90 protein-coding genes and 4 pseudogenes (1 of these 94 running past the window's edge) are annotated in these 115,343 nt (G+C 72.8%); 28 read left to right on the forward strand and 66 right to left on the reverse strand.

The features are described 5' to 3' along the window. Positions 1-345: pseudogene (locus tag HG542_RS05630) on the reverse strand (ABC transporter permease); the annotation flags it as partial. Positions 346-494: 149 nt separating this feature from the next. Between HG542_RS05630 and HG542_RS05635 the strand changes: the two are divergent. Next, positions 495-1,124 carry a TetR/AcrR family transcriptional regulator gene (locus HG542_RS05635; protein ID WP_171078935.1) on the forward strand — a complete coding sequence of 210 codons (630 nt, stop codon included), beginning with the start codon at positions 495-497 and terminating at the stop codon, positions 1,122-1,124. Between the two features lie 9 nt (positions 1,125-1,133). Here HG542_RS05635 and HG542_RS05640 read toward each other — a convergent pair whose 3' ends face one another. The 3 genes from HG542_RS05640 to HG542_RS05650 all read right to left on the reverse strand — a co-directional run bounded on the left by HG542_RS05640 (position 1,134) and on the right by HG542_RS05650 (position 4,677). After that, a complete protein-coding gene (locus HG542_RS05640) occupies positions 1,134-2,183 on the reverse strand; it encodes an amidohydrolase family protein (protein WP_229922540.1) in 1,050 nt (349 codons plus the stop codon). 137 nt (positions 2,184-2,320) lie between these two features. Further along, positions 2,321-3,631, reverse strand: coding sequence for an aldehyde dehydrogenase family protein (locus tag HG542_RS05645; protein ID WP_171078936.1), 1,311 nt, complete (start codon positions 3,629-3,631; stop codon positions 2,321-2,323). Between the two features lie 29 nt (positions 3,632-3,660). Then, on the reverse strand, positions 3,661-4,677 hold the full coding sequence (locus tag HG542_RS05650; protein WP_171078937.1) for an ABC-2 transporter permease: 1,017 nt from the start codon (positions 4,675-4,677) through the stop codon (positions 3,661-3,663). A 74-nt stretch (positions 4,678-4,751) separates the two neighbouring features. Here HG542_RS05650 and HG542_RS05655 point away from each other — a divergent pair, with 74 nt between their 5' ends. Continuing rightward, positions 4,752-5,174 carry a MarR family winged helix-turn-helix transcriptional regulator gene (locus HG542_RS05655; RefSeq protein WP_171078938.1) on the forward strand — a complete coding sequence of 141 codons (423 nt, stop codon included), beginning with the start codon at positions 4,752-4,754 and terminating at the stop codon, positions 5,172-5,174. 95 nt (positions 5,175-5,269) lie between these two features. Here the strand turns inward: HG542_RS05655 and pdxR are convergent, their stop codons facing one another. Beyond that, positions 5,270-6,688, reverse strand: a complete 1,419-nt coding sequence (pdxR, locus tag HG542_RS05660) for a MocR-like pyridoxine biosynthesis transcription factor PdxR (RefSeq protein ID WP_171078939.1) — start codon at positions 6,686-6,688, stop codon at positions 5,270-5,272. A gap of 47 nt (positions 6,689-6,735) precedes the next feature. On the opposite strand from pdxR, the gene HG542_RS05665 reads away from it, so the two are divergent. The 3 genes from HG542_RS05665 to HG542_RS05675 all read left to right on the forward strand — a co-directional run bounded on the left by HG542_RS05665 (position 6,736) and on the right by HG542_RS05675 (position 9,121). Next, a complete protein-coding gene (locus HG542_RS05665) occupies positions 6,736-7,185 on the forward strand; it encodes a carboxymuconolactone decarboxylase family protein (protein ID WP_171078940.1) in 450 nt (149 codons plus the stop codon). Continuing rightward, entirely contained in the window at positions 7,182-7,937 is a 756-nt protein-coding gene (locus HG542_RS05670; protein ID WP_171078941.1) for an isocitrate lyase/PEP mutase family protein, read from the forward strand. Before HG542_RS05665 ends, HG542_RS05670 begins: the two co-directional genes overlap by 4 nt. 74 nt (positions 7,938-8,011) lie before the next feature. Further along, positions 8,012-9,121: an alpha/beta hydrolase gene (locus tag HG542_RS05675; protein ID WP_171078942.1), complete on the forward strand. Its 1,110-nt coding sequence runs from the start codon at positions 8,012-8,014 to the stop codon at positions 9,119-9,121. Between the two features lie 55 nt (positions 9,122-9,176). Here the strand turns inward: HG542_RS05675 and HG542_RS05680 are convergent, their stop codons facing one another. The 13 genes and pseudogenes from HG542_RS05680 to HG542_RS05740 form a co-directional block, all read right to left on the reverse strand. Beyond that, complete coding sequence (locus HG542_RS05680) at positions 9,177-10,151, reverse strand: ABC transporter substrate-binding protein (protein ID WP_171078943.1); 975 nt, start codon at positions 10,149-10,151, stop codon at positions 9,177-9,179. After that, positions 10,138-12,066: an ABC transporter permease gene (locus tag HG542_RS05685; protein WP_171078944.1), complete on the reverse strand. Its 1,929-nt coding sequence runs from the start codon at positions 12,064-12,066 to the stop codon at positions 10,138-10,140. The genes HG542_RS05680 and HG542_RS05685 overlap by 14 nt, the downstream gene beginning before the upstream one ends. Then, positions 12,063-13,157 (reverse strand): quaternary amine ABC transporter ATP-binding protein, encoded by a 1,095-nt coding sequence (locus HG542_RS05690; protein WP_171079134.1) that lies wholly within the window; start codon positions 13,155-13,157, stop codon positions 12,063-12,065. The genes HG542_RS05685 and HG542_RS05690 overlap by 4 nt, the downstream gene beginning before the upstream one ends. Before the next feature lie 294 nt (positions 13,158-13,451). Further along, positions 13,452-15,028: pseudogene (locus HG542_RS05695) on the reverse strand (GMC family oxidoreductase); the annotation flags it as partial. A gap of 45 nt (positions 15,029-15,073) precedes the next feature. Next, positions 15,074-16,576: an aldehyde dehydrogenase family protein gene (locus tag HG542_RS05700; RefSeq protein WP_171078946.1), complete on the reverse strand. Its 1,503-nt coding sequence runs from the start codon at positions 16,574-16,576 to the stop codon at positions 15,074-15,076. Positions 16,577-16,812: 236 nt separating this feature from the next. After that, positions 16,813-17,559, reverse strand: a complete 747-nt coding sequence (locus HG542_RS05705) for a serine/threonine kinase C-terminal domain-containing protein (RefSeq protein ID WP_171078947.1) — start codon at positions 17,557-17,559, stop codon at positions 16,813-16,815. Between the two features lie 13 nt (positions 17,560-17,572). Then, complete coding sequence (locus HG542_RS05710) at positions 17,573-18,094, reverse strand: hypothetical protein (protein WP_171078948.1); 522 nt, start codon at positions 18,092-18,094, stop codon at positions 17,573-17,575. Continuing rightward, the gene (locus HG542_RS05715; RefSeq protein WP_171078949.1) at positions 18,091-19,701 is read right to left on the reverse strand and encodes an AbeC-like domain-containing protein; all 1,611 of its coding nucleotides are present in this window, start codon (positions 19,699-19,701) and stop codon (positions 18,091-18,093) included. Before HG542_RS05715 ends, HG542_RS05710 begins: the two co-directional genes overlap by 4 nt. A 170-nt stretch (positions 19,702-19,871) precedes the next feature. Further along, a complete protein-coding gene (locus tag HG542_RS05720) occupies positions 19,872-20,861 on the reverse strand; it encodes a malate dehydrogenase (RefSeq protein WP_171078950.1) in 990 nt (329 codons plus the stop codon). Positions 20,862-21,113: 252 nt separating this feature from the next. Continuing rightward, positions 21,114-22,223, reverse strand: a complete 1,110-nt coding sequence (locus HG542_RS05725) for a helix-turn-helix domain-containing protein (protein WP_171078951.1) — start codon at positions 22,221-22,223, stop codon at positions 21,114-21,116. A 413-nt stretch (positions 22,224-22,636) separates the two neighbouring features. Further along, a complete protein-coding gene (locus tag HG542_RS05730) occupies positions 22,637-23,851 on the reverse strand; it encodes an NADP-dependent isocitrate dehydrogenase (RefSeq protein ID WP_171078952.1) in 1,215 nt (404 codons plus the stop codon). Positions 23,852-23,955: 104 nt separating this feature from the next. Continuing rightward, positions 23,956-24,432 carry a DUF3017 domain-containing protein gene (locus tag HG542_RS05735; RefSeq protein WP_171078953.1) on the reverse strand — a complete coding sequence of 159 codons (477 nt, stop codon included), beginning with the start codon at positions 24,430-24,432 and terminating at the stop codon, positions 23,956-23,958. Further along, positions 24,422-25,291 (reverse strand): bifunctional methylenetetrahydrofolate dehydrogenase/methenyltetrahydrofolate cyclohydrolase, encoded by an 870-nt coding sequence (locus HG542_RS05740; protein ID WP_171078954.1) that lies wholly within the window; start codon positions 25,289-25,291, stop codon positions 24,422-24,424. The genes HG542_RS05735 and HG542_RS05740 overlap by 11 nt, the downstream gene beginning before the upstream one ends. 98 nt (positions 25,292-25,389) lie before the next feature. Between HG542_RS05740 and HG542_RS05745 the strand changes: the two genes are divergently transcribed. Continuing rightward, entirely contained in the window at positions 25,390-26,001 is a 612-nt protein-coding gene (locus HG542_RS05745; RefSeq protein ID WP_171078955.1) for an RDD family protein, read from the forward strand. Between the two features lie 40 nt (positions 26,002-26,041). On the opposite strand, the gene purH is transcribed toward HG542_RS05745, so the two are convergent. Together purH and purN are read right to left on the reverse strand one after the other, a co-directional pair. Beyond that, the gene (gene purH, locus HG542_RS05750; protein WP_171078956.1) at positions 26,042-27,607 is read right to left on the reverse strand and encodes a bifunctional phosphoribosylaminoimidazolecarboxamide formyltransferase/IMP cyclohydrolase; all 1,566 of its coding nucleotides are present in this window, start codon (positions 27,605-27,607) and stop codon (positions 26,042-26,044) included. A gap of 5 nt (positions 27,608-27,612) precedes the next feature. Continuing rightward, positions 27,613-28,242: a phosphoribosylglycinamide formyltransferase gene (gene purN, locus HG542_RS05755; RefSeq protein ID WP_171078957.1), complete on the reverse strand. Its 630-nt coding sequence runs from the start codon at positions 28,240-28,242 to the stop codon at positions 27,613-27,615. Between the two features lie 302 nt (positions 28,243-28,544). Here purN and HG542_RS05760 point away from each other — a divergent pair, with 302 nt between their 5' ends. Next, on the forward strand, positions 28,545-29,222 hold the full coding sequence (locus tag HG542_RS05760) for a hypothetical protein (RefSeq protein WP_227726427.1): 678 nt from the start codon (positions 28,545-28,547) through the stop codon (positions 29,220-29,222). A gap of 151 nt (positions 29,223-29,373) precedes the next feature. Here HG542_RS05760 and HG542_RS34355 read toward each other — a convergent pair whose 3' ends face one another. The 6 genes and pseudogenes from HG542_RS34355 to HG542_RS05790 all read right to left on the reverse strand — a co-directional run bounded on the left by HG542_RS34355 (position 29,374) and on the right by HG542_RS05790 (position 38,775). Beyond that, positions 29,374-31,347, reverse strand: coding sequence for a cell division protein PerM (locus tag HG542_RS34355; RefSeq protein ID WP_176606265.1), 1,974 nt, complete (start codon positions 31,345-31,347; stop codon positions 29,374-29,376). 173 nt (positions 31,348-31,520) lie between these two features. After that, on the reverse strand, positions 31,521-32,405 hold the full coding sequence (gene sucD / locus HG542_RS05770) for a succinate--CoA ligase subunit alpha (RefSeq protein ID WP_171078959.1): 885 nt from the start codon (positions 32,403-32,405) through the stop codon (positions 31,521-31,523). Positions 32,406-32,426: 21 nt separating this feature from the next. Further along, positions 32,427-33,605, reverse strand: a complete 1,179-nt coding sequence (sucC, locus tag HG542_RS05775) for an ADP-forming succinate--CoA ligase subunit beta (RefSeq protein ID WP_171078960.1) — start codon at positions 33,603-33,605, stop codon at positions 32,427-32,429. Between the two features lie 206 nt (positions 33,606-33,811). Beyond that, positions 33,812-34,981 (reverse strand): VWA domain-containing protein, encoded by a 1,170-nt coding sequence (locus tag HG542_RS05780; protein ID WP_171079135.1) that lies wholly within the window; start codon positions 34,979-34,981, stop codon positions 33,812-33,814. A 48-nt stretch (positions 34,982-35,029) separates the two neighbouring features. Further along, a pseudogene (locus HG542_RS05785) lies at positions 35,030-37,678 on the reverse strand (DUF5682 family protein); the annotation flags it as partial. Beyond that, the gene (locus HG542_RS05790) at positions 37,675-38,775 is read right to left on the reverse strand and encodes an ATP-binding protein (RefSeq protein WP_229922541.1); all 1,101 of its coding nucleotides are present in this window, start codon (positions 38,773-38,775) and stop codon (positions 37,675-37,677) included. The pseudogene HG542_RS05785 and the gene HG542_RS05790, both read right to left, overlap by 4 nt. Positions 38,776-38,932: 157 nt before the next feature. On the opposite strand from HG542_RS05790, the gene HG542_RS05795 reads away from it, so the two are divergent. Together HG542_RS05795 and HG542_RS05800 are read left to right on the forward strand one after the other, a co-directional pair. Further along, entirely contained in the window at positions 38,933-40,333 is a 1,401-nt protein-coding gene (locus tag HG542_RS05795) for an SWIM zinc finger family protein (RefSeq protein ID WP_171078961.1), read from the forward strand. Positions 40,334-40,346: 13 nt separating this feature from the next. Then, the gene (locus HG542_RS05800; RefSeq protein ID WP_171078962.1) at positions 40,347-41,954 is read left to right on the forward strand and encodes a DUF5691 domain-containing protein; all 1,608 of its coding nucleotides are present in this window, start codon (positions 40,347-40,349) and stop codon (positions 41,952-41,954) included. 135 nt (positions 41,955-42,089) lie between these two features. Here HG542_RS05800 and icmB read toward each other — a convergent pair whose 3' ends face one another. Further along, positions 42,090-42,500 (reverse strand): coenzyme B12-dependent isobutyryl CoA mutase small subunit, encoded by a 411-nt coding sequence (icmB, locus tag HG542_RS05805; protein WP_171078963.1) that lies wholly within the window; start codon positions 42,498-42,500, stop codon positions 42,090-42,092. A 350-nt stretch (positions 42,501-42,850) separates the two neighbouring features. On the opposite strand from icmB, the gene HG542_RS05810 reads away from it, so the two are divergent. Together HG542_RS05810 and HG542_RS05815 are read left to right on the forward strand one after the other, a co-directional pair. Beyond that, positions 42,851-43,675, forward strand: coding sequence for an esterase/lipase family protein (locus HG542_RS05810; RefSeq protein ID WP_171078964.1), 825 nt, complete (start codon positions 42,851-42,853; stop codon positions 43,673-43,675). Positions 43,676-43,870: 195 nt separating this feature from the next. After that, a complete protein-coding gene (locus HG542_RS05815; protein ID WP_229922542.1) occupies positions 43,871-45,301 on the forward strand; it encodes a M23 family metallopeptidase in 1,431 nt (476 codons plus the stop codon). An 87-nt stretch (positions 45,302-45,388) separates the two neighbouring features. Here HG542_RS05815 and pcrA read toward each other — a convergent pair whose 3' ends face one another. Both pcrA and HG542_RS05825 read right to left on the reverse strand, forming a co-directional pair. Then, positions 45,389-47,863 carry a DNA helicase PcrA gene (pcrA, locus tag HG542_RS05820; RefSeq protein ID WP_171078966.1) on the reverse strand — a complete coding sequence of 825 codons (2,475 nt, stop codon included), beginning with the start codon at positions 47,861-47,863 and terminating at the stop codon, positions 45,389-45,391. A gap of 59 nt (positions 47,864-47,922) precedes the next feature. Further along, positions 47,923-48,276: a hypothetical protein gene (locus tag HG542_RS05825; RefSeq protein ID WP_171078967.1), complete on the reverse strand. Its 354-nt coding sequence runs from the start codon at positions 48,274-48,276 to the stop codon at positions 47,923-47,925. A gap of 268 nt (positions 48,277-48,544) precedes the next feature. Between HG542_RS05825 and HG542_RS05830 the strand changes: the two genes are divergently transcribed. Beyond that, entirely contained in the window at positions 48,545-49,651 is a 1,107-nt protein-coding gene (locus HG542_RS05830) for a C40 family peptidase (RefSeq protein WP_227726415.1), read from the forward strand. 18 nt (positions 49,652-49,669) lie between these two features. Here the strand turns inward: HG542_RS05830 and HG542_RS05835 are convergent, their stop codons facing one another. The 4 genes from HG542_RS05835 to HG542_RS05850 form a co-directional block, all read right to left on the reverse strand. After that, positions 49,670-50,794, reverse strand: a complete 1,125-nt coding sequence (locus HG542_RS05835) for an alpha/beta hydrolase (RefSeq protein WP_171078968.1) — start codon at positions 50,792-50,794, stop codon at positions 49,670-49,672. A 131-nt stretch (positions 50,795-50,925) separates the two neighbouring features. After that, positions 50,926-51,609, reverse strand: a complete 684-nt coding sequence (locus HG542_RS05840; protein WP_171078969.1) for a LuxR C-terminal-related transcriptional regulator — start codon at positions 51,607-51,609, stop codon at positions 50,926-50,928. Beyond that, entirely contained in the window at positions 51,609-52,877 is a 1,269-nt protein-coding gene (locus HG542_RS05845; protein ID WP_171078970.1) for an ATP-binding protein, read from the reverse strand. Before HG542_RS05845 ends, HG542_RS05840 begins: the two co-directional genes overlap by 1 nt. Before the next feature lie 91 nt (positions 52,878-52,968). Beyond that, positions 52,969-54,744: a serine/threonine-protein kinase gene (locus HG542_RS05850; protein WP_171078971.1), complete on the reverse strand. Its 1,776-nt coding sequence runs from the start codon at positions 54,742-54,744 to the stop codon at positions 52,969-52,971. A gap of 134 nt (positions 54,745-54,878) precedes the next feature. On the opposite strand from HG542_RS05850, the gene HG542_RS05855 reads away from it, so the two are divergent. Both HG542_RS05855 and HG542_RS05860 read left to right on the forward strand, forming a co-directional pair. Continuing rightward, positions 54,879-56,255 carry a PspC domain-containing protein gene (locus HG542_RS05855; RefSeq protein WP_171078972.1) on the forward strand — a complete coding sequence of 459 codons (1,377 nt, stop codon included), beginning with the start codon at positions 54,879-54,881 and terminating at the stop codon, positions 56,253-56,255. Continuing rightward, positions 56,242-56,466 carry a hypothetical protein gene (locus HG542_RS05860; RefSeq protein ID WP_171078973.1) on the forward strand — a complete coding sequence of 75 codons (225 nt, stop codon included), beginning with the start codon at positions 56,242-56,244 and terminating at the stop codon, positions 56,464-56,466. The genes HG542_RS05855 and HG542_RS05860 overlap by 14 nt, the downstream gene beginning before the upstream one ends. A 35-nt stretch (positions 56,467-56,501) precedes the next feature. Here HG542_RS05860 and HG542_RS05865 read toward each other — a convergent pair whose 3' ends face one another. The 3 genes from HG542_RS05865 to guaA all read right to left on the reverse strand — a co-directional run bounded on the left by HG542_RS05865 (position 56,502) and on the right by guaA (position 59,951). Then, a complete protein-coding gene (locus tag HG542_RS05865) occupies positions 56,502-56,984 on the reverse strand; it encodes a DoxX family membrane protein (RefSeq protein ID WP_171078974.1) in 483 nt (160 codons plus the stop codon). A gap of 145 nt (positions 56,985-57,129) precedes the next feature. After that, a complete protein-coding gene (locus HG542_RS05870) occupies positions 57,130-58,158 on the reverse strand; it encodes a L,D-transpeptidase (RefSeq protein WP_171078975.1) in 1,029 nt (342 codons plus the stop codon). 194 nt (positions 58,159-58,352) lie between these two features. Further along, positions 58,353-59,951, reverse strand: a complete 1,599-nt coding sequence (gene guaA / locus HG542_RS05875; RefSeq protein ID WP_171078976.1) for a glutamine-hydrolyzing GMP synthase — start codon at positions 59,949-59,951, stop codon at positions 58,353-58,355. A 333-nt stretch (positions 59,952-60,284) separates the two neighbouring features. Between guaA and HG542_RS05880 the strand changes: the two genes are divergently transcribed. After that, positions 60,285-60,581 (forward strand): chorismate mutase, encoded by a 297-nt coding sequence (locus tag HG542_RS05880; RefSeq protein WP_171078977.1) that lies wholly within the window; start codon positions 60,285-60,287, stop codon positions 60,579-60,581. A 557-nt stretch (positions 60,582-61,138) separates the two neighbouring features. Here the strand turns inward: HG542_RS05880 and HG542_RS05885 are convergent. From HG542_RS05885 to HG542_RS05900, 4 genes are all read right to left on the reverse strand, one after another. After that, positions 61,139-62,866, reverse strand: coding sequence for a GMC oxidoreductase (locus HG542_RS05885; protein ID WP_171078978.1), 1,728 nt, complete (start codon positions 62,864-62,866; stop codon positions 61,139-61,141). Between the two features lie 15 nt (positions 62,867-62,881). Beyond that, positions 62,882-64,474 carry a succinic semialdehyde dehydrogenase gene (locus HG542_RS05890; protein WP_171078979.1) on the reverse strand — a complete coding sequence of 531 codons (1,593 nt, stop codon included), beginning with the start codon at positions 64,472-64,474 and terminating at the stop codon, positions 62,882-62,884. 94 nt (positions 64,475-64,568) lie between these two features. Continuing rightward, positions 64,569-66,161 carry a serine/threonine-protein kinase gene (locus HG542_RS05895; RefSeq protein ID WP_171078980.1) on the reverse strand — a complete coding sequence of 531 codons (1,593 nt, stop codon included), beginning with the start codon at positions 66,159-66,161 and terminating at the stop codon, positions 64,569-64,571. Between the two features lie 104 nt (positions 66,162-66,265). Continuing rightward, positions 66,266-67,342: a serine hydrolase domain-containing protein gene (locus HG542_RS05900; protein WP_171078981.1), complete on the reverse strand. Its 1,077-nt coding sequence runs from the start codon at positions 67,340-67,342 to the stop codon at positions 66,266-66,268. A gap of 196 nt (positions 67,343-67,538) precedes the next feature. On the opposite strand from HG542_RS05900, the gene HG542_RS05905 reads away from it, so the two are divergent. Further along, positions 67,539-68,711, forward strand: coding sequence for a winged helix DNA-binding domain-containing protein (locus HG542_RS05905; protein ID WP_171078982.1), 1,173 nt, complete (start codon positions 67,539-67,541; stop codon positions 68,709-68,711). Here the strand turns inward: HG542_RS05905 and HG542_RS05910 are convergent. From HG542_RS05910 to HG542_RS05920, 3 genes are all read right to left on the reverse strand, one after another. Then, on the reverse strand, positions 68,700-69,125 hold the full coding sequence (locus HG542_RS05910; protein WP_171078983.1) for a VOC family protein: 426 nt from the start codon (positions 69,123-69,125) through the stop codon (positions 68,700-68,702). The genes HG542_RS05905 and HG542_RS05910 overlap by 12 nt on opposite strands. A gap of 50 nt (positions 69,126-69,175) precedes the next feature. Beyond that, entirely contained in the window at positions 69,176-70,459 is a 1,284-nt protein-coding gene (locus HG542_RS05915; protein WP_171078984.1) for a M64 family metallopeptidase, read from the reverse strand. Between the two features lie 112 nt (positions 70,460-70,571). Beyond that, positions 70,572-71,885, reverse strand: coding sequence for an alpha/beta fold hydrolase (locus HG542_RS05920; protein ID WP_171079138.1), 1,314 nt, complete (start codon positions 71,883-71,885; stop codon positions 70,572-70,574). Between the two features lie 87 nt (positions 71,886-71,972). On the opposite strand from HG542_RS05920, the gene HG542_RS05925 reads away from it, so the two are divergent. The 3 genes from HG542_RS05925 to HG542_RS05935 all read left to right on the forward strand — a co-directional run bounded on the left by HG542_RS05925 (position 71,973) and on the right by HG542_RS05935 (position 75,311). Beyond that, positions 71,973-73,355 (forward strand): helix-turn-helix domain-containing protein, encoded by a 1,383-nt coding sequence (locus tag HG542_RS05925; protein WP_227726392.1) that lies wholly within the window; start codon positions 71,973-71,975, stop codon positions 73,353-73,355. Positions 73,356-73,521: 166 nt separating this feature from the next. Continuing rightward, positions 73,522-74,178, forward strand: coding sequence for a response regulator (locus HG542_RS05930; RefSeq protein ID WP_171078986.1), 657 nt, complete (start codon positions 73,522-73,524; stop codon positions 74,176-74,178). 62 nt (positions 74,179-74,240) lie between these two features. Then, positions 74,241-75,311: a sensor histidine kinase gene (locus HG542_RS05935; protein ID WP_171079139.1), complete on the forward strand. Its 1,071-nt coding sequence runs from the start codon at positions 74,241-74,243 to the stop codon at positions 75,309-75,311. A gap of 7 nt (positions 75,312-75,318) precedes the next feature. Here HG542_RS05935 and HG542_RS05940 read toward each other — a convergent pair whose 3' ends face one another. Beyond that, a complete protein-coding gene (locus tag HG542_RS05940; protein ID WP_171078987.1) occupies positions 75,319-75,699 on the reverse strand; it encodes an STAS domain-containing protein in 381 nt (126 codons plus the stop codon). A gap of 310 nt (positions 75,700-76,009) precedes the next feature. Here HG542_RS05940 and HG542_RS35630 point away from each other — a divergent pair. Beyond that, positions 76,010-76,426: pseudogene (locus tag HG542_RS35630) on the forward strand (hypothetical protein); the annotation flags it as partial. Positions 76,427-76,491: 65 nt separating this feature from the next. On the opposite strand, the gene purU reads toward HG542_RS35630, so the two are convergent. The 4 genes from purU to HG542_RS05965 all read right to left on the reverse strand — a co-directional run bounded on the left by purU (position 76,492) and on the right by HG542_RS05965 (position 80,893). Further along, the gene (gene purU, locus HG542_RS05950) at positions 76,492-77,385 is read right to left on the reverse strand and encodes a formyltetrahydrofolate deformylase (protein WP_171078988.1); all 894 of its coding nucleotides are present in this window, start codon (positions 77,383-77,385) and stop codon (positions 76,492-76,494) included. Positions 77,386-77,434: 49 nt separating this feature from the next. After that, a complete protein-coding gene (locus tag HG542_RS05955; RefSeq protein ID WP_171079140.1) occupies positions 77,435-77,881 on the reverse strand; it encodes an SCO4402 family protein in 447 nt (148 codons plus the stop codon). A gap of 71 nt (positions 77,882-77,952) precedes the next feature. Further along, entirely contained in the window at positions 77,953-79,137 is a 1,185-nt protein-coding gene (locus tag HG542_RS05960; RefSeq protein WP_227726386.1) for a hypothetical protein, read from the reverse strand. Positions 79,138-79,504: 367 nt separating this feature from the next. After that, a complete protein-coding gene (locus tag HG542_RS05965) occupies positions 79,505-80,893 on the reverse strand; it encodes an NsdA family TPR-like regulatory protein (protein WP_171078990.1) in 1,389 nt (462 codons plus the stop codon). Between the two features lie 341 nt (positions 80,894-81,234). Here HG542_RS05965 and HG542_RS05970 point away from each other — a divergent pair, with 341 nt between their 5' ends. Continuing rightward, positions 81,235-81,909: a bifunctional DNA primase/polymerase gene (locus HG542_RS05970; RefSeq protein ID WP_171078991.1), complete on the forward strand. Its 675-nt coding sequence runs from the start codon at positions 81,235-81,237 to the stop codon at positions 81,907-81,909. A gap of 151 nt (positions 81,910-82,060) precedes the next feature. On the opposite strand, the gene HG542_RS05975 is transcribed toward HG542_RS05970, so the two are convergent. The 3 genes from HG542_RS05975 to HG542_RS05985 form a co-directional block, all read right to left on the reverse strand. Then, positions 82,061-83,455 carry an FAD-dependent monooxygenase gene (locus HG542_RS05975; RefSeq protein WP_171078992.1) on the reverse strand — a complete coding sequence of 465 codons (1,395 nt, stop codon included), beginning with the start codon at positions 83,453-83,455 and terminating at the stop codon, positions 82,061-82,063. Positions 83,456-83,587: 132 nt separating this feature from the next. Next, a complete protein-coding gene (locus tag HG542_RS05980; protein ID WP_171078993.1) occupies positions 83,588-84,454 on the reverse strand; it encodes an alpha/beta fold hydrolase in 867 nt (288 codons plus the stop codon). Positions 84,455-85,027: 573 nt separating this feature from the next. Next, on the reverse strand, positions 85,028-85,720 hold the full coding sequence (locus HG542_RS05985) for an iron-dependent transcriptional repressor DtxR (RefSeq protein ID WP_171078994.1): 693 nt from the start codon (positions 85,718-85,720) through the stop codon (positions 85,028-85,030). A 171-nt stretch (positions 85,721-85,891) separates the two neighbouring features. Here HG542_RS05985 and HG542_RS05990 point away from each other — a divergent pair, with 171 nt between their 5' ends. Beyond that, positions 85,892-86,647, forward strand: coding sequence for an SIS domain-containing protein (locus HG542_RS05990; protein WP_171078995.1), 756 nt, complete (start codon positions 85,892-85,894; stop codon positions 86,645-86,647). A gap of 64 nt (positions 86,648-86,711) precedes the next feature. Here HG542_RS05990 and HG542_RS05995 read toward each other — a convergent pair whose 3' ends face one another. Beyond that, complete coding sequence (locus HG542_RS05995) at positions 86,712-88,115, reverse strand: PAS domain-containing protein (protein ID WP_171078996.1); 1,404 nt, start codon at positions 88,113-88,115, stop codon at positions 86,712-86,714. Between the two features lie 315 nt (positions 88,116-88,430). Beyond that, entirely contained in the window at positions 88,431-89,057 is a 627-nt protein-coding gene (gene pdxH, locus HG542_RS06000; protein ID WP_227726472.1) for a pyridoxamine 5'-phosphate oxidase, read from the reverse strand. A 469-nt stretch (positions 89,058-89,526) separates the two neighbouring features. On the opposite strand from pdxH, the gene HG542_RS06005 reads away from it, so the two are divergent. After that, complete coding sequence (locus HG542_RS06005) at positions 89,527-90,627, forward strand: citrate synthase 2 (RefSeq protein WP_171078998.1); 1,101 nt, start codon at positions 89,527-89,529, stop codon at positions 90,625-90,627. 78 nt (positions 90,628-90,705) lie between these two features. Here the strand turns inward: HG542_RS06005 and HG542_RS06010 are convergent, their stop codons facing one another. The 7 genes from HG542_RS06010 to HG542_RS06040 form a co-directional block, all read right to left on the reverse strand. After that, positions 90,706-92,625 carry a phosphocholine-specific phospholipase C gene (locus tag HG542_RS06010; protein ID WP_171078999.1) on the reverse strand — a complete coding sequence of 640 codons (1,920 nt, stop codon included), beginning with the start codon at positions 92,623-92,625 and terminating at the stop codon, positions 90,706-90,708. Between the two features lie 248 nt (positions 92,626-92,873). Then, positions 92,874-93,464, reverse strand: coding sequence for a TetR/AcrR family transcriptional regulator (locus tag HG542_RS06015; protein ID WP_171079000.1), 591 nt, complete (start codon positions 93,462-93,464; stop codon positions 92,874-92,876). Further along, entirely contained in the window at positions 93,452-94,192 is a 741-nt protein-coding gene (locus HG542_RS06020; protein WP_171079001.1) for an enoyl-CoA hydratase family protein, read from the reverse strand. Before HG542_RS06020 ends, HG542_RS06015 begins: the two co-directional genes overlap by 13 nt. Before the next feature lie 18 nt (positions 94,193-94,210). Beyond that, positions 94,211-95,368, reverse strand: coding sequence for an acyl-CoA dehydrogenase family protein (locus tag HG542_RS06025; protein ID WP_171079002.1), 1,158 nt, complete (start codon positions 95,366-95,368; stop codon positions 94,211-94,213). Next, on the reverse strand, positions 95,365-97,296 hold the full coding sequence (locus tag HG542_RS06030) for an acetyl/propionyl/methylcrotonyl-CoA carboxylase subunit alpha (RefSeq protein ID WP_171079003.1): 1,932 nt from the start codon (positions 97,294-97,296) through the stop codon (positions 95,365-95,367). Before HG542_RS06030 ends, HG542_RS06025 begins: the two co-directional genes overlap by 4 nt. Before the next feature lie 6 nt (positions 97,297-97,302). Next, complete coding sequence (locus HG542_RS06035; protein ID WP_171079004.1) at positions 97,303-98,901, reverse strand: acyl-CoA carboxylase subunit beta; 1,599 nt, start codon at positions 98,899-98,901, stop codon at positions 97,303-97,305. Beyond that, the gene (locus HG542_RS06040; protein ID WP_171079005.1) at positions 98,898-100,625 is read right to left on the reverse strand and encodes an acyclic terpene utilization AtuA family protein; all 1,728 of its coding nucleotides are present in this window, start codon (positions 100,623-100,625) and stop codon (positions 98,898-98,900) included. The genes HG542_RS06035 and HG542_RS06040 overlap by 4 nt, the downstream gene beginning before the upstream one ends. A gap of 149 nt (positions 100,626-100,774) precedes the next feature. On the opposite strand from HG542_RS06040, the gene HG542_RS06045 reads away from it, so the two are divergent. Continuing rightward, the gene (locus HG542_RS06045) at positions 100,775-101,335 is read left to right on the forward strand and encodes a Uma2 family endonuclease (protein WP_171079006.1); all 561 of its coding nucleotides are present in this window, start codon (positions 100,775-100,777) and stop codon (positions 101,333-101,335) included. Positions 101,336-101,338: 3 nt separating this feature from the next. Here HG542_RS06045 and HG542_RS06050 read toward each other — a convergent pair whose 3' ends face one another. Then, the gene (locus tag HG542_RS06050) at positions 101,339-104,119 is read right to left on the reverse strand and encodes an FAD-binding and (Fe-S)-binding domain-containing protein (RefSeq protein WP_171079007.1); all 2,781 of its coding nucleotides are present in this window, start codon (positions 104,117-104,119) and stop codon (positions 101,339-101,341) included. 101 nt (positions 104,120-104,220) lie between these two features. Here HG542_RS06050 and serC point away from each other — a divergent pair, with 101 nt between their 5' ends. Then, complete coding sequence (gene serC, locus HG542_RS06055; RefSeq protein ID WP_171079008.1) at positions 104,221-105,339, forward strand: phosphoserine transaminase; 1,119 nt, start codon at positions 104,221-104,223, stop codon at positions 105,337-105,339. Between the two features lie 30 nt (positions 105,340-105,369). Here the strand turns inward: serC and HG542_RS06060 are convergent, their stop codons facing one another. Continuing rightward, positions 105,370-105,972 (reverse strand): TetR/AcrR family transcriptional regulator, encoded by a 603-nt coding sequence (locus tag HG542_RS06060; RefSeq protein ID WP_171079009.1) that lies wholly within the window; start codon positions 105,970-105,972, stop codon positions 105,370-105,372. Positions 105,973-106,076: 104 nt separating this feature from the next. On the opposite strand from HG542_RS06060, the gene HG542_RS06065 reads away from it, so the two are divergent. Continuing rightward, positions 106,077-106,838 (forward strand): SDR family NAD(P)-dependent oxidoreductase, encoded by a 762-nt coding sequence (locus HG542_RS06065; protein WP_171079010.1) that lies wholly within the window; start codon positions 106,077-106,079, stop codon positions 106,836-106,838. 98 nt (positions 106,839-106,936) lie between these two features. On the opposite strand, the gene HG542_RS06070 is transcribed toward HG542_RS06065, so the two are convergent. Beyond that, positions 106,937-110,290, reverse strand: a complete 3,354-nt coding sequence (locus tag HG542_RS06070) for a hypothetical protein (protein WP_171079011.1) — start codon at positions 110,288-110,290, stop codon at positions 106,937-106,939. Between the two features lie 307 nt (positions 110,291-110,597). Continuing rightward, complete coding sequence (pip, locus tag HG542_RS06075; protein WP_171079012.1) at positions 110,598-111,563, reverse strand: prolyl aminopeptidase; 966 nt, start codon at positions 111,561-111,563, stop codon at positions 110,598-110,600. 57 nt (positions 111,564-111,620) lie between these two features. Between pip and HG542_RS06080 the strand changes: the two genes are divergently transcribed. Together HG542_RS06080 and HG542_RS06085 are read left to right on the forward strand one after the other, a co-directional pair. Beyond that, on the forward strand, positions 111,621-112,040 hold the full coding sequence (locus HG542_RS06080) for a TIGR03668 family PPOX class F420-dependent oxidoreductase (protein WP_171079013.1): 420 nt from the start codon (positions 111,621-111,623) through the stop codon (positions 112,038-112,040). 56 nt (positions 112,041-112,096) lie between these two features. After that, the gene (locus tag HG542_RS06085; protein ID WP_171079014.1) at positions 112,097-112,675 is read left to right on the forward strand and encodes a L,D-transpeptidase family protein; all 579 of its coding nucleotides are present in this window, start codon (positions 112,097-112,099) and stop codon (positions 112,673-112,675) included. 12 nt (positions 112,676-112,687) lie between these two features. On the opposite strand, the gene HG542_RS06090 is transcribed toward HG542_RS06085, so the two are convergent. Together HG542_RS06090 and HG542_RS35915 are read right to left on the reverse strand one after the other, a co-directional pair. Beyond that, positions 112,688-114,628, reverse strand: a complete 1,941-nt coding sequence (locus HG542_RS06090) for an ABC transporter ATP-binding protein (protein ID WP_171079015.1) — start codon at positions 114,626-114,628, stop codon at positions 112,688-112,690. Between the two features lie 76 nt (positions 114,629-114,704). Beyond that, positions 114,705-115,343, reverse strand: the 3' portion of a protein-coding gene (locus tag HG542_RS35915; protein WP_171079016.1) for a helix-turn-helix transcriptional regulator. 105 nt of this gene lie beyond the right edge of the window; the window shows 639 of its 744 coding nt (coding positions 106-744); its start codon lies off the right edge, out of view; it ends in the stop codon at positions 114,705-114,707.

Genomic DNA, 115,343 nt, shown 5'->3' on the forward strand with positions numbered 1-115,343 from the left:
GAAGGTGAAGACGAACACACCCGTCACGAGGAACGGGACGTAGGTCTCCGTGTTCATCCCTCTCCGGGTGTTCATCAGCACACCGAAGATGAAGAAGTAGACCAGGGCGTTCAGCAGGGGCGTCGCCACCTGCCAGACCTGGCCCAGCTTGGCCTGGGTGTACTGGGCGGTCAGCTTGGCGCTGGAGAAGGCGGCGATGAAGTGCCGCCGGCCCCACAGCTGCCGCACGTACTCCCCGAGCGGGGGCCGGGCACCGCTGACGGACAGGCCGTACTTCTCGGCCAGCTCGGCGGCGTTGCCCTGCGCCGGGGCCCAGTCACGGGGGGCGGGGATGGTGTCGGTCACCTGGACGCTTTCGTCGGTCTCGATCGGATGCGCACCGTGTCGCCGTGCGCACACACCACGACGGAACGGGATCGTTCCATGGCGTTGGTGAGCCCACGCTAGGACACGGAACGGTTGGAACGCAACCGTTCCGTCGTCACGGTAGGCTCATGCCCATGGAGAACGAGCCCCCGGCCCCCCGACCGCGCCGCCGCACCCCCGCGGGCGCCGCCGTGCTGCGCGAGGAGGTCACGGACGCGATCCGCACCGCCGTCTTCGAGGAACTGGCCGCCGTCGGCTACGGCCGCCTGTCGATCGAGCGCGTGGCGCGCCGGGCGGGCGTGGGCAAGGCGGCCGTCTACCGCCGCTGGCCGTCGAAGCTGCCGATCGTGCTGGACGTGGTCTCGGCCCTGGCGGTCCAGGGCCTGCCCACCCCCGACACGGGCGCCCTGCGCACCGACGTCCGGGCCCTCCTGGAGCTCACGTCGCGGGTGATGCGGCACCCGATGGTCGCCCAGATCATCCCGGACCTGATGGCCGAGGCGGCCCGCAACGAGGAGATCGCCCAGGCGGTCCAGGCGGCGATCCGCGACTCGCAGCGGACGATCGCGGAAGCGGTGATCCGCAACGCGGTCGCCCGCGGCGAACTCCCCGCGGACGCGGACATCGACCTCGCGGTCGACCTGGCGAGCGGCCCGCTGTACTGGCGCCTGGTGCTGGGGCGTTCGCCGCTGCCGAAGGGGTATCTGGACTCGCTGACCACGGCGATCACGACGGCCCTGGGGGCGAAAGAGTCGTGAAGGGGGGCGTCAGCGCCCCGCCGTCTCGCACACCCGCGGCGCCGTCTCGTTGATCCCCAGCAGGCGGAAGTAGTTCTCCCCCAGGGCGATGTCGCGGAACGCCTCGTCCCCCAGTGCCTTGTTGATGCGGCTGGTGACGTCCAGTTCCTCCTCGTAGACCTTGTAGTCCTTGTTGGCCGACGCCACGAAATCCGTTCCCGGGATCGCCCGCGTCGGATGGCGGTCGAGGAATGCGGCGTATTTCGCCCGGACGCCCGGCTTGCTGAAGTACGCGTCCTCCAGGACCCGCCAGCTCAAGTCCACCGTCAGATTCCGGTGTTCGTCGAGCATGCGCTCCATGAGGCGGATGTGGCGGTCCGGGTCCATCGTCGTCAGTTCCTTCGACAGGCCCATATGTGCCCACACGATCTTGTTGTGCGGGTAGCGGCGGAGGATCTCCTCCATCAGCGGGAGGTATTTCGTCGGTTCCGCGTCGCTGCCCAGGTCCGAGTGGAGCGTGATCGGGATGCCGCGTTCGCGGAGCACCTTCATGAACGGGGCCCAGCGCCTGATGTTCTCGGTCGTCGTCGCCTTGTGGTGGTTCGGGAACAGGGCCTGTTTGACGACGTTCACCTCGCCCGCCCAGCGGAACACGCCCGGGAACTCCTTGTCGTACAAGGCGATTCCGCTCGGGATCGTCTCCGGCCTGGCCAGGTCCATGAAGGTCATGGAGACCGCGAGTTCGGGGTCCTCCGGCTTCGACTCCAGCCAGTTCTCGGCGTTGACGAAGTCGTTCTTCATGCTCGGCACCACGGGGGTGCCGGGACAGTCCAGGTAGTACGTGCAGTTCGAATTCACCGGAAGCGTCTGCCCGATGCCGTACATACTGGCGTGCCGTACACCGGTCTTGTGCAGATAGCCGGTGAGTTCGTCGAAGGGGATCGCTTTCCCGCCGAACGGGCGGAAGTGGAGGTGGCTGTCGACCTTCGAGGTGTACGGCTCCTTCGCCCGGTCGAAGCAGCCGTGGTCCGCCGCCGCCAGCGCCTGACCGGCCCCGGCCGGGGAGGCGACGACGGCCACCGCCGCCGTCAGCGCCGCTCCGGCCAGGCCGAGTCTTCTGCCGATTCCCGATCTGGTGATGGTGACCTCCCGTGGTCGGCTCGTCGCGATCGCGTGACGGGAGGGGATGACTACCCGTTCCGCTTACGCCGACACCCTCACGCCAGGTCCTTGCGCAGCACCGCCTTGCGGTGGCTGAACGTCTCCAGCGAGTAGCGGCCGTGGTAGCTGCCCATACCGCTCTCGCCGACACCCCCGAACGGCAGGTCGGAGACCGTGAGATGGGCCAGCGGGAGGCCGAACCCGAGGCCGCCGGAGGACGTTTCGGACGCCAGGCGCTCGCGCGTCGCCTCGGATTCCGTGAACGCGTACAGCGCCAGCGGCTTCTCGCGGTCGTTGACGAAGGCCACGGCCTCGTCGAGGCCGTCGACCGTGACGATCGGCAGGATCGGGCCGAAGATCTCCTCCTGCATCACGGGGGCGTCCGGGGTCACGTCCGCCAGGACCGTCGGCGCGATGTACTTCGCCGCACGGTCGTGCCCGCCGCCCGTCACCACGCGGCCGGAGTCCAGCAGCGCGGCGAGGCGGTCGAAGTGGCGCTCGTTGACGATGCGTCCGTACGTGCCGGACGCGGCCGGGTCGGTCCCGTACAGCTCCTCCACCGCCCGGGCCAGGGCCGGTTCCAGGGCGCGGGCCGTCTCCGGGTCGGTCAGGACGTAGTCCGGCGCGACGCACGTCTGGCCCGCGTTGAGGAACTTTCCGGCGGCCAGACGGGCCGCGACGGCCGCGATGTCCGTGCCGCGGTCCACGAACACCGGGGACTTGCCGCCCAGTTCGAGCGTGACGGGCGTCAGGTGCTTCGCCGCCGCCGTCATGATGATGCGGCCGACGGCCGCGTTGCCGGTGTAGAAGATGTGGTCGAAGCGCTCGACCAGCAGCGCCGTCGTCTCCGGGATGCCGCCCTCGACGACGGCGACCGCCTCGGTGTCGAGGTACTGCGGCAGCAGGCGCGCCAGCGCGGCGGAGGTGGCCGGGGCCAGTTCGCTCGGCTTGGCGACCACCGCGTTGCCCGCGGCCAGCGCGCCCACCATGGGCGAGAGCAGGAGCTGCGCGGGGTAGTTCCAGGGGGCGATCACCAGGACCACACCCAGCGGGTCGTACTGCGTCCAGGCGGTCGCCCCGCCCAAGTGGGCCGGGACCGGGGCGGGTTCGGGGCGCAGCCACGCGTCGAGGTGTTCGAGGGTGTGGTCGATCTCGCGGACCGTGAAGTCGATCTCGGTGCGGCGGGCCTCGTACTCGCTCTTGCCGAGGTCCGCGTGGAGCGCGGCCACGAGGGCCGCGTCCTGCTCGGTGAGCATCGCGCGCAGGCGGCGCAGCTGTTCGGTGCGCCAGGCGGCGGGCTTGGTGCGGCCGGTGCGGAAGGTGGCGCGCAGGCGGGCGACGGTGTCGGCGGGGTGGGGTGCGCTCATGGCGGTGTCTCGTTTCGCAGTTGAGGAGTTCAGGCGGTCGCCGGTGCCGCGAGGTGCCGCCTCGCCGCCCACCGAGTCTCCGCCCGGGCGGCCACGGCGAGCAGCACCGCCCCGCCGAGCAGCCACAGGACCAGGGACAGGACGCGGCCGCCCAGGCCGGCGCCGCCGTCGAAGTAGAGCAGGCTGCGTGCGCCCTCGACGAAGCCCGCGCCGTTCCAGAAGGAGTGCAGCGAGCCGAAGAAGCCGTTCTGCAGCTCGGGGCGGAACACGCCGCCGGACGTGGTGAAGTTGAGCATCACGAACAGCACCATCATCGTCAGCGTCGTCCAGCGCTTGAGGAAGGTGTGCAGGCCGATGCCGATGGTGATCACGCCCGCGGAGTAGAGCCAGGCCATGCCCCAGACCGCCGTGTAGTCGTGGTCGACGATGTGGAAGACCGGTCCGGCGAGGGCCATGCCGATGACGCTCACGACGAACGAGGTGACGAGCCCGACGGCCGCCCGCATCCACAGCTTGAGCCCGGCCCCCGCGGCGCCGATGGCGGCGACGCTGCCGTACGAGCCGATGCTGAGCGCGACGAGCAGGAAGAAGATGCCCTGGCCGGTCGGGTCGCCCTTGGCGAGCTCGGTGAGGTCGGTGACCTTCAGCGGCACGCCCTGCCGGTCGGCGACCGCGCGGAAGACGGCGGTCGCCGCCGTGGCGGTGGTGTCGGAGCCGGCCTTGGCGACGAGCGCCTCGGGGTGCGTGGCGCTCGGCACGTACGCGCCGGCCAGGTCGCGGTCCTTCAGCTGCGCGACGGCGGCGTCACGGTCCGCGACGGTGGTGACGTCGAGCTCGTCGCCCGCCTTGTCCTTGATCGTCTGGGCGAGCACCTGCGCCCGGGCCGTGCTGCCCACGACTGCGACCTTCATGCCGTGCGGCTCGGGCTGGTGGAAGGCACCGAGGTAGGCCAGGCCCATGCCGAGGCACATCAGGAGCGGGGTCAGCAGGTGCACGGTGACGTGCTTGAGGTGGTGGCGCGGCCCGTGGGCGGCGTGTGCGGTCATGGGAGGAACGCTCCTCGGTTGGCAAATACAACTAAACTCAGATGTATTATGCAACTGATTGGGAGGACGATGCCATGCCCGGCCGCGATGTGACCCTCGGCACCATCCAGCGCGAGCTGACCGCCTTCGCCCGGCGGGCGCGGCACAAGGCCGCCCAGATCCATCCGGATCTGTCGCTGGTGACCTACAGCATGCTCGACCACATGCAGGCGAGCGGCGGCTGCCGCGGCATCGACCTCGCCGAGCACTTCCTGCTCGACAAGTCGACGGTCAGCCGGCAGACCGCCGTGCTGGAACGGCTGGGGCTGATCGTGCGGGCCGCCGATCCGGCGGACCGGAGGGGGCAGATCCTGCGGCCGTCCGCGGCCGGGCTGCGGTTGCTGGAGGAGGCGCACCGGCAGCGGCGCGAGACGTTCGAGGAACGTCTCGCGGACTGGGGGGACGAGGACCTGGAGCGCTTCGCCGGGTACCTCCGGCGGTACAACGCGGAGGGGTGACCGCCCGGTCGGGGGTGCCCCTCGGGCCCCGCCCCGTAAGGCCCGCAGGTCGTCTGCGGGCACGTCGTGGCTTGTCGCGCAGTTCCCCGCGCCCCTTACGGGGCACCCGGCAGCGCGCTGAGCAGCGCCTCCAGTGCCCCCGTGAACGCGTGGTCCGGCGGGGTGCCGTACGCGATGATCAAGCCGTCCCCCGCGGGAGCGGACCCGTGACGGAAGCGGCTCAGGCCCTCCACCGCCAGCCCCTGCCAGGCCGCCGCCTGGACCACCGACCGCTCGGTGCCCGGCGGGAGTTCGAGCACGGCGTGCAGGCCGGCGGCGATACCGGTGACCCGCACGTGCGGCGCCTCCTCGGCCAGCGCAGCGACCAGCGCGTCCCGGCGCCGCCGGTAGCGCTGGCGCATCGAGCGCAGATGACGGTCGTACGCGCCCGAGGTGAGGAACTCCGCAAGCGTGAGCTGGTCGAGGACGCTCGTCCCCCAGGCCCCGGTCCGGGGCCCGTCCAGCACCTCGTCCCGCAGCCGGTCCGGCAGGACCAGCCAGCCCAGGCGCAGCCCGGGGATCAGGGACTTGCTCGCGGTGCCGCAGTAGACGACGTCGTCGGGGGCCAGTCCTTGCAGAGCTCCGACCGGCTGGCGGTCGTAGCGGAACTCGCCGTCGTAGTCGTCCTCCAGGATCAACCCGTCGGTGCGGGCGGCCCAGTCGACGACCGCGGCCCGGCGGTCGGGGTGCAGGGGGACGCCCGTGGGGAACTGGTGGGCGGGGGTGAGCAGGACGGCCCGCACGTCCGGCCTGCCGTCCAGCACGCGGACGTCCGCGCCGTGCCCGTCGACCGGGAGCAGCACGCTGCGCAGGCCCGCCTCCTCGATCGTGTCGCGGTGGTGCCGGAGCCCGTGGTCCTCGATGCCGATCTCCTCGGTGCCGCACGCCCGCAGCGTCCGGCTCAGCAGGCCGAGCCCCTGCTTGAACCCGGCGCAGATCAGGATGCGTTCGGGGTCCGTCCGGACGCCGCGGGCCCGGGCCAGGTAGTCCGCGAGGGCGGCGCGCAGTTCGGGGCGGCCGCGCGGGTCGCCGTAGCCGAAGGCCTCGTGCGGGGCCGCGGTGAGGGCGCGGCGGGCGGCGGCGAGCCAGGCGGCGCGGGGGAAGGAGGAGACGTCGGGGGTGCCGGTGCGCAGGTCGTAGGCGGGGCGCTCGGGGGCGCGCAGCGGGGCGCGCGGCCGGGCGGGCGGGCGTGGCGGGGCGGCGCGCTCGGCGACGCGGGTGCCGGAGCCCTGCCGGGCGGTGAGCCAGCCCTCGGCGACCAGTTCGGCGTAGGCCTCGCCGACGGTGTTGCGGGCCAGCCCGAGGTCGGCGGCGAGCGAGCGGGAGGAGGGCAGGCGGGTGCCGGGGGCGAGGCGGCCGGAGCGCACGGCGTCGCGCAGGGCGCGGGTGAGGGCGGCGCGCACGCCGTGGCGCTCGCCCTTGCCGGGCAGTTCCACGTGCAGGTCGAGGCCTGAAATGGCCCTGTCTTCCGGCATGGAAATGGACCATACACGTGGGCTACTGCGGCTCTAGAGTCGGCCGCATGACTGCTCCTCGTATGCGTTTCGTCCAGCACGCCCCCGATGTCTACGAAGCCACCCTCGCCCTCACCCAGGCCGCCAAGAAGGACCTGGACCCTGTCCTGGTCGAACTGGTCCTGCTCCGCGCCTCCCAGGTCAACCACTGCGCGTTCTGCATCGACATGCACGCCAAGGACGCCCGGAAGGCGGGCGAGAGCGAGCAGCGCCTCGACCTGCTCCCCGCCTGGGAGGAGGCCGGCGCGGTCTACACCGAGAAGGAGCGGGCCGCGCTCGCGCTGACGGAGGCGGTGACCGTCCTGACGGACGGCTTCGTCCCGGACGAGGTGTACGAGCGGGCCGCCGCGCAGTTCTCCGAGCCCGAACTGGCCCGGCTCGTCTCGCTGATCGCCACGATCAACGTCTGGAACCGCATCAACGTGGCGTTCCGCACGCCGGTCGGGAACATGCGGTGACGACGGCCGCCGCGGCCTTCCGCGCCCTGCACCACGGCCGCGCCGCGGACGACCCGCTCGTCCTGCCCGGCCCGTGGGACGCGGCGAGCGCGCGGGCCTTCGCGGAGGCCGGGTTCCGTGCCCTGGCGACGCCGAGTGCGGGGGTCTCGGCGTCGCTCGGGTATGCGGACGGCACCGCTCCGCCCGGGGAGATGTTCGCGGCGGTGGCGCGGATCGTGCGCGCGGTGCGGGCGGACGGTGTCCTGGTCACCGCGGACCTGGAGGACGGCTACGGGCTCGCGCCGCGGGAGCTGGTGGAGCGGCTGCTCGAAACGGGCGCGGTGGGATGCAACCTGGAGGACTCCGAACGGGGTTCGGGGCGGCTCACGGACCCTCAGGAACAGGCCGACCGGCTGGCCGCGGTGCGGGCCGCGGCTGGGGACGCGGTCGTGGTGAACGCCCGCGTCGACACGTTCCTGCGGGGCGACACCGCGCTCGGTCCCGCCCTGGAGCGCGGCCGGCTGTACGCGGCCGCCGGGGCCGACTGTGTCTACCCGATCCTCGCCCCTGCCGGGCTGCTGGACCCGCTGGCCGAGGGGACCGGGCTGCCGGTCAACGCGATGGCCCGGGACGGGGGTCCGTCGCCGCAGGAGCTGGGGCGGCTCGGCGCCGCCCGGGTCACCTTCGGCGGCGGGCTGTTCCGGCGGACACTCGCAGGTGTGGCGGATATGGCAGCCGATTTGCGGAACGGTTTGCCCCCGGCAGCTCTCTAGGCAGATGCGCACCGGTCTGCCGGTGCTCTGGACCGGTGCGTCCAGGCCGAGACGTCGCGAGGGTTTGCTGTTCCATGGGTCTGACGAGTGACACGCTCCTGATATGTGCCGTGGTGTGCACGGTGCTGATGTTCGCAGTCACGGTGTGGCTGTGGCCGCGGCTGGTGCGCCCGGGGGCGAGACAGATGCTGGGGCGGGCGGGTCTGCTCGTCGTCGTGCAGGCCTTCGTGTTCGCGTCGGTCGGGCTCGTCGCCAACCGCGGCTTCCTGCTCTACAGCTCGTGGGACGACCTGCTCGGCCAGACCAAGCAGCAGGCGGCGGCACCCGCCGGGGCCGCCGCCGTGCAGGTCCTCGGTCGGCAGGCGCCGGAGGTGCCCGGCGGCTCGAACCCGCGCGGCGGCGGCGTGATCGAGAAGATCACCCTGCACGGCGACCGCTCCCGCACCGCCGCCCAGGCGTATGTCTACCTGCCGCCGGAGTACTTCCAGCCGGGCAACGAGCGGCGCAGGTTCCCCGCGGCCGTCGTACTGACGGGATACCCGGGCATGGCGGAGAACCTGCTCAAGGGGTTGCGGTACCCGAAGACGGCGTGGACGCAGGCCAAGCAGAAGAAGATGCAGCCGATGATCCTGGTGATGATGCGGCCCACCATCGCGCCGGTGAACAGCCAGTGCATCGACGTCCCCGGGGGCCCGCAGAGCGAGACCTTCTTCGGAACGGACGTCACCAAGGCGATCTCGAGCACCTACCGCGTCGGCACCTCCCCGAAGAACTGGGGCATCATGGGCGACTCGACCGGCGGCTACTGCGCGCTGAAGATGGCGGTGCAGCACCCGGAGACGTACTCGGCCGGGGTGGGCCTGTCGGCGGACTACAAGCCGGAGATCGACGGCGACTCGGGTGACCTCTTCAAGGGGAACAAGAAGGAGGAGAAACGATCCGACCTGCTGTGGAGCCTGGAGCACAAGCCGCAGTCGCGGGCGCTGGCCAACTCCTCGTTCCTGGTGACGTCCTCGAAGCAGGGCGAGCCGAACATCAAGGACACGATGCGGTTCGTCAAGATGATGAAGCCGCAGGCGCACGTGTCGTCGATCATCCTCGACCGGGGCGGTCACAACTTCAACACGTGGCGGCGGGAGATCCCGCCCGCGCTCAAGTGGCTGGGTGGGCGGCTTTCCGCCTAGCGGCGCGGCGTCAGTACGCGCCCCGTCAGGGGCGCGTACTGACGAGGCGCTGCCCCTATCGGGGCAGCCATCCCCTCCACACATCCGGGTGCCGCTGCACCCACCGCTTCGCGGCCTCGTCCGCCGGCAGTTTGTCCTCGGCGATCATCTGGGCGACCTCGTTCTGATCCGCCTTCGTCCAGTGGAACTTCCGCAGGAAGTCCGCCGCCTTGCCGCCCTTCTTCGCGAAGTTCGTGTTCAGGAACTTCTTCAACTGGGACGTCGGATAGGCGCAGTCGATCGTCGACGGATCCTTCGCCCCCTTCGCCGCACACGCATCCGTGTACTCGGGAAGCTTCACCTCCACCATCGGCACCTCGTTGAAGAGCCACTGGGGCTCGTACCAATAGGTGAGGAACGGCCGCTTCTCCTTGGCGAACTGCTTGATCTGGGTGATCTGCGCCGCCTCGGAACCGGCGAAGACCACCTGGTAGTTCAGGTTCAGGTTCTTCACCAGCGCCTTGTCGTTCGTGACGTACGACGGCGAGCCGTCGAGCAGCTGGCCCTTGCCGCCGCTCTCCGCGGTGCGCAGCTGGGACGCGTACTTGTCGAGGTTGTGCCAGTCCAGCACGTCGGGGTGTGCGTCCGCGAAGTACTTCGGGACCCACCACCCGATGTGGCCGGTGACGCCGAGGTCGCCGCCGGGGGCGACCGTCCTCTTGTCGTCGACGTACCGCTTCTCCTGGTCCGGGTGGCCCCAGTCCTCCAGGATCGCGTCCACGCGGCCCTGGCTGAGGGCGTCCCAGGCCGGGACCTCGTCCACCTGGACCGTGTCGACCCGGTAGCCGAGCTCGTGCTCCAACAGGTACTGCGCGACGGCCGCGTTGGCGCGGGCGCCCACCCACGACTGCACGGACAGGGTGACGGTCTTCGCACCCGCCGCATTCGCATACGGCGAACCCTGCTTGGTCATGTCGGCCGCACCGCAGCCGGTGGCGGTGGCCAGCAGGCCGAGTGCCGCCACAGCAGTCACAATTTTACGCGTTGCCATCACGGACTCCCTTCGTCGGCTGCGTGACCCGGTCGAGCATCAGGCCCAGGCATGCGATGGCCACGCCCGCCACCAGGCCGGTCGCCAGGTCGCCCTGGGCCAGGCCGAAGACGACGTCGTAGCCGAGCGCGCCGCCGCCGACCAGGCCGGCGATGATGACGACGGAGAGCACCAGCACCACGGCCTGGTTCACCGCGAGCAGCAACTCGGGCCGGGCCAGCGGGAACTGGACCTGCCGCAGCTGCTGCCCGCCCGTCGCGCCCAGCGAGCGGGCGGACTCCAGGGCGCCGGGGTTCACCTGGCGCAGGCCCTGGCTCACGATGCGGACGACGGCGGGGAGCGCGTAGACGATCGCCGCGGCGGCGCCCGGGGCGCGGCCGACGCCGAACAGGGCGACCACCGGGATCAGGTAGACGAACTGCGGCATCGTCTGGCACACGTCCAGCACCGGCCGCAGCAGCCGCTCCACGCGCGGGCTGCGCGCGGCGGCGACGGCCACGGCGAAGCCGAGGACGAGCGTGACGGCCACGGCGGCCAGGACCTGGGAAAGCGTGTCCATGGACGCGTCCCAGCGGCCCAGCACGCCGATCAGGGCGAGCGAGAGCACCGCGGTCAGGGCGGTGCGCCAGGTGCCGATCAGCCAGGCGAGGGCGGCGACGATCAGCAGTGCGGCCCACCAGGGCAGGCCCTGGAGCCCGGAGCGCAGCGGGTCGAGGACCCAGCCGGTGTAGTGCGCGGCCCAGTCGGCGGTGCCGCCGATGCCGGGGAGGCCGGAGTAGAGGTGGTCGACCATCCAGTCCTTGGCCGTGTTGACGGGCGCGGCGATGGCGACCGTCCAGCCGTCGGGCCAGCTCTGCGAGCCGAGGAGGCGGCCGGCGACTGCGACGACGGCGGTGGCCGCCGCGAGGACCGCCCATGCGGAACGCGGCGGGGTCCTGCCCTGCCGGGTGCCCGCCGTCGTTCGGTCGAACACGATCGCCAGCAGCACGATCGGGATGCCCGCCGCCAGCGCGCTGCCGACGTCGACGGTCGACAGCGCCTGGTAGACGCGGTCGCCCAGGCCGTCCGCGCCGATGACCGACGCGATGACGGCCATCGACAGCGCCATCATGATCGTCTGGTTGACGCCGAGCAGGAGTTCGCGGCGGGCCAGCGGCAGCCGGGCCGTCAGCAGGCGCTGGCGGGCCGTGGCGCCGAGCGAGTCGACGGCCTCCAGGACGCCCGGGTCGGTGCCGCGCAGGCCGAGCGCCGTGAGGCGGGCCATCGGCGGGGCCGCGTAGACGACCGTGGCCAGGACGGCGGGGGCGACGCCGATGCCGAAGACCAGCACGACGGGGAGCAGGTAGGCGAAGGCGGGCAGCGCCTGCATGGTGTCCAGGACGGGGCGCAGTCCGCGGAAGACGCGGTCCGACAGACCGGCGGCCAGGCCCAGCAGCGCACCGACGGCGACGGACGCCGCCACCGCGACGATCATCAGCGCGAGCGTGCGCATCGTCGGCACCCACATGCCGAGCGCTCCGCACACGGCGAAGGACAGCAGCGCGGTGACCGCGGCCCGCACGCCCGCGGCCCGCCAGGCCAGCAGGGCGGCACCGGCGGTGACGCCCGCCCAGCCGAGGGCGAGCAGCACGACGTACACCGCGTGGATCGCGGTGATGATGGCGCCGCTGATGTGCCCGAAGAAGTACAGGAACAGCCAGTGGCTGTCACGGTTGTCGATGATCCAGGTGCTGGTGCTCTTGAGCGGGCCGTCCAGGGAGACGGTCAGCGCGTGCGGCCAGCTGCCGCTGCCCCAGCGGGCGTCGGCGAGGGGGACGAGCACCGCCGCGACGGCCGCGAGCAGCAGGAGCTTGCGGACGGCGCGGTGGCGCAGGACGGCTGCCCGGGCGGGCGCCGTCATGGTGGTGCTGCTCATGCGGCGGCCTTCTCCTCGGTCCGGCCCCCGGTTCCCAGCCCCGCGACGACACGCAGCAGGCTCTTGAAGTCCACGACGCCCAGGCAGCGTTCGCCCTCGACGACGCGGGCGGGCCCGCCGGTGCGGGCGACGGTCTCGATGGCCTCGGCCACGGTGGTGGCCGGGTGCAGGGCGGGCCCGCTCTCGGCCTCGTGCGCGTCCCCGAGCGGGCGCATGGCGCGGCGGACGCTGAGGACCTGCTCGCGCGGCACGTCCCGGACGAAGTCGCGCACGTAGTCGTCGGCCGGCGAGCCGACGATCTCCTCGGGGGTGCCGCACTGCACGACCCGGCCGCCGCGCATCAGCGCGATGCGGTGGCCGACGCGGAGCGCCTCGGAGAGGTCGTGGGTGATGAAGACCATGGTGCGGCCCTCTTCGCGGTTGAGGCGGACGACCTCTTCCTGCATGTCGCGGCGGATCAGCGGGTCGAGCGCGCTGAACGGCTCGTCGAACAGCAGCACTTCGGGGTCGGCGGCGAGGGCGCGCGCCAGCCCGACGCGCTGCTGCTGCCCGCCGGAGAGCTGGCTGGGGCGGCGCCCCTCCATCCCGGCAAGCCCGACCTTCTCCACCATCTCGGCGGCGCGGGCGCGCCGTTCGGCCTTCCCCACGCCCTGGATCTCCAGCCCGTAGGCGACGTTGTCGAGCACGGTGCGGTGCGGGAGCAGCCCGAAGTGCTGGAAGACCATGGCGGCACGGTGCCGGCGCAGGTTGCGCAGGGCGCTCTTGTCCATGCCGCGCACGTCCTCGCCGTCGATGGCGATGGCGCCGCTGGTCGGCTCGATGAGCCGGGTCAGGCACCGGACGAGCGTGGACTTGCCGGAGCCGGACAGCCCCATGACGACGAAGCATTCGCCGGGGCGCACGTCGAACGACACGTCGCGCACGGCGACGGTGCACCCGGTCTGCTCACGCAGGGCTTCGGGGGAGAGCTCGGCGAGCTCGGTGCCGGGAATGCGGGTGGCCTTCGGCCCGAAGACCTTCCACAGGTTGCGGACGGCAAAGACCGGCGGTCCGCTCGGGGCGTCGGCAGCGGCGAGCGCTCCATCGGACACGCGGTCCGTCGGCTGCGGGCCGTCCGTGGCCACTCGCGCAGTTCCTCCCCCAGCTACCGCCGGGGGTACCCCCGGCGCCCCTTCGGGGCGCGGTACCGCACCGCCATCGGCAGGGGTTTCCCCGTCGGCCGCGAGCAGCAGGCCAGCCGTGCCAGGCACGGCAGCCGCCGAAACTCCCGCTGCGGCGGCACCGTTCGCGGCGGAACCGGCGGCGTGGGGCGCGCCCGCCCCCGGGTGGGAACCCGACTGGCACGGTCGCGGGACGCGGGCCGTCACCGTCGTGCCTCCGTAGCCCCGCGCAGTGGTATCGGTATCGGTACCGGTTCCGTTCATCGGTCCGCCCTTTCGCCGGAGGCATCGGCAAGCAACTCGGCGCACTTCTCCCCCACCATCAGCACGCCGATCATCGGGTTCACCGCGAACATCGTCGGGAAGACCGACGCGTCCGCGATGCGGATCCCCTCCAGGCCGCGGATCCGCAACTGCGGGTCCACCACCGCCGTTTCGTCCTGGGCGGAGCCCATCCGGCAGGTGCCCGCCGGGTGGTAGACCGTGTGCGCGACCTTGCGCGCGTATTCGCTCAGTTCCTCGTCCGAGGTGATCTCCGGGCCGGGGCACACCTCGCGCTTCAGCCAGCCCGCGAGCGGAGCGGTCCCGGCTATCTCGCGGGCTATCCTGATGCCGTCGACGAGGGTCTGCGCGTCGTAGTCGTCCTCGTCCGTGAAGTAGCGGAAGTCGAGGGCCGGCTTGACCTCGGGGTCGGCGCTCGTCAGGTAGATGCGGCCGCGGCTGCGGGACTTGGGGATGTTCGGCGTCATCGAGACGCCGTGCTCCGGCTTCTCGTAGCCCAGCCGCTCCGGGTTGTCCGTGAACGGGATCTGGTAGAAGTGGAACATCAGGTCCGGGCCCCGCGATCCGGGGTCGCGGCGGACGAACAGGGCGGCGTCCGAGTCCATCGCCGAGTTGTCGGGTATCGGGCCGTCCGTCTCCCAGACGATCACCGACTCGGGGTGGTCCAGCAGGTTCTCGCCGACGCCCGGCAGGTCGTGCACGACGGGGATCCCCAGCGCCTCCAGGTCCGCCTTCGGGCCGATGCCCGAGTGCAGCAGCAGCCGCGGCGAGTCGACCGCACCCGCGCAGACCAGCACCTCGCGCGCCGCCTCGACCAGGATCTCGGCGCCGTCCTTGGTACGGACGTGCACGCCCTTGGCCCGGTTGCCCTCCAGCTCCAGCCGGTACGCCCAAGTCTCCAGCATCAGCGTGAGGTTGGGGCGGTCCCCGGCCTCGATGTGCGGGTGGAGGTAGGCCACGGAGGCGGACGAGCGCTTGTTGTTCTCGGGGTGGTACGCGAGGTCGAGGAAGCCCACGCCCTCGTGGAACGGCTCCTTGTTGAAGCCCTCCACCCGCGGCACGCCGATCGCCTTCTGCGCGGCCTCGACGAAGTCGCGGGCGATGGCGTTCCGGTCCTTCTCGTGCACCGGCACGATGTTGTTGCGGAGCTTGTCGAAGTACGGGTCCATGGACGCGTGGTCCCAGCCCTCGGCGCCCGCCTCGGCCCACTCGTCCCAGTCGCCGGGCAGCGGCTTGAACGAGATCAGGGTGTTGTGGGACGAGCAGCCGCCCAGCACCTTGGCGCGGCTGTGCAGGATGTGCGAGTTGCCGCGCGGCTGTTCGGTGGTGGTGTAGCCGTAGTCGAGGTCGCCGCCGAGCAGGCCGAGCCAGCGGCGCAGGGTCAGGACGTCGTCGCGGTCGATGTCCGAGGGGCCGCCCTCGATGACGGCGACGGTGACGTCGGGGTCCTCGGTGAGACGCGAGGCGATGACGGAACCGGCGGTCCCGCCGCCGATGACCACGTAGTCGTAGACGGGCATGGGGTGAACTCCTTGCGGGGGCTTGGGGCCAGGGGGTCGGGGGGCTCAGCCGGCGAACCAGCGCACCGGCTTCGGCGCCAGGTTCTGGTACACGTGCTTGCTCTCGCGGTACTCGGCGAGCCCCGAGGGCCCCAGCTCCCGGCCGATGCCGGACTTGCCGAAGCCGCCCCACTCCGCCTGCGGCAGGTAGGGGTGGTAGTCGTTGATCCACACGGTGCCGTGGCGCAGCCGCCCCGCGACCCGGCGGGCGCGGCCCGCGTCCTTGGTCCAGACGGCGCCGGCGAGCCCGTACTCGGTGTCGTTGGCGAGGGCCACGGCCTCGTCCTCGGTGCGGAAGGTCTCGACGGTGAGGATGGGCCCGAAGGTCTCCTCGCGGACGGCCTTCATCCGGCGGTGGCAGCGGTCGAGCACGGTCGGGGCGTAGAAGTAACCGCCCGCCGGGCGCACCGCGTTCGGCTCGGGCCGGACGCCGCCGCTGCGCAGCACCGCGCCCTCGTCGAGCGCGGAGGCGACGTAGGCCTCCACCTTCGCCAGCTGCTGCGCGGAGACGAGGGGGCCGCACTCGACGCCGTCCTCGGTGCCGCGGCCGAGCCGGATCCGGTCGGCGCGGCGGGCGAGTTCGGCGACGAACCGCTCGCGCACCGACTCCTCGACGATGAGCCGGGCACCGGCCGAGCACACCTGACCGCTGTGGATGAACGCGGCGTTGAGGGCCTGGTCGACGGCCGTGTCGAAGTCCTCGTCGGTGGCGCAGGCGTCGGCGAAGACCACATTGGGGTTCTTGCCGCCCAGCTCGAGGGCGACCTTCTTCACGGTGGGCGCGGCGGCCTGCATGACCTTGGTGCCGCTGGCGAGCCCGCCGGTGAAGGAGACGAGGTCGACGCCCGGGTGCTCGGAGAGCCGGGCGCCCACCGGGTCGCCCGCGCCCGTCACCAGGTTGGCGACACCGGCCGGCAGACCGGCCTCGGCGAGCAGCCGGATCAGGTGCACGGTGGACAGCGGCGTCACTTCGCTGGGCTTGATGACGAACGTGTTGCCCGCGGCCAGCGCCGGGGCGATCTTCCAGCTGGCCTGCAGCAGCGGGTAGTTCCACGGCGTGATCAGCGCGCAGACGCCGACGGGCTCGTGGACGACGACGCTGTGCACGTCCGGGGAGCCGGTGTCGACGACGCGGCCGCCGCTCTCGTTGATGACGAGGTCGGCGAAGTAGCGGAAGGCGTTGGCGACGTCGTCGACGTCGACGCGGCCCTCGGAGAGGGTCTTGCCGGTGTCCCGGCTCTCGGTGAGCGCGATCTCCTCGCGGTCGCGCTCCAGGAGCTCCGCGACCCGGCGCAGCACGCGGGCGCGCTCGGCGACGGGGGTGTGCGGCCAGGTGCCCTCGTCGAAGGCGCGGCGGGCGGCTTCGACGGCGGCGTCGGCGTCGTCGGCACCGCCCTCGGCCACGACGGCGAGCGCCTTGGCGTCGGCGGGATCGAGCACCTCCCGCTGCGCTCCGGATGCGGCGGGGCGCCACACGCCGTTCACATGGATGGTCTCGGCTGACGACATGACCTTGCTGCCTTCTTTCCCGTTTCGGCGATCAACGGGTGGCGCCTTACCGGGGGGCGGCGACTTATGCGTCGCCGTTCACAAAGAGTGATGCGGGTCACGTGGCGTTACGTGTGTGTCGGTCGTCTGCGGGCCCGTCGGTGGCCGGCCGCGCAGTTCCTCCCCCAGCTACCTCCCCCAGCTACCGCTGGGGGGACCCCCAGAGGTGCCCCCAGCGCCCCTTGCGGGGCGCCCTCTCAGCTTGTGCAGTAGCCCAGCGGGCAGAAGCCCGACACCAGGTGCTGGAAGATCCCGGCATAGGGCGCCCAGTCGCCCGCCTGCCCGCCCACCAGCAGCGCGTACCGCTTCCGGTCCGGCGCCGTGTAGGCGTAGATCACCACGCGCCGCGCACTCCCGTCGTCCCGCGTGTACGCGTACTCGAACTGCGCCGCATCCCCGCTCAGCCGCATCAGGGCGATCCGCTGGTAGCCGGGGTTGCCTGAGACGTCCCTCTCCGTGGCCGACAGCGCGCCGTACGAGTCGACCCCGGTCTCCGTCATCTGGAACACCTGGATCACGCCGCGGTCGTCCGCCGGCTTGTAGAAGACGCTGCTGCCGCTCGTGGAGCGCAGCCACCCGGCCGGCACGTCCAGCCGGAAACCGGCAGGGTCCTGGGTCCGCACGTACCCGGGAGCCGTCGACACCGGGGCGGGAGCCGACGCCGCCGCCGACGCCGCCGCCGACGGCGTCCCGAAGCCGCCCGGCGCCACCGACGACGGCACCGGCACGGGCGGATGCCCGCCCCCGCCCCCGTTCCCGTCGTCCCGCACCAGCGTCCACACCCCGACACCCAGGCCGCCCGCGAGCACCACCCCGGCCACCGAGGCGGCCAGGACGGTCGTGTGCGAGCGGCCGGCCGGGGGACGGTCCCCCGGCAGCCGGTCCGCCGGCTCCTGCGGCGGACCCTCCACCCACTGCTGGCGGTCGGCATCCCAGTGGCTCATGTGCCTCACCGCCTCACGCCAGTAACTCGGTGATCGCCTGGACGAGCGTCACCGCCGACGCCAGTCCCCCGGCCGTGGTGGCCCCCGCGCTCAGCAGGGACTTGAGGCGTTCGAGACGGGGCCGCCCGGTCCGGCCCGTGCGCCACGCCTCCTCGCGCAGCCCGGCGAGTTCGGCGTCGACCTCGTCGAGCCGGTCCCCGTCGGTGCGGGCGAGCAGCGGCAGGTCCTGCTGCACGAGCCGTACCGCATCCAGGAGTTCCGGGGTGACCAGGAACAACTGCCGCGAGGCGTCCACCGCTTCGGCCCGCTCGCCCGCGGCGACGGCGCCCCCGCTCATCTCGCCGACGGCGAGGCCCCCTTCGGCGGGCACCTCGGCCGGCACCGGCGTCCCGGACGGGCCGACCGGCACCTGCGGCCCGACTCGCTCCGAGCGGTCCTCCGCCTTCGCGCCCTTCCCGCTCGCGGCCGCGCCGCCCGTCATCCGGCCGATGGAGATGCCCCCGCCCGAACCGCCGCCGTCCTGCTGACCGTTCATCGTCCCCCGCTTCCTGCCGTGCTCGTGGCCTCGGCCCCGGCGCCGACGGCGACCGCGCCGCCGCTCATCGAGCCGATGTATGTGCCGCCTTCGCTGATCTGCACGATCTGCTGCTCGAACTGGTCGGTCTGGTAGCCCTGGGAGCGCAGCGCCTCCCGGACGCCGCTCGCGATGCGGTCCTGGACCGTCTTCACATAGCGGCTGATGTCCATCTCCTGGAACAGCGACACCCGTTGCACCCCGGCCAGTTCCCGCACGGAGTCGGCGGGCCCGTCCGGCACGGCGCGCTGCGGGTCGTGGAGCCAGGTGCGGAAACCGCAGACCGCCGAGCGGAGCGCGGAGACCGCGGCCGCGAACCCGGCGGCGGGCGCGCTCAGCAGCGCGCGCAGGCCGTCGCGCAGCAGGTCCTCCTCACCGCGCCCCGCGATCACGTCGACGGCGCGGAACTCGGGCCGGATCGGCGTCAGGACGTGCGGCACGACCTCCAGCACCAGCATCCCGCCCTGCGTGTGCACGCGGACCAGGACGGAGACGACGACCTGCTCGTCCCACGCGCCGATGCGCACCCGCAGGAAGTACCGGCGGCCCTCGCCGCCCTCGTCGACCGAGTCGTCCAGGTGCCGGCGGACCGTCAGGTCGGTGTAGTCCACGGCGAACCGCTGCGGGCCGACGGGCAGATAGACGAACTCGTCGATCTCCAGGTCCTTCAGCCGGTCCCGGCTGGTCGCGGCGGCGGCCTCGCGCAGGGCCTCCAGCCGCGGCCGGATGAGGTCGACGACCAGCCGGCCGGTGAACGGCCCGGTGAACGGCGCCGCCCCGTTCTCCCCCGCCATGTGCTTCCCCCGCTTGAGCTCCAGGGCGAAGGACCACGGCTCGTACGGGCGGCCCATGCCGATGAAGGGGCGGGAGGGGTCGTAGATGGTGAGCCCCGCGTACTGTTCGCGGGCGATGGCGTCGGCGATCCGCCGGTGGTAGGTGCTCGCCGGGAAGGCCCGGGGCTGCCGGGCGAAGTGCTGCCGGCCCAGCTCGTTGCGCATCACGGCCGCCACGCGGGTGCGGTGGTTCCACACGGGGAGCACGAGCAGCAGCGGGAAGATCACGGCGACCCAGTCGCCCGCCCCGAGGACGAGGGCGCCGAGGGCGAGGACCCAGTAGCCGAGCGACACCAGCGGCGGCAGCACGGGCAGGGCCGCGCGCAGGGCGCGCAGTGCGCCGCTGCCCTTGAGGGCCTGGCGCAGGGTGCGTCTGTCGACGACATAGACGGACGAGCCGCGCCCGGCGGCCGCCTGGACGCCCCAGTGCAGGAAGCACACCCCGGCGTACGCCGCCGCCCAGACCGGCGCCCCGTAGGTGGCGGCGTCCACGAGGACGAATACCAGCCAGAGGCCCAGGAGCAGGAGTGCCGTCGTGATGTCCTGGGCGCGGGCGCGCAGGGCGTGGGTGAGCACCGGGACGATGTCCACGCCCAGCGAGGGGGCGATGGGCCGTTCCTCGTGTTCCACCAGCTCCTCGATGACGCGGCGGCGGAAGTCGATGTCGAGGTAGGTCCCCGCACAGAGCAGCCGGGTGGCCTCGCTGCGGGAGTCCTGTTGAGCGGAGTGATTCACGGGTCCCCCGATCCGTCGAACTCACTTGCGGACTACACGAGTTGACGTACATTCGGAAGAACTCAGAATAAGCCGAACGGCCCGCCATCGACCCCGTTGGGGAGCAGATGACGGGCCGATTTTCGCCCCGTACGTGCGTACCGCGCTACGCGTGTACGAATCCGTCAGGCTCAGATGAGGCCGAGGCCGCGGACGGCGTCGCGCTCCTCCACCAGCTCCTGCACCGAGGCGTCGATGCGGGTGCGGGAGAACTCGTTGATCTCCAGGCCCTGGACGATCTCGTACGTGCCGTCCTTGCAGACGACCGGGAAGGAGGAGATGAGGCCCTCGGGGACGCCGTAGGAGCCGTCCGAGGGGATGCCCATGGAGGTCCAGTCGCCCGCGGCCGTGCCGTTGACCCAGGTGTGGACGTGGTCGATGGCGGCGTTGGCGGCGGAGGCGGCCGAGGAGGCGCCACGGGCCTCGATGATGGCGGCACCGCGCTTGGCGACGGTCGGGATGAAGCTGTCGGCCAGCCACTGCTCGTCGTTGACGACCTCGGCGGCGTTCTTGCCCGCGACCTCGGCGTGGAAGATGTCCGGGTACTGGGTGGCGGAGTGGTTGCCCCAGATCGTCAGCTTCTTGACGTCGGCGACGGAGACGCCCGCCTTCTTCGCCAGCTGCGTGACCGCACGGTTGTGGTCGAGGCGGGTCATCGCGGTGAAGCGCTCGGCCGGCACGTCCGGGGCGGCGGCCTGGGCGATCAGGGCGTTGGTGTTGGCCGGGTTGCCGACGACCAGGACCTTGATGTCGTCCGCGGCGTGGTCGTTGATGGCCTTGCCCTGCGGCTTGAAGATGCCGCCGTTGGCCTCCAGCAGGTCGCCGCGCTCCATGCCCTTGGTGCGGGGGCGGGCGCCGACGAGCAGCGCGACGTTGGCGCCGGAGAAGGCCACGTTCGGGTCGTCGGTGATGTCGATGCCGCGGAGCAGCGGGAAGGCGCAGTCGTCGAGCTCCATCGCGGTGCCCTCGGCGGCCTTCAGGCCCTGCGGGATCTCCAGCAGGCGGAGCTTGACCGGCACGTCCGCGCCGAGGAGCTGACCGGAGGCGATGCGGAAGAGCAGCGCGTAGCCGATCTGGCCGGCCGCGCCGGTGACGGTGACATTGACGGGAGTGCGGGTCATGGCGATCTCCTGCTGCAAAACGGCGGTGGGTGTCCCTGCCCAAGGTGTGCGGATCTCTCTCGGTATCAAGAGATCCGGCGTCAGGCTATCCGACGGGGCCGCTGCGCTGTGGCCGACCCGGTGTGGGACGCCTCACCGTGGCCGCTCCGCTGGGGGGCGGTACGTCGTCCGCAGGTGCGTTGTGGTTGATCGCGCAGTTCCTCCCCCAGCTACCGCTGGGAGGTGCCCCCAGCGCCCCTTACGGGGCGCTGGTCACGAGGAGCTCGGCACCGTGCACCCCTTGCGGCCCGAGACCAGCGTCACGCACGCCGTGGCCTGGCCCGGGCTGTTGACGGGGACCATGTTCGTGTGCGCGTCCGCGCCCCGGTCGACGTGGCCGTTCTCGGTCGCGCCGTCGCTGCTTATCCGCAGGGAGTCCCCCGGCGCGGCCTGGGTCAGGCGCGCCCAGGCGGCACCGCAGGCCTTGCTGTAGCGGACCTCGACGTACGAGGTGCCGACCGTCGTGGAGCCGGCCGTCGTCGCGTGCTGTCCGCCGCAGCCCATGGTCTCGGGGTCCTTGCCCGTGCACTCCGCGCCCGTGCACTTCACCCCGGCGGGCGCCGGGGCCGGACCGGTGCTGACGCTCGGCGAGGTGAGCGGGCCCGTGGCCTTCTTCCCGCCGTCGTCGCCCGAGCCGAGCAGCAGCACCGCGGAGACGATCACCAGCGCCGTGCCCACGGCGCCGAGCGCGAACAGCACCGCCGTGCGCCGCCCGTTGCGCTTGCCGCTCTTGTCCGCCCCGCCTCCCTCGCCTTCCCTGGCCTCCTCGTCCACGGGGATGGCCTGCGCCCGGACGTCCGGCGAGCCGCCGGGGCGGGAGAGCAGCCGGCCGCGCCTCGCGGACCCGCCCTGCGGTTCGGGCGCCTGCTCCGTGCTCTCGGGCGGCGCCGCCGTCGCCGCCGCACCCTCACTGCGCAGGGCGGAGCGGATCCGCCGGCCGCCCCCGGACCGCTTGCCGCGGCCCGCCTCCTCGGGAGGCGGGCCGAACGCCCCCAACGCGGCGCGCGCCTCGGCGACCTTGATCGCCTCCATGGTCACGTCGTGCCGCAGCTCCGAGCGGCTCCACGAGCGCTCGGCCAGCTCCCACATCGTGCCGAGGTGGCCCGGGTCGGCGCCCGTGGCCTCGGCGAGCGCCTCGGCGGCGCCCCGCGGCGGCAGCAGACGCCCGTTCAGATAGCGCTCCCAGGACGTCTTGCTGTAACCGGTGCGGTCCGCGACGGCCGCGATGCTCAGACCGCTCCGCTCGACGAGTCTGCGCAGCTGTTCGGCGAACTCGCGGACCTGCGGGTCGAGTTCCTCCGGTAGCGCCCTCCAACGAGGCATTGCCCTCCCCTGTCCCCCGATGCGAACGGTCGTCTTCCCCGCGCCGCTGTGCTTCCCCCTCCACAGCCTCGGTTCCGGCTACCCAGGGGGATGGCACAACTCAGCATGTCAGTTCCCAACAGGGCGGCGCATGGTGGCATTTGGGGTTGATCAAACTCGCCGGTCGCACGCCCCCGGGGACGTACCGCGTCACCGGATGGTGACATTCGGCGTGGTTTTGGTACGGGGCGCGGACCTCGTACCGGAACGGTCACCCCCGGGCCACAGCGGACCGGCCGCTATTGATCCGGAATCCCGTTTTCATGATCCTCAAGGACGAGCGGCGGCCTGTCCTCCCACGGGGGTGGAGGACCGGTCGCCGGCTCTCCTCCGCTCTCCTCCCTACCCGCACACCACCGGGGTCAAAGCACCGCTCACGACAGACTCTTCTTCAGGCCCTCCTCCAGCGCGGCCAGGAACTCCTCGGTGGTCAGCCACGGCTGCTCGGGGCCGGTCAGCCGGGCCAGGTCCCTCGTCATCCGGCCGCGCCCGACGGTCTCGGTGCACACCCGCTCCAGGGTCTCCGCGAACCCGGTGACCTCGGGGGTGCCGTCGAGCCTGCCGCGGTGGGCCAGGGCCCGTGTCCAGGCGTGGACGGAGGCGATCGGGTTGGTGGACGTCTCCTTGCCCTGCTGGTGGCGGCGGTAGTGCCGGGTGACCGTGCCGTGCGCCGCCTCCGCCGCGACGGTCCGACCGTCCGGGGACATCAGCACGGAGGTCATCAGGCCCAGCGAGCCGAAGCCCTGCGCGACGACGCCGGACGGCACGTCGCCGTCGTGGTTCTTGCACGCCCAGACGTAGCCGCCCGGCGACTGCAGCAGCATGGCCACCATGTCGTCGGCCGGCCGGTGCTCGTAGACCAGTCCCCCGGCCTCGAAGTCGGCCCGGAACTCGGCGTCGAAGACCTCCTGGAAGAGGTCCTTGAAGCGGCCGTCGTACTTCTTCAGGACCGTGTTCCTCGTGGACAGGTAGACCGGGTAGCCGCGCTCCAGCCCGTAGCGGAACGAGGCCCGCGCGAAGTCGCGGACCGAGTCGTCCAGGTGGTACATCGCCAGTGCCACGCCGGGGCCCGGGAACTCGTACACCTCCAGCTCGACCGGCTCCGAGCCGTCCCCCGGGGTGAACGCCAGGGTGAGCGTGCCCGGACCCGGGACCTTCAGGTCCGTCGCGCCGCACTGGTCGCCGAAAGCGTGCCGGCCGACGACGATCGGCTTCGTCCAGCCCGGCACCGGGCGGGGCACGCCGGGAATGATGACGGGCTCGCGGAAGACCACCCCGCCGAGGATCGAACGGAGGGTGCCGCTGGGCGAGCGGTACATCGCCTTGAGGCCGAACTCCTCGACCCGCGCCTCGTCCGGCGTGATGGTCGCGCACTTCACACCGACGCCGTGCTCGGCGATGGCGTGCGCCGCGTCGATGGTGACCTGGTCGTTGGTGGCGTCGCGGTGCTCGATGCCCAGGTCGAAGCGGATCAGCTCGACATCGAGGTACGGCAGGACCAGCCGGTCCCTGATGAACTGCCAGATGATGCGCGCCATCTCGTCGCCGTCGAGCTCGACGACCGGGTTGGCGGCCTTGATCTTCGTCATGAGCGGACCGTCCCTCTGCGCAGCCGGGGTCCCCCGCCGGGAGGCAGCGCCCCTCCCCGGCCCGGGAGGCGGGGGAGGAACACTCGTCCTCAAGATACGCACACCTACTGCACGGTGAAGTGCAGCACGTCGTCCAGGAAGGGGATCTTCAGCCAGGCGTGCGGCTGGGCCATCAGGGCCAGCAGCACGATCGCCGCGCCCAGCCCGCCGTATGTGAACAGGTCCGTGAACCGCGAGCGCACCGCCAGCATGCCCACCGAGGGCAGCGTCCAGCGCAGCACCGCGCCGCCGATCATCGCCAGCCCGATGATGATCGCGCCGACCCGCCAGGCGTCGAGGGCGACGACCAGCAGGCCCAGCCCGGTCCCCGCCATGACCGCCAGCAGCGGCCACTGCCGCGCGGGCGCGGGGGCACCGCCGGGCGCGGCGCGCCCGCCGCCCTCGGGGCGCGCAGTGTCCTGCGTGAGCCGGGGAGGACGGCGGGAGCCCGGCTTGGCGGGCTCGGCTGCCTTGGCCGCCTTGGCGGGCTCGGCGGGCTTGTGCTCGCCGCCACCGGAGCCGGAGCCGGACTCAGCCTGCATGGCCGATTCCGGCGGCACGCTCGGCGGCCTCCACGACGTTGACCAGCAGCAGGGCGCGCGTCATCGGGCCGACGCCGCCCGGGTTCGGGGAGATCCAGCCGGCCACCTCGGCCACGCCCGGGTCCACGTCGCCCTGGATCTTGCCCTCGCCGTCCCGGCTGACGCCCACGTCCAGCACCGCCGCGCCCGGCTTGACGTCCTCGGGCTTGATCAGGTGACCGACGCCCGCGGCGGCCACGATGATGTCCGCCTGGCGCAGCTGTGCCGACAGGTCGCGGGTGCCGGTGTGGCAGAGGGTGACGGTGGCGTTCTCGGTCCTGCGGGTCAGCAGCAGGCCGATGGAGCGGCCGACGGTGATGCCGCGGCCGACGACCACCACGTGCGCGCCGTTGATCTCGACGTCGTGGCGGCGCAGCAGCTCGATGATGCCGTTCGGGGTGCAGGGCAGCGGGCCGGTCTCGTTCAGCACCAGGCGGCCCAGGCTCATCGGGTGCAGGCCGTCGGCGTCCTTGGCCGGGTCCATCAGCTCCAGGACGCGATTGGTGTCGATGCCCTTGGGGAGCGGGAGTTGGACGATGTACCCCGTGCACTCGGGGTTCTCGTTGAGCTCGCGGACGACCGCCTCGATCTCCTCCTGGGTGGCCGTGGCGGGGAGTTCGCGCTGGATGGAGGCGATGCCCACCTCCGCGCAGTCGCGGTGCTTGCCGGCCACGTACCACTTGCTGCCGGGGTCGTCGCCGACGAGGAGGGTGCCCAGGCCGGGCTGCACGCCCTCGGCCTTCAGCGCTTCCACACGGACGGTGAGTTCGGACTTGATCGCGGCCGCGGTGGCCTTGCCATCGAGAATCTGGGCGGTCATGGCCCCATCCTCGCGGATGGGACGGCCCGGGTTCCACTCAGGTGGCCTCCGCCTACGATGTCGGCCGTCCCCAGCTCAGAACCGCTCGAAGGATCCAGGTGACCCACCCGCCCTACCCCCCGTACCCCCAGCAGCCGGCCGCACCGGGGTATCCGCCCCAGCCGGGCGGCTACCCGCCGTTCCCCCAGCAGCCCGGCCCGTACGGCCAGATGCCGTACGCGGTGCCGCAGCGGCCGCCGTTGGCGGGCTGGTGGTCGCGCGTGGGTGCCACGATGCTCGACGGCCTGATCGGCGGACTGGTGCCGATGGCCCTGTTCATCGCCGGGTTCGTGATGATCGCCATGGGCGCCCATCGCACCTGCACGTTCAGCACCGACGGTTACTCCGTCTGCGAGCCCACGTCGAAGGGCGAGATGTTCGGGGGCATCGCCCTGATGGGCGTCGGCTGGCTCGTCGCCATGATCATCGGCTTCTGGATGCTGTACCGCCAGGGCAAGACCGGCCAGACGCCCGGCAAGAAGGCGATGAACATCGCCGTCCTGCGCGAGCGCGACGGCATGCCGCTCGGCTTCGGCATGACCTTCGTGCGCAACCTGTGCCACTTCTTCGACGGCTTCCTCTATCTCGGCTACCTCTGGCCGCTGTGGGACGAGAAGAACCAGACCTTCGCCGACAAGATGGTCGGCACGGTGGTGATCCGCACGCGCTGAGGGAACCCCCGCGCCCCGTAAGGGGCGCGGGGTTGTGCACCTAGTGGAAGAAGTGCCGCGTACCCGTGAAGTACATGGTCACCCCGGCCGCCTCGGCGGCCTCCACCACCTGCTCGTCCCGCATCGAACCCCCCGGCTGCACAACGGCCTTGACGCCCGCGGCCGTGAGCACCTCCAGCCCGTCCGGGAACGGGAAGAACGCGTCGGACGCGGCGTACGAACCGCGCGCCCGCTCCTCGCCGGCGCGCTGCACGGCCAGCTTCGCGGAGTCGACCCGGTTGACCTGGCCCATGCCCACGCCGACGGTCGCGCCGTCCTTCGCCAGCAGAATCGCGTTGGACTTCACCGCGCGGCACGCCTTCCACGCGAACGCCAGCTCGGCCAGCTCCGCGCCGGACAGCGGCTCGCCCGTCGCCAGCGTCCAGTGCGCCGGGTCGTCGCCCTCGGCCTGCAGCCGGTCCTTCGCCTGCAGCAGCAGGCCGCCCTCGATCGGCCGGACCTCCTCGACCGCACACGGGGCGTCGGCGCAGCGCAGCACGCGGATGTTCTTCTTGCGGGCCAGGACCTCGACCGCGCCGTCCTCGTAGTCCGGGGCGACGACGACCTCGGTGAAGATCTCCGCGACCTGCTCGGCCATGGCCACCGACACCGGGCGGTTGACGGCGATGACGCCGCCGAACGCCGACAGCGGGTCGCAGGCGTGGGCCTTGCGGTGCGCCTCGGCGACGTCCGAACCGGTCGCGATGCCACAGGGGTTGGCGTGCTTGATGATCGCGACGCAGGGCTCGTCGTGGTCGTACGCGGCCCGGCGGGCGGCCTCGGTGTCGACGTAGTTGTTGTACGACATCTCCTTGCCGTGCAACTGCTCGGCGGAGGCGAGGCCCTTGCCGCTCCCGTCGGTGTAGAGGGCGGCGGGCTGGTGCGGGTTCTCGCCGTAACGCAGCACGTTCGCGCGGGAGTGGGCGGCGCCGGCGAACTCGGGGAAACCGCTGTCGTCCGCGGCGGCGTAGTCGGCGGCGAACCAGTTGGCCACGGCCACGTCATAGGCGGCGGTGTGCTGGAAGGCCTGTGCGGCGAGGCGCTTGCGCCGGGCGAGGTCGAAGCCACCGGCGGCGACGGCCGCGAGGACGTCGTCGTAGCGGGCCGGGTCGACGACGACGGCCACGGACGGGTGGTTCTTGGCGGCCGCGCGGACCATCGACGGGCCGCCGATGTCGATCTGCTCGACGCACTCGTCCGGGGTGGCGCCGGAGGCGACGGTCTCCCGGAAGGGGTAGAGGTTGACGATCACGAGCTCGAAGGGCGCGACGCCCAGCTCCGCGAGCTGCTCGCGGTGCGCGTCGAGGCGCTGGTCGGCGAGGATGCCCGCGTGGACGCGCGGGTGCAGGGTCTTGACGCGCCCGTCCAGGCACTCGGGGAAACCGGTGAGCTCCTCGACCTTTGTGACCGGGACGCCCGCCGCGGCGATCTTCCCGGCCGTCGAGCCCGTCGAGACGAGCTCGACGCCCGCCGCGTGCAGGCCACGGGCGAGCTCCTCCAGTCCCGTCTTGTCGTAGACGCTGACCAGCGCGCGGCGGATGGGCCGCTTGGTGCCTTCGGCGGTCACGGGATTCACTGGATCCGTACCTTTCGTCCCTCTATGCGGTAGCCGTGCCGGGCCAGTCGGCCCACGACTTCGACGAGCAGCTGTCGCTCGACTTCCTTGATCCGCTCATGCAGCGCGGATTCGTCGTCCTCGTCCCGGACCTCCACCACGCCCTGCGCGATGACGGGTCCGGTGTCGACGCCCTCGTCGACGAAGTGGACGGTGCAGCCGGTCACCTTCACCCCGGACGCGAGCGCGTCGCGCACGGCGTGGGCGCCGGGAAAACTGGGCAGCAGAGCGGGGTGCGTATTGACCGTCCGCCCGCCGAACCGGGCCAGGAAGGCCTTCCCCACGATCTTCATAAAGCCCGCGGACACCACCAGGTCCGGCTCGTACCCGGCCACGGCCTCGGCGAGCGCCGCGTCCCAGGCCTCCCGCGTGGGGTGGTCCTGCACCCGGCAGACGAAGGTGGGCAGCCCGGCGCGCTCGGCGCGCTCCAGCCCGGCGATGCCCTCGCGGTCGGCGCCGACGGCCACGATCCGCGCGCCGTAGCCGTCCGGATCGGCGGCGATGGCGTCGAGCAGGGCCTGCAGGTTCGTACCGGAACCCGAGACCAGCACGACAAGGCGGGCAGGACGTCCAGCAGGGGCATCCACAGCGAGGCCCTTTCTCACGGGGCGGGACAACGGGTTTGTATGGACGTACGAAAAGGAGAGGCTCCCCGATACGGGGGTCCCTACGAAGCCGACGGCCGCCAGCAACGATACCGGCACACCGCCCGGCCCCCACGGGACGGGGGCACGCACGGGAGGTAGCGTCTGCAAGCGGGCGCTTCACGCACGCCGCCGTAGGCTCGAAGTGCAGGACGACGAGACCAGGGGAAGACACACTCCACATGCCGGACCGACGCCGCCACGCGGCTCACCGCCCCCCGCTGCCCGCCACGCAGGCGTTCCGCATGCCGCAACCCTCCGCCGACCGGGACGACAACCCCTTCGCGCCGCCGCCCGAGGGCCAGGCGGACCGCCCCTGGCAGCCGCGGCGGCAGTCATCGGGGGCCTCCGGTGAGGACGACTCCTCGTCCGCTTCCCCGGGCGACGGCTCCGGCGAGCAGCCCCCGGCGTGGGGCAGCCAGTGGAGCAGCCGCCAGCCCGGCCGCCACGACGGCGGCTTCGGCGGCGGCCCCGGCGGCGGCCCGCAGGGCCAGCTGCCCGGCGGCAACGGCGGCCTGCGCTGGGACCCGACGGACCCGGCCCAACGCCGCGCCCGCTACGCCCTGTTGGCGGGCATGTGGGGCTTCTTCTTCGCCCTGTTCAGCATCCCGCAGGTGGCCCTGCTGCTGGGCGCGCTCTCGGTCTACTGGGCCGTCAGCTCACTCCGCGCCAAGCCGAAGCCGCGCGACCCGGACACCCCGCCGCCCCCGCCGGGCGGCTTCCGCCCCCAGACCACAGCGGCGGTGAGCGGCCTGGTCACGGGCGGCCTGGCACTGGCGATCGTGGCGACGACGTTCGCCTTCCAGCTGGCGTACCGGGACTACTACACGTGCGTGGACGACGCACTGACGCAGACGTCCCGCCAGGCATGCGAAACCCACTTGCCGAAGCAGCTGCGCCCGCTGCTGGAGGTGCAGGAGTAGCGCGGTCTCCGGGGCGCCCGTAAGGGGCGCGGGGAACTGCGCGACCAGCCACACACGACCGGCACCCGACGAACCAGCGGGTGCGCCCCGAAGGGGCGCGGGGAACTGCGCGACCGGCCACGGACGGCCCGCACCCGAAGCACCCCGCGCCTCAGTCCCCCTCCGGCGGCTCGAAGTCCGGCATCAGCCCACCACCCGACTCCTTGAGCGCAGCCCACCGCACCTGCCGCGACCCGGTCTCGTGCCACGCGTCCGCCGGCGGCCCGTGGTACGAGGCCGAGAACACCGACCCCGGAATCGGCACCGCCCCGTGCGTCGTCGCCTTGCGCCGCCGCCCCCGGAACACCCGCTTCGACTGCGGTTTGGCCCGCCGCCGACGCCCCGACGGCGGCACGTCGGCCTCGGCCTCGACCTCGGCCTCCGCCCCTTCCTCGGCCCCGGGCACCGGCATCGGCACCGGCTCGGCCGGCCCCTCGGCGGCGGGAGCCGCCGAAGCCGCAGCCACCGCCTCCCCCACCGTCGGCTTCAACGGCAGCGTCTCCGACGCATACGTCACAGCCGGTTCGGGGGCCCCGCCCCCGACCGCGAAACCGAACCACGCCGCAACGGCCCGACAGGCCCGCACCGGCCACGCCGGCCGCCGCCTGGCCCGCGCCCGCGCCCGGCTCCGCCCCCGTGACGGCGATGACGGCTCCGGCTCCGGCGCCGACACCGTCACCGGTTCCCCGCCCGCCGCAGGCGCCCGATCCGCCCGCCGCCGCAGCCACCGCAGCACCAGCGCACCCGGCACCCCGGCCGAGGCCGTCCACATCAGCGCCGCCTCGCCCGTGTGCAGGCACGACGGACCGAAGCGCGCGAGGACGGACGTGCCGAGGGAACCGGCCGAGGCATACGCCAGCAGCGTGATCAGCACGGAGCAGAGCACCGCCCCGAGCGCGGCCGTCACGGTCACCTCGCGGCGCCCCGCCACCACCGGCCGCCCCGGCACCGCCGCATGCGCGACGGCCGCCCCCGCGGCGACCGACAGCACCATCGTGGCCACCACCGCCGCCGGCCCCGCGGCCCCCGGCCCCGGCAGCGCCGCGAGCAGCGGGAAGTGCGGCAGCGCGGGGTGGTGGCTGTGCACGGCGAGCGGCGCGACCACGCTGCCCGTGCCGGCCCCGAAACCGGCCCCCAGCACATACGCCACCGCCCAGACCACGGCGTTGGGCAGCAGCACGAAGCTCAGCAGCCCCACCGACACCCGCCCGGCCCAGCCCGCCGCGAGCTGGGCGAACGCCTCCCGCACCCCGCCCGCGTGCACGGCCAGCGACACGGCGACGACCAGCATCCCCTCGGCGAGCAGCGCGGCCGTGCCGACGGCCGCGGTCCACAGGATCGCGATCACGCGTCGGCGCGTGAACCAGCGGCGCACCCACACGGGCACCGCGTCCACCACGCGCCGCGCACGGCCGCCGGCCGGCGACCAGGCCGGCCACCCCGCGGCCGCCCACATCCCGGCGGCCGCGAACAGGGCGGCGAACAGGGGCAGATGGAACAGGGCGCTCAGCGGCGAGACGTGCACGGGGGACGGGGCCGCGTAGAGCGCGGCGGCGGTGCCCACGAGCAGGTAGCCGCCCAGATAGACACCGAGCGCCGTGCGCACCGGCAGCCGGGGCGCCGGGTCGGGGGCCGGGGTGGGGGGTGTGGTCTCGACGGCCTCGTCCGCGCGCATGAGGTCCTCCACACACGCGAACCCGCCGCCCTCCTCTTCCGGCGGCTCGTCGTCGACGGGCTCCAGCGCGTGCCGCGCCGTGCGGTAGAGCAGGGTGCAGGGCACCAGCGAGAGCAGCAGCGGTGTCAGTCCGATCGGCGCGGGCGCGCCGGAGAGCGTCTCGGTCCGTACGAGCTCGGCGCCGTGCGCCAGCAGCCACAGGTCGGCGGCGACGCGCAGCGCCCCCGTGGGCCCGCTGTCGGGGTACGGGGAGATGATCCACAGCATCAGGACGCCCACGGCGAAGACCCCGAGCCCCAGCCCCGCGGCGACCACACCGCCGAGGAAGACCGTGCTCACCGCGGTCTGGCCGCGCAGGGCGGGCCGTTGGCGCGACGGGAACAACGGGCCAGGGTCGGCGTAGTGGGTCACGAGGGACATGCTGCCAAGAACGCGGCTTTGGTCCGGGTATCGGTCACATGGCCGTCGTGTCGCGTTCGCGGGGCCCTCACCATGGCCGCGAGCACCGGAAACGGCCGTGGGCCCGCACCCCCGTGCAGGGGTGCGGGCCCACGAATCGACCGTGCGGCCGAATCGGCGGAGGGTCAGCCGGCGAGGGCGGCGCGCGCCAGGCGGGCCGTCTCCGACGGGGTCTTGCCGACCTTCACACCGGCGGCCTCGAGGGCCTCCTTCTTCGCCTGGGCGGTGCCGGACGAACCGGACACGATGGCACCGGCGTGGCCCATCGTCTTGCCCTCGGGCGCGGTGAAACCAGCCACGTAGCCGACGACCGGCTTGGTGACGTGCTCCTTGATGAAGTCCGCGGCCCGCTCCTCGGCGTCGCCGCCGATCTCGCCGATCATGACGATCAGGTCGGTGTCGGGGTCGTCCTGGAAGGCCTTCAGGGCGTCGATGTGCGTGGTGCCGATGATCGGGTCACCGCCGATGCCGACGCAGGAGCTGAAGCCGAGGTCCCGGAGCTCGTACATCATCTGGTAGGTCAGCGTGCCGGACTTGGACACGAGACCGATGCGGCCGGGCTTGGTGATGTCGCCCGGGATGATGCCGGCGTTGGACTGGCCCGGGGTGATCAGACCGGGGCAGTTGGGGCCGATGATGCGGGTCTTGTTGCCCTTGGCCTTGGCGTACGCCCAGAAGGCGGCCGAGTCGTGGACGGCGATGCCCTCGGTGATGACGACGGCCAGGCCGATGCCCGCGTCGATCGCCTCGACGACCGCGGCCTTGGAGAAGGCCGGCGGGACGAAGACGACGGTGACGTCGGCACCGGTCTTCTCCATCGCCTCGGCGACCGAGCCGAAGACGGGGACCTCGTGACCGTCGAAGTCGACGGAGGTGCCGGCCTTGCGCGGGTTGACGCCACCGACGATGTTGGTGCCGTCACCGAGCATGAGGCGGGTGTGCTTCATACCCGTGGAGCCGGTCATGCCCTGGACGATGACCTTGCTGTCCTTGGTGAGGAAGATAGCCATGGTGTTTCTCGACCTCGTCCCTTACTTCGCAGCCGCGAGCTCGGCGGCCTTGTCGGCCGCACCGTCCATGGTGTCCACGCGCTGCACCAGCGGGTGGTTGGCGTCGGACAGGATCTTGCGACCCAGCTCCGCGTTGTTGCCGTCGAGACGCACGACGAGCGGCTTGGAGACGTCCTCGCCCTTGTCCTTCAGGAGCTGGAGCGCCTGGACGATGCCCTTGGCGACCTCGTCGCAGGCGGTGATGCCGCCGAAGACGTTGACGAAGACGGACTTGACGTCCGGGTCGCCGAGGATGATCTCCAGACCGTTGGCCATGACCTCGGCCGAGGCGCCGCCGCCGATGTCGAGGAAGTTGGCGGGCTTGACGCCGCCGTGCTTCTCGCCGGCGTAGGCGACGACGTCCAGGGTGCTCATGACGAGACCCGCGCCGTTGCCGATGATGCCGACCTCGCCCTCGAGCTTGACGTAGTTGAGGTGCTTCTCCTTGGCGGCGGCCTCCAGCGGGTTGGCCGCGGCCTTGTCGACCAGCTCCTCGTGGCCCGGCTGACGGAAGTCCGCGTTGTCGTCCAGGGAGACCTTGCCGTCCAGCGCGATGACGCGGCCGTCGGCCACCTTGGCCAGCGGGTTGACCTCGACGAGGAGGGCGTCCTCGGCGACGAAGGTCTTCCACAGGGTCACCATGACCTCGGCGACCTGCTCCGCGACCTCGGCCGGGAACTTCGCCTGGGCCACGATCTCGCGGGCCTTCTCGATGGAGACGCCCTCGTTGGCGTCCACCGGCACCTTGGCGAGCTTCTCGGGGGTCGTGGCGGCGACCTCCTCGATGTCCATGCCGCCGGCGACCGACGCCATGGCCAGGAAGGTGCGGTTGGTCCGGTCGAGGAGGTACGAGACGTAGTACTCCTCGGCGATCTCCGGAGCGGTCTCGGCGATCATGACCTTGTGGACCGTGTGGCCCTTGATGTCCATGCCGAGGATGTCCGTCGCGCGGGCGACGGCCTCGTCCGGGGTGGCGGCCAGCTTCACGCCGCCGGCCTTGCCGCGGCCGCCGACCTTCACCTGAGCCTTGACGACCGACCGGCCGCCCAGACGCTCAGTGGCCTCGCGCGCCGCCTCAGGCGTGTCGATGACTTCACCGGCCAGCACCGGTACACCGTGCTTGGCGAAGAGGTCCCTCGCCTGGTACTCGAACAGGTCCACGCGCGTCCGTCCCTTTTCCATGGATATCGCGGTTCGTTGTCTGCGCGGGCAGTGCCGCGCGGCAGCGTGAGGACGCGATCTATTACGAGGGCGGCACACGATCACCGTTGACGCGGCATGTCCGTCTCGCAGGTTATCCCCGCCGGAGGGGCGGCCCTAAATCACAGGTCACACTCCGGCCGTGATTAGCCTCACAGGTGGCGGCCTCATCCGGGCTCGGGTATCGGCAGCGGACGCTTCTCCAGGGCCGCCGCCATCACCTCGGGAAAGAGATCCGGCGTGCACGCGAAGGCGGGGGCGCCGAGGGCGGCCAGAGCCGCCGCGTGCTCGCGGTCGTAGGCGGGGGCGCCCTCGTCGGAGAGCGCCAGCAGGGACACGAACTGCACGCCCGACGCCTTCATGGCCGCCACCCGTTTGATCATCCCGTCCCGGATGCCGCCCTCGTGGAGATCACTGATGAGGACCACGACCGTTTCGGCCGGCCGGGTGATGCGGGACTGGCAGTAGGCGAGGGCGCGGTTGATGTCCGTGCCGCCGCCGAGCCGGGTGCCGAAGAGCACGTCCACCGGATCGGCCAGCTGGTCGGTGAGATCCACCACGGAGGTGTCGAAGACGACGAGCCGGGTGTCGAGCGCCCGCATCGAGGCCAGGACGGCGCCGAAGACCGAGGCGTGGACGACGGAGGCGGCCATCGAGCCGGACTGGTCGATGCACAGGACCACCTCCTTGCGCAGGGACCGCGCCGCCCGCCCGTGGCCGATCAGCCGCTCGGGGACGACCGTGCCGTGCTCGGGCAGGTAGTGCTTGAGGTTGGCCCTGATCGTGCGGTCCCAGTCGATGTCGCGGTGCCGGGGGCGGGCCAGGCGGGAGGAACGGTCGAGGGCGCCGGTGAGGGTGGCCCGGGTGCGGGACGACAGGCGGCGCTCCAGATCCTGGACGACCTTGCGGACGACGGCCCGCGCGGTCTCCTTCACCGTCTCGGGCATGGCCCGGTTGAGGGAGAGGAGGGTGCCGACGAGATGGACGTCCGCCTCGACGGCCTCCAGCAGCTCGGGCTCCAGCAGCAGGGCGGACAGGCCGAGCCGCTCGATGGCGTCGCGCTGCATCACCTGAACGACTGACGTCGGGAAGTACGTGCGGATGTCCCCCAGCCAGCGGGCGATCCGCGGCGCGGAGCCGCCGAGCCCGGCCCCGCGCCAGTCCCGGTCCTCGCCGGAGCGGTCCCCGTAGAGGGCCTGCAGGGTGCGGTCCATGGCGGCGTCGGTGCCGGCAAGGGTGCAGCCGGTGCCGTCGGCGCCCTTGTCGTTCCCGAGCACGAGCCGCCAGCGGCGCAGCCGCTCGGCCGAGTGCCCCGAAGGGGCGCGGGGCGGTGACATATGCGGCTCCGCCGCGTGGGCGCGAGCAACCACAACCGGCTCGCCGCCGAGCCCCAACAGCAGCCGCAGCGTCGGCAGTACGGCGGCCGCGCGGTCGCCGTCGAGCACAGGGCCGAAGCCGGGCGGACCGTCCCCGGCCGGCGCCGGTGCGCCCGCGCCGCGTCGGCGTACCAGCTCGCCGAGGGCGCGGCGCACCCCCGGTTCGTAGCCGGAGAAGGTGCGGCGCAGCAGAGGCAGCACATCCCTGAACGCGTCGGGCGGTACGCCGGTGAGCCAGGTGTCGACGAGGGCGAGGAGGCGTCCGTCGTGGACGAGCAGCATGCCGCCGGCGCCGCCGCTGCCGGTGAACCCCTCGATCCAGGCGGCTGCTTCGGCCGGGGCGGTGCCGGTGGAGAGGGCGAGGCCCATGAGCCGGGCGGCCTGCTCCTCGGGGAGACGTCCGTCGTCCAGCAGCAGCCGGGCGGCCCGGCCCTTGACGCCGCCGGGCAGGTGCTCGCGGGCGGCGAGGGCGCCGAGGACGGCGGCCCATCGTTCACGCAGCGGCTCCTTGCCGAGCAGGCCGACGGCCTGGTGCACCGCGTCCAGGTGTCCCCGCATCTCGGCCGCGGCGTCCGCGTCGAGCCCCGCGCAGGCCGCGGGGAGTCCGACGAAGACCCGCCCGGCGATCCCCTCGGCCACCTCGCCGAGGGCGGCGGTGCCGGTGCGGCGGACGTCGCCGTAGCGCACGGAGCGGACCAACGCGGGCAGGGCACGGGCCAGATGACCCACGTCCGTGTCGAGCGCGGCCCGGTCGGCGAGGGCGCGCATGACGGCCGGTAGGGCGTCGGGGAGCCCGGCGAGCAGGCACTGCTCGGCCAGTGCCGTCACCTCGGCGAGTGCGGCGGACTCACGGGCGAGGGACTCCGCCCTGGCCGTGGCCGCGCCCTCCACCGTCGTGCCCCAGATGCCGGCCTCGGCGACCCGGACGGCCAACTCGGGCTCCCAGCACAGCCGCCAGGTCTCCCGGAAGGTGCCGAGCGAGCCGCGCGAGCGCACGGGCTCGCCCCATCCGACGCCGAGCAGCCGCAGGCGGTGCAGCAGTCTGCTGCGGGCGGCGTCGTTGTCGTCGCGCAAGTCGAACTCGCGCTCACGGACTTCTGGTTCGGGCTTGAGCCGGAGGCTGCGCCGGAGCCGGTCCAGGTCGCGCTGGAGGGGCACGGCCGGTGCGGAGTCGGGGACTTCGCCGAGCACGTCGCCGATGACAAGGCGGTCCTGCACGAGGGCGAGCGGCACGTCGGATCCGTCGCACATCACCGCGCGGACGGCGTCGGTCGCCTCGGTGAGCCCGGGCAGCGGACGGCCGCGGACGGCGGCCAGGGTCCCGGCGAGCCGCACGGCCTCGATGACGTGGGCCGAGGAGACGGGATGATCCTCCACGCGCAACAGCCGGGCGACCGTGGTCATCCACCGCTCGACCACCCGGTCGGGCGCGCGGAACAGGTGCGCGTACCAGCCGGGCGAGGTGATCCCGGCACCGTACCCGCTCCGCCGGGCCAGCCGCCGGTGCGTCCACGGCACCCAGCCGATCGCCGCCCTGACCTTGGGCAGGCCCTTGAGCAACTGCCGGTCGGACGCCACCGTCCGCTTCTCGGCGAGGGCCGGCACGTGCCAGGCGCCGCACACCACCGCGACACCGTCCCCGAACTCCCGCCGTGCTTCGCGCAGTTTCAGCCTCATGTGCGCTTCCCGCACGGCGTCCCGCGCACCGAGGGGCCCGCTGCCGCTGTCGGACCGCCGCAGCTCGGCCATGGCCTCGGCGATGGCGTGGAAGGGCGCCAGAGCGTCGCCGGTGGCACTGCGCCCGCGCCGGTGCTCGACGGCGTCCTCCCACCAGGCCTCCGGGTCGTCGTACCCGGCGGCTGCGGCGAGCGCCCCGAGGGGGTCGTCCCGACCGGAGGAGGGGCAGGGCGCCATGGCGGCGCCCTGCTCGGCGTTCATGCGTTGCACACTGGTGAACACGGCCCGCCCGAGCGGGCCGTTCCGGCGGGATGGGCAGCTGTGCACGCCGGCTGCCTGCGCGACACCTCGCGCCGACACGGTGTCCGGGCCCGGCACACCGGGCAACTCGTCCCTGCCGACGGGGCTGTTCCGTCGGGACATGAAGCCCTGCGCAACATCCAGCCGCCCCGAGGGCGACCCCTCTTCCCCACCCGGACGCTGCGCGCCGGGCAACTGCCGTTGATCAAGCGGGCGGTTCCGCTGAGAAGAATGAGACGAACCGTCGTACGCGACAGCACCTTGCACGGCCCCTCCCACCGGCGCCGCACCGGGCCGCCCCGTGGGCGGAGCCCCTCCCCCACCCGGGTGCCCCGCGCCGGGCAACCGCTCATCGCCGAGCGCGAGCGACACGGCCGCCGGCAGGTCGATGAAGCGCACCGGCACGTCATGGGACAGGGCCCAGCGCAGGGCCACCCATTCCGGGGAGAAGTCGGCGAGCGGCCAGAAGGCGGCGCGGCCGGGGTCGTCGGTGGCGTGGGCGAGGAGGGCCACGGGCGGGCGCATGCGGGGGTCCGCGGCGAGGTGGGCGATCGCGTCCGCCTCCGGCGGGCCCTCGATCAGGACGGCGGGCGGGCGGCACCGGTCGAGTGCCGCCCGGACGGCGCGGGCCGATCCGGGGCCGTGGTGGCGTACGCCCAGCAGGACGGGGACCGTGCTCATGCGGACACCTCGCGGCACGCACGGTAGAAGTCCTTCCAGCCGTCCCGCTCGCGGACGACCGTCTCCAGGTACTCCTGCCAGACCAGCCGGTCGGCCACGGGGTCGCGGACGACCGCGCCGAGGACGCCCGCGGCCACGTCGCCGGCGCGCAGCACGCCGTCGCCGAAGTGGGCGGCGAGCGCCAGGCCGCCGGTGACGACGGAGATGGCCTCGGCCGTGGAGAGCGTGCCCGACGGGGACTTGATCCTGGTGCGGCCGTCCGTGGTGACGCCGTCGCGCAGTTCGCGGAAGACCGTGACGACGCGCCGGATCTCGTCCGCCCCGTCGGGCGCGGTCGGCAGGTCGAGGGCGCGGCCGAGCTGTTCGACGCGCCGGGCGACGATGTCGACCTCGGCCTCGGGGGTCTCGGGCAGGGGCAGGACGACGGTGTTGAAGCGACGGCGGAGCGCGCTGGAGAGCTCGTTGACGCCGCGGTCGCGGTCGTTGGCGGTGGCGATGAGGTTGAAGCCGCGAACTGCCTGGATCTCCTCGCCGAGTTCGGGGACGGGCAGGGTCTTCTCGGAGAGGACGGTGATGAGCGAGTCCTGGACATCGGCCGGGATGCGGGTGAGTTCCTCGACGCGGGCGGTCAGGCCCTCGGCCATGGCACGCATGACGGGACTGGGCACGAGCGCTTCGCGGCTGGGGCCGTGGGCCAGGAGCCGGGCGTAGTTCCAGCCGTAGCGGATGGCCTCCTCCGCGGTGCCCGCGGTGCCCTGCACCAGGAGGGTGGAGTCGCCGCTGACGGCGGCGGCCAGGTGCTCGGAGACCCAGGTCTTGGCGGTGCCGGGCACGCCGAGCAGCAGCAGTGCGCGGTCGGTGGCGAGCGTGGTGACGGCGACTTCCACGATGCGGCGCGGGCCCACGTACTTGGGCGTGATCACGGTGCCGTCGGGCAGCGTGCCGCCGAGCAGGTACGTGGCCACGGACCAGGGCGACAGGCGCCAACGGGCGGGCCTGGGACGGTCGTCGGCGGCGGCGAGGGCCGCGAGCTCCTCCGCGAAGGCGTCCTCGGCGTGCGGACGCAGAGCCCGGGCCTCGGTGGAAGTGGAAGGCATGGTGGTGGCTGGGATTCCGGGCACGGTCACAAGTCCCCCTCGTCGTGCGGTTCCGGGATGCGTGACCAACCTTGCACCAGCCCACTGACAATCGCCCTGACCTGCGGTTTCGTTGCGCCGGGGCCGATTGTCAGTGCCTGGGTCCAGCATGGTCGGCATGAATCCGCAGGGGGAACGCCGGACGGAGGACCAGGTGCTCGCGCTCGCACCTGACGCCGCATCACGCAAGGCGGGCGCGCGGCTCGGGGTGCCGGGCCCGTGGTCGGGCGCGGGCGCCCGCGCCGAGGGGGGTGCGGGCGCGGTCTGGGGGGAGTGCCGCGGCAGCGGCAGCACGCCGTACCGGACGGTCGTGGACCTGGCGGACGAGGCCGGCCCGGGCTTCCACTGCACGTGTCCGAGCCGCAAGCTCCCGTGCAAACACGCCCTGGGGCTGCTGCTGTTGTGGTCCTCGGGCGCGGAGGCGGTACCGGTCACGGCGGAGGATCCTCCGGCCTGGGCGAGTGCCTGGCTGGACCGGCGGAGGCAGCGCGCCCGCACGGCGGCGGAGGCAGCGGAGGGGCCGGGCGGCGGGTCGGGGGAACCCGCGGCCGACGGCGGGCAGGCCCGGCGCCGGGCGGACCGCCGGGCGCAGCGCATGGCCGCGGGCGCCGTGGAGTTGGAGCAGCGGCTGGTGGATCTGCTGCGGCACGGGCTGGCGGCCGCCGAGGGATCCGCGTACGGGCCGTGGGAGGAGACGGCCGCCCGCATGGTCGACGCCCAGGCGCCGGGCCTGGCGGCTCGCATAAGGGAGTTGGCGCCACTGTCCGGCGCGGGCCGGGCCGGTGCGGGCGCGGGCCGGGGTTCGCGGCTGCTGGAGGAGTGCGCCCTGCTGCACGCCCTCAATCAGGGCTTCCTGCACGCGGACCGGCTCCCCGGCCCGCTCGCCGCGACGGTGCGCAGCCGCGTCGGCGTCAGTACGGACGCGGCCTCCGTGCTGGCCTCGGCCGCGCCCGTCCGCGACCACTGGCTCGTCCTGGCCCAGCAGGACGGCGACGACGGCCGGCTGATCACCCGCCGCATCTGGCTTCGTGGCACCGCGACGGGCCGGATGGCGCTCCTCCTCTCCTACGGGGGAGGAGGTCGGTCGCCCGAACTGTCGCTTCCTGCAGGGCTCGTGCTGGATGCCGACCTCGCCTTCCACCCGTCGGCCCGCCCGCTGCGGGCCGTCCTGGGCACCCGCCACGCGCCGCCCGCCCCCTGCCCCGCGCCCCCGCCGGGGGTCGGCACGGAGGCGGCCCTGCGCGCCTATGGCGAGGCCCTGCGCGACGATCCCTGGCTGGACGCCTGGCCGGTGGTCCTGTCGGACGTGGTCCCGGTCCCGGATCCGGAGCGCGGCTGGCAACTGGCCGATGCCGACGGCGATTCGGCGCTCCCCGTCGACCCGCGGTGCAGTGACCGTACGGGCCTGTGGCAGCTCACGGCGATATCCGGCGGCGGCCCGGTGACGGTCTTCGGTGAATGCGGTCACCGGGGCTTCGCACCGCTGGCCACATGGGCGCCGGAACTCGTGGCACTGTGAAGGGAGCCGAGGCATGACCACCACCTCCTGCACCACCCCGCACCCGCCCGCCTGGGACGAACTCGTCGCCGCCGCCCTGCTCGGCACCGAGCGGCGCACCCCGCCCGTGCAGCCGCGCCCGGGCCGGGATCCGGCGGCAGCGCTGCTGGACGAGGCCGCGCTGCGCACGGTGCAGCGGCGCGCCGCCCTGCTGCCGGCCGCGGCCGGAGCACGTCCCGAGGCTGCTCCGGACGATCCGCGTCCGCCGCTTCCGGCCGCCGCCGCCCGGCGGTTGGCGCTGCTGCTCGCCGACCGCGCGGGTTCCGGCGGGGGCCGGCAGGGCTCCGCGCCCGATCTGACCGAGCTGCTGCCGCAGTGGCTCACCGCCGCCAACGGCCATGGCCACCGGGCTCCCGCCGCCCTGCTGCCCGGCCTGCTCGACGCGGCGCGGGCCCGCAGCGACCTGCGGTCGGAGGCCCTCGCCCTGGCCGGGCCACGCGGACTGTGGCTGGCCCGGCTCAACCCGCAGTGGGCATACGCCCTGCGCGGCACGGCTGCGGGCAGCGCGGCGCTGCCCGCGGCGGCCGGTGAACAGGTGTGGCACGAGGGCCTGTTCGCGGAGCGGGTCGCCCTGCTCGCGTCCCTGCGGCGCGGTGATCCGGCGGCCGCCCGGGAGCTGCTGGCCACCACGTGGGCCGAGGAGCGCGCCGAGGACCGGCTGATGTTCCTCGACACGCTGCGGGAGGGCGTCTCCCTCGCGGACGAGCCGTTCCTGGAACAGGCGCTGTCCGACCGCAGCCGCAATGTGCGGGCCCTGGCGGCCGAGCTCCTGTCCGCCCTCCCCGGCTCGGCCCTCGCGGCCCGGATGGCCGAACGGGCCCGCGCCTGCGTGGCCTTGGACGTCGCGGGCACCCGCGAGGACCGGCGCATAGCGGTGGAGGCGCCGCCCGAGTGCGACAGCGCGATGCAGCGGGACGGCGTCGTCGCCAAGCCGCCGTCCGGCAGGGGCGAGCGGTCGTGGTGGCTGACCCAGCTGGTCGAGGCCGCTCCCCTGGCCACCTGGTACGAGCGGCTCGGCGTCACGGATGCGGCCGGGGCGGTGGCCCTGCCGGTGGCCGACGGCTGGCAGCCCGATCTGCACGCCGCCTGGTGCCGGGCGGCCGTGCGGCAGCGGGACGCGGACTGGGCGAGGGCGCTGCTGGGCCCGGCGACGGCGCCGCCCGCGCCGGAGGGTGCGGCGTGGCGCGACCCCGCGAAGCTGCTGTCGGCCCTGCCGCCCGCCGAACGGGCCGCCTGGGTGGCGGACTTCATCTCCGCGCACGGCCTGTCGGACGCGTTCCGGCTGCTGGGGGTGTGCACGGTGCCGTGGGCGGAGCCGCTGGGGAGGGCGGTGGTGGATGCGCTCGACATCGCGCGGGACGCGGGGAGTTACCCGTGGAGCTTCAGCGGGGTGATGGGCATGGCGGAGCGCTGCCTCGACCCGGCGGAGGCCGGACGGCTGGAAGTGCTCACTGCGGTACCGGACACGGAGTCGGCCCCACCGGGAGCCGCCGGGTACTGGGCGGAGGCGTTCCGCCGGCTCGTGGGCACACTGCGGCTGCGGGGGGTGATGCACGAGGAGTTGGCAGGCCCCACGGCGTAGGGCGAGACCGCATCCCGAAGGGACGCGGGGCAGCCAAGTCATGCGGCTCCGCCGCGTGGGCGCGACCAGCCACGAGGAACCCGCAGCCGACGCACCGCACTTCGCCCGCACCGCCCATCGGGCCCCCGCGCCGGATCAGCCCACGGCGTGGCGGACGTTGGCGTTGACCCACTCCACGATGGACGTCGTGGTGGCCCCCGGGGTGAAGATCTCCGCGACCCCGAGCGCCTTGAGCGGCGGGATGTCCTCGTCCGGGATGATGCCGCCGCCGAAGACCTTGATGTCCTCGGCGTCGCGCTCCCGCAACAGCTCCAGCACCTTGGCGAACAGGGTGTTGTGCGCGCCGGAGAGGATGGACAGCCCGATCGCGTCGGCGTCCTCCTGGATCGCGGTGTCGACGATCTGCTCGGGCGTCTGGTGCAGCCCGGTGTAGATCACCTCCATGCCCGCGTCGCGCAGCGCCCGCGCGATGACCTTGGCGCCTCGATCATGGCCGTCGAGCCCCGGCTTGGCCACCACCACGCGGATCGGACCGGTCACTCCCATCACTGCCTCCATGCACTACCGCCGCCAACCGGCCGGGGATGTGAACGAACGTTATCCACAGCATCCCGCAACCGACCGTTTCGCGGTGGAGAGCGAGGGGGAAATCACACGTGGGACACCACGTTCGCTACTCACCGCTCCCGTTCCCGCGTCTCACGGGCCGCAGTGCCGCCCGGATCTCCAGAGCCGCCGGACTGCGGGGCGGCCGCGAGGGGAGCCGCGTCGAGGCCGCCGCGCCGCAGAGCCGTCCCAGCCGCATGGCTCAGCGGTGCGGCAGGCAGCGCACAGCTGCCCGCCAGGGCACACGGGGGACAGGTGCCCTGCATGTGTGCCGTTCGGGAGGTCGGCCAATGGGGGCCTTGCCCTTTCTCCGCACGATTGTGCGCCCTTCTGCCGCGCTGGTGCGGTCGACGGTGCTCGAGCTGTTGATCCTCACGGTGCACGTTCTGCTCTATCCGACGGGCCTGGCGCAGGAGCGCCGTCCTCCTCCGCCGCCGGCCGTCGCCGGACCGCGGGGCGATCAGGAGGGCGACGGCGAGGACCGCCCGCCGGTGCTCCTCCTCCACGGCTTCATCGACAACCGCTCGGTCTTCGTCCTGCTCCGCCGCTCCCTGCGGCGGCACGGCTGGCAGCACGTCCTGACCCTCAACTTCTCGCTGCTGACATGCGATGTCCGCGCCGCGGCCGAACTCCTCGCCCGGCATGTCGAGGAGGTCTGCGACCGCACCGGCAGCCCGCAGGTCGATGTCGTCGGGCACAGCCTGGGCGGTCTGATCGCCCGGTACTACGTGCAGCGGATGGGCGGCGACGCCCGGGTCCGCATGCTCGTCACGCTCGGCACCCCGCACGCGGGCACGCACCTGGCGGGCATCGTTCCCGGGCACCCGCTGGCCCGGCAGATGCGCCCCGATTCCGAGATCGTCGCGGAGCTCGGGGAACCGGCGCCGCAATGCGGCACCCAATTCGTCAGTTTCTGGAGCGACCTCGATCTCATCATGATCCCGGTGGAGACTGCACGGATCGATCATCCGGATCTGATCTCGCGCAGTGTGCGGGTGAGCGGCGTGGGGCATCTCGCCCTCCCCGTGCACACGGAGGTGGCCGTCGGCATCCGGCAGGCGCTGACCATGGCGGAGACGACGGACGGCCGTGCCGGAGCGGCCTCGGTGGCCTGACGGACCGGTGCCCGGGCGGCCCGTTGTCGAACGTATATCGAACGTCAAGTCGAGCCGCCCGGGTTCAGTCCACCAAAAGGCGGCTAAATGCCCGGCGTCCGCATGCCCGAAACGTGGGGAAGATTGTCGCCGTCGCATACCGCCGGGTACAGTCGCCGCTAATTCTCCTGCCCCCAAGGCGAAATGGAAGTGGTGGTGAACGACCGTCACCCGTCGGCGGGCCCGGCTCCGACCGTTCCCGCTCCCGATGCCTCCTCCTACGGGCACTACGCCCCATCGCCGTACGAGCAGCAGGACAACACGACGCAGGGCTACGCCGGATACGCCTACGACACGTACGCCTCGGGCGGTTCGGGGCCGGGGGCACCTCCCAGCGGTGGCTGGGGGATGGACAACACCTGGGGCACCGCGACCGGGCAGACCCAGACCTGGGACTTCAGCGGCTACGACCTCGGCGACGGCGGGCAGCAGGACAGCTCCGGCTGGGCCGCGGCCGGTTCGTACGACACGTACGGCTCAGGGGTGCACGCCGCGGCGCAGGCCGTGCAGCAGACGCCCGTCGACCAGGCCATGACGCAGACCTGGGACACCTCCGGGTACTACCCGTCCTGGAACACCTCCGCCCAGTGGGACTTCACCGGTTACTCGCAGACCCAGACCTGGGACACCAGCGGCTATGCCGAGCCCGCTCCGGAACCGGCGGCCCCGGAACCGGCCCCCGCGGTCACGCCCACTCCGACCCTCATGACCGATGTCTCCGTCGTCTCCGCCGTCTCCGGGCTTCCCGGTGTGGCCGACGCCGAGACCTGCACCATGTCGGTCCTCGACATGGACGAGCCGGAGGCCCCGGCGGCGGAGCCGTCCCCGGCCGCCCCCGCCCGCAGCCGCCGCAAGGGCGCGGCCCCGCGCGCCGGTTACCGCCCTCGCCGCCGGGCGCTCCTCACGGTCGCCGTGCCCTCGGTGGCCGTCATGGGAGTGGCCGGGATCGCCGCCGCGTCCGTGGCGGCGAGCGGGCACAAGGACACCACGCACACGCAGGCCGCCCCCGAGCAGCCGGTGAAGCTCTCCGCGGCCAACAGCAAACTGGACACCCAGCTCGCCGGTCTCAGCAAGGGCGCCGACGACTTCGCCTCCCGCGCCAGCCGCAACCAGGAGCGGCTCGACCTCCAGGCCCGTCAGGAGGAGGAGCGCAAACGCAAGGCGGAGGAAGCCGCCCGAAAAGAGGCGGAGCGCCCGAAGTTCGCGCTCCCCGTCAGCCAGCACGGCCTGAGCGCCTTCTTCGGACAGGCGGGCGTCAACTGGATGTCGGTGCACACCGGCATCGACTTCCCCGTCAGCTACGGCACTCCGGTCATGGCGGCCACCGACGGCACGGTCAGCACCCAGTACAACGTGGCCTACGGCAACATGGCGAAGGTGACGTCCGCGGACGGCACCGAGACCTGGTACTGCCACCTGAGCAGCTACAAACTGCGCTCGGGGAAGGTCAAGGCCGGGGACGTCATCGCCTATTCCGGCAACTCGGGCAACTCCACCGGCCCGCACCTCCACTTCGAGGTCCGCCCCGGCGGCTCGGCGGTGGACCCCCTCCCCTGGCTCCGCAGCCACGACCTGGATCCGACGTAAGCGCACCGCGCGCCCCGCACCCCGCGCCCCAAAGGGGCGCGGGGAACTACGCGAGCAACCCCCACAATCCCGCGGCAAACGCCAGAGCTAAAGCTTCTCCACCGGCGCATAGCGCAGCAGCAACCGCTTCGGCTTCTCCTCGCCGAAGTCGATCGTCGCCTCGGCGTTGTCCCCGCTGCCCTTGACCGCCACGACCGTGCCGAGCCCGAACGAGTCGTGCGTGACGCGGTCCCCGATGGCCAGGGAGACCACCGGACGGTCCTTGGCGCGCCGCGTCGCGAACCCGCTCGGCCCGGCCTTGCGGCTGCTGCCGAAGCCGCCGCCGAGCGAACTGCCGCCGCCCGAGCGGGAACCGGACCCCACCGAGCCCATCGTCGCCGAGGGCGTCGCCGGCCCGGTGCGCCGCCAGGTCACATACTTGTCGGGGATCTCCTCCAGGAACCGCGACGGCGGGTTGTAGGAGGGCTGGCCCCACGCGCTGCGCATGCTCGACCGGGTCAGGTAGAGCCGCTCGCGGGCCCGCGTGATGCCCACGTAGGCGAGCCGCCGCTCCTCCTCCAGTTCCTTGGCCTGGCCGAGGGCGCGCATGTGCGGGAAGACGCCGTCCTCCATCCCCGTGAGGAAGACGACCGGGAACTCCAGGCCCTTGGCCGTGTGCAGGGTCATCAGCGTGATGACGCCGGTGCCCTCCTCGTCCTCGTCGGGGATCTGGTCGGAGTCGGCGACGAGCGCGACCTTCTCCAGGAACTCCGCCAGGGTGCCCGGCTCCTCCTCCGTGCGCTCCTGCTCGAACTCGAGGGCGACGGCCGCGAGTTCCTGGAGGTTCTCGATGCGGGTCTCGTCCTGGGGGTCGGTGGAGGCCTGGAGTTCGGCGAGGTAGCCCGTGCGCTCCAGCACCGCCTCCAGGATCGTGGCGGGCCCGGCACCGGACTCGACGACCGTGCGCAGCTCGTCCATCAGGACGTTGAAGCGCTTGACGGCGTTCGCCGAGCGGGCGGCCATGCCGTAGGCCTCGTCCACGCGGCGCAGCGCCTGCGCGAAGCTGACCTTCTCGCGCAGCGACAGGGCGTCGATCATGGCCTCGGCGCGCTCGCCGATGCCGCGCTTGGGCACGTTGAGGATGCGCCGCAGCGGCACGGTGTCCTCGGGGTTGGCGAGCACCCGCAGGTAGGCCAGGACGTCGCGGACCTCCTTGCGCTCGTAGAAGCGCACGCCGCCGACGACCTTGTAGGGCAGGCCGACCCGGATGAAGATCTCTTCGAAGACGCGGGACTGGGCGTTGGTCCGGTAGAAGACGGCCACGTCGCCCGCCTTGGCGTCGCCGGCGTCCGTGAGCCGGTCGATCTCGTCGGCGACGAACTGGGCCTCGTCGTGCTCGGTGTCGGCGACGTAGCCGGTGATGGCGGCGCCCTCGCCGGCCTCGGTCCACAGGTTCTTCGGGCGGCGGTTCTCGTTGCGCTCGATGACCGCGTTGGCCGCGTTGAGGATCGTCTGCGTGGAACGGTAGTTCTGCTCCAGCAGGATCGTGGTGGCGTCCGGGTAGTCCTCCTCGAACTGGAGGATGTTGCGGATGGTGGCGCCGCGGAAGGCGTAGATCGACTGATCGGCGTCACCCACGACGCACAGCTCGCCGGGGCCCTCCTCGCCCGCGGTCTCCGGCGTGCCGACCAGCTCGCGCACGAGCGTGTACTGGGCGTGGTTGGTGTCCTGGTACTCGTCGACCAGGACGTGCCGGAAGCGGCGCCGGTAGTGCTCCGCCACGTCCGGGAAGGCCTGCAGCAGGTGCACGGTGGTCATGATGATGTCGTCGAAGTCCAGGGCGTTGGCCTCGCGCAGCCGCGCCTGGTACATCGTGTAGGCCTCGGCGAGCGTCTTCTCGAAACCGTCGGCGGCCTGCCCGGCGAAGGCCTCCTCGTCGATGAGCTCGTTCTTGAGGTTGGAGATCTTCGCGCTGAAGGACTTCGGCGGGAACTTCTTCGGGTCGAGGTCCAGGTCGCGGCAGACGAGCGCCATGAGCCGCTTGGAGTCGGCCGCGTCGTAGATCGAGAAGGAGGACGTGAAGCCCAGCTTCTTGCTCTCGCGGCGCAGGATGCGCACGCACGCGCTGTGGAAGGTCATCACCCACATCGCGTTCGCCCGCGGGCCGACGAGGTGCTCGACGCGCTCCTTCATCTCGCCCGCGGCCTTGTTGGTGAAGGTGATCGCGAGGATCTGGCCCGGGTGCACGCCGCGCGCGCCCAGCAGGTGGGCGATGCGGTGGGTGAGGACGCGCGTCTTGCCGGAGCCGGCGCCCGCGACGATCAGCAGCGGGGAGCCCGTGTGCACCACGGCCTCGCGCTGCTGCTCGTTCATCCCCTCCAGCAGAGCCGCCGGATCGACGGCCGGGCGGACGGCGCCGTCGCGGTAGTACGCCTCACGGGGGACGGGCACGTCGAACGCCCCGCCGAACAGGTCGTCCGGCAGGGGCTCGGAGGCCGCGTCGTCCTCCGGGGGCGGCGGAGGGTGCTCCTCGTCGGAGGGGGCCAGGTCCGCCAGGAAGCTGTCGTCAAAGAGGCTGCTCATCGCCTCCCGAGTCTAGGACGCCCCGCCGACAGCCGGTCCCGGATCCCGCCAGGCCGTGGTCACACCCACAGCAGGGCGATGAAGATGTTGGCCGTCGTCAGCGCGCCGACCGTACCGAAGGCGGCCGCCTCGACCTTCTCCTCATCGCGCTTGACGTACACCAGCCCCAGGATCACGATCAGCAGGGCGAGCTTCAGGCCGATCTTGAAGTTGTTGATCGTGCTGCCCTCGGCCTGGTTGAGGCCGACCAGCGCAACGCCGGTGACCAGCATGGTGAGCGCGCCGTGCAGCATCGCGGGGACCATGCGCGCCTCCCCCCTGCCCATGGCCTTCATCTGGGTCAGAAAGCCGCCGAGCAGCGAGGCGATGCCGATGATGTGCAGAGCGATCACGGCGTGAATCAGTACGTCCATGAGAACCGACATTAACCGGACGCATAGCACCCGCTCGTCATGAGGTCCGGCTGGAACACCGCATCGGTCACAGGAAGCCGTGATCCTTCCGCACCCGCCGGGGCAGCCTGCCGGACGCGATCACCAAACCGCCGATTACGGGCATTACCGGTCATGCCCGTTTCCCGCGGATCCCGCGGTTTAGCGTCCTCCTGCAGACGGCGGCGACCCGTTCTCTCCCCCTCGGGCGGGCCGCCGCCGGGCATCGTCTCTGCCGTACCGGAAGGAAGTGACGGCCACCGTGGCGTCGCACCGCAAGCCCAGGCTCCACCAGCTCGCCGGCACGACCGTCCGGACGGCGGCCACCCTCGCCCTGGCGGGCGCCGCCACGGCCACGGCGCTGGAGGGCACCGGGCACGCCTCCCCCGCCCTCTCCCCCGCACAGGCCAAGGCCCAGGTCGCCCGCTACTACGAGCAGGCCGAGGCGGCCACCGAGCAGTACGACGGGGTGAAGGAGCGGGTCGACCGGGCCCAGCGGAAACTGGACGGGCTCCAGGACGAGGCCGCCCGCAGGACCGAACGGCTGAACGCCGCCCGCAACGCCCTGGGATCCTTCGCCACCGCCCAGTACCGCGAGGGCGGCATCCCCGCGACCGTCCGGCTCTTCCTCTCCTCCTCCCCCGACCGGTATCTGGAGCGGGCCGCCCTGGCCGACCGTGCGGGCTCCCGGCAGGCCGCCGCGGTCGCGGCCGTCCAGCACGACCTGCGGAACGTCCGGCAGGTGCGGACCACCGCCGAGGCCCAGCTCACCGAGCTGAAGGCGGACGAGGCCAGGCTGGCGGAACACAAGCACACCATCGAGACCAAGCTGGCTCAGGCACGGCAGGTGCTCGACCGGCTGCCGTCCGAGGAGCGGGCGGCCGTGGAGAGCGGCGACAGCGGAACGGCCGTCCAGGCGGCCGGCAGCGCGGCGGGCGGCGCGGTGAAGTCCGTGACGGGGGACGAGAGTTCCTCCGCCGTGGTGCACGAGGCTGCCTCGGCCGTCTCCGGACGGGCCGCGCAGGCGGTGGCGTTCGCCTACTCCGCGCTCGGCAAGCCCTACGTCTGGGGGGCGACGGGCCCGTCCTCCTTCGACTGCTCGGGCCTGACGCAGGCCGCCTGGCAGGCGGCAGGCGTGTCGCTGCCGCGCACCACCTACACCCAGATCAACGCCGGGCAGCGGATCGCCCGGGGGCAGCTCGCCCCGGGGGACCTGGTGTTCTTCTACCCGGGCATCAGCCATGTCGGGCTCTACATCGGGGGCGGCAAGATGATCCACGCCCCGCACCCGGGTGCGCCCGTGCGGATCGCGCCCATCGACGAGATGCCGTTCGCGGGCGCGACGCGGCCGGCCTGACGGCCGCTGCCCGGCGGCCTACGCCGTGGGCGCCTTCAGCTGCTTGGTCAGCCACCGGAAGACGTCCGGCACCTGCTTCTCCCACACCGCGGTGCCGTGACCGCCGGCGCCGGCCGGTATCAGGGTCACCTGCACGGTCGTCGGCGGCTTGGCCGACTGCTTGATCGCCATGCCCGCCTGGTAGCCGTCGGTCTCCGCGCCCGAGAGGAACAGCGCCACGCGGGGCGGGGTCTGGGCGCGCTGGAGCATCTTCCAGGGGTTGTTCTCGTCGCGCAGTTGCGGGGTCTTGGCGGTGAGCGAAGCGGGTTCGCCGATGGGGTCGTTGTAGCCGGACAGGCTCACCCCGGCCCGGTAGCGGTCCGGGTGGGCGATGGCGAGCTTGGCGGCGCAGTGCGCTCCGGCGGAGTAGCCGGCGACCGCCCAGCCGTCGGCGGAGTCCTCGGCCCGGAAGGTGTCGGTGACCATCTTGCGGACGTCGACGCTGAGCCAGGTGTCCGCGTTGACCTTGCCGGGGATGTTGGCGCAGCCGGTGTCGGTGTTGCCGAGGAGGGTGGTGCGGGGCGCCACGATGATGAACGGGGCCACCTCGCCCTTCTGCATCAGGGGCTTGAGCTGGGTGTTGACGTTCAGGGAACCGAACCAGGCCTTGGCGGAGCCGGGGAAGCCGGGCAGCACCTCGACGACGGGGAACTTCTTTCCCTGGAAGGCCGGGTCGTCGTACTGCGGCGGCAGCCAGACGTAGACCTCGCCCTCCACGCCCGATATTCGGCCCTTCAGCTCCGTCTCCTGGACGCCCGGGCCCATTCTCTTGTCGGAGGCGGGCTTGAACTTCTGCACTTCCTTGGGGCCTTCACCGGCCTTGCCGCCGCCGGTGCCGTCCGGCCCCAGGTCGGCCGCGGCCTTGACGTGGTTGCCGGTGCCGAGCAGATCGGCCCAGCTGTCGAAGAGCCCGTTGGTGTTGTTGACGATCACGAAGACCAGGACGACCGCCGTGGTCTGCGCGAACAGCAGCATGAAGAAACGCGTGACGTGCCGGACGAGCCTGGGCCCGCCCACCTTCGCCCAGAGGGTGAGCGGCAGGGCGAGGGCCAGCACCACCAGAACGATTGCGGTCAGGAAGAAGGGCGTTCCTGTGAGGCTCATCGGGCGGTGGCTCTCGTTCGGCGGTGGGGGGTCTCGCCCGTGGTAGATGCCCGGCGGAGCCCGGAGGTTCCGCCGGGGTGAGCCACGGCACAGCGGGGACCGCCCTCCCCGGGAGGTGCCTCCGGCCCGCCTCAGACCAGCCGGCGTGCCGTCGCCCAGCGCGTCAGCTCGTGCCGGTTGGACAGCTGCAGCTTGCGCAGCACCGCCGAGACGTGCGACTCGACGGTCTTCACGGAGATGAACAGCTGCTTGGCGATCTCCTTGTACGCGTACCCGCGCGCGATGAGCCGGAGGACCTCCCGCTCGCGCTGCGTCAGCCGGTCCAGGTCCTCGTCGACCGGCGGGGCGTCCGTGGACGCGAAGGCGTCGAGGACGAAGCCGGCCAGCCGCGGCGAGAAGACCGCGTCGCCCTCCTTGACCCGGAAGACGGCGTCGACCAGGTCCGTGCCGGTGATGGTCTTGGTGACGTAGCCGCGGGCGCCGCCGCGGATGACGCCGATGACATCCTCGGCGGCGTCGGACACGGACAGGGCGAGGAAGCGGACCGGATTCTGCTGATCGGCCATCAGGGCCGCGCTGCGGCGCAGCACCTCCACACCGCCGCCGCCCGGGAGATGGACGTCCAGCAGGACGACCTCCGGGCGGGTGGCGGTGATGACCGTGACGGCCTGGTCGACATCGGCGGCCTCGCCGACGACCTCGACGCCCGTGCGCTCCGTGGCGCCGATCTCGGCCTGCACGCCCGTGCGGAACATCCGGTGGTCGTCGACCAGCACCACCCTGACATGCCGCTCCGGCATCTGTTCGGTCGTCATCACGCCTTCTCCGCCCTCTCCATCTCCAGCTCCACTTCTGTCCCCCCGCCGGGCACGGAACGCAGCTTCGCCGTGCCGCCGTTGCGCTGCATCCGGCCGATGATCGACTCGCGGACACCCATCCGGTCCTCCGGCACCGCGTCCGGATCGAAGCCCGGCCCCCTGTCCCGTACGGAGATGAAGACCGTACGCCCCTCGACCTCGGCATACACCTGGACGGCGCCGCCCTCGCCACCGTACTTGGCCGCGTTGACCATGGCTTCACGGGCGGCCTGCATCTGTGCGCCCAGCCGTTCGTCCAGCGGGCAGTCGCCGACGACGACGACCTCGATGGGCACCCCGTGATGATCCTCGACCTCGGCCGCGGCGGCCCGGACCGCGTCGGCCAGGGTCCGGGGCTCCTCGGCCTCGTCCTTGCCGCGGCCCTCGGGGTTGTAGAGCCAGGCGCGCAGTTCGCGCTCCTGGGCCCGGGCGAGGCGGGCGACCTCGCGCGCGTCCTCGGAATTGCGCTGGATGAGGGTGAGGGTGTGGAGGACGGAGTCGTGGACGTGGGCGGCGACTTCGGCACGCTCCTGGGCGCGGATGCGCATCGTGCGCTCCGCGGAGAGGTCCTGCGTCATCCGGACCACGGAGGGACCGGCGAGCAGGGCGATACCGACCAGGACGGCCAGCGAGGCCTGGAGCACGGTGCCCAGGTGCTCCGCGGAGCTCTGGAGCACGACGATGCCCGTCGCGCCGGCGCCGACCAGGAGGACGCCGGCCGCACCGCGCGCGAGCGGCAGGACGCGCTTGCTGCGGCCGACCTCCACCCAGTGGGCGCGGCGGGCGTTGTCCGCCTGCCGCCACACGAGGGCGACGCCGGCGCCCATGAGGACCAGCGGCCAGACGTAGGCGTTGGCCCGGCCGAGGTGGAGCCGGTCGAGGAATATGGCGGCGCCGACGAGGAGCGCGAGCAGCGCGAAGACCTGCCCCCGGTCGGGCTTGCGGGCGAAGATCCGCCTGCGCCCGTCCGCCGCGACCTCGGCGACCGCGGGCCGCGGCACCTCGACACCGCCGACGCCCAGCGGCACGACGAACCAGAACACGGCGTAGAGCAGGGCGCCCATGCCCTGGGCCAGGAACAGGGCCACGAACACCAGCCGCACCCAGGACACGGGCACCCCGAGGTGCCCGGCGAGCCCGCGCGCGACGCCGCCGAGCATGCGGCCCTCCGCGCTGCGGTAGAGCTTGCGCAGGGGCGGGGCGTCCGGGGGTGCGGCTGTGGTCATGGCTTGATCGTCACACGTCCGGAGGGGCCGCGGCATCAGGGTTCGCCCCTGAGCGAACCCCCATCCCGGGGGCCGCGGCCGCGGTCGGGCCTCAGCGGTCCTTCGCCGGGCGGAAGCCGTCGCGGACGACGTCGAAGACCGGACGGTGACGGTCCCATTCCGCCGCGGGGGCGGAGAGGTAGATCGCGTACTCCTTGCCGCCCTCGCGCCCGAACCCGAGGTCGATCGCGCGGTAGGAGCGGACGCTGCCGTCGAAGGTGAACTCCCAGACCGCGGCGGACTGTCCGCGGAAGCTGGTCGCCTGCAGCCGGCCGCGCTTGTACTTGTCGACGTTCTTCTTCGTCTGCTCCTCGACGTCCTTGAAGTGCTGCACGGGGTCGGAGCTCGCGAACTCGAGGACGTTGATCTTGATGCCGACGCGGCCGGTGGCGTCCAGGTAGTTCACCTCGGTCGAGGTCGAGGTCGCCGCGTCACGGTGCCAGCCGTCCGGGACGGGGAAGGAGACGCCGAGCTTGTCCTCGTTGACGAGGCGGTAACCCTGCGGCACGGGCGGGGGCGTCCAGGACGGAGACGGACCGGGCGTTGCGGAGCGGCTCGGTGATCGGGACGGCGAGACGGCCGGTTCCGTCCTGGTCTCACCGCTGTCGTCGCCCTGTTGCAGGAACACATACGCCCCGGCGACCAGTCCGGCCGCCGCGACCGCGGCTGCGGAGCCCCACAGCAGGCCGCGCCGCCGCCCCTTCGCCCGGGCGGGCGGCTCGGGGCGGGGTGAGGGCACGGTCACGGCGGCGGTGCCCTGCGAGGCATCGGGGAACTGCCCGGCGCCGGGCAGGTGTTGGTGCGTCCCGGTCTCCGGCTGGGGGACGGCGGTTTCCTGCGGGACGGGCGGCGCCGGGGCCTCGGCGACGGCCATGCCCGCCGTTCCGGCCTCCGGCCATGCACCGCCGTCCGTGTGTATCGGTGCCGGTGCAGGTTCGGCGACGGTCTCGCCCCGGCCCCCGTCCGGGAGGACGCCCGGTTCGGTCAGTATCTGTTCGACGAGCTCCGCCGGGGGCCGCAGGGACGGGTCCTTGGCGAGGAGCGTCTCGATCAGCCGCGTCAGCGGCCCCGCGTGGCGCGGCGGGGGCAGCGGGTCCACGGCGATGGAGTAGGCCGTCTCGACGCCCGTGTCCCGGCGGAACGGGGGACGGCCCTCCAGCGCCTGGTAGAGCGTGGCGCCCAGCGCCCACAGGTCGGCGGCCGGGCCGGGCTTGCCGCCCTTGACCCGCTCGGGGGCGATGTAGTCGATCGAGCCGACCATCTCGCCGGTCTTGGTCAGGGTCGAGGTGCCGGTGGACTGGGCGATGCCGAAGTCGGTCAGCACGACCCGCCCGTCGGCACCGAGCAGCACGTTGCCGGGCTTGACGTCGCGGTGCAGGACGCCGGCCGCGTGGGCCGCGCGCAGTGCCGCGATCATGCCGCGGCCGATCCGGGCCGCCTCCTCGGGGCCGATCGTGCCGCGCTTGAGCACGTCGCCGAGCGTCGTCGACGGCACGTACTCCATCACGATGCACGGCAGTCCGCCGTCGTCGACCACGTCGTGGACGACGACCACGTTGGGGTGGTTGATCCGGGCCGCGCTGCGCGCCTCGCGGCGGGTGCGCTCGTAGAGGGTGGCGAGGTCCTCGTCGTCCAGGCCCGGCGAGACGTGCAGCCGCTTGACCGCGACCTGACGCGCCAGCAGCTCGTCCTCGGCACGCCAGACGGTGCCCATGCCGCCGCGGCCGATCCGCTCCAGGAGCCGGTAACGCCCGGCGATCAGACGTCCGATGTCCGGTCCGGGGGCGGCTCCGTCCTCGGGCCACGCCCCAGGCCATGACTGCGTCATCGCGCGCCCCCTCCGGTTCCCCATATGTGTTCGAGCAGCGCCACCCTAACCGGATCGCTCTCAGGGGCGATCTCAGGGAACGGCCAGGGTCGTCACGGATGCCGTACGTGCGTTCCGGTTGACACCATGTGCACATGACCGACGAAGCACCCCCCGACGAGCACCCCGACAGCAGACCGCCGCTGCGGCGCAGCCGCGAGCACAAGCTGGTCTCCGGCCTGTGCGGAGGGCTCGCCCGGTACTTCGACCTGGACCCGGTCGTCTTCCGGGTGGTGCTCGGCGTGCTCGCGGTCACCGGTGGCCTCGGCCTGATCGTCTACGGCTTCGCCTGGCTCCTGATCCCCCTGGAGGGCGAGGAGGAGAACGAGGCCCGCCGGATGCTGTCGGGCCGCGTCGAGGGCCCTGCGCTGACGGCGGTGCTGTGCGCGCTGGTGGGCTCCGGGCTGTTTCTGTCGATGCTCAACAACGGCGGGGTGCTGGCCTTCGCGCTGATGCTGCTGATAGCCGTCAGCGGCGCCGCGTACTGGTCGCAGCACCGCCGACTGGCCGAGACGGAGGAGGCCGTGCCCGAAACGGCCGGTGCCCAGAAGCCGTTCAAGGCCCCGAAGACGGTGGAGGCACCTCCGGAGACGCAGGCCCCGCCCATGGCAGGCACCCCTTCGTGGTGGCGCGACCCGATGGCGCGGGACATCACGGCGGCGCCCCGTACGGGCCAGGGGTATCTGTGGGGACCCGACGACGGCACCGACTCGGCCGCAGCCGGGGCCACCCCCGCCGGGAAGGCCTGGACCGCCTGGGCCGGCGATGGGACCACGGGGGGCGTCGCCGTGGAGTACGCCCGCCCGGTCCGCCGCGCTCCCCGGCTCGGCGGCTGGACGTTCCTGCTGGCCCTGGGCGCCGGCTGGCTGGGCACCGCCGTGCACTGGCACCACCAGCCGCTGGGGACCTCCCTGGAGACGGGCCTGGCCTGCGCGCTCGGTGTCTTCGGCCTGGGCATCGCGCTCAGCTCGTTCTACGGGCGCACAGGCGGCGGCACGATCTTCCTCGCGGTGGTCACCGCCGCCCTGCTGACAGGTGCGGCCGTCCTGCCGAAGTCGGTCACCCCGGACTGGACGCGCACCACATGGCATCCGGCGAGCGCGGCCGATGTGCACAGCCGCTACACGGTGGGCAGCGGTGTCGGCGTGCTCGACCTGAGCGGCCTGCGCCCGCCGGAGGGGCAGGGCGGACAGGCCGGGCAGGGCGGGCAGCCCGTCAGCACCAGTGCCGAGGTGGGCGCGGGCCGGCTGAAGGCCGTGCTGCCCGACGACATGACGGCGCGGCTGACCATCGACGTCGGCGTCGGCGACATCCAGTTGCCCGGCGAAGGGCGCGACGACGTCGAGATCCGGCCCGGGCAGCACCGGCAGCTGACCCTGGCCCCGGTCGCCGGGCACCCCTCGCGCGGCACGCTGGAGCTCCGGCTGAAGGCCGGCATCGGGCAGGTGGAGGTGACCCGTGGGACGCCATGAGTTCGAACCGGGGAAGCTGGTCGTCGGCCTGGTGCTGATCGGCGGCTGCCTGGCCCATCTCGCGGCCGTGCGCGGCTGGGTGCATCTCCCGGTCTACTTCCTGCTGCCGGTGCTCGCCGGGGGGTTCTGTGCGGCGGGCCTGGTCTCCTCCCTCGCCTTCGCGGTGCGCCGCCACCGTGCCCGGGGCACGGAGCAGCACGAGCTGCAGTGATCGGAGCACGGTGCCGGGGCCGGGGCCTGCCGGGTTCAGCGGCGGGCGCGCCCCCGGTGCCGGCGGGGGCGTATCGCGTCCGCAGAGAGCAGCGGCGCACCCGCGATGATCAGCGGCAGCCAGGCCATCAGGTAGGCCAGGTCGTTGCCGTAGTAGTAGGGGGTGGCCGGCCAGCTGACCGTCATCCACAGGGTGAACGAGATCAGTGCACCGCCGGCCGCGGCGAGGCGGGCGAAGAGGCCCAGCAGCGTCCCCAGCCCGACCACGAGTTCGCCGATGGCGAGGGCGTAGCCGAAGGCGACGGGGTTCTTCAGGCCCAGGTCCACCAGGCCCGGGATGGCGGCGGTGTCGTGCGCCGAGTGCATCAGTGCGCCGAGGGACCCCTGCCCGCTCGCGGACAGGAACGCGGGGTCGGTGAGCTTGTCGAGCCCCGCGTAGACGAAGGTCACGCCGAGGAAGACACGCAGCGGCAGCAGCGCGTACCGGGTCAGGTCGTCGCGACTCCTGAGTGCTGGCATGCCGCCGCCCGCCTTCCGTCCCGTCGTGGGTGGTGGTCCTTGACCGACCATACGTACGGAAGGCGTTCGGCGCTCAGCCCTGTGGACAAGGGCTCGTTTGTGGAAAACTCGCTCGCCCGCAGGCCGCGCTCCGGTCCCGTCGGTCTCAGCCGGCCCGGACGCCCAGGGCGCTGCCCGCGAGCCATTCCTGCCAGCTGAGGTTCCAGTCGCCGTAGCCGTTGCCGAAGTGGTCCATCGGCTTGGGCTTGGAGCTGCCGTTCACCTGTACGACGTCGCCCTTGAGGCTCATCCCGTACAGCCACTTGGCGTTCTCCGTGGACATGCCGATGCAGCCGTGGCTGACGTTCTCCTTGCCGAAGGATTCGGCGTTGTCGGGGGCCGCGTGCACGTACTCGCCGCTGACCGTCTCGCGCATGCTGAAGTCGTACGAGCCGTAGAAGCCGTCGGGGTGATTGCGCGGGATGCCGATGGAGAGCGAGTCCATGACGACCCGGCCCTCCTTGGCCATGATCGTCTTGATGCCCTGGCGGGTCTGGAAGTTCTTCGACTCGTCGCCGCCGCTGATCGGAATGGTGCGCAGCGTCTTCCCGTTGCGGACGACGGTCATCGTGCGGGACTTGAGGTCCACGGTGTTGACCATGGAGTCGCCGACGGTGAAGGAGAGCGAGCGGTCGCGGTCGGCGGCCGTGCCGGGGGCGAGCTTCACGCCCGCGAGCTTCGCGTCGAGCGTGACCTTGGTACCGGCGGGCCAGTATGTCTCGGGGCGGAAGTGCAGATAGGTGTTGCCCTTGGTCTCGTTCCAGTGCCAGGCGCCGGGCACCTTCGCGCTGTTCGAGACCTTCAGCCGGCCCTCGATCCCGGCCCGCAGCTCCTGGGCGACCTTCTGCTGCTTGAAGACGAGGGCGACGGGCTGTCCGACGCCGACCTTCTCGCCGTTCTCGGGGGCGAGCTCGGGCCGGACGACGCGGGCGGCATTCGTCAGCAGCTCGGCGGGCGGTGCGGGCTTCTCGGTGACCGCGGCCGGCGAGGGCGACGCGGATGCCGACGGCGAGGAGGACGCCTTCCCGGACGTGGCCGGCCGCTCCTCCGCCTCCGCTCCGCCCCCGCAGGCGGTGACGGCCAGGCCGGTGAGGGCGAGGGCGGCGGACAGCCCTATGCAACGGGAGAGGCGCATGGTTCTCCTATCCGGTATCCAGTGGTCCGGTGTGTGCACGACGGATGCAACGACGGAGCCGAGGCGGCTACGCCCCGGCTCGCAACCATCCTAAGCAGCGCAAATACCACCCAAAGGGGCCTGGAGAACGAAGAGGACCCCCGCCGGTCGGCGGGGGTCCTCTTCAGCGCTCGGCGCAGGGTGGGCCTACGGGCTCACTCCCACTCGATGGTCCCCGGCGGCTTGCTCGTCACGTCGAGCACGACGCGGTTGACGTCGCGGACCTCGTTGGTGATGCGCGTCGAGATGCGTGCCAGCACCTCGTACGGCATGCGCGTCCAGTCCGCGGTCATGGCGTCCTCGGACGAGACGGGGCGCAGCACGATGGGGTGGCCGTAGGTGCGGCCGTCGCCCTGGACGCCGACGGAGCGGACGTCCGCGAGCAGGACCACCGGGCACTGCCAGATCTCGCGGTCCAGACCGGCGGCGGTGAGCTCCTCGCGGGCGATGGCGTCGGCGTCGCGCAGCAGGTCCAGGCGCTCCTGGGTGACCTCGCCGACGATCCGGATGCCCAGGCCCGGGCCCGGGAAGGGCTGGCGCTGGACGATCTCGTCGGGCAGGCCCAGCTCGGCGCCGACCATGCGGACCTCGTCCTTGAACAGCTGGCGCAGCGGCTCGACGAGCTTGAACTCCAGGTCCTCGGGGAGGCCGCCCACGTTGTGGTGGGACTTGATGTTGGCGGTGCCGGTGCCGCCGCCGGACTCCACGATGTCCGGGTAGAGCGTGCCCTGCACCAGGAACTCGACCGGCTCGCCGCTCGCGGAGCCCTCGGCGACGATCTCGGCCTCGGCCTGCTCGAAGACCCGGATGAACTCCCGGCCGATGATCTTCCGCTTCTCCTCGGGGTCGGAGACCCCGGCGAGCGCGTCCAGGAAGCGCTTCTTCGCGTCGACGACCTTCAGCTGCACGCCGGTCGCGGCGACGAAGTCCTTCTCGACCTGCTCGGTCTCGCCCTTGCGCATCAGGCCGTGGTCGACGTAGACGCAGGTCAGCTGGGAGCCGATGGCCTTCTGCACCAGTGCGGCGGCCACGGCGGAGTCCACGCCGCCGGACAGGCCGCAGATGGCGCGCTTGGTGCCGACCTGCTTGCGGATGGCCTCGACCTGCTCCTCGATCACGCTGCCCGTGGTCCAGGTCGGCTCGATGCCGGCGCCGCGGTAGAGGAAGTGCTCCAGGACCAGCTGGCCGTGCGTGGAGTGCATCACCTCGGGGTGGTACTGCACGCCGTAGAGCTTCTTCTCGTCGTTCTCGAAGGCGGCGACCGGGACGACGTCCGTGGACGCGGTCACGGTGAAGCCCTCGGGGGCGGCCGAGCAGGCGTCGCCGTGCGACATCCAGACCGACTGCTCCGCCGGGGTGCCCTCGAAGAGCGTGGAGCCGGGCTTGCTCACGTGCAGCGGCGTACGGCCGTACTCGCGCGCGCCGGTGTTGTCGACGGTGCCGCCCAGGGTGGTGGCCATCAGCTGGAAGCCGTAGCACATGCCGAAGACGGGGACGCCGGCCTCGAAGAGGGCACGGTCGACGGTGGGGGCGCCTTCCTCGTACACCGAGGAGGGGCCACCGGAGAGAATGATCGCCTTCGGGTTCCTGGCGAGCATCTCGGCCACCGGCATGGTGGACGGAACGATCTCGCTGTAGACCCGGGCCTCGCGGACGCGGCGGGCGATGAGTTGGGCGTACTGCGCGCCGAAGTCGACAACGAGCACCGGTTCCGCGGTGTTGTCGTGGACGGCGGCGGGGGGTGCTGCTGACACGGGGCGGCCTTCCGGCGGTCGGTGGAGGGGGTCTGTATTTGTCGATTCTACCGGGGCACGGGTACGTGCTTTCGTCTCACCATCCGAATCCGCATTGGCCCCGGCGGCCTCCCCGGGCCATACTGTCGGCCATGCGCAAGCACACGACCTTCGTCTTTACCTATGGCACCGGCCCGTCCGGCTGCCATGGTCGTGCTGCTTGAACCGCTGACAAGCACTTCCCAGGCGCCCCGGGCCGGTCAAAGGCCCGGGGCGCCTGTCGTTTCCCTCCGCACCGGGCCGGCCGACCGGCCACGGGCCGCCGACAGCCCCCCGGAGAGGACCACCACCGTCATGAGCACCAGCACCGCCACCACCGTGAAGGACACCGGCGCCCGCACCGAGGCCGCGGCCGCGGTGATCACCGGGGCCCGGGAGAGGATCGACGATCTCGACGGCCGGATCATCGGGCTCGTCCAGGAACGCATGGCCGTCTCGGCCGTGATCCAGAGGGAGCGCATCGCCTCCGGCGGGGGCCGCGTGAACCTCTCCCGGGAGCTGGAGATCCTCAACCACTACAGCGGTCAGCTCGGCAAGCCGGGGACGGCGCTCGCCATGACGCTGCTGGAGCTGTGCCGCGGACGCATCTGACCGCCCGGCCGCCCCCGGACCGCCCCCGGGCCGCCCCCTTGACCGTCACCCGTACGGAGCGTGACCGGCCTGCCGCCGCCTTCGTTGGACCGGTCGTCCGCACCAGCCAGGAGCGGCCCACCGAAATCCACGCGTGGCTTCCGCCCCTGTTCATCCGGGCGCCCGACAACGACAGGGCGGATCCACTGGAGTGTGTGACGTGCGAGCACGCGCGTCGTGGGACCTCACTCCGGTGGCGCGGCGACCGGTCAGCAGGGGACAGCAGCCCGGCCGCCATCCAAGGGCGGTCGGTTCCGGGGACGCCTGGAACCGACCGTATCCGGCCGAAACGGTTGCGCACTGCGTGGCTCATCCCCCACGATGCAAAGGGAAGACCAAATCCCTTCCCGCGTACCGCCATTGGTCCGACCACTGACCTCGGCCTGCGGCGCTCCCCCCGGCGCCGCTCCTGCGGCACCGACCTGCCCTGACCTCGGTGCCGGCAGTCAAGGGCCCCGTGGCCGCCCGCACGCCCCCGCGGAGCGGCCCGGGGCCCTTCGCCGTGCGCAGGGACGGCTTCAGGCGCGCAGGGCTCCGAACGCCCCCTTCGGGACGGCCGGGTTGTGCGGGCGTATCGGGGTCATGCGCTCGTACCCCGAACCCTGTTGCGGACGGGGGTCCTTGTCGCCCTTGTTCGGCCAGAAGGACATGGCGCGCTCCGCCTGGGCGGTGATCGTCAGGGACGGGTTCACGCCCAGGTTCGCCGAGACGGCTGCGCCGTCGACCACCGAGATGCCCGGGTGACCGTACAGGCGGTGGTACGGGTCGACGACGCCGTGCTCCGGGTCGGGCCCGATCGGGCAGCCGCCCAGGAAGTGGGCGGTGAGCGGAGTGCCCATCAGCTCACCGACGTTGCTGCCGGGGAAGCCGTTGATCTCCTGGGCGAGCAGCGTCGCCGCCGCCGTGGCCTCCGGGATCTGCTGGGGGTTGGGCGCGCCGTGCCCCTGGCGGGCCGTGAGCAGGCCCTTGCCCGGACCGCGCGTCCGGCGGTATGTCGTCAGGGAGTTGTCGAGGCACTGCATGACCAGGCCGATGATCGTGCGCTCCGACCAGCGGTGGTTCGACAGCGACCGCGCCAGCTGCACCGGGTGGCGCACGCAGCGGCCCGCGAAGGCCAGCGCTCGCGGTGCCCGGGTGCCCACGGGCACCTGCAGGATGGACAGGAAGCCCATCGCGTTCGAGCCCTTGCCGTAACGGACCGGTTCGATATGGGTGTTGGCGTTCGGATGCACGGAGGACGTGATCGCCACGCCCCGTGTGAAGTCCGGCCGTCCGCCGTAGCGGCGGGCGTCGGTCTGCGCACCCACCAGGGCTTCGGAGTTGGTGCGGGTCAGCATGCCCAGGCGGTCGGAGATGCGGGGCAGCAGCCCTTTGTCCCGCATGGTGTGCAGGAGTGTCTGAGTGCCGTACGTGCCCGCGGCGATCACGACGTACCGGGCGCGCAGCACCTTCGGCCGGGCGCGCCGCCGGTCCGTGGGGACGGTGACGACGCGGTGGCCGCCGTCGCGGTGTTCGGTGACGGCGACGACCGTGGTCATCGGGTGGACGACGGCCCCGGCGCGCTCGGCGAGGTACAGGTAGTTCTCGGTGAGGGTGTTCTTCGCGCCGTACCGGCAGCCGGTCATGCAGGCGCCGCACTCCAGGCAGGCCCGGCGGGACGGGCCCGCGCCTCCGAAGTAGGGGTCCGGCACCTCATGTCCGGGCAGCGTCCGCTGTGAGCCGTCTGCGTCATCGCCATCGCCGAAGAACACGCCGACCGGGGCCATGTGGAAGGTGTCGCCGGCGCCCATCCGCTCGGCTGCGGCGCGGAGATGGCGGTCGGAGGGGGTCATGGTCGGGTTGAGCCGGACGCCCAGCATGCGGCGCGCCTGTGCGTAGTGGGGCTCCAGCTCCTGCTGCCAGTCGGTGATGCCGGACCACTGCGGGTCGTCGAAGAACGCCTTCGGCGGCACGTAGAGGGTGTTGGCGTAGTTGAGCGAGCCGCCGCCGACGCCTGCGCCCGCGAGCACCATCACCTTGCCCAGCAGGTGGATGCGCTGGATGCCGTAGAGGCCGAGTGCGGGCGCCCACAGGTAATTGCGCAGGTCCCAGGAGTTCTTGGGGAGGGTCTCGCGCGTGAAGCGGCGTCCTGCTTCCAGGACGCCGACGCGGTAGCCCTTCTCCGTCAGCCGCAGCGCGGAGACCGAGCCGCCGAAGCCGGAGCCCACGACGATGACGTCGTAGTCAAAGTTGTCGAGCTCGGTCATTGCGACGCGTCCTCCTCAGCGCAGGCGGAGCGCCTTCAGCGCGCGCAGTCCGCCCGTCATCAGCCGTGTGTACTTCTCGTCGTCCATGCCGAATGCCGGACCGAGCGGCATCACCCGCTGCTGTGCGACGGTCTGGGCCTCGGTGTACTTGAGGATGCCCTCCGAGCCGTGCCGGCGGCCCAGGCCCGAGTCGCCCATGCCGCCCATGGGCGCCTGCGCGCTGCCGTAGGCGGCCGCGTAGGCCTCGTTGACATTCACGGTGCCGGCCTTCAGGCGTGCCGCGATCTGCCGGCCGCGCCGCCCGTCGGCCGTCCAGACGCTCGCATTGAGGCCGAACGGTGTGGAGTTGGCCAGCCGGACCGCTTCGTCCTCGTCCGTGAAGCGGTAGACGGACACCACCGGGCCGAAGGTTTCCTCCGTGCACACGGCCATGGGCGGCTCGACGCCGTCGAGGATGGTCGGCTCGTAGAACAGCGGCCCGGCGTCCGGCCGGTGGCGGCCTCCCGCGACGAGTGTGGCGCCCTTGGCCACGGCCTCCTCCACATGCCGGGTGACGGTCTCCAGCTGCTTCTCCGAGACCAGCGAGCCCATGTCGGCGCCGTAGGCGAGCGCCGTCCCCAGCCGCATCGCCCGGGTCCGGGCGGCGAAGCGGACCAGGAAGTCGTCGGCGACCGAGGCGTGCACGTAGAGGCGCTCGATGGAGATGCACAGCTGTCCGGCGGAGGAGAAGCAGCCGCGGACGGCACCGGCCGCCGCCTTCTCGATGTCGGCGTCGCGCAGCACCAGCATGGCGTTCTTGCCGCCGAGTTCGAGGGAGCAGCCGACCAGCCGGGCGGCCGCGCTGCGGGCGACCTCGCGGCCGGTGCGGGTGGAGCCGGTGAAGGAGACGTAGTCCGCGCGGTCCGTGACCTCCGGGCCGACCACCGGGCCCTCGCCGAGCACGACCTGCCAGACGCCCTCGGGAAACCCCGCCTCGATCAGCAGCTCGCGCGCCAGCAGTGCGGTCAGAGCGGTCTGCGTGTCGGGTTTCATCACGACGGCGTTGCCCGCGACGAAGGCGGGCAGCGCATCGCCGACCGACAGCTCGAACGGGTAGTTCCAGGGCGCTATCTGCCCGACGACACCGCGCGGGCGGCGCAGTTCGGTGACCCGGGTGAGCGTGGGGATGACGCCGGTGTGACGCTTCGGCCGGAGGTAGGCGGGGGCGCTGCGCCCGTAATGGCGGGCGGCCACGGCGACCGCCTGCACCTCCTCATGGGCGTGCAGCCGGGCCTTTCCGGTCTCCAGCTGTATCAGGTCGAGGATGTCGGACTGGCGGCGCAGGACGAGGTCGTGGAACCGCAGCAGCACGCCTGCCCGTTCGCGCACGGGACGGGCGGCCCAGTGCCGCTGCGCCTCGCGGGCCCGCTCGAACGCGGCGGCGACGTCCTCGGGGGTGGACTCCGGCAGGTGGGCCAGCACCTCGCCGGTGAACGGCGCGTGACTCACGGTGCTGCCGGAACCGGTGACGCCTGCGGTGAGACGGGCCACGAGAGCCGGGGTGACCACGTCGGCAGCGGTCCGGGCGCCGGCCGGGGCGAGGGGATTGCTGTGCCGCGATTCCGTCATGGGGGCGAGCGTAGGCGTGCTCGGACTCTTTGGGTACCCATCAGTAGCCCCATTCTGCGACCCGGGCCACTCGCACAACGGCCTCGGGCAGGCCCTATGGACCCGACCGCGGCCTGATGCGGGCGAAGGTGTCCAGTGCGACGTCGAAGTACCGCTTGCCCTCTGCCGACTTGGCGAGCGGCGAGGACACCCAGACGTCGTACATCTTGTCCGCCTCGTCCCACGAGATGTCGTACGTGTGCCGGTCGCCCTGAGGCGCCTTGCTCTCGCTCTCGGCGAAGCCGTCCCAGCTGAACTCCCAGGAGGCGGCCTTGAGTCCCTTGTGCGTGGTCCGCTCGACCTGGCCGTCGCGGTAGCCCGGGTAGCGGTCGGGCGCGAGGGCGGCGGCGCTGCGCATCACCCCGATCGGGCCGCCCTCCTGCTGGTCCTGGATGAGGACGCCGATGCGGAACTCCTTGCCCGGCGAGTAGTAGAAGACGCGCGGCGGCTCGAAGGAACGGGTGCACCCGGCGGGGACGGCGAAGGCGAAGCCCGCCGGGTCCTGCACCGCCCGGAACCCCTCGGGGGCGGACACGGCGGCGCTGGCGGGCGCATCCGGCACCGAGTCGGCCGGGGCACCGGTGCCGGTGGTGTCCGTGACGGCGGAGTACGGGGGCCTGCCGTCGGTGCGGCCCTCGTCCGGGCCCGTCAGCAGCGCGGCCAGCCCGGCGCCCATGCCGGCCAGGGTCGCCACCGCGAGGGCGGCCATCAGTGCGGTGCGCCCGCGGCCCGGGGTGAGCGCGCCGGGCGGGAGCACGGGCAGGGGCGGCGGGGCACTCCGCTCCGTCGGCGTACAGGCCGTGCCCGGCGAGGCGTTGCCCGTCTCCAGGCAGGCGCGCAGCAGCTGTTCGGCCCGGTCGGCGCTCATCCGCCGCGCCGGGTCGCGCTCCAGCAGCCCCCGGACGACCGGCAGCAGCGGACCCGCGGCGGCGGGCGGGCGGATCTCGTCGTGGACGACCGCGTGCAGGATGCCGCCCAGGGAATCCCGGTGGAACGGCGACGACCCGCTGAGCGCCGTGCACAACAGCACGCCCAGCGACCACAGATCGGACGCGGGCCCCGCCCGCCCGCCCGACATCCGCTCCGGCGCGGTGTATTCGGGCGAGCCGACGAATGCGCCGGTCTCGGTGATCGTCGTCGCCCCGGAGACCTGGGCGATGCCGAAGTCCGTCAGCACGACGCGCCCCGTGCCGGCCTCCAGCAGGACGTTGGGCGGCTTGATGTCCCGGTGCAGCACGCCGCGCGCGTGCGCCGCCCGCAGCGCTCCCAGCATCGCGAGCCCGATCCGCGCCGCCTCCCCCGCGCCCAGCGGGCCGTCGGCCGCCAGCAGGTCGGACAGCGACCGCCCCTCGACCAGTTCCATGACGATCCAGGGCCGCCCGTCCTGCTCGACGATGTCGTGCAGGACGATCACGTTCGGATGTTTGATCAATGCCACCGTGCGCGCCTCGCGCAGGGTGCGCTCGCGCCGGGCCTCGCTGTCCCGCGCGGAGTCGGCGTCGCCCACGTGCAGTTCCTTGACGGCGACTTCGCGGGCGAGCAGCTCGTCCGTGGCGCGCCACACGGTACCCATCCCGCCGCGCCCGATCCGCCGGCCGAGCCGGTAGCGCCCGGCGAGCAGGCCGCCGGGGGCAGCGAACGTCCCCATGTGCCCATCTTGCCGCAAGGCCTCCCGGCCGACGGCGCCCGTGCGGCACGCGTCGGGGTGCTCATCGGGATGCTCCCGGGCGCTTCGGCGTGCCGCGGTGTGCTTCAGCCGGTGCGGAAGGCGGCGTCCACGATGCGCTGCACGCAAGGGCTTTCGCCGGATCCCTGTGCACGTATGCAGGAGAGGGAATAGGCCACGCGCCGCGAGACGTCCGGGGTGGCCAGGACGCCGCAGGCGAAGCCGGGGCCGGAGCCCGTCGCGCCCACCAGCTCCCTGCCGTCCGGCAGGACGGTACGTATCAATCCGCCGTGGGTGCGCAGGAGTTCCTGCTGTGCGGGCGGGAGCAGGCGGCCGTCGAGCAGGGCGACGAGGAAGCGGTCGAGATCGGCCGCCGTGGAGACCATGCCTCCGGCCGCCCAGGTGTGCGGGCTGCGCGCCGTCACATCGGAGAGGCGGCCGGCGGTCGCCACATAGGTGCAGGAATACGGTTCCGGGAGCGTGACGTCGTCCGCGTCCGGCACATACGTACCGCGCAGGCCGAGCGGGCGCGTGATGCGTTCACGCACCTCCCGGGCGAAGGGGCGGCCGGTGATCTCCTCGATGACGAGGCCGGCGAGGATGGCCTCGATGCCGTTGTGCGGCTCGGTCCCGCCCGGGGTGAACTCCCGCTGTTCCTTGAGCGCTTCGCGCACGAGCCGCTCCGGACTCCAGGAATCGAAACGGTGCTCGGTGAACCATTCGTTCGAACCGTCCCCGTATGTCGGCGAGGGCAGTGCGGGAAGGCCGCTCGTGCCGTCGAGCAACTGGCCGACGGTGACGTGCTGGTGGGGCTCGGAAAGGAGGCCGGGAAGACGGTGCACGACCGGGGCGTCGAGGTCGGCCCGCTGCTCGCCCGTCAGTTGGAGCAGCACCACGTGGGTGAAGAGCCGGGTGATGCCGCCTATACGGAAGGAGGAGTCGGAGCGCACCGGGGCGCCGGTGTCCGTGTCGGCCACGCCGGACACGCCCCACCAGTGGCCGGCGGATCCCGCGACCCGGACGAGGGCGCCCGTGACGCCGGCATCGGGCAGTCCCGCGGTGGAACGGCGCAGGGCGTCCCTGTCGAGCGACGGTCCGGCGGCGGTCGCCGCGAGCAGCGCGGCAACGGCCGTTCCCCAGGCGTTGCGCTTCATCGTGTCCATGCATCGAGTCTGTCCGCGGGGCGGCGGCCGAACATCCGGGACGAGCCCGGACGTTGCCCCCAGCCGGACCCCTACGGGGTGTGTTCGGGCGGACCGCGCCGGCAACCGGACGCCCCCCCTCACGGAAAGAGGACAGCCCCAGCCCCTTCACGGAATGAGGACAGAAACCGACCTACTCACCCCGTACCGTCGCCCCATGAGCACCGTCCTCCCCCGCATCACCGACGAGCAGCGGCGCGCCCGGCTCGGGCACCGGCACCTCCTCGCCCCGGGCCGGCGCGCGGCGCGCGTCGAGGGCGTCGCCGACGCCCTCGTCGGGCTGCACGCCAGCGACGCCGCCACCGTCTACCTCTCCGCCTGCGCCCGGCTCGCCGAGCCGTCCGCGGGCGAGGTGGAGCGCGGGCTCTACGACGACGTCACCGTCGTCAAGCTGCTCTCCATGCGGCGCACCCTCTTCGCCGTCACCACCGAACTCGCCCCGTACGTCTACTCGTCCACCGCCCGTGCCATTGCCGCCCGCGAGCGGGCCACCCTCGTCAAGCATCTCCATGCGCACCTCCCCGACTGGGACGAGGAGCGGCTCGCCCGCACCGAGCGGGCCGTGCTCGCCGCCCTCGCCGAGCGCGGCGAGGCGACGACCGCGGAACTGGGCAAGGTCGTGCCCGCCCTGCGCGACACGATGGTCGTCTCGCCCGGCAAGCCGTACGAGGCCCGGCAGAGCGTCGGTTCGCGGGTGCTGCGGCTGCTCGCCTCCGACGGGCACCTGCGCCGCGCCCGGCCGCGGGGCTCGTGGACCAGCAGCATGTATCCATGGGCGCTCGTCCCGCAACTGCCCGAGCTCCCGGTGCGGGAGGCCAAGGCCGAACTGGCGCGCCGCTGGCTGGCCTCGTACGGGCCCGCCACCGAGGCCGACCTCAAGTGGTGGACGGGCTGGACGCTGGGCGACACCCGCAGGGCACTGGCGGACGTCGGCGCGATGGCCGTCGAACTGACGGAAGGGACGGGATTCGTGCTCCCGGAGGACCTTGACGGCGGGGAGACCGCCGAGCCCTGGGCCGCCCTGCTCCCCGGGCTCGACCCGACCTCCATGGGCTGGCGGCAGCGCGACTGGTACCTGTCCCCCGGTCATGTCCCCGCCCTCTTCGACCGCGCGGGCAACATCGGGCCCACCGTCTGGTGGAACGGACGCATCGTGGGCGGCTGGGCCCAGCGCGCGGACGGTGAGATCGTCTGGCGCGCGCTGGGCCGCGTGGGCCGCGACACGGAGGCGGCGGTCGCGGCGGAGGCCGGGCGGCTGTCCGCCTGGATCGGAGCGGTCCGGGTCACACCCCGGTTCCGTACACCGCTGGAGCGGGAGCTAGCGGCGTGACGGCGGCGCGGGCCGCGCGGCCGGTTCGTCACCGTAGGGCGTGGTCATGAACTCGAGGTTGAGCGTGCCGCCCGGGTCCTCGGTGTAGAGGCCCCGGCCGCCGTAGTCGGTGTTGATCTCGCCTTCGACGCTGTGCGCGGGGTCGGCCCAGTAGCGCAGTCCGCGCTCGGTGATCCGGCCGAGGATGGCGTCGAACTCCTCGTCGGTGACGAGGTAGGCGAGGTGGCTCCCGTTGATGGCGTCAGCGGGGACCAGGTCGTCGGCGAAGTCGACGCCGACCCCGTTGGACGACGTGACCTGGGTGAAGCGTCCCCAGTCCACGGGTTTGCCGGTGCCCGTCAGCTCGGTGAGGAACTCGGCAGTCCGGTGGCGGTCCTTGACGTGCACGATGATGTGGTTCAGCTCGTTTGCCATGACGGGCCCTTCATCGGTCCAGTGCGTCACCATGCGATTCTGCCGTGACCTCAGCCGCCCGCCACTCGCCACGTCAGATCACCGGACATCCGCTTGCGGACCTCCGGATCGCGCACCGCCCCTGTCCGGTCGGTCGCCCGGGCCGTCACCGTGTGCGTGCGTCCGTCGGCCCGGACGCCCAGCGACCGCGGCACCACCGCGAGGCGGCCGCGCGCCGCCACGGCTTCGCGGCCGTCCACGTACCACCGCACCGCCACCGTCCGTGCGGCCGTCTGGACGGTCAGACGTTTGCTCCGCTGCACCGTCGCATCCGTCGGCACACTGCTCGACAGGACGCTCGCATGACGGTAGAAGCCCGCGATCATCGCCTCACGTCCCGGCAGGTTGAACTCCCTGCCCAGCGACCGCATGATCGAGTTGTCGGTGGGGCGGAACAGGCCCTTGGGGTAGTAGCCGCCGCCCTCGAAAGCGCTGACGGAACCGCCGTCGGGCGAGGGCTGTCCGAGCCAGCGGTACCACTTCGTCCGCTGCGCCTGCATCTGCCCTGCGCTCAGCGTGCTGATGTTGGACTCGTGCGGCTCGGTGCCCGTGTAGGTGCCGTACTCGTCGTACTGGTACTCGTCGGCAAGCTTGCCCAGTGAGTGGCCCGTTTCGTGGACCGCGATCTGATCCGAGCGGTCGTTGTCGGCCGACGCCGTCGCTATGCCGTCGTAACCCACCTTCGACACCACGTCGTTGTAGCCGGCACCGCCGTATTTGGCGGAATTCGCGAGCACCACCACCAGGTCCGCCGCAGGCGCCTTGGCGGCGTACGGCTCCACCTTCGCGGTGTCGAGGCACAGCAGCCGCTCGATGCCGTCGCAGAAGAAGCCCGAGCCCAGCGCGGTGTCCCTCTTCACGTCCTGCGCGGGGTCGCCCGACACGCCGGATTCCCGCGAAACGGCGTCCACCGCCCAGACGTTGAACAGGTTGCGGTATGACGCGTACGGCTCGACGGCCGACATCTTGGCCCACTTGGCGCGCACTGCTGCGTGAAACGCCTCCTGCTGTCCGGCGGTGTAGCCGTCACCGATGAAGACGACGTCCAGCTTGCTGTTCACCGGTCCGTTGTGGACGATCGAGGTGACGTCGCCGTCCCCCTTGAACGAGGGCTTGAGGGGCTTGACCGGGGTGGTGGAGACGGGGATCCGGGTGTGATGCGGGTGACCGCCCGGTTCGGTGAAGTACTCGACGTCCTGCTGCCGTTGGGGGTGCTGCTGCTGTGCCGCAGCGGCAGGGGCGGCGAGCGCGGCCATGACCGCCACGCCCACCGCCAGCGATATTCGTCTGCGCATGGGGGGTCCTCTCGAAGACCGCCGCAAAAGCGGCGGCTCAAGTCGATTTAATGCGCGGCTCAACGTAGAGCGGCGACTGCCCCATGACAATGCTTACGGCTCAACCGGCCGCTCAGACCTCGCCCCTGACGAGTCCCAGCAACCGGTCCAGGACCACCCGGCCGCTCGCCCGCACACCGTCGTGCTCGTACTCGTCCGTCACCCACGTCCGCAGGCCCGCAATCGCGCGTGCCGTGCGCAGCGAGTGATCCGTGTCGACGTACAGGTCGTCGTGATAGACCGCCGCGGCCACCGGCACCTCGTTGCGGGCCAGCCGCTCCGCGTCGTACAGCGGTGTCCATCCCTTGTGTTCGGCGAGCAGTTCGGCGGTGTGCCGCAAGGGGCGCAGGGCGGCGTGGGTGCGCAGCATCCAGGGGTGGACGGTCTCGCCGGTGAAGAGAAAACGCGCACCGGAATCGAAGCCGTATGCGAACTGCGGGAATTCGGACCGTATGCGCTCCGCCGACCAGTGCGTCGCGCGCCCGTCCTGGGCATAAATGGCCTCGTGGAGAATGGCGTAGAGCGGGTTGTCGGCCCGCGTGAGCACGGCTGCGACCTGTTCGCCGAAGGCATCGGACAGGCGCGGTCCGTCGACGGTGTCCACGAAGGCGTCCTCCAGCAGATAGTGCAGCCGGTGCGAGCCGTCGCCCGTGCCGAGGAGGATGCCGAGCTGCTGAAAGGCCTCGACGGTCAGCAGCGTGCCGTCCGGGAGCACCTCCTCGTGCTCCGCCAGATGCGCCGCTATGCGCCGTGCGGCCGCCTCGTCACCGGGGTAACGGGCATAGTGCGCGAGACACTTGCGCTCCATGCGCGGGTAGGCGGCGCGGTAGACCTCGTCCGCATCGGCGTCCAGGGACGGCAGCCCGCCGGTGATCAGCACCTCGGCGAGCCCCTCCGGCGCGTACGACAGGTACGTCACCGCGCAGAAGCCGCCGAAGCTCTGGCCCAGCACGCTCCATGGCCGCCCGCCGGTCAGCAGCGGCCTGATGTGCTCGCAGTCGCGGACGATCGAGTCGGCACGGAAGTGGGCCAGATATGCGGCCTGTTCGGCCGGGGTGCCGCGCAGCGGGAGCGTCTGCCGGTTGGCGGGCGTGGACCGTCCGGTCCCGCGCTGGTCGAGCAGCAGCACGCGGTACTCGTCCAGCGCGCGGTCCAGCCAGCCCTCGCGGCCCACCGGCCGCCCGGCCGCACAGCCGGGACCGCCCTGCAGGAAGACCAACCACGGCAGGTCGTCCCGCATGCGTCCGGCGGCGACGACCTCGCGGGCGTAGATGCGGATCCGCTCGCCGTCAGGAACCGCGTGATCGAGGGGGACGTCGAAGAAGTGGTCGGTGAGGACGAGTCCGGGCTGGCGGACGGAAGAGGCAGCAGCCCTTTCGGGGGACATCGGCACGATCGCATCCTCACGTAAGCAGATTTACGGCACGGTGTGAAACACGGCGCAATGTACCGAGCGAGGCACCGAGGGGCGAAAGTGGCCGAGAACAGCACCCACGGCATACGGACGGACGACCCCGCCGACATCGGCCGGCGCGTCCTGCGGCTGCGCACGAAGGCGGGGCTCACCCAGAAACAGCTGGCCGAACCGGCCTACACGGCCGCCTACATCTCCACGCTCGAGGCCGGCAAGGTCCGCCCCTCGGAGACCGCCCTGCGACACCTCGCCGGGCGGCTGGGCACCACCGTCGAGGAACTCACCACCGGCCGGCCGCCGCACCTGGCCACCGGCCTGCGGATGCGGCTGACCGACGCCCGCCGCACGCTGGCGACCGGCGAGGCGGAGGACGCGGCGGCCCTCTTCCGGGCCCTCCACGACGAGACGGCCGCCCTGGGCCTCGTCCCCGAACAGGCCTCCGCCCTGCAGGGCCTCGGCGACTGCGCCCTGGAGACGGGCGACCTCACCGACGCCCGCGACCGCTTCGCCGAGGCCGAGGCGCTGCTGGCCGACGAACCGCTGCCGCGCCGCGTCCCGGCCCTGCGCGGGCGCGCCACGGCCCACCTCCTGGCGGGCGAACTGCGCTACTCCTGCTACCTGTTGGAGACGGCCGTCGACGAGCTCAACGCCTCCGGCATGCACGACCCGGACGCGCTCCTGCTGCTCTACACCGCCTCCATCGCGCCCTACATGGACATGGGAGCGCACGCACGCGCCGCGCACGCCGCGGAGCTCGCACTGGCTCTCGCGCCCCAGGTGGACAACCCCGCGCTGGTCGCCGGGATGCACCGGGGCGTGGCCCGCACGCTCATCGCCGAGGGCCGGATCGCCGAGGCCGACGCCTCCCTGGCCAAGGCACAGGAGCTGTACCAGCAGCTGCACATCCGCACCGAGCTCGCACACTGCCACTGGATGCGCGGCTACGTGCACGCCCAGGACGGCAACCTGCGCAAGGCCGAGAGCGAACTGCGCACCGCGCGCGACATGCTGGCCTCCAAGCGGGCCGCCCTCTTCACCGTCCAGGTCGAGGTGGAGCTGGCGGACGTGCTGCGGCGGCGCGGCAAGACGGCGGAGGCCGAGGACCTGCTGCATCCGCTGCTGTCGCCCGATGCGCTCGGCGCGGAGCGGGGTGCCGTGCATGCGGGCGGGGCCCACCGGCTGCTCGGGCTGATCGCCGAGGACCGGGGGGACACCGACCGGGCCGAGGAGCACTACTGTGCGGCGCTCTCCCTGCTGGAGCGGACCGGTGCCGCCGGGGATCTGGCCGATCTGTGCCGGCTGCTCGGGGATCTGTTGCGGCGTACGGGGCGTACGGAGGCGGCGCTGGACGCCTATCGGACGGGGCTGGGGCATCGGGCTGCGCCCGGCACCACGACGTTGGGGCCTGCGCCTACTGCGCCGCCTCAGTGGCCTCGGCCGTAGGATCCGCCGGTCGGGTCGTTTTTCGGCTGCGGGTCCGCTCCTGGTTGCTCGCGCAGTTCCCCGCGCCCCTGACGGGGCGCCCGCTGACAGGGCGCGAACCGCAGATGTCCGAGCCGTACGGCAGGCTGGAAGGGAAACGAACGGCAGGACGAAAGAGGAGCAGCCGGTGATCCGTGTTGCGGTGGTGGACGACGAACAGCTCGTCCGGTCCGGGCTGCGCATGATCCTGGGCACGGCCCCGGACATCGAGGTGATCGCCGACTGCGGTGGCGGCGAGGCCGTGGGCGTGATCACCGCCTCCGCTCCCGACGTGGTCCTGCTGGACATCCGCATGCCGGACGTGGACGGTCTGACCGTCCTGCGTGCCCTGCGCGCCGCCCCGCAGCCGCCGGCCGTCGCCATGCTCACGACGTTCGACGCCGACGAGTACCTCGCCGCCGCCCTCCGCCACGGCGCCGCCGGCTTCCTCCTCAAGGACACCGACCCGGAGCAGCTCGTCCGCGCCGTGCGCACCCTCGCCTCCGGCGGCAGCGTGCTGGACCCGGGTGTGACGCGCGCCGTGATCGGCGGCTACCTGGCCACGGAGGCCGGGACGGCGGCGGCCGAGGCCGTACGGGCGCTCACCCCGCGCGAGCGCGAGGTGCTGGCCCACCTCGGCGCGGGGCTCGCCAACCCGCAGATCGCCGACCGCATGGGCCTGGCGCCCAGCACGGTCAAAGACCACGTGCGCGCCGTCCTCGGCAAGCTCGGCGGCGTCAACCGGGTACAGGCAGCGATCGTCGCCGACCGCGCGGGGCTGGTCACCGAGGGCGGGGCCCGGTGAACACCGTGGCGGCGCGTCTCAGGGCGCTCCCGTGGCCCCCGTGGGCCCCGGTCGTCGCGCCCATGCTGTTCGCCACGGCGGACGCGCTGCTCGTGAACGGCACGACGCCGTCCCTCGCGCTCTGGCTGTCCCTCCTGGCCGCGGTCGCCCTGCTGTGGCGCCGCCGCTTCCCCGTGACCGTGTTCCTGGCCACCCTGCCCGGTCTGCACATCGGCTACATCTGGTTCGCGCCGCTCATCGCGCTGTACACGATCGCGGTCCGCAGGCCGGACCGCCGGCTGCTGCTCGTCGCGGGCCTGCTGCTGGCCGTGGCCCACTTCGTCCCGTACCCCGCCTCGCAGTGGGGCAGCGGGCGGCAGATCGGCCTGTCCGCCGCCGACGCGCTCGTCAACGCCGCCACCCCCATCGCCCTCGGCCTGCTCGTGCGCACCCGGCGCGAACTCGCCGACCGGCTCGACGAACTGACCCGCAGCCGGGCCCGCGAGGACCGGCTGCTGGCGGACCAGGTGCTGGCCACCGAACGCGCCCGGCTCGCCCGGGAGATGCACGACGTGGTGGCCCATCAGGTCAGCCTGATCAGCCTGCAGGCCGGGGCCGTGCAGGTCAGTACCGACGACAGCAGGGCACGGGCCGGAGCCGGCACCATCCGCGAACTGTCCGTGCGCACGCTCGACGAACTGCGCCACATGGTCGGCATCCTGCGCGCGGCCGGTGCCGACACCGAGGAGCTCACGCCGCAGCCGCGGCTGGCGGACCTGCCCCGGCTGATCGAACTGAGCGCGCTGGACGTCGCGTTCGAGGACGTGACCGGGCCCGACGCCCTGCGCTCCGAGGCCGTCGAGCGGGCGGCCTTCCGCACGGTGCAGGAGGCGCTGACCAACGTGCGCAAGCACGCGCCGGGTTCGAAGGTGCGCGTGCGGGTGGCGGAGGAGCGGGGCAGGGGCCTGCTGGTGGAAGTGCGCAACGGCCCGGCGGACTCGGCCGTGCCGGCCCCGGGGCTGCCCGGCGGGGGCCACGGCCTGGTGGGGCTGCGCGAGCGGGCCCAGAGTCTGGGCGGCACGCTGGAGGCGCACGGCACGGAGGAGGGCGGTTTCGTCGTACGCGCCCGCTTCCCGCGGGAGGAGCGGCAGTAGCGGCCGCTCAGGCCGACAGCGGTCGGGTGCCGGCGGTCTCCGCGGTGGCGCTGTCCAGATCCGGGTAGACCTCGAAGAGGCGGCGCACCCCCAGCGCGGCCAGCACCCTGTTGACGTGGGAGCCCTCCACGGCTCCCTGGGCGGGCAGGATCAGCCGGAGCCTGCCCCGGCAGGACCGCATCAGCCGGCGGGCGGCGATCAGCACGCCCACCCCGCTGGAGTCGCAGAACCGCACCTCGGCGAGATCGAGCACCAGAGACCTGCGCCCTTCGGCGACCGCGTCGTGCACATGCTGCCGGACCGCCGGTGAGGTCACCAGATCCATCTCGCCGCAGACCCGGAGCACGGCCCACTCCCCCTGCTCGTGCTCCACCACCTTCAATGTCACGCGCCGAGCCCCTTCCCCAGTTCGTTCGTTATCCGGAATGGACCCTTCCCCGGGTGGCTGCCCGGGAGCTCCCCCGCGAAACACCACCTGGCATAAGCCGGCCGCTGTTGAGCCTATGCCCAGCCCGAACCCCGGATTCCCCTGGTTCCGGTCACACCCGCATAACACATCGGCACATTCGTGCACGTACGATCCGTACCGATCGACCAGATCGACCCAAAGTGACCGGCCCCATACCATCCGCAGCAGCCGAAGATCCAGAGTTTGCCGCAAACTCATATCGCCTGCGGAGGCCCCCGGCTACATTCGTCTCTACGCCGGGGACATCGCGGAAGCGGTCGCCTACCCGTACACGGCACCCGCCTCCGCACACCTGCACCGCATGATCGACCTGGCGGCGCGGCTGCTGCCCACCGTGATCGCCGGACGGCGGCGGGCCGGACTGGCGGCGCCCGCACGGGAGTTGGTGCCCGTCGGGACGGTGGGCCGGTCGCTGCACCTGGAGATCGAGGGCAGCGGGGGCGGCCACTGGTACATCCCGCTGGACTCACCCGGAGCGGTGGGCAGCGCGGAGGGGGAAGTGGCGCATGTGGCGGTGGAGGGGGTGGAGTTCTGCCGGCTGGCCTCCGGCCGGGTTGCGCCGGGGGATGCGGCTGCCGGTGGGCTCGGGGATCCCGAAGCCATTCGGGACGTGCTGTACGCGGCCGCCTCGCTGTCGCGGCTGTGAGGGCCGGGGGCTGTTGCCCCCGGACCCCCGGCTGCGGCCTCGTCGTGGCCGGGCGCGGTGACCGCCTAGGCGAACACGACCGTCCTGCGGCCGTTCAGCAGGACCCGGTGTTCGCTGTGCCACTTCACGGCCCGTGCCAGCGCCTGGCACTCCACGTCGCGGCCGATCGCGACCAGCTGGTCCGGGGTCACCTCGTGGCCCACCCGCTCGACCTCCTGCTCGATGATCGGGCCCTCGTCGAGGTCGGCCGTCACATAGTGCGCGGTCGCACCGATCAGCTTCACACCGCGCGCGTGCGCCTGGTGGTACGGGCGCGCGCCCTTGAAGCTCGGCAGGAAGGAGTGGTGGATGTTGATGATCCGGCCCGTGAGGACCTTGCAGAGGTCGTCGGAGAGGACCTGCATGTAGCGGGCCAGAACGACGAGCTCCACGTTCTCGGACTGGACGAGCTCCAGCAGCCGCGCCTCCGCCTCCGGCTTGTTCTCCTTCGTCACCGGGATGTGGTGGAAGGGGACGCCGTAGGAGCCGACGAGCTCCTCGAAGTCGGTGTGGTTGGAGACCACGGCGGCGATCTCGACCGGCAGCGCCCCGATCCGGCTGCGGAACAACAGGTCGTTCAGGCAGTGTCCGAACTTGGACACCATCAGCACGATGCGCATCTTCTCGTCGGCGCGGTGGATCTGCCAGTCCATGCGGAAGGAGTCCCCGACGGCGGCGAAGCTGGCCCGCAGCTTCTCCAGCGTCACGGTGGCCTCCGCGCTGAAGTGCACGCGCATGAAGAAGAGCCCGGTGTCGCGGTCTCCGAACTGCTGGCTGTCCTCGATGTTGCAGCCGGTCATGAACAGGTAGCTGGACACCGCGTGCACGATGCCCGGCTTGTCGGGACCGGAGAGGGTGAGGACGTACTGGCCGGACTGCTCGGGGGCCTTTTCGGCGACAGGGGGCTGCGAGGCGTTCATAGCCCAATAGCGTCGCACACCCGCGGCCCCTTCCGGACCCTCCGCTTCCTCAGGCGTGGGCGAGCAGCGCCTCCAGCACGCCCAGCGAGCGCGGCGGCGTGTCCGGGTCGTCCCCGTCGCTCACGGCCATCCGGACGTGTGCCTCGCGTGCCGCCCGGACCGCCTCGGGCCAGCCGTGGTGCTCGAGGTAGGCGGAGACCGGTGCGTCCGCCCCGACCTGGTGCATGATCCGCAGCACCCGCAGGACGGCGACGTCGACGAGCGCGGCCTCGCCCGAGTCGCGGAAGACCGTGCCGACGTATTTCTCCGCCGACCAGTTGTCCAGCCAGGTGTCCTCGACCAGGCGGTAGACGGCGTCGGTCACATCTCCGTAGCCCTCGCGCCCGGCGAGCCAGCACTCCTGCTGGAACCCCGTGTCCGAGAGCATGTGCAGCGCCGAGCGGACGTTCGCACGCCAGCGCCACCACGGCATGTCATTGAGCGGCATACCGTCCATGGTGGTCGAGCGGCGGCCGCGGCGGGAAGACTTCTCCGAACCTTGCACAGCAGTCGATCGTACGTTCCCACTCACAGCTGGGACCACTCGCGCTGCGTCAGCCCGTACTTCTTGGCGATCGGATTCCACAGGTCGGCCGCCTTCTTCTTCGCGGCGGTCGCGTCGCCGCTCGCCCGGTCGCCCGCCACGCTGTCGCCGGTCGGACGGGCGTGCCCCTTGTCGCAGCCGTGCTTGCCGCCGGCCTGGCCGGCCCACGCCGCGTAGTGGCTGTCCGCCGAGGCGGAGGACTGCCAGGCCTTGGTCAGCTGGGCGGCGAGATCGGCGTTGCCGGGGAGCTTGTCGATGGGCGTCTGCTGCAGCCGGCCCACCAGACCGTTGCGCTGGTCCGCGGCCGTGCGCAGGTCGGCACCCGACTTGTCGAGGTCCTTGCAGCTGCGGGTGGCGTCGACGGCCTTGATGACCGTGTCACGGCTGCCCGAGCTGTCCTTCAGCAGCGCGTCCAGCGCCTTGGCCTGTCCCTCGGCCGGGTCGGCCGGCTTGGGCGCCGGGGTCGTGGCGGCAGGGCTGTCGCTCGGCTCGGCGGAGGCGGACGGTGCGCCGGCAGCCGTGTTCTCGGAGGTCCGCTGGTCGCTGCCCTTGTCGTCCCCGCCGCCGCTGAGCAGCGCGCCGGCGCCGAGCCCGGCGACGGCGCAGCCGGCCACAACGGCCGTGACCAGAACGGCGGGTGACTTCTTCCGCCTGGCGGGCGGCGGGGCGGCGCCCCCGGGCGGCGGGGAGGGGGCGGTGCCGCCGGGCGGCGGGCCCATGGGCGACGGCTGTCTGCGCCGCGGGGCGGCCGGTGCGGCTGTCGGAACGGGCGGCAGCTGCTGCGTGGGCGCAGCCGCGCGGAAGAGGGTGTCGAACTCCGCGGGGGGCGTGCGGTCGCCGTGGGGCGCGGGCAGCGGGCCGGGGGCACCGGCCGGTCCGGCGACGGGCGGGAAGTACTGGGTGGCCGCCTCGGCGGCGCTCCCGACGGGAGGCAGGAACTGGGTGGCGGAGTCCGCGCCGGGCACGGGCGGCAGGTACTGCGTGGCCGCGCTCTCGTTCACCACGGGCGGCAGGTACTGCGTCGCCGAGCCCTCGTTGACGACGGGGGGCAGGTACTGCGTGGCGGGGTCCGCGTCGGCCACGGGCTGCACGTACTGCGTGGCGGCGCCTTCGTCGGCCACCGGCGGCAGGTACTGCGTCGCTGCCGATGCCGCCTCGGGAGCCGGCATCGGCCCGGGTATCGGTCCCGATCCCGGTATCGGTCCCGGCATCGGCGGAGGGCCGCCCGGCAGCGGTGGCAGGTACTGGGTGGCGGCGTCCGAGGCACCCGGAGGAACCTCCGGAGGCAACGGGGCACGCACCGCAGGGAACTGCGGCTCGTTTCCCTGTCCGTTCTGCGTCACCGGGGACTCCTCAGGCTGTACGGGGCGTGTGAACCGGCAGCTCACGCTACCGGGTGCGCTCCGCGCCGGGACAGTGAACCCCATGCGCTCCCGGACGCCGGGCGGGTCACGGCGCGGCCCGTCCGGCGTCCCGGATCTTCCTCCTCACGTCGTCCCTCGTGACGTCCCTTATGTCGCTCCCTGCGTCAGTCCGTCATGCCGCCTGCATCTCCAGTCGTGCCCCGAACTCCCGTACCACCGGCTCGTCCCGGTACGGCTCCAGCCGCTGCCGGAAGTCGTCCAGGTACTCGGCGCCCCGGTTCGACCGCAATGTGCCCAGCAGTTGGAGCGCCCGCGTCCCGGTGGCGCACGCCTCCTCCACCTCGCGCTGCTGCACGTGGGCCGTCGCCAGGACGAGCATGCCGATCGCCCGGCGCCGCACCCGGCCCTGCGGATGGTTGTTCAGCGCGTCCTCCGCATGCCGCCGGGCCGGCTCCGCCTGGCCCAGGTCCCGGTGGCAGTGCGCCAGCTCGTCCGAGAGATAGGCCCGGTCGAAGTGCCGGATCCAGGGCGGGTCGTCGCCCGAGTCCGCCGCGTTGTCGGCCTCTTCGAGTTTGGTCACCGCCTTGGCCGCGACCGTCTGGCAGGAGCGCGCATCCCCCAGGAGCGCGTGGCCGCGCGCCTCGGCCGCGTAGAACATCGCCTCCGCCCGCGGCGTGACCTGGCCCCGCGCTCCTTCCTGCGCGGCCTTCGCCAGTTGGGCGATCTCCCGCGGGTTGCCCAGCGAGGCGGCCAGATGACTCATGCTCGCCGCCAGCACGTACCCGCCGTAGCCCCGGTCGCCGGCCGCCTGGGCCAGCCGGAGGGCCTGGATGTAGTAGCGCTGGGCGAGACCGGGCTGCCCGGTGTCCACGGCCATGTAGCCCGCAAGTTCCGTCAGACGGGCAACTGCGGCGAACAACTCCCGCCCCACGGCCTCCCGGTAGGAACCGGCCAGCAGTCCGGAGACCACGCTGTTGAGGTAATGCACGACGACCGGGCGCACATGCCCGCTGCCGTACCTGTGGTCGAGTTCGACCAGTGCTTCGGTCGTGGCGCGCACGGCCTCCACGTCCGACACCCCGACCCGGGCACCCGCGCTCCGGGCGACTTGCGGATCGGCCGCCGTGATCAGCCAGTCGCGGCTGGGCTCGACGAGGGCCGACGACGCCACGGACGTCCCGCTCAGGAAGTCGCGCCGGCCGACGTCACTGCGCCAGAGCTCACAGACCTGTTCGATCGCACCCAACACCGTTGGGGAGAACTGGAGTCCGACACCGGAGGCGAGGTTCTTGCCGTTCGCCATGCCGATCTCGTCGATCGTGACCGTGCGGCCGAGCTTCCGCCCGAGCGCCTCGGCGATCACGGCCGGAGCGCGGCCGCGCGGCTGCTGACCGCGCAGCCACCGGGCGACGGAGGTCTTGTCGTACCTCAGATCGAGACCGTGCTCCGCGCCACACATGTTGACCCTGCGCGCCAACCCGGCGTTGGAGCAGCCGGCTTCCTGGATCAGCGCCTGCAGCCGTTCGTTCGGCTGCCGCGCCACAAGCGGCCTTGCCGCCATGCTGAACCCCCTGAGACTGCTATGCGTTCGCGATGTGGACCGCGAGAAGCGGAGTAGCTGAGACAGCTGTGAACGCCTTCCCCTGTGATCTTTGCCCCCCAAATATCCGGAGAATGCAGGAATTACGGGTATTGCCATCTATAGCCGTAATGACGAGGTCGGCGCCCGCCGCCCGAGTGGCTACCCCTTCGCGGCGGTGAAGCCGCATCTGCGCCCCCGTCCATGCCTCCGTGCGCCCCGCGTGCTGTTACGGATCAAGGGCTGCTGTCAACCTCGTCCGACACCCGATCCGCCACATCCCTCTGGGGCAGCCGTAACCCCTGGTGACAAGGGGAGTTGTGATGAACGTGGAAGAGACCATCGGAGCAGGAGCACCGCGCATCCCCCAACAACGCGGCGAGCACGGGCTCGAGGCCGCGGCACGGTACGCGGAAGAGCGGCACTGGGACGTATTCGCAGGCACCTGGCTGGAGGCCGTCGACGGCCGGGAGCGCTGCTCCTGCGGCGACGCCGACTGCCCGGCCCCGGGCGCCCATCCGGCCCGTCCCGACTGGGCCTCGCAGGCCACGGGCAGCGCCTCGACGGCACGCCGCATGTGGACGAAACAGCCCCGCGCCTCGATCCTCCTGCCGACCGGTCGCACCTTCGACGCGCTCGACGTCTCCGAGTCCGCCGGCTTCCTGGCGCTGGCGCGCATGGAGCGCATGGGCATCGAACTCGGCCCGATCACCTGCACGCCGTTCCGCCGGATGCTGTTCTTCGTGCTGCCGGGCGGGGCGTTGAAGGTGCCGGACGCGACGCGGAAGCTGGGCTGGTCGCCGGCCACGCTGGACCTGGTCGCCCGGGGCGAGGGCGACTACGTGGTCGCGCCGCCGACCCGGATCGGCAACCGGGGGCGGGTGCAGTGGGCGCGGCAGCCGACGGCAGCCAACCGGTGGCTGCCGGATGCGGAGGAATTGGTGAGCGCCCTGGCTTATGCGTGTGGCCGCGAGGCGGCCGATGCCAGGTGCCGCTGACGCGGCCACGACGCGCCTGCAGTTGACGTTCCCGGGGCTGCGCCCCGGGCCCCCGGGGTGGTGCGTCGACTGCGGGCCGGTGGGGGCTGATCGCGCAGTTCCCCGCGCCCCTTACGGGGCGCCCGGCTGCGGGGCGCAGGACCGGGGCGTCTCAACCGGCCTCGGCCACATACCCGTCCGGGCGGACGAGCAGCGTCGTGCGCCCCGCGTCGGCGCGCGTCACCGTGAGGACCCCGTCCTCCGGCCCGGGCTCGGCTCCCCGCGGCACCACCCTCACGTACGACCCCGCGCGCAGCGCCTCGTACAGTCGCGTCGGACCCTCCCCCGTCTCCGCCAGCGGGATGTCCGGGGCGCGGTGCCCGACCAGGCGGTGCGAGCCGCGCGGGGCCGGGTAGGCGATGCCGATGCCCGAGACGAACATCGCCGCCCGGTCGATGGCGAACGGCACCAGGAAACCTGCCGCGACCGCCGCGTTGCGTGCGCCCCGCTTGAGCCGGGTGTCGGCGAGCGCCGCACGGACCAGTGCGCCGCTCATGCGCAGGACGGCCGCCCCTACGGGATGCCGTTCGTCGTGGTAGGTGTCGAGGAGGGCGTCGTCCGCGCGGCCGGCGAGCACGGCCGCCAGTTTCCAGCCGAGGTTGGCCGCGTCCTGGAGACCGGCGTTCATGCCGAGGCCGCCCGCGGGCGAGTGCACGTGGGCCGCGTCGCCCGCCAGGAACACCCGGCCCTCGCGGTATCGCGGCACCTGGCGTTCGTCGCTGTGGAAGCGTGAGGTCCAGCGCGCGTCGCGGATGCCGAAGTCGGTGCCGAACGCGGCGCGTACGACGGCGCGCAGCCGGTCCATGTCGACGGGCGCGTCCACCGGCAGGTCGCTGCCGCGCTCCCATGCGATGACGCGGTACCAGCCGTCGCCGAAGGCCACGAGGAACGCGAACCCTTCGGCGACCCCGCGGAAGGCGGGCAGGGCCTCCGGCGGGGCGTCCAGGCGGACGTCCGCGAGCATGACCGAACGCAGGACGGACCGCCCGGGGAACGGCATGCCGAGCGCCTCCCGGACCGCACTGTGCACCCCGTCGGCACCGACCGCGTACTGCGCGCGGAGCGGGGCGCCGGCGCCCTCGACGTCCGCCTCGACGCCGTCCGTGTCCTGCCGCAGGCCGGTCAGCCGGACTCCGCGGCGGATGTCGGCGCCGAGCTTGCGGGCGCGCTCCTCCAGGACGCGCTCCGTCTCGTACTGCGGGGTCATCAGGACGCCCGCGAAGCGGGTGGGCAGCCGGGTCAGGTCGGCGCGGGTGGGGCCGAAGAAGCGGATGCCGGGGAGGAAGCTGCCGGTGGCGATCAGGCTTTCGGCGAGGCCGCGGGCGTCGAGCAGTTCGAGGGTGCGGGCGTGGACGGCGAAGGCCCGGGTCAGGTTGGACTCCTGCGCGCGCTTCTCCAGCACGACGACGCGGACGCCGGCGGCGGCGAGATCGCCGGCGAGCATCAGCCCGGTGGGACCGGATCCCACGACCAGGACATCTGCGGTGAGTTCGGGGCGAGAGGGCATGGCTGACTCCCGGGGACGGCCGCGGTGCGGCTGCGCGGGCACGGTGGTGTGCCTACTGCCAGTGGACACCCGGCGGCGAATTATGTCAACGGTCGTTGAATTAATGCGCCGCCCGTCCCCCTCCGCGCCCCCCTACGCCGGAACCGCCGCGTCCAGGAAGGGCTCCGCGACCCGCCGCCAGCTGTCCGGCCGCTCGTAGTGGACGAGGTGCCCCGCGTCGGGGATCTCCGCGTACTGCCCGCGCGGCAGGACGCGGACCATCTCCTGGGCCTCGGCGCGCCCGAGGGCGCCGTCCAGGCCGCGCACGACGAGCGTCGGGCACTCGACCATGGCCAGCTCCTCCCAGTGCGCGTCATGGGCGTAGGCCTCGCGCGCGGCGAGCATCTGACGACGGAAGAACAGCGGCCGCCAGCCGTCGGCCCGCTCGGCCATCACCTCGGCGTAGAAGTCGCCCCGGGCGGGAGCGGGCTTCTCCAGCGTGGGGTCCTCCTCGCCGAACCACTTGCGCACGTCCGCGAGCGTCGCGAAGGGGACCGGCCAGGAGCGGAACCACTCCGTCCACTGGCGCTGGGTGGCCGCGCCCAGGGCGGAGGCCCGCATGTCCAGGATGACCAGCGCCCGCACCAGCTCGGGGTGCCGGGCGGCCAGCTGCCAGGCCGTGAGGGCGCCCATGGCGTGACCGATGAGGGTCACGGGCGCCAGGCCGAGCTGCTCGATGGCGGCCACCGCATCGGCCACATAGGCCTCGCGGACATACGGGCCGCCGACCGGCTTGTCGCTGCGGCCGTGGCCCCGCTGGTCCAGCGCCACCGTGCGGTAGCGCGGGGAGAGCCAGCGGCCGGTCTCCGTCCAGTGCGCGGCGCGACCCAGCAGGCCGTGGAGCAGGAGCACTCCGCCGGGGCCCCGGCCGCCGAGGCCGGCAGCAGCCGGCGGGTCGGCGAACTCCCAGGCGGCAAGCCGCACTCCGCCGCTACCGCTCACCTCGATACGCCGCACCATGACTCCTGGCACCTCGCTTCTCCCCCGAGCAGATCCACCTGGACTGGCAGCCCGACTGGCAGCTTCACTTTATTGAACGTCTATTCGAATACACGGTTATGGCGCGCAACACCCCTCGTTCGAGTGACCGGGCGGCAGGATTGGCCGTCTGCACCACGGGGAGGAATCGACCTGGGCGCGGACCGCTCGGGGAAGAAGGTCCGCGCGGCGCACCCTGGGAGCTCGGGGCTCCGGGTCGCCACGGGGGATTACGGGGAGGCGGGGCCCCGGCAGCCCGACAGGGCGCCGGGGCCCTTCGTCGTGCAGGACAACGGCGGCATACGGAGCATCGGGACGCCCCAGCGGCCTCATCGGACCCAAGCCCCCTCCCCCGGTCGGCGGCGCGCGTGTGCATATGCCTCAGCGCCAGCCTGGCACGGCTCGGCCCCGGGCGCGCCGATTCCGCCGACTCCGGGCGGAAACAGGGGAGTTGATCGGAAGGGACGGCTCCTGCCGCCCCAGGCGTCACCGGCCTGCCGGGCGGAGGCAGGGCCCGGCAGGTCGCAGCGGGTGCCGCAGGGACTGCGGCGGGGGTCAGCGCTTGGCGACGAAGACGTGCGAGGCGATGTCCGGCTCGAGCTCGGCGGCCTCGCCGCTGCTGCCCACCATCACCCCACCGGGGGACTCCGTCACACTGACGACCGCACCCGGCTGCACCCCTGCGCGGCGCAGCGTGTACATCAGCTGGGCGTCCGTCTGGATCGGCTCGCCGATGCGGCGGACGACCACGGTCTTGCCCTCGCTGCCGGGCTCCAGCTCCATCAGGCTGACCATGCCGGCGTTGAGGAACGGATCGGCCTCGGCCTTCTCGCCCAGCTCCTCCAGGCCCGGGATCGGGTTGCCGTAGGGCGACTCCGTGGGGTGCCGCAGGAGCTCCAGCACACGGCGCTCCACGGCCTCGCTCATCACATGCTCCCAGCGGCAGGCCTCGGCGTGCACCTGCTCCCACTCCAGGCCGATCACGTCGACGAGCAGGCACTCGGCGAGCCGGTGCTTGCGCATCACGCGCGTGGCCAGGCGGCGGCCCTCCTCGGTGAGCTCCAGGTGACGGTCACCGGCGACCGTCACCAGTCCGTCGCGCTCCATGCGGGCCACGGTCTGGCTCACCGTCGGGCCGCTCTGGTCGAGCCGCTCGGCGATGCGGGCGCGCATGGGGACCACACCTTCCTCTTCCAGCTCAAGGATGGTGCGGAGATACATCTCCGTGGTGTCGATCAGTCCGGACATGCGTGCCCCTCGATACGTAGTGCGCTGGCCTGGCCCTGGACTCAATTCTGACGCATACCACCGACAACGGTGCCGCGTACGGCCCCGCCGGGGCCCGCCCGTATTGACAGGGCGCTGGTCCAGACCGCAACGTGATCCGCGCGCCCCCGACGCACAAGGAGTCCCTGAGCGATGAGCGAGCACCAGTTGGCCGGGCAGTTCCTCGACGCAGCGATCGGACTGCTCCAGCGGGTGCGCGACGAGGAGGCCGGGGCGATCGCCGCGGCCGGTTCCCTGATCGCCGACACGGTCGAGGCGGGCGGGCGGCTGTTCGTCTTCGGCGCCGGCCACTCCTCGCTGCCCGCACAGGACGTGGTCTACCGGGCGGGCGGCCTCGCCCTGATGAACCTTCTGTCCGTACCGGGGGCCGTCGGCGTGGACGTGATGCCGGCGACGCTCGGCAGCGCGCTCGAACGGGTCGGCGGACTCGCCGGTGCCGTCCTCGACACGAGCCCGGCGCAGCCGGGCGACCTGCTGATCGTCATCTCGCTGTCCGGGCGGAACTCGCTGCCGGTGGAGATGGCCATGAACGCGCGGGCGCTCGGACTGACGGTCGTCGGTCTGACGTCACTGGCGTACGCGGAGGAGACGAAGTCCCGGCACGTGTCCGGGACGTTCCTCAAGGACCACTGCGACGTCGTCATCGACAGCAAGGTGGCGCCGGGCGATGCGGAGCTCTCTGCCGAGGGCCTGGAGGGGCGGTTCGGGCCTGCGTCCACCGTGGTCGCCAGCGCGGCTTTGCAGGCCATCGTGGCGTCCGCCACCGGAGAGCTTGCCGCGCGGGGTGTCAACCCGCCGGTGCTTCGCTCCGGCAACGTCGACGGGGGGCATGAGTGGAACGGGCAGGTGCTGGCCGAGTATCGAGACCGGATCTTCTTTCGGTACTGAGTCGGCTGCGGGTCGGCTGTGGCCGGTCGCGCAGTTCCCCGCGCCCCTGACGGGGCGCGGCCCCCTACGGCCCCAACTCCCCCGCCAAATCCACTGACGCCGCCACCCTTGACGCGATGTCCTCCGCGTACATCGCGTCCGCCCTGTCGAACGCCCTGCGGGACGCCCCGCGCAGGAACGTCACCACCCCCACCGTCCTGCCCCGGCTTCGCAGTGCCGTCGACAGGGCGTGGCGCGTGCCGTCCGGCCACTTGCGGGCCGCCGCCCAGTCCTCCGTGCGGTCCGAGGCCGCGCGGACGGAGCCGCAGCGTTCGACGGCCTGGAGGGCGGGGTGGCCGTCCATGTACGGGACCGGCAGGCCGCCGCCCGGCAGGGGCGTCTGTCCGGGGGCGCCGGCCGGTGTGGCCGCGGCGCGGACCAGGCGGATCGGGCCGTCCGGTGCCGTCTCGGCGGCCGGCAGCAGGTCGATCAGCGCGTGGTCCGCGAAGCCGGCCAGCGCGAAGTCCATGTAGAGCGCCGCCGCTTCCATCGGGTCCTCGCACTCCGCCACCGCGCGCCCCGCGCGGTGCAGCTGGCTGCCGCGGAACCGCAGTCTGGCGCTCTCCTGTTCGGCGAGCCGCGTCTTGGTGACGTCCAGGAAGAGCCAGGCCACTCCGAGCGGCACCGGTTCCTCGGCCAGCGGGGTGGCCAGGCGCAGGAACCCCGAGCGCCAGCAGCGCCGTTCCGGCACCGGGGCTCCGCGATCGCCCCGCAGCGTGACCCACAGGTCCGTCGGTGCGGGCGGCGCGCCGGCGGCGAGGACGTGCTGGAGGGCGCCCTCCAGGTCCTCCACGCCCTGTTCGAGGAGCTCCCCGAGCGGCCGGCCCAGCAGGGCCGTGCGGCTCGTCCGCAGCGCCCGCGCGGCGTGCGCGTTGGCCAGCGCGGGCCGCAGGTCCGCGTCGACCAGCACCACGCCCCAGGACGCCTCGCCGAACAGCGCCTCGCTGAGGGCGACCGAGCGCTCCAGGTCGATCTGGGTGTGCACTTCGCTGAACGCGCAGTACACGCCTGCCGCTCCGCCGTCCGCGCCGTGCACCACGGAGGACTGCACCCGGACGAGGATCCGGCCGCCCTCTTTTGTCAGCAGGGCGAACTCGTCCACCTGCCGGCCGTGCGCCTTCATCGCACCGAGCAGCCGGGCGGTCACTTCTTCCGCGTCCGCGTCGCGCACCGCCCAGCCCGCCAGCCCGCACCGCCCGACGGCTTCTTCGGCGGTCCAGCCGAGTATCCGCTCGGCCTCGCGGTTCCAGTGCGTCACCGTGCCGTTCGCGTCGATGGCGAACAGCGCGGCGTCCATGCCGTCGAGGAGCGCGACGAGAAGGTCGTGGTCGTCGCTGTCCGAGGCGGCTGCGGCAGGGCCTGAGGAATGTGGAACGGTCACGGGGTACCCCCTGCTGGACGCGTCTGCATGTCCTGCACGACGGGTCATTCAACTCGACCGTGACGGGCACCGCGCCGTCTTCCGTGAAATCCGTTCACGGGAAAAACCGGTTGTGACCCCGCCGGGGCCTTCCTAGGCTGTGGGGCACACGAGAAGGGAGGTGGTTCGGGACATGGTTTACATCCGGACGCGTGAGGTGACTGCGGGCTAGCGCCCGTCGTCGCGTACTACGCAGCGCCGGCGTCGCCGGCCAATCCCAGGCAGTCACCCGATCCGTGGGCCGCCGAGTCGTCCGCTCGGCACCGCCGCGCCGCAAGGCGCGGCGGTAACCGGCCCGCGGATCGTCTGCGTTTCCGAGGCGCGCTACGGGCAGAGCCGCTCGACGCGCCAGCCGCCGTCCTCCGTGCGCACGTACCGCAGCCGGTCGTGCAGCCGGTGTTCGCGCCCCTGCCAGAACTCCACGGTCTCCGCGCTCACCCGGAAGCCGCCCCACTGCGGCGGCACCGGCACCGGCTCGCCCTCGGGGAAACGGGCGGCGGTGCGTTCGTAGGCCTCGTCGATCTCGGCGCGCGAGGCGGCCACCGTCGACTGGGCGCTGGCCCAGGCCCCGATCTGCGAACCGTGCGGCCGGGAGCGGAAGTAGGCGGCCGTCTCCTCCGGCGCCACCCGGGCGGCCGTACCGGTGACGATGACCTGGCGGGCCATCGGGTGCCAGGGGAAGAGCAGGGAGACGTGGGCGTTCTCCGCGATCTCCCGGGCCTTGCGGGAGCCGTAGTTGGTGTAGAAGACGAAGCCGCTGTCGTCGTAGGCCTTGAGCAGGACCGTCCGGGAGCTGGGCCGTCCGGCCGCGTCCGCCGTGGAGACGATCATGGCGTTGGGCTCGTGCAGCCCGTTCGCGGCGGTCTGCGCGAACCAGCGGCCGAACTGCTCGTACGGACCGGCGGCCAGGTCCTCCTCCGCGAGGCCGGTGGACTGGTACTGCGCGCGCATGGCGGCGGGATCGAGATCATCGGCGTGGGACACGGGCTCATCCTGCCGGACGGGCGGAGGCCGGGAAAGGCCGAGGGGGCCCGCGCGGCCGTCGAGCCTGCCCCGTGCCGCCCGTTCCAAACCTCCGGGCCGGGGAAAGGGGCGTGTGCCGGACATCACCTTCCCCCGCGCCCGGCGAACCCCCAGAATCACGCAGTGGACAGCTGTGCCACATCCGCCCCACCGGCTGTCGATTCCGGCCCGGAGCGGAGCAGGCCTTCTGCGGAGGCCGGGTGAAGAACCGGGTGAAGTACAGCCGCACGGGGCATGACCGGGTTGACCGAAACGGACCGCGAGCCGCGCCACGCAGCCGCGTATCCCGCTCGGCGCCGCCAGAAGCAGACCGCAGCAGACATTCTTTGACCATCGGCCGGAGATCCCGCCGGACGGTCAGCAGTCGCTTGTCGAACACATCATGAGGAGCCGCCTGATGTCCGACTTCGTACCCGGACTCGAGGGAGTCGTCGCGTTCGAAACGGAGATCGCCGAACCCGACAAGGAAGGCGGCTCGCTCCGCTACCGAGGCGTCGACATCGAGGACCTGGTCGGCCACGTGTCCTTCGGGAACGTGTGGGGCCTGCTCGTCGACGGATCGTTCAACCCGGGACTGCCGCCGGCCGAGCCCTTCCCCATCCCGGTCCACTCGGGCGACATCCGCGTCGACGTGCAGTCGGCCCTCGCGATGCTCGCGCCCGTGTGGGGCCTCAAACCACTGCTGGACATCGACGAGGCCACCGCCCGCGACAACCTCGCCCGGGCGGCCGTCATGGCCCTGTCGTACGTCGCCCAGTCGGCCCGCGGCCAGGGACTGCCGATGGTGCCGCAGCGCGAGATCGACAAGGCGGACACCGTGGTCGAGCGCTTCATGAAGCGCTGGCGCGGCGAGCCCGACCCGCGGCACGTCAAGGCCGTCGACGCGTACTGGACCTCGGCAGCCGAGCACGGCATGAACGCCTCCACCTTCACCGCCCGCGTCATCGCCTCCACCGGCGCGGACGTGGCGGCCGCCCTGTCCGGCGCGGTCGGCGCCATGTCCGGCCCGCTGCACGGCGGGGCGCCCTCCCGTGTCCTCGGCATGATCGAGGAGATCGAGCGCACGGGCGACGCGGAGGCCTACGTCAAGGCCGCCCTGGACAAGGGCGAGCGCCTCATGGGCTTCGGGCACCGCGTCTACCGCGCCGAGGACCCCCGCGCGCGCGTCCTGCGCCGCACGGCCAAGGAGCTGGCAGCCCCGCGGTACGAGGTCGCCGAGGCGCTGGAGAAGGCGGCGCTGGAGGAGCTGCACAACCGCCGCCCGGACCGGGTCCTGGCCACCAACGTGGAGTTCTGGGCGGCCATCGTCCTGGACTTCGCGGAGGTCCCGGCGCACATGTTCACCTCGATGTTCACCTGCGCCCGCACGGCGGGCTGGAGCGCGCACATCCTGGAGCAGAAGCGCACGGGCCGCCTCGTGCGCCCCACGGCACGCTACGTGGGCCCGGGGCCGCGCGACCCGCGCGAGATCGAGGGCTACGCCGACATCACGGACTGAGCAGGCTGAGCGGACTGAGCAGGCTGAACAGGCGGTGCGGGGCGCGATGCTGTCGCGCCCCGCACACAGCCGCTGCGCTCAGCGGTGTCCGTAGTACGTGCCCGCCAGCCGGCGCAGGAAGCCGTCCGGGCCGCTGACGGTCACGTCGTAACGGCCGGAGGTCACCGGCCAGTTCACCGGTTGCGAGCCCTGCACCGTCACCGTCCGGCGTGTGCCGCCGGAGCCGTTCGGTGTGAACGTGAAGTCGGCCGATTCGGCATGCGTGACCTGGAGGGCGAGGCCGGAGCGGCCCGGCGTGCCGGTCACCTCGGTGGTGTGCGCGGCCGCCGTGCCCTTGAAGCGGCGGACGAAGCCGTCGGCGCCGTAGACCGTGAAGTCGTACGCACCGCCGGTCGCTGCCGTGTCCCAGACGTATTCCGCGCTGCCGCCCGCATCGACCGTGAACGGCGTTCCGGCGAAGGGCAGATGAGCGTTCGGGAAGACGGTGAAGTGGAAGGCCGCACTGCCGGTGTTGCGCAGGGTGCACACCGCCTTGCCGCTCTGCGCGTCCACGCTCACCGTCGCGTCCGGCGCGTACGGCAGCGGACGGAACGGCCGGGTGCCCGGCTCCTGGACCGGGCTCGTCTGCTGCCCGCGGGCCGGCAGCTTCACCGGCGGCAGCTTGGCGCTCTGATCGGCCTTGCGGACGAGTGCCTTGGTGTCGGGCAGGGACGGAACGGAGTAGTCCGGCCGGGAGAAGTCGAAGCAGCTCGTCAGATCGCCGCACACCGCGCGCCGCCAGGCGCTGATGTTGGGCTCCTGCACGCCCGTCACATGCTCCAGGAAACGCAGCACGGAAGTGTGGTCGAAGACCTGCGAGTTGGTCCAGCCACCGCGCGACCAGGGCGAGATCACCCACAGGGGGACGCGGTTGCCCAGACCGATCGGCTGGCCGTTCACGAACTCGTCCGGCGTGCCGGCGGGCGGGAAGGGCGGCACGACGTGGTCGAAGTAGCCGTCGTTCTCGTCGTACATGACCAGGAAGACGGTGTGCTTCCAGACCTCGGGGTTCGAGAAGAGCGACTGGAGAGCCGTGTTGACGTAGTCGGCACCGTAGTCCGGGCTGGCGGAGGGGTGTTCGGAGAAGAGGTACGGGGCGACCAGCCAGGAGACGGTGGGCAGTGTGCCGTCCTTGCAGTGCTGGTCGAAGGCGGTCAGGTCGAACTTCGTCATCGCGTTGACGTAGCGCGGGTCGTCCTGCGCGAAGTCGTGGAACTGCCGGAAGTAGGACAGGGCGTTGTCGTCGTAGTCGCCGTAGCGGTCGTCCTTGCCGGGGTTGTGGTAGACGCGCCAGCTGATGCCGGCCTGCTGGAGCCGCTCGGCGTAGGTGGTCCAGTCGGCGACGGGGTTGTCGGTGACGACGCTGTTGTCGGTGAACGGACCGGTCGTGCCGTCCGTGCCGGGGCCGGACGTGCCCGTCCACAGATAGAGGCGGTTGGGGTCGGTGGGGCCGGCCACGGAGCAGAAGTAGTGGTCGGCGACGGTGAACGCGTCGGCGAGGGCGTACTGGTACGGGATGTCCTCCCGCGTGAAGTAGCCCATGCAGCGCTCGCCCTTGGCGGAGACCCACTTGTTCATCGCACCGTGGTTGATGGCGGTGTGACCGGTCGACCAGTCGTGCGGCAGCCCGTCGGCGTTCTGCGCGTTGAAGCGGGTGGTGTCCATGCGGTACGGGAGGAGGTAGCCGCCGTCCTTGCGGGCGGGGTCGGGCTGGCGCAGCACGCTGCTGCCGTCGGGGAGGACGAGGCCCTGGCGGTCGTCGAAGCCGCGGACGCCGGGGAGGGTGCCGAGGTAGTGGTCGAAGCTGCGGTTCTCCTGCATGAGGATGACGACGTGTCTGACGTCTCCGGCGGCGGCCGCTGCCGCGGGGGCAGCAGTGCCGGTGCCTATCGCTGCCGCGGCTGCGGCTGCGGCTGCCGCCGAGGTGCCTATGAACGTGCGGCGCGTGATGGGGGACATGCGGCGGCTCCTCCTCGGATCGGTGTTCGAACCGGGCCGCACCGTAGCCGGGGTGCGCGTGCAGCGGAACCGACGGGGGGTGACCGTGAGACGTCCGTCAGGCGAAGCGCCCCGTAAGGGGCGCGGGGAACTGCGCGAGCAGCCACGACGTTCCCGCAGTCGAGGCTCCCGGGGCTTCGCCCCGGCCCCCAGGGGTGGTGCGTCGGCTGCGGGCCGGTGGGGGCTGATCGCGCAGTTCCCCGCGCCCCTTACGGGGCGTCCCCCAGCACCCCGTCCAATATCCGTACCCACTGCGCCACCACCCGTTCCCGGCGTGCCGCGTCATCGGTCAGCAAGGTTGCCAGGCCCAGCCCCCGGGCCATGTCCAGCAGGCCCTGTACCGTTTCCCGCACCCCCGGTACCGACTCGTCCGCGCCCAGCAGTTCCACCGCCATGTGGTGGACCTCGCGGCCCACCCGGGCCTCCAACGCCGTCACGCGCGGGCGCAGTTGTTCCTCGTACGACGCCGCCACCCACAGCTGCAGCGCGGCGCGGAACAGCGGGCCCGTGTAGAGGGCGACCAGCTCGGAGACCACCGCCGCCCGGCAGGCGGGGCCCCGTAGCGCGCGCAAAGCCGCCGAGCGCTCCTCGGCCACGTATTCCACCGCCGCCGTGAACAGGTCCTCGCGCGTGCGGAAATGGTGCTGCGCCGCACCCCGCGACACTCCCGCCCGTTCCGCGACGACCGCCACCGTCGAGCCCGCCCAGCCGTGTTCGGCCAGGCAGGCGATCGCGGCCTGGAGGAGGCGCTGCCGGGTGAGGCGGCTGCGGTCCTGTTTGGGTGCGGTCACCGCGGCCATGCGGGGTCCCGCCGTTCCAGGAAGGCGGTCATGCCCTCGCGGGCCTCGGCCGAGGCGAACAGGCGTACCGACAGGGCGACAAGGGCCGCCTCGTCCCGGTCGAAGGCACGCCGTACGTCCGCCGTCGCCAGTCTCTTGGACTCGGCCAGGCCCTGCGGGGAGCCGCGGCGCAGGCCGTCGAGGACGGGGGCGAGGGCCTCGTCCACGTCGTCCGCGGCCACGCTCACGAGGCCGATGCGGGCCGCCTCCGCCGCGCCGAACCGTTCGCCGGTGAGGTAGTAGCGGGACACGGCCCGCGGTGCGAGGCGGGGCAGCAGCGGCAGGGAGATCACGGCGGGGGCCAGGCCCAGCCGGGCCTCGGTGAAGGCGAAGGACGTGTCCGTCCGGGCCACGGCGATGTCGCAGGCGCCCAGCAGCCCGATCCCTCCGCCCCGTACGTGCCCGGTGACGCGGGCGACGACGGGCTTGGGCAGTTCCACGATGCTGCGCAGCAGCCGGGCCATCCCGTCGGGTCCCGTGGGCACCCGGTCGCGCAGGTCCGCCCCGGCGCAGAACGTGGTGCCGGTGTGGGTGAGGACGACGGCGCGGGTGCCGGGGTGCTCCGCCGCCCGGGACAGTTCCTCGTGCAGTTCCGCCACCAGGCGGGCGGAGAGGGCGTTGCGGTTGTGCGGCGAGTCGAGCGTGAGCGTGGTGACACCCTGGTCGTGCGTACGGCGGACCACCGGCATGGGCGAATCTCCCTTCTCTCAGTAGGACTTGGGGAGGCCCAGCGTCCGGTGCGAGACGTAGTTGAGGATCATCTCGCGGCTGACCGGGGCGACCCGCGCCACCCGCGCTGCCGTGATCAGCGCCGCGAGGCCGAACTCCTTGGTGAGGCCGTTGCCGCCGAGGGTGTGCACGGCCTGGTCGACGGTGCGGACGGCCGCCTCCGCGGCGGCGTACTTGGCCATGTTGGCGGCCTCGCCCGCGGCCGCGTCGTCCCCCGTGTCGTAGAGGTACGCGGCCTTGTACATCATCAGCCGCGCCAGTTCGGTCTCGATGTGCGCCCGGGCGAGCGGGTGGGCGACGGCCTGGTGGGCGCCGATCGGTTCGTCCCACACCTGCCGGACCTTCGCGTAGTCGACGGCCCGTGCGAGCGCGTACCGGGCCATGCCGATCGCGAACGCCGCGGTCATGATGCGTTCGGGGTTGAGGCCGGCGAAGAGCTGCTGCAGCCCGGCGTCCTCGTCGCCGACGAGGGCGGAGGCGGGCAGCCGGACGTCGTCCAGGACGAGTTCGAACTGCTTCTCCGGCGCGGCCAGTTCCATGGGGATCGGGCGGCGGACGAAACCCGGGGTGTCGCGTTCGACGATGAAGAGGCAGGGCTTGAGCCGGCCCGTCCGGGCGTCCTCGGTGCGTCCGACGACGAGGGTCGCGTCGGCGATGTCCACGCCGGAGATGAAGACCTTGCGTCCTGTGAGGATCCAGTCGTCGCCGTCGCGGCGGGCGGTGGTGGTGAGCCGGTGGGAGTTCGACCCGGCGTCCGGCTCGGTGATCCCGAAGGCCATGCGGAGGGTGCCCGCGGCCAGGCCGGGCAGCCAGCGGCGCTTCTGCCCGTCGGTGCCGAAGCGGGCGATCACGGTGCCGCAGATGGCGGGCGAGACGACGAGCAGGAGCAGCGGGCAGCCGGCGGCGCCGAGTTCCTCCAGCACGATCGCCAGCTCGGTGATGCCGCCGCCTCCGCCGCCGTACTCCTCGGGGAGATTGACGCCGAGATAGCCCAACTTGCCTGCCTCAGACCATAGTTCGTCCGTGGTGCGGCCGTCGCGCGCGGCGGCGGCGAAATAGGCGTGGCCGTAGCGGGCTGCGAGGGCGGCGACGGCGGTGCGCAGGGAGCGTTGTTCGTCGGTCTCGACGAGGGTCATCGGACCTCCTTCTCCGTCTTCTCCGTGACGACTGCGAGGACCTCCCCGACCTCGACCTGCCGGCCGGGGATCGCGTGCAGGGCGGTGAGCGTGCCGGAGGCCGGTGCGGTGATGCGGTGCTCCATCTTCATGGCCTCCAGCCAGAGCAGGGTCCGGCCGGCTTCCACGGCGCCGCCCACGGCGAGGCCCTCGGCCACCCGGACGACCGTGCCGGGCATGGGGGCGAGCAGCGAACCGGACTCCCGCGGGGCGACGGGTTCGGGGAAGCGGGGCAGGGCGGTGAGGGTGTGCCCGCCGACGTGTACGAGGGTTCCGTTCGCGTAGGCGGCAACCGCGAACCGCCGTCGCACGCCGTCGACTTCGAGGACGATGCCGCCGGGCTCGGCGTGGAGGAGGCGTACGCCGTCGAAGCCCTCGGCGGTGAGTCCGCCGTCGCGGGTGAGGCGGTAGCGGATCTCGTGTTCCGTGCCGTCCGGCTCGGACCGGTAGCGCTTGACCTGTGGCTGGGAGGGCAGGTTGCGCCAGGCGCCGAAGCGGTGGCGGCCCTGCGCGTCGGCGAGGGCGGCGGCCAGGGCGGCGAGCCGGGCCCCCTCGCGCGGAGCCGTCAGGCCGGGCAGGTGCCGGTCGTAGAAGCCGGTGTCCATGCGGGCGGCCGCGAACTCGGCGTGCCGGAGGGAGCGTACGAGGAGGTCGCGGTTGGTGACCGGGCCGTGGATCTCGGCGCGTTCCAGCGCGGCCGCCAGCAGCCGGACGGCCTCCGGGCGGGTGGGGGCCCAGGCGATCACTTTGGCCAGCAGCGGGTCGTAGTGGGGCGTGACCGTGCCGCCGCCGGTGATCCCCGCGTCGGTGCGCACCGCGCCGTCGGCAAGGATGCGGAGCCGGTGGACCGTCCCCGTCCGCGGCTGCCACCCGCGCGCCGGGTCCTCCGCGTACAGCCGGGCCTCGACCGCGTGCCCGCGGGGCTCGGGCGGCCCCTCCGGGTCCAGCCGGCCGCCCTCCGCCACACGGATCTGCAGGGCCACCAGGTCGACCCCGTACACGCGTTCCGTGACCGGATGCTCCACCTGGAGCCGGGTGTTCATCTCCAGGAAGTACGGGCGGCCGTCCCGCCCCACCAGGAACTCGACCGTCCCCGCGCTCACATACCCCACCGCCCGTGCCGCGGCCTCCGCCGCCGCCGCGAGCTCCGCGCGCAGGGCGTCCGGCAGGGCGGGGGCGGGAGCCTCCTCGATCACCTTCTGGTGGCGGCGCTGCAGCGAGCAGTCCCGCGTCCCCAGGGTCCACACCGTGCCGTGGGCGTCCGCGAGTACCTGCACCTCCACGTGCCGCCCGCCCTCGACGTACGGCTCCGCGAACACCTCGCCGTCCCCGAAGGCGGCCGCCGCCTCCGCACGCGCCGAGGCCAACTCGGCCTGCAGGGCGGCGAGGTCGCGTACCACCCGCATCCCGCGCCCGCCGCCCCCGGCCGCCGCCTTGAGCAGCAGCGGCATGTCGGCGGCGGTGGCCCGTTCCGGGTCGACCGGCGACAGGAGCGGCACCCCGGCCTCCGCCATGATCCGTTTGGCGTGCGTCTTGGAGGCCATGGCGGCCATGGCCTCCGGCGGCGGGCCGATCCACAGCAGCCCCGCGTCCGTCACGGCGTGCGCGAACTCCGCGCTCTCGGAGAGGAATCCGTATCCCGGGTGCACGGCATCCGCACCCGCGGCGAGGGCGGCGCGGACGATCAGGTCGCCCCGCAGGTACGTGTCCGCGGGCGCCGCTCCCGGGAGCCGTACCGCCGCATCGGCCTCCCGGACGTGCAGGGCCTCCGCGTCCGGGTCCGCGTGGACGGCCACCGTGCCGATGCCCAGCTCCCGGCATGTGCGGAAGATGCGGCAGGCGATCTCGCCGCGGTTGGCGACGAGCACTGAAACGATCGCTCTATTCATTCCACCTCACATCCGGAAGACACCGAAACCGCCCCGTGTCCCCTCGACCGGTGCCGTGTGGATCGCGGACAGGCAGATGCCCAGCACGGTTCGCGTGTCGCGCGGATCGATCACCCCGTCGTCGTAGAGCCGCCCGGACAGGAACGCGGGCAGCGACTCCGACTCGATCTGCTGCTCCACCACGGCCCGCAGCCCCGCGTCGGCCTCCTCGTCGTACGGCTGCCCCTTCGCCGCCGCCGACGCCCGGGCCACGATCGACAGCACCCCGGCGAGCTGCTGCGGCCCCATCACGGCCGACTTGGCGCTCGGCCAGGAGAACAGGAACCGGGGGTCGTAGGCGCGGCCGCACATCCCGTAGTGCCCGGCCCCGTACGAGGCGCCCATCAGCACGGACAGGTGCGGTACCCGGGAGTTCGCCACCGCGTTGATCATCATGGCGCCGTGTTTGACGATGCCGCCCTGCTCGTAGGCGCGGCCCACCATGTAGCCGGTGGTGTTGTGCAGGAACAGCAGCGGAATGTCGCGCTGATTGGCCAACTGGATGAACTGCGCGGCCTTCTGCGACTCCTCGCTGAAGAGCACGCCCTGCGCGTTGGCCAGAATGCCGACGGGATATCCGTGGAGCTCCGCCCAGCCGGTCGTCAGGCTCGTGCCGTAGAGCGGCTTGAACTCGTCGAAATCCGAGCCGTCGACGATACGGGCGACGACCTCGCGGGGGTCGAACGGGATTTTGACGTCGCCGGGGACGATGCCCAGCAGTTCGTCCTCGTCGTACAGCGGAGGCGCGGCGGGCGGCGGATCGGGGTGTGCCTTGCGCCAATTGAGCCGGGCGACGATGCGGCGGGCCTGCCGCAGCGCGTCGGTCTCGTCGACGGCGAAATGGTCGGCGAGGCCGGAGGTTCTCGCGTGCATGGCGGCGCCGCCGAGCGACTCGTCGTCGCTCTCCTCGCCCGTGGCCATCTTCACCAGGGGCGGTCCGCCGAGGAAGACCTTGGCCCGGTCCTTCACCATGACGACGTGGTCGGACATTCCGGGGACGTACGCACCGCCCGCCGTCGAATTGCCGAACACCACGGCCACCGTGGGGATTCCGGCCGCGGAGAGCCGGGTGAGATCCTTGAAGAGGGCCCCGCCGGGGATGAAGATCTCCTTCTGGGACGGCAGATCGGCGCCGCCGGATTCGACGAGCCCGATGAGCGGCAGCCGGTTGGCGTGCGCGACCTCGTGGGCCCGCAGGGCCTTCTTCAACGTCCAGGGATTGCTCGCCCCGCCGCGCACGGTCGGGTCGTTGGCGGTGATGACGCATTCGACGCCCTCGACGACGCCGATGCCGGTGACCAGCGAGGCGCCGACGGTGTGGTCGCTGCCCCAGGCGGCGAGCGGGGAGAGTTCGAGGAACGGCGTGTCCGGGTCGACGAGCAGTTCGATCCGCTCCCGGGCGAGCAGTTTGCCGCGGGCCCGGTGGCGGGCGATGTATTTCCCGCCGCCTCCGGCGAGGGCCTTTGCGTGCTCGGCGTCGAGAGCGGCGAGTTTCTCCAGCATGGCGGCGCGGTTGGCGGCGAATTCGGGCGCGCCGGTGTCGAGGGCCGAGTTCAGGACCGTCACGGGAGCACCTCCTCCGGTATGTCCAGATGGCGGGCGCGCAGCCACTCCCCCACGGCCTTGGCCTGCGGGTCGAAGCGGGCCTGCGCGGCGACGCCCTCGCCGAGCAGGCCGTCGACGACGAAGTTGAGGGACCGGAGGTTGGGCAGGACGTGCCGCTCGACCGGCAACGCGGCGGTTTCGGGGAGGAGTTGCCGGAACCGTTCGACGGTGAGTTCGTGGGCGAGCCAGCGCCAGGCGGTCTCGTCCCGGGCCCAGACGCCCACGTTGGCGCTGCCGCCCTTGTCGCCGCTGCGCGCCCCGGCGACGAGACCGAGCGGCGCCCGGCGGGTGGGCCCCGGGGGCAGCGGCTCGGGTAACGCGTCCTGCACGGGCAGCGCGCGGAACTCCCGTACGGGCGGCGGAAGCACCGGCACCCGGGCGCCGTCCGGCAGCACGGCGACGTGCCGCACGCTCTCCGCATCGGTGTACGCCGCCTCGAACACCCCGTACACCGCGCCCTTCCCGGGCGGGGCCGTGAGGTGGAACCCGGGGTACGAGGCCAGGGCCGGCTCGACGGCCGCGGCACCGACCGCCCGGCCGACGGCGTCCGGGTCGCGGTCGCGCACGACGAGCCGCAGCAGCGCGCTCGCCTCCTCCTGGACGGGCGCGTCGGGGTGATCGGTACGGGCCAGGGTCCAGCGCACCTCGGCCGGCCGCCGGTCGCCGAAGGCCTCCTCCACCTGCTCCTGCACCAGTTGTGCCTTGGCCTCGATGTCGAGTCCGGTCAGCACGAAGACGACTTCGTTGCGCCAGCCGCCGGCCCGGGTCAGCCCGACCTTGAGCGTGGGCGGCGGCGGTTCGCCGCGCACTCCGCTGACGCGCACACGGTCCGGTCCGGCCTGCGCGAGCCTGACGGTGTCCAGCCGGGCGGTCACATCGGGCCCCGGGTAGCACGCCCCGGCCGTCTCGTAGAGCAGCTGCGCGGTGACCGTGCCGACCGTGACCGCACCGCCGGTGCCGGGGTGTTTGGTGATGACGGCCGAGCCGTCGGCATGGATCTCGGCGAGGGGGAAGCCGGGGCGGCGGACGTCGTGTTCGCGGAAGAAGGCGTAGTTGCCGCCGGTCGCCTGGGCCCCGCATTCGAGAATGTGCCCCGCGACGACGGCACCGGCGAGCGGGTCCAGGTCCTCGGCGCACCACCCGAAGTGCGCGGCGGCGGGCCCGCTGACGAGGGCCGCGTCGGTCACCCGTCCGGTGACGACGACGTCGGCCCCGGCCCGCAGGCACTCGGCGATCCCGGCGCCGCCGAGGTAGGCGTTGGCGGTGATGACCCCCTTGCCCCAGCGCTCGCGCTCGGCGCTCAGGTCGTCGCCGGTCACGTGCGCGACGCGCACGGGCACCCCGAGCCGCTCGGCGAGATCGCCGATCCGCTCGGCGAGCCCGGCGGGGTTGAGCCCGCCGGCGTTCGTCACGACCTTGACGCCCCGCTCGACGGCGAGCCCGAGCCCTTCCTCCAACTGCCGCAGAAACGTGCGGGCATACCCCGCGCCGGAGTCCTTCAGCCGGTCCCGGCCGAGGATCAGCATGGTCAGCTCGGCCAGATAGTCCCCGGTCACGACGTCGAGCGGCCCGCCGGTCAGCATCTCGCGGAGTGCGGAGAACCGGTCGCCGTAGAAACCGGAGGCGTTCCCGATGCGGAGCGGGGGCGGGGGCGGGAACAGACGCGTTGGCGTTGACGCGGACATGCAGAGGAGGGTGGCAGGGGGGCGGGAAACAAGCAAGCGCGCTTGAACGGCTTTCGGCCGGGGGCGGTGCGCGGGGGTGGCGGGGGCGATAGCGTCGGGTGCGGCACCTCGGCGGCCCCGGAGCCGCCACCACAGCGAAGGAGTACACGGTGAGTGTGCAGCCCTATCAACCGGCTGACCCCGCCGACCTGGAACGGGCGCTCAAGATCGCCGTTCAGCACGTCGCGGGGGACCGCGCCGAGATCATCGAAGGAGTGATCCAGCCGGTGTCGCCGACGTGGGGGGATGAGGGTGTGGCCGAGTCCATCAGGGACCAGATCCACGCTCGGGTACGGGAATTGGGCTGCCGTACCGGCTCCGGCAACATCGACCTCCCCGGGACACCGAACTGGTACGTCCCCGACCTCGCGGTCGTGCCGCGCGAGGTCATGGCCAAGGATGCGCCGAGCATTCTGCCCGATCAGAGCCTGCTCATCGTGGAGGTGACCTCGCCGTCCGACGGGGACACCGACCGCGTGACCAAGCGCAGGCGCTACGCCCAGTTCGGCGCCCCGCTCTACCTGTTGGTCGACCGGCAGGACGAGACCTGGACGCTGTACTCCGCACCCGGTGCGCTCGGCTACGAGCACGCTGAAGGTCCGCACCCGTTCGGCACACCGTTGCGGCTGCCGGAGCCGTTCGAACTCGTTCTGGACACCGGCGAATTCTGAGCCTCACAGCCCCTCCGCCAGCACCTCCGCCAGGTGGCGCGCCCGGAGGCCGCCCGCCAGCTGGGTGATCTGGGTGCGGCAGGAATAGCCGTCCGCCAGGACCTCCGCCCCCTCCGGGCGGTCGCGGAGCGCCGGAAGCAGTTGTTCCTCCGCGCATGCCACCGAGACCGCGTAGTGGCCGCGTTCGAAGCCGAAGTTTCCGGCGAGGCCGCAGCAGCCTCCGCTCAAGTTGCCGGTCAGGCCGGCCGCTTGCCGGAGGCGGCGGTCCGCCGCGTCGCCCAGGACCGCGTGCTGGTGGCAGTGCGTCTGGCCGGTGATCGGGCGGTCGATGCGGGGTGGCCGCCAGTCCGGCGCCAGTTGTTCCAGGGCCTCGGCGAAGGTGCGGACGGAGGCGGCCAGTTGGTGTGCGCGCGGGTCGCCGGGGAGCAGCTCCGGCAGGTCGCTGCGGAGGGCGGCCGTGCAGCTCGGTTCCAGGCCGATGACCGGGAGGCCCGCGGCCAGGGCCGGTTCCATCACGTCCAGCGTGCGACGCATCACCGTGCGGGCCCGCGTGAGCCGGCCCGTCGAGACCCAGGTCAGGCCGCAGCACACCGGGGCCCGCGGGACGGTCACCCGCAGTCCGGCCGCCTCCAGGACCGTCACGGCCGCCCGTCCCACCTGCGGGGACAGGTAGTTGGTGAACGTGTCCGGCCACAGCACCACGTCCCCCATGCCCCGCCCTCCCCACCACCGCATGAACGGCTCCCGCGCCAGCTCCGGAATGGCCCGTTCCGGCGCTACGCCCGCGACCCGCTTGGCCACCGCCGCCAACGGCGGTAGCGCCGCCAGCCGGTTGAGCAGCGGCGCCGCGCCCGACGCCGCCCGCAGCCACACCGGCAGCCCGCCCAGCACGTAGTGCGCGGCGGGCCGCACCCGCCCCGCGTAATGGTGGTGCAGGAACTCCGCCTTGTACGTCGCCATGTCCACCCCGACCGGGCAGTCGCTGCGGCACCCCTTGCACGACAGGCACAGGTCCAGCGCCTCGCGCACCTCCTCCGAGCGCCACCCGTCCCGCACCACCTCCCCCGCCAGCATCTCGTGCAACAGCCGTGCCCGCCCTCGCGTGGAGTGCCGTTCGTCCCTCGTCACCCGGTACGACGGGCACATCACCCCCGCCCCACCGGTCACCGTCTCCCGGCACTTGGCGACGCCCACGCAGCGCCGCACCGCGGCCCGGAAGTCCCCGCCGTCACCGGGGTAGCCGAACTCGACGTCCACCGGCTTGCGGACGGCGAAGCGCAGGTTCTCGTCCAGGCGGTACGGGCGGACGAGCATCCCCGGGTTGAGGCCGCCCGCCGGGTCCCACAGATCCTTGAAGCGCGCGAAGAGCCGGACCATCTCCTCCCCGTACATCCGCGGCAGGAGCTCGGCCCTCGCCTGGCCGTCGCCGTGTTCGCCCGAGAGCGAGCCGCCGTGTGCGACGACGAGCTCCGCCATTGCATGCGAGAACTCCCGGTAGCGACGCACCCCGTCCGCGGTCAGCAGGTCCACGTCGATGCGCACGTGCACGCAGCCCTCGCCGAAGTGGCCGAACGGTGCGCCGCGCAGCCCGTGCTCCGTCAACAGGGCCCGGAAGGCGCGGAGATACGCGCCGAGCCGCGCGGGCGGAACCGCGCAGTCCTCCCAGCCCGGCCAGGCCTCGCCGCCGCCGGGCAGCCTGGTCGCCGTGCCGGCCGCGTCCTCGCGCACCGCCCACAGGGCGCGCTGCGCGGCCGCGTCGGTGACGACGAGCCGGCCGCACGCGTCTGCTGCCCCGCTCAGCGCCTCCGCCCGCGCCGCCGCCTCCGCGGCCGTGCTGCCACCCGCCTCCACGAACAGCCAGGCCGTTCCCTTCGGCAAATCGCCGGCGCGGTCCCCGGGGACGAGGTCGACGGCCATGCCCTCCACGGTCAACGGGCCGTGCGGCAGGAGAAGATGGGCCGCGTCGGCGGCCGCGCTCTCGTCCGGGTAGCCGAGCACGGCCAGCGCCCGGGCCGCGGGCGGTTCGACGAGGCGCACCGTCGCCTGCGTCAGCACCCCCAGCGTGCCCTCGCTGCCGGTGAAGGCGCGGGCCACGTCCGTGCCCCGCTCCGGGAGCAGCGTGTCGAGGGCATAACCCGAAATGCGGCGCGGCAGGTCGGGGAAGCCGGTGCGCAGCGCCGCCAACTGCTCGCCGACCAGGGTGCGCAGGCCGTGTGCGAGGCGGTCCGGCAGACCCTCGTATCCCCGGCCGAGCCGGGCGGGCTCGCCGCCGTAGGTCAGGACGTCCAGGGTGCGGACGTTGTCGGCCGTCGTCCCCCACGCCACCGAGTGGGCGCCGCACGCGTTGTTGCCGATCATGCCGCCGAGCGTGCAGCGGCCGTGCGTGGAGGGGTCGGGGCCGAAGGTGAGCCCGTACGGCCGTGCCGCGGCCCGGAGTTCGTCGAGGACGGCCCCCGGCTGGACGACGGCGGTGCGCGCCTCGCGGTCGACGGCCACGACGGCGTTCATGTGGCGGGTGAAGTCCAGGACGACGCCCTCGCCCGTGGCCTGTCCGGCGATCGACGTGCCGCCGCCGCGGGCGACGACGGGCACGCCGTGTCCGCGGCACACGGCGAGGGCCGCGGCGACGTCGTCCGCGTCGCGCGGGGAGACGACGCCGAGGGGCACGCGGCGGTAGTTGGAGGCGTCCATGGTCGTCAGTGCGCGGGCGGAGGCGGAGAAGTCGACGGTGCCGCGCACGGCGGCGCGCAGTGCGGCGTGGAGGGCAGCAGCAAGATCGGCCATGGGGGGAGCCTGCCCGTCCGGAGCCGGACGTCACCGGACAGATCGTCTCATCGGGTGGACGCAACTCCTCGGCGGGCAGGCGCGGCCGATAGTGTGCCCCCGTGGCTGATATCCAGATCCCCGCCGACATCAAGCCCGCCGACGGTCGCTTCGGCGCGGGCCCGTCCAAGGTGCGTCCGGAGGCGCTCGCCGCCCTGGCCGCCACCGGAACCTCCCTGCTCGGCACGTCCCACCGCCAGGCCCCGGTGAAGAACCTGGTCGGCCGGGTACGGTCCGGCATCCGCGAGCTGTTCTCGCTGCCCGAGGGCTACGAGGTGATCCTGGGCAACGGCGGCTCCACGGCCTTCTGGGACGTCGCCACCCACGGCCTGATCGAGCGCAAGTCGCAGCACCTGTCGTTCGGCGAGTTCTCGTCGAAGTTCGCCAAGGCCGCGAAGCTCGCGCCGTGGCTGGAGGAGCCGACGGTCGTCTCCTCGGAGCCGGGCACCCACCCGGAGCCGCGGGCGGAGGCGGGCGTCGACGTCTACGCCTTCACCCACAACGAGACCTCCACCGGTGTCGCGGCCCCGCTGCGCCGGGTGGCCGGTGCGGACGAGGGCGCGCTCGTCCTGGTGGACGCGACGTCGGGCGCGGGCGGCCTGCCCGTCGACATCGCCGAGACGGACGTCTACTACTTCGCCCCGCAGAAGTCCTTCGCCTCGGACGGCGGCCTGTGGCTCGCCGCCTTCTCCCCGGCGGCCCTGGAACGGGCGGCCCGCATCCACGCATCGGGCCGGCACGTCCCGGAGTTCTTCTCGCTGCCGACCGCGATCGACAACTCGCTGAAGAACCAGACGTACAACACCCCTGCCCTGTCCACCCTGTTCCTCCTCAACGAGCAGCTGGAGTGGCTCAACGGCCAGGGCGGCCTGGACTGGGCGGTGCGCCGCACCGCGGCCTCGTCGCAGGCGCTGTACGGCTGGGCGGAGGCGTCGAAGCACGCGACGCCGTTCGTGACGGACCCGGCGAAGCGGTCGCAGGTGATCGGCACGATCGACTTCTCGGACGACGTGGACGCGGCGGCCGTCGCGGCGACGCTGCGGGCGAACGGCATCGTGGACACGGAGCCGTACCGCAAGCTGGGGCGCAACCAGTTGCGCGTGGCGATGTTCCCGGCGATCGAGCCGGCGGATGTCGAGGCGCTCACGGTGTGCATCGACTATGTGATCGAGCGGCTGTAGCCGCCGCAGGCCGGGCGGGACCGCGCCCCCTTACGGGGCGCGGCGCCCCGGCCACGCCCCCAGCGCCACCTCCACCGTGCGCTGCAGTTCCTCGCGTGTGGCGCCGCTCGCCGCCTGGACGGCGAGGCCGGCGCTGATCGTGCCGATGTAGCCGGCGAGTGCGGCGACGTCCGTACCCTCCGGGAACTCCCCTTCCCGCTCTGCCCGTTCGAAGCGCTCGCGCAGTGCCGCATCGGCCGCGCGGCGCCGCGCCACCGCCTCGTCGCGGACCGGGCCGGCCTGGTCGCTCGTGGCCAGGGCGCCGTGGATCATGAGGCAGCCCGGGCCCTCCTCGCGGGTGGTCACCTCGACGACGCCGCGCAGCAGATGTTCCGCCACGGCCCGCGCCGTCGGCTCCTCCAGGGCCTCGTGCACATGACGCGCCGGACCCTCCCGATAGCGGTCGAGGCACTTGCGGAACAGGGCCTCCTTGTTGCCGTACGCGGCGTACAGGCTCGGGCGGTTGATGCCCATCGCCTCCGTGAGATCGGAGAGCGCGGTGCCCTCGTAGCCGTGCCGCCAGAACACGCGCAGGGCGCGGTCCAGACGTTCGTCGACGTCGAACTCGCGCGGACGTCCGGCCGTCGTCGCCATGGCGGCTCCCCTCGGAGGGCTTCGGATGACTTCTGTATCGATCGGTATGGTAGCGTCCCTCATTACGTACCGATCGGTACAGAAGTCGTCAGGGGAGGGCTCTCATGAGCAGCAGCACCAAGGCATTGGCGGGCAAGGTCGCACTGGTGACGGGCGGTTCGCGCGGTATCGGGGCCGCCACGGCCCGCGCGCTGGCCGAGGCCGGCGCGCATGTGGCGATCAGCTACGCCGCCTCGGCGGAGAAGGCCGACGGGGTCGTGAAGGAGATCGAGGACGGGCACGGCGTCCGCGCCGCCGCCTACCGGGCCGACCAGGCGGACCCCGCCCAGGTCGCGGAGCTGGTGGCCCGCGTGGCCGCGGACTTCGGGCGGCTGGACGTCCTCGTCAACAACGCGGGCGTGTTCGCGCACGGCACCGTCGACGAGCAGGACCCCGACACCGCCGCCCTGGACCACCAGCTCGCCGTCAACGTCGGGGGCGTGACGGCCGCGATAAGGGCCGCGTCCACCGTGCTCGGCGAGGGCGGGCGCATCGTCACGATCGGCTCCAACCTCGCGGCACGGCCCACCTCCCCCGGCATGGCCGACTACGCGGCGACCAAGGCCGCCGTCGTCGCCTACAGCAAGGGCGCCGCCCTCGACCTGGCCCCGCGCGGGATCACCGTCAACGTCATCCAGTCCGGTTCCGTCGACACCGACATGAACCCGCAGGACGGGCCGACGTCCGACGCACAGCGGGCGGCCAACGCGATGGGGCGGTACGGGCGGCCGGAGGAGATCGCCGCGGGCGTCGTCTTCCTCGCCTCTCCGTCCGCCTCGTTCATCACGGGCACGACGCTCAACATCGACGGCGGATACCTGGCCTAGGCGCCTCCAGCCGGTGCGCCCGTCAGGGGCGTTGGGAGGTGCCCCCAGCGCCCCTGACGGGGCCCTGGGCGCGCCCACGCGGCGGAGCCGCATATCCCTTACGGGGCGCACAACTCCAGTGCCGCATCCCGCACATCCGCATGCCCGTGCCGCCTCAGCCCCCGCAGCCGCTCGCGCCAGGGCGCGGCCCACCCGGTGCGGCGGCCGCCCGCCGCGGTGAGGGTCACCGCGAACAGGCCGGCCGCACAGCCGCCGTCCGCCGCCAGGGTGTCGGCCGCCGCGGCGAGGTCCGTACCGCCGACGTTGCGCTCGCGCAGCCGGCCGTCCAGCGCACCGGCCGTCCGGACCGCGAGCGCGGGCCGGCCCTCGTGCAGCCGGGCCAGCCGCAGCAGCTCCGCCGCCAGCGCTTCCGGCGCGGCATGCAGGTCGGCGGCCTGCACCAGCACCTCCGCCGCCTGGGGGACGAAGTCCCCGTGACCGGCGAGGAATTCGGCCACCTCCACCACCGCCGCACGCATCGGCCGGAACCGGCCCCGCGCCGCCACGTCGCCCGCCAGGTGCCGCACCCGCCTCCGGGCCGGACGGTCCCGGCCGGGCTCCGCATCGGCGACGTCCGGCGCGGCGTCGGCCGCGATGAGCTCCGCCAGCGCGCCCGTCAGCGGGGTGACGGGCGCACCCTCGGTCACGATCCTGCACAGGGCATGCGCCGCCGCCTGCCAGCTCGACCGGTTGTCCAGATCCGTGACGGCCGCCGCCAGCACCCCGGCCGCCTTCGGTGCCCAGCGGGCCCACTCGCCGAGTGCCCGGTACCCGGCCTCCGCGACCTCGGGGTCGTCGGTGTCACACAGGGCGCAGACCAGCTCCGCATACCGGGCCCGGTGGTGCTCCGGCAGGCCGAACGGCCACGTGCGCAGGACGGCCAGGCGCAGTTCGCGCCGCCCGGTCGCGGCGGATTCCAGCAGGTCCCAGGCCTCCTCGCAGGACAGCAGCCCGGTCGTGAACGCCACGCACGCGGCCTGCACGTCGTGGTGCAGGCCCGGCTGCGCGCAGGCCTCGGCGAGCAGCGACACCGCTTCCCGCACCGGCAGCACGGTCGCGGCCAGCCGGGCCGCCTCCTTGCGGCTGGTGACCTTCACGCCCTTCTCCGCGAGCAGCAGCCCGCGCAGCATGCCGGCCAGCTGCGACGGTGCGACGTAGCGGCTCGCGCGGGTGGCCGCGTAGACCGCGACCCGGGCCCGGTCGCTCCCGGCGTGGGCGAGGAGTGCGGGCAGCTGGTCGCCCGGGCGCCCGGTACGCGCGAGGCCGGCCAACGCGGCTTCCGCCAGGCCGACTTCGGGGGACTCCGCGTGACGCAGGAGGATCTCCGTGCCGTGCTCGGGCACCCGGGCGGCGAGGTGGAGCGCCGTGACGCGCTGATGCATATGGAGCGAGGCGTCGTCCGCGGCACGCCCCACCATCCTTGCGGCGGCGGCCCGTTGACGCGGCAGCCAGCACGCCGCACCGTGCACCGGCGGCAGCCAGTGGCTGCCCGCGCGCAGGAACCGCCCGTACGGCGGCGTCCCCGTCAGCACGGCGTCGAGCAGGTCCGTACGACGCCGGGCCAGGATCCCGGACACGGGGTGCAGCGTGGCCACCGACGGATCCACGGCGAGGACCTCCGTCAGCCGCTCGTCGCGCGCGGCCGGGTCCTCCAGCCACAGGGCGACGGCCGTGCGCACCGTGTCCTCGCCGCCGTCGTCGATCGCCCGGCGCAGGAGCGCCTGCAGGCCGGGCAGGTTGCGGGCGCGCCGGCCGAGCGAGCGGGCCAGGGTGAACGTCAGCGTGTAGTCGGCCATGTCCGCGTCCGTCTCCAGCCAGGAGCGCAGGGCCTCGTAGACCTGGTGCTCCTGGCCGCGGCGCAGGCCGCCGAACCGCACGCGGTCGGCGCCGGCCAGGCGGCCGAGGGTGCGCATCGCCCAGTCGGTCAGCTCGCGCCCGCCGGTGACCGCGTGCTCGCGCAGCAGGGCCACGGCAAGGTCGTTGAGAGCGCAGCGGCCCTGCCAGGACAGGTCGCGCGCCTCGCACGCGTCGGTCGTGATGCGTTCCAGGTGCGGCGCGGCGGCGTCCGTGAACAGCGCCGGGTGGATCCGGGCCAGCGCCTCCAGCGCGGGCGAGCGCACGGGGTCCTGCTCGTTGCGCAGCCGCGTCAGGCCGGCGAGCAGACCGGTGACGACGGCGGGGTCGCCGGAGCGCCCGGCGTTGCGGAACAGCATCCGGTAGCCGTGGGCACGGTCGTCGGCCGCGGAGCGGCGGGTCGCGGCCAGCAGCTCCTCGCGGGCCTCGGCGGCCGGCAGATGCGCGACGGCCTCCAGGACCCTGTGCCACGACGCCCCGCGTTCGCGCGCCTGCGCGGCCATCCGCCGCGCCTCGGCCTCGCGCCGCGTATGCGGCAGGACGTCGAGGAGGGCGTCCGACAGCACCGCACGGCTCATGTCCCGGCCGGCCATGGCCGCGTCGTAGGCCGCCGCACGGCGCGTCGGCGGCACCTCGCGCAGCAGGCGGACGAGCGCGGCGTCGTCCTCGCTCAACGCGCGTGCGAGCTCGGGGAGTTCGGCCGGAGCGTGCTGCACGAATGCACGCAGCACGGGACGGGGGAGGGTGCGGCGGTCCTCCGGGTGGCGGTCGGGGGCGAGCAGCAGACGGGCGGTACGGGCGGGGTCGGCCGCCGCGAGACGGCCGAGCCGACGGCGGACGGGCCAGGGCAGCGATCCCGTGCAGAGGTTCTCCAACAGGCCCAGCACACGGTGCGGTTCGGCCTCGGACGCAGCCGCCACCGCTGCCGCATGCGCGTGCCACCAGCCGTGCCGCCGGGCCTCGGGGAGTGCGGTGAGCTCTCCTTCCGCCACGTCGAGGATCACGGCCGCGTGCCGCACGGCGAGCCGATTCCAGCCGACGACGGCGTGGAACAGGCCGGGCAGCAGCTCCGCGACGGTCTCCGTGGAGCAGGCGGGCAGCAGCCGCACCGCCTCGCCGTCGCCCCAGCGCTCCCGCAGGGGGCGCACGAGGGCGTCGGCCAGCGCGGTCCGCCGGCCTGCGACGACGGCCCGGAGCAGCGTGCGGCGTACGGCGGCCGGGGCGTCGTCCAGGGCGGCCGTCACGGCGGCGTCCGGGACGAGGCCGTGGCGGACGGCGGTCGCGGCGTACCCGCGGACGACCGGGTCGGGGTCGGCCGGCCGGGCCGCGAGCCAGTCCGCCTCGCGGCAGGCCCAGGCGGCGTGGGCGGCCAGGGCGCGCTCGTAATGGCCGCCGCGGCGGTCCAGTTCGTCCAGGACTGCGCGCAGGGCGGCCGGTCCTTCGGCGGCGTTCAGCCCTCTGGCCTCCACGGCCGTGTGGCGCATGCGCTGCGGGTAGGGCAGCGCGTCGAGGGTGGCGAGGAGGGCGTCTGTGTACGCCGCGGGGGACTTCAGGGGCATGGGGAGGATTGTGGCCGCGACGGTGGCGTTCGGCCCAATGCATTTTCGGCTGCCAGGGCGCCCCGTAAGGGGCGCGGGGCTGTTGACATATGCGGCTCCGCCGCGTGGGCGCGAGCAACCACGACGCGCCCGCAGTCGACGTCCCCGGGGCTCCGCCCCGAACCCCAGGGGCGGTGTGTCGACTGCGGCCCGGTGGGGGCTGGTCGCGCAGTTCCCCGCGCCCCTGACGGGGCGCCTCTGCTCGCGCCCACGCGGCGGAGCCGCATATCGACACAGCCCCGCGCCCCTTACGGGGCCCTACGGGCCCCTAAGGGCCGGCGAAGCCGTCCAGCGCCGCCAGCACATGGCCCCGCATCGTGGCGCTGCCCAAGTGCCCCGCGTCCTCGACGACCGTCAACTCCGCGTCCGGCCAGGCGCGGGCGAGTTCCCACGCCGTCACCAGCGGACCGCCGAGGTCGAGGCGGCCGTGGATCAGTACCCCCGGGATGCCGGCAAGGCGACCCGCGTCGCGGAGCAGCGCGCCCTCCTCCAGCCAGACGCCGTGCGAGAAGTAGTGCGCGCAGATGCGGACGAGGGCCTGGCGGGCCGCGGACGGCCGGCCGCCGTAGAAACCGCGGACGCCGGCCGGCTCCCGGGAGAGCACCGTGTCCTCCCAGGCGCACCAGTCGGCGGCGGCCCGCTCCCGCACCGCCGGGTCCGGGTCCTCCATGAGGCGGGAGTACGCGCCGAGGATGCCGGGCACACCGCCGTCCACCGTGCCGGACCCCGCCCGGAACCGTTCCCACTCCTCCGGGAAGTACCGGCCGACGCCGCCGTAGAGCCACTCCGTCTCCGAGCGCCGCGTCGTCGTCACATCCGGGATGACGATCCCGGTGACCCGGTCCGGGTGCCGCTCCGCGTAGGCCAGGATCAGCGTCGATCCCCACGAACCCCCGTACAGCAGCCAGGAGTCGATGCCGAGGTGCTCGCGCAGCCGCTCCATGTCGGCGATCAGGTGATGCGTGGTGTTGTGGAGCAGGGACGCCTTCGCGGGATCGCTCGCATGCGGGGTGCTGCGGCCGCAGCCGCGCTGGTCGAAGAGGACGACACGGTAGCGGGCGGGGTCGAAGTACTGCCGGGTCCGTGGCGTGCACCCGGAACCGGGGCCGCCGTGGACGGCGAGGGCGGGGGTGCCGCCCGGGTTGCCGCAGACCTCCCAGTACACGAGGTTGCCGTCGCCGACGTCGAGCATGCCCGAGTCGTACGGCTCGATCGGCGGGTACAGCCCGGCCATGCCGTCACACCTCCGCCCTCCGTGAGGATTCCGCTCGGTGAGGATACGGTCGGCATCATGCGACTGGAACCGGCACAGGCCCGGAAGCTCTTCAAACAGGCACGGGTGGCCCGGCTGGCCACGTCGGACCCGACGGGCAGGCCGCACATCGTCCCCATCACCTTCGCGCTCGGGCAGGACGTGCTGTACTTCGCGGTCGACGACAAGCCGAAGAGTTCACAGCCCCTGCGCCGCCTGCGCAACATCCGGCAGAACCCCCAAGTCAGCGTCCTGGTCGACCACTACGCCGACGACTGGACCGCGCTGTGGTGGGCGCGGGCCGACGGGCACGCCGAGATCTGGACCGACCGCGACCAGTGCGGCGGCCCGGTCGGTCTCCTGCAGCGGAAGTACCCGCAGTACGCGGCACATCCGCCGGAGGGCCAGGTGGTGGCCGTCGAGGTCACGCGCTGGACCGGCTGGACGGGAGCGGAGTGAGGCTCGGATCCGTAACGCCCGGGGGCACGACAACGACATCAGGGGGAAGCACCGTCATGCGCACTCTGCGGAGCAAGCCGGGGGTACTCGCGGTCCTGGCGGTCGCGGCCGTCACGTCCGGGTCGGCACCCACCGCCGCGAACGCCACCCCGCAGGCAGCGGGCAGCAGTTACACCTACCTGGAGTTCAAGAAGGGATCCGACCCGCTGAACTCGCGCCTGCGCTTCGTCCAGGTCCAGCGGACCAGCGGGGACCGCACCCGCACCACCGTCCTCGACAGCTGGCGCGCGGGATCCGGCAACGGCAGCAAGGACACCTGCGCGACGAACCGGGGCTGGCTGCCCGACGGCACCTACACCATCGGCACCTACTACCCGCACCACGACGGCGGCCCGCACGGCGTCAACGGCATCGCATGGGACATCGGCAACCACAAGTGCCACACCGGCAAGTGGCGCACCGAACTGTTCATCCACAGCAGGATGCTCCCCGGCGGCGCCCAGGGCAGCGGCCCGTACCGGTGGACGGGCACCTACACGTCCAACGGCTGCATCAAGCTCAGCCCGCACGACATCCGCGAGCTGCAGAGCCGGTGGAACAACTACCCGCACCCGGGCAAGCTGTACGTCGACTGAGCCGCCGACCGGTCACGGGGCGAACTGGTCCGCCTGCAGGTTGTAGTACGAGGCGTACAGGGAACCGGGACGGGCCAGGAGGGCGGCGTGCGTGCCCTGTTCCGCCAGGCGGCCGTGATGGAGCACGTAGATGGTGTCGGCGTGGCGGCACGACGCCATGCGGTGACTGATCAGGATGACGGTGCAGCCGTCCGCCGCGAGTTCGCGGATACGGGCGAAGGCGGCGATCTCGGAGCGGGCGTCGAGTGCGGCGGTCGGCTCGTCGGCGATGATGACGGAGCCTTCCCGGAACTTCGCCCGGGCCAGGGCGAAGTGCTGCCACTGGCCCCCGGAGAGATTGACGCCCTCGCTGTAGTTGCGGTCCAGCAAGGTGTCGAGTCCCTTGGGGAGTTCGGCGATCACCGCGTCGGCCTCCGCATAGGCGGCGGCCCGGTCGATCCGGCCGGGGTCCGGTCCGACGTCCGGCCTGCCGACGAGGATGTTGGTGCGCGCGGTGAACGGCCAGCGCATGAAGTCCTGGGCGATCAGGGTGACATGCGCGAAGAGGCTGCTGCGGTCCAGATCCGTGATGTCGGTGCCGTCCCACGTGATCCGCCCCTTGTCCGGCATGTACAGCCCGGCGAGCAGCTTGCTGAGCGTGGTCTTGCCGGATCCGTTCTCGCCGACGAGGGCGATGATCTGGCCCCGGCGGACGGTCAGGGACACGTCGTCGACCGCGGGCGCGGACCGGTCCGGGTAGGTGAACGTCACGTTCTCCAGGCGGATTTCGTCCGGGGGTTTGCCGACGTCGCTTCCGTCGCGGGGGATGGCCCGTTCGACGGCACGGACGACGGCCCGTTCGAGGTCGGTGTAGAAGAGGGATTCCTCGTAGAGCTGGTTGACCTGGCCGACGAACGAGCCGAGTTGAAGGGTGCTGGTCCGGATCGCGATGACCGCGGTCCCGGCGACCGCCAGCGGAATCATGCCCGTCGTGAGGAGCACGCCCAGCACGACGAAGGTGGCGGCGGTCGCGATGCCGGACCCGGCGCCGGCGGCCAGGCCGGTGGCGGCCTCGGCGCGGGCCAGGCGGGCCTGCTCGTCCTCGCCCTCCTGCGACATCGCCTCGAAGTGGCGGAGCAGATAGGGCCCCACGGCGTGCACCCGTATCTCGGTGGCGGTGTGCTGCTCGATGAGCAGGCCGGCGAGCTGGTGGCGTTTGCGGAGGTGCTCCAGCCAGGCCTGGATGCTGCGGTACCTGCGCCGGGCCGAGCGGACGGCACCGCAGCCCTTGGGGAGGGCGATCAGTACGAGCATCGGCAGCAGGACGGGGTGGAGCACGGCCAGGACGCCCGCGGCCGAGGCCAGGGAGATCAGTGCGTTGACGACGGCGACGTTGAGGTGGACCATCCGCCGCGCGGCATCGGTGCCGTACTGCGCGGAGTCCAGCAGCCGCCGGAACTCCGGGTCCTCGATGGCCGCCAGCTCCGCCCCGATCACCGGCCGGAGCAGCTGCACCGCGGCCGCCCGCTCGACCTTCGGTTCCAGCCGTCCGGTGGCGGCCTTGGAGATCTCGCGCAGCACCGCGACCAGGGCGCTGGCGGCGGCGACCCACGCCAGGGACGGAAGCGCGGCCTCGACCCGCTGTGCCGTGGGCGCGGCGGCGAACAGCCGGACCAGCACGCGGTTGGTGGCGAGCAGTCCGAAGGCGGCGCCGAGCCCCTGGCCGGCCTCCGCCGCGGCGACCGTGCACAGGGCCGTACGGTCCACCGACCAGGCCAGGCCGGCGGTCCGGGCGACGAGGTGCGGAATTCTGCGGGCCATGGCCAGGAACGACATCTGCAGGCCGGCCTGTTCGTGCCGCGCGAATCCGCGGTCCAGCACCCGGCGGCCGCCGAAGAGTTCGTCGTCCGCCGTGCGCGGCGCCGCCGGAGGCGCCGTCGCCTTCCGCCGTATCCGGCCGAGCAGCCCGCTCATGCCGTACCCCCCGTTCCGGTGTCCGTCCGTGCAGGTGCGATGGTGTGTGCCGAGTGCCGGGGCGCCCCGGAACCACTCAGGTGCAGGATCCGTGCGGCGGCTCCCCGGCCGTCGGCGGGCGGGCCGGCTCGACCGCCTGTGCGGGGCCGGTGCAGGCGCCCGAGCCCGCCAGCCGGAAGCCCAGCGCCATACGGGAGTTGGTGCCGAAGCGCCGCTGGAGCCGGGCGACGACGGTGCGCACCGTCCGTGCGCTCACCCCGGTGCGGGTCGCGGCCTGCTCGTCGGTGGCTCCCGCCAGCAGCAGGGTGGTGATCCCCAACTCCCTCAAGGAGAGCCCGGCCGCCCCCGTCCTCCCCGTCTCCTGGGGCAGCGAGCAGGCCCACAGGGCCTCGAACAGCGTGCGGTGCGCCGTCGCCAGCGCCCCTTTGCACAACAGGGCCGCGCCGCGGGCGCCGGACCGGTCCATCGGCACCACCGAGTACCGCCCGTCGAAGACGAACATCGGGAGCGCCGGTACGGCGGGGAGACCGCAATGGACCCGTATCTCGGGCCCGTGCCGGGCGACTTCGTCGAGCCACCGCACCGCCGGCCGGCACCGCGCCGTGCTCCCCTCGACGAGCACCCGGCTGTGTTTGCGCGCGGCCAGAAGGCGGCCCCAGGCCGCCGGCGAGCTCCGGAGGGCCGAGGGCAGCACGCTCGACACGTGCTCCGCCCC

The organism is Streptomyces morookaense, from assembly GCF_013030945.1.
Taxonomy (GTDB): domain Bacteria; phylum Actinomycetota; class Actinomycetes; order Streptomycetales; family Streptomycetaceae; genus Streptomyces; species Streptomyces morookaensis.

Excerpts from the sequence above, each read along its gene's own strand:
- HG542_RS05910 (WP_171078983.1), bottom strand. The coding sequence starts at position 69,125 with ATGGCAAACGAGCTGAACCACATCATCGTGCACGTCAAGGACCGCCAC.
- HG542_RS05730 (WP_171078952.1), bottom strand. The coding sequence starts at position 23,851 with ATGACGAAGATCAAGGCCGCCAACCCGGTCGTCGAGCTCGACGGCGAC.
- HG542_RS05965 (WP_171078990.1), bottom strand. The coding sequence starts at position 80,893 with ATGGCGGCAAGGCCGCTTGTGGCGCGGCAGCCGAACGAACGGCTGCAG.
- HG542_RS06060 (WP_171079009.1), bottom strand. The coding sequence starts at position 105,972 with ATGGCGACGACGGCCGGACGTCCGCGCGAGTTCGACGTCGACGAACGT.
- HG542_RS05955 (WP_171079140.1), bottom strand. The coding sequence starts at position 77,881 with ATGGACGGTATGCCGCTCAATGACATGCCGTGGTGGCGCTGGCGTGCG.
- HG542_RS06065 (WP_171079010.1), top strand. The coding sequence starts at position 106,077 with ATGAGCAGCAGCACCAAGGCATTGGCGGGCAAGGTCGCACTGGTGACG.
- HG542_RS05705 (WP_171078947.1), bottom strand. The coding sequence starts at position 17,559 with ATGAGCCACTGGGATGCCGACCGCCAGCAGTGGGTGGAGGGTCCGCCG.
- HG542_RS06040 (WP_171079005.1), bottom strand. The coding sequence starts at position 100,625 with ATGTCCGCGTCAACGCCAACGCGTCTGTTCCCGCCCCCGCCCCCGCTC.
- HG542_RS05650 (WP_171078937.1), bottom strand. The coding sequence starts at position 4,677 with ATGACCGCACACGCCGCCCACGGGCCGCGCCACCACCTCAAGCACGTC.
- HG542_RS05920 (WP_171079138.1), bottom strand. The coding sequence starts at position 71,885 with ATGTCCCCCGAAAGGGCTGCTGCCTCTTCCGTCCGCCAGCCCGGACTC.
- HG542_RS06025 (WP_171079002.1), bottom strand. The coding sequence starts at position 95,368 with ATGACCCTCGTCGAGACCGACGAACAACGCTCCCTGCGCACCGCCGTC.
- HG542_RS06020 (WP_171079001.1), bottom strand. The coding sequence starts at position 94,192 with ATGCCGGTGGTCCGCCGTACGCACGACCAGGGTGTCACCACGCTCACG.
- HG542_RS05880 (WP_171078977.1), top strand. The coding sequence starts at position 60,285 with ATGAGCACCAGCACCGCCACCACCGTGAAGGACACCGGCGCCCGCACC.
- HG542_RS06030 (WP_171079003.1), bottom strand. The coding sequence starts at position 97,296 with ATGAATAGAGCGATCGTTTCAGTGCTCGTCGCCAACCGCGGCGAGATC.
- HG542_RS05780 (WP_171079135.1), bottom strand. The coding sequence starts at position 34,981 with ATGTCACCGCCCCGCGCCCCTTCGGGGCACTCGGCCGAGCGGCTGCGC.
- HG542_RS05900 (WP_171078981.1), bottom strand. The coding sequence starts at position 67,342 with ATGGACACGATGAAGCGCAACGCCTGGGGAACGGCCGTTGCCGCGCTG.
- HG542_RS05850 (WP_171078971.1), bottom strand. The coding sequence starts at position 54,744 with ATGACGCAGTCATGGCCTGGGGCGTGGCCCGAGGACGGAGCCGCCCCC.
- HG542_RS05835 (WP_171078968.1), bottom strand. The coding sequence starts at position 50,794 with ATGAGCCTCACAGGAACGCCCTTCTTCCTGACCGCAATCGTTCTGGTG.
- purU (WP_171078988.1), bottom strand. The coding sequence starts at position 77,385 with ATGAACGCCTCGCAGCCCCCTGTCGCCGAAAAGGCCCCCGAGCAGTCC.
- HG542_RS05895 (WP_171078980.1), bottom strand. The coding sequence starts at position 66,161 with ATGGGGACGTTCGCTGCCCCCGGCGGCCTGCTCGCCGGGCGCTACCGG.
- HG542_RS05700 (WP_171078946.1), bottom strand. The coding sequence starts at position 16,576 with ATGTCGTCAGCCGAGACCATCCATGTGAACGGCGTGTGGCGCCCCGCC.
- HG542_RS05825 (WP_171078967.1), bottom strand. The coding sequence starts at position 48,276 with ATGGACGTACTGATTCACGCCGTGATCGCTCTGCACATCATCGGCATC.
- icmB (WP_171078963.1), bottom strand. The coding sequence starts at position 42,500 with ATGGGAGTGACCGGTCCGATCCGCGTGGTGGTGGCCAAGCCGGGGCTC.
- HG542_RS05980 (WP_171078993.1), bottom strand. The coding sequence starts at position 84,454 with ATGGTGCGGCGTATCGAGGTGAGCGGTAGCGGCGGAGTGCGGCTTGCC.
- HG542_RS05645 (WP_171078936.1), bottom strand. The coding sequence starts at position 3,631 with ATGAGCGCACCCCACCCCGCCGACACCGTCGCCCGCCTGCGCGCCACC.
- HG542_RS05855 (WP_171078972.1), top strand. The coding sequence starts at position 54,879 with ATGACCGACGAAGCACCCCCCGACGAGCACCCCGACAGCAGACCGCCG.
- HG542_RS05735 (WP_171078953.1), bottom strand. The coding sequence starts at position 24,432 with ATGCAGGCTGAGTCCGGCTCCGGCTCCGGTGGCGGCGAGCACAAGCCC.
- HG542_RS05680 (WP_171078943.1), bottom strand. The coding sequence starts at position 10,151 with ATGGCAACGCGTAAAATTGTGACTGCTGTGGCGGCACTCGGCCTGCTG.
- HG542_RS06070 (WP_171079011.1), bottom strand. The coding sequence starts at position 110,290 with ATGCCCCTGAAGTCCCCCGCGGCGTACACAGACGCCCTCCTCGCCACC.
- HG542_RS05975 (WP_171078992.1), bottom strand. The coding sequence starts at position 83,455 with ATGCCCTCTCGCCCCGAACTCACCGCAGATGTCCTGGTCGTGGGATCC.
- HG542_RS05800 (WP_171078962.1), top strand. The coding sequence starts at position 40,347 with ATGACCACCACCTCCTGCACCACCCCGCACCCGCCCGCCTGGGACGAA.
- HG542_RS05960 (WP_227726386.1), bottom strand. The coding sequence starts at position 79,137 with ATGCCGGCTCCCGAGGCGGCATCGGCAGCGACGCAGTACCTGCCGCCG.
- HG542_RS05685 (WP_171078944.1), bottom strand. The coding sequence starts at position 12,066 with ATGAGCAGCACCACCATGACGGCGCCCGCCCGGGCAGCCGTCCTGCGC.
- HG542_RS05840 (WP_171078969.1), bottom strand. The coding sequence starts at position 51,609 with ATGACGACCGAACAGATGCCGGAGCGGCATGTCAGGGTGGTGCTGGTC.
- HG542_RS05990 (WP_171078995.1), top strand. The coding sequence starts at position 85,892 with ATGAGCGAGCACCAGTTGGCCGGGCAGTTCCTCGACGCAGCGATCGGA.
- HG542_RS05985 (WP_171078994.1), bottom strand. The coding sequence starts at position 85,720 with ATGTCCGGACTGATCGACACCACGGAGATGTATCTCCGCACCATCCTT.
- HG542_RS05970 (WP_171078991.1), top strand. The coding sequence starts at position 81,235 with ATGAACGTGGAAGAGACCATCGGAGCAGGAGCACCGCGCATCCCCCAA.
- HG542_RS05760 (WP_227726427.1), top strand. The coding sequence starts at position 28,545 with ATGCCGCAACCCTCCGCCGACCGGGACGACAACCCCTTCGCGCCGCCG.
- HG542_RS05890 (WP_171078979.1), bottom strand. The coding sequence starts at position 64,474 with ATGACGGAATCGCGGCACAGCAATCCCCTCGCCCCGGCCGGCGCCCGG.
- HG542_RS05795 (WP_171078961.1), top strand. The coding sequence starts at position 38,933 with ATGAATCCGCAGGGGGAACGCCGGACGGAGGACCAGGTGCTCGCGCTC.
- HG542_RS05790 (WP_229922541.1), bottom strand. The coding sequence starts at position 38,775 with ATGCCTTCCACTTCCACCGAGGCCCGGGCTCTGCGTCCGCACGCCGAG.
- HG542_RS05635 (WP_171078935.1), top strand. The coding sequence starts at position 495 with ATGCCCATGGAGAACGAGCCCCCGGCCCCCCGACCGCGCCGCCGCACC.
- HG542_RS05665 (WP_171078940.1), top strand. The coding sequence starts at position 6,736 with ATGACTGCTCCTCGTATGCGTTTCGTCCAGCACGCCCCCGATGTCTAC.
- HG542_RS05710 (WP_171078948.1), bottom strand. The coding sequence starts at position 18,094 with ATGAACGGTCAGCAGGACGGCGGCGGTTCGGGCGGGGGCATCTCCATC.
- HG542_RS06085 (WP_171079014.1), top strand. The coding sequence starts at position 112,097 with ATGCGCACTCTGCGGAGCAAGCCGGGGGTACTCGCGGTCCTGGCGGTC.
- HG542_RS06015 (WP_171079000.1), bottom strand. The coding sequence starts at position 93,464 with ATGGCCGCGGTGACCGCACCCAAACAGGACCGCAGCCGCCTCACCCGG.
- HG542_RS05870 (WP_171078975.1), bottom strand. The coding sequence starts at position 58,158 with ATGCGCCTCTCCCGTTGCATAGGGCTGTCCGCCGCCCTCGCCCTCACC.
- HG542_RS05720 (WP_171078950.1), bottom strand. The coding sequence starts at position 20,861 with ATGACCCGCACTCCCGTCAATGTCACCGTCACCGGCGCGGCCGGCCAG.
- HG542_RS05865 (WP_171078974.1), bottom strand. The coding sequence starts at position 56,984 with ATGCCAGCACTCAGGAGTCGCGACGACCTGACCCGGTACGCGCTGCTG.
- pip (WP_171079012.1), bottom strand. The coding sequence starts at position 111,563 with ATGGCCGGGCTGTACCCGCCGATCGAGCCGTACGACTCGGGCATGCTC.
- sucD (WP_171078959.1), bottom strand. The coding sequence starts at position 32,405 with ATGGCTATCTTCCTCACCAAGGACAGCAAGGTCATCGTCCAGGGCATG.
- HG542_RS05915 (WP_171078984.1), bottom strand. The coding sequence starts at position 70,459 with ATGCGCAGACGAATATCGCTGGCGGTGGGCGTGGCGGTCATGGCCGCG.
- HG542_RS06050 (WP_171079007.1), bottom strand. The coding sequence starts at position 104,119 with ATGGCCGATCTTGCTGCTGCCCTCCACGCCGCACTGCGCGCCGCCGTG.
- HG542_RS05810 (WP_171078964.1), top strand. The coding sequence starts at position 42,851 with ATGGGGGCCTTGCCCTTTCTCCGCACGATTGTGCGCCCTTCTGCCGCG.
- HG542_RS06080 (WP_171079013.1), top strand. The coding sequence starts at position 111,621 with ATGCGACTGGAACCGGCACAGGCCCGGAAGCTCTTCAAACAGGCACGG.
- HG542_RS05935 (WP_171079139.1), top strand. The coding sequence starts at position 74,241 with ATGCTGTTCGCCACGGCGGACGCGCTGCTCGTGAACGGCACGACGCCG.
- HG542_RS05740 (WP_171078954.1), bottom strand. The coding sequence starts at position 25,291 with ATGACCGCCCAGATTCTCGATGGCAAGGCCACCGCGGCCGCGATCAAG.
- HG542_RS05725 (WP_171078951.1), bottom strand. The coding sequence starts at position 22,223 with ATGCCTCGTTGGAGGGCGCTACCGGAGGAACTCGACCCGCAGGTCCGC.
- HG542_RS06010 (WP_171078999.1), bottom strand. The coding sequence starts at position 92,625 with ATGTCCCCCATCACGCGCCGCACGTTCATAGGCACCTCGGCGGCAGCC.
- pcrA (WP_171078966.1), bottom strand. The coding sequence starts at position 47,863 with ATGAGCAGCCTCTTTGACGACAGCTTCCTGGCGGACCTGGCCCCCTCC.
- HG542_RS06090 (WP_171079015.1), bottom strand. The coding sequence starts at position 114,628 with ATGAGCGGGCTGCTCGGCCGGATACGGCGGAAGGCGACGGCGCCTCCG.
- pdxH (WP_227726472.1), bottom strand. The coding sequence starts at position 89,057 with ATGCGCGCGCAGTACCAGTCCACCGGCCTCGCGGAGGAGGACCTGGCC.
- pdxR (WP_171078939.1), bottom strand. The coding sequence starts at position 6,688 with ATGCCGGAAGACAGGGCCATTTCAGGCCTCGACCTGCACGTGGAACTG.
- HG542_RS05885 (WP_171078978.1), bottom strand. The coding sequence starts at position 62,866 with ATGACCGAGCTCGACAACTTTGACTACGACGTCATCGTCGTGGGCTCC.
- HG542_RS05675 (WP_171078942.1), top strand. The coding sequence starts at position 8,012 with ATGGGTCTGACGAGTGACACGCTCCTGATATGTGCCGTGGTGTGCACG.
- HG542_RS06005 (WP_171078998.1), top strand. The coding sequence starts at position 89,527 with ATGTCCGACTTCGTACCCGGACTCGAGGGAGTCGTCGCGTTCGAAACG.
- HG542_RS05845 (WP_171078970.1), bottom strand. The coding sequence starts at position 52,877 with ATGACCACAGCCGCACCCCCGGACGCCCCGCCCCTGCGCAAGCTCTAC.
- HG542_RS05655 (WP_171078938.1), top strand. The coding sequence starts at position 4,752 with ATGCCCGGCCGCGATGTGACCCTCGGCACCATCCAGCGCGAGCTGACC.
- HG542_RS05995 (WP_171078996.1), bottom strand. The coding sequence starts at position 88,115 with ATGACCCGTCGTGCAGGACATGCAGACGCGTCCAGCAGGGGGTACCCC.
- HG542_RS05905 (WP_171078982.1), top strand. The coding sequence starts at position 67,539 with ATGAGCACCGTCCTCCCCCGCATCACCGACGAGCAGCGGCGCGCCCGG.